The sequence below is a fragment of the Buchnera aphidicola (Meitanaphis elongallis) genome, from assembly GCA_039830015.1.
Classification (GTDB): domain Bacteria; phylum Pseudomonadota; class Gammaproteobacteria; order Enterobacterales; family Enterobacteriaceae; genus Buchnera_B; species Buchnera_B aphidicola_AU.
Genome location: CP140033.1, coordinates 230,686 through 346,028, shown reverse-complemented (window position 1 = coordinate 346,028; position 115,343 = coordinate 230,686). Strand labels below are relative to the sequence as shown.

Genomic DNA, 115,343 nt, shown 5'->3' with positions numbered 1-115,343 from the left:
AATAAATTTTGATTAGAATATTTTTTTATAAACTCGTTATATTTTTTTAACTGATTTTTGTTTAAAATAGCTCCTCCTGGTATACATAATGCAATAGTTAAATTATTTTTTTTTAAATTGGATGCACAAAAAAGTTTAGTATTTAAATTTTTTAAAAAGTTAGTAACATTTATAAATTGGATAGGATTTCTTAAATCAGGCTTATCTGTTCCATATTTTTGGATGACATAATCGAAGGTTAATACTGGAAATTCTCCTAAATCTACATTCAACACTTTTTTCCATAATTTTTTGATCATTCTTTCTACAATTTTACGTATTTTGCTGCTTGTTGTAAATGAAGATTCAATATCAATTTGTGTAAATTCTGGTTGTCTATCTGATCTTAAATCTTCATCTCGAAAGCATTTAGCAATTTGGTAATACTTATCAATACCAGCAATCATTAATAATTGTTTAAACAACTGAGGAGATTGAGGTAAAGCATAAAACTTATTTTTGTGAATTCGACTTGGTACAACATAATCACGTGCTCCTTCTGGTGTGGATCTAGTTAACAAAGGTGTTTCAATTTCTAAAAACTTGTTTTTTTCTAAAAATAATCTAACTAAAGTGGTAACTTTATTTCTTATTATCATATTACGAATCATGTGTAAACGTCTTAAATCTAAATAACGAAATTTTAAACGTAATTCATCAAAATTTTTATGATTTAAATCCAGAGGAAAAGACTCTGATTGATTTAAAATAATTAATGTAAAAGCTAGTACTTCTACTTCTCCAGTAAACAATTTGTAATTTTTGTTTTTTTCACTTCTTTCTTGTACAGTTCCTACAATTTGAATACAAAATTCATTTTTTAAATTAATAGCTTTTTTAAATAAATTTTCAGATGAATTATGAAAAATTATTTGAACTATTCCTGTTCTATCTCTCATATCTAAAAAAAACATCTTTCCTAAATTTCTATACTTATTCACCCATCCACATAGTTTTACCTTTTTATTTACATGATGTAAATTTAGCTCTCCACAATACTTTGTTCTCATTTTATTAATTCCTACATAAATAAATGTTCTAAACGTAAATTTTGTATAAAAACGTAAAAATAATTTATAATTTTAAAACATAGTTTATAATATAATTATGCATTGAAGTAAATGTTATATTAAAGCATTACTCATCATGTAATGATATTCAATGAAGCATTAATGCTATAAAATATATATATTACAACATAAATGTATTATTAATTTATGAAAAGTATTATCTACTTCTAAATATAATTCTTCCTTTACTCAAATCATAAGGTGTCAACTCTAAAGTTACCTTATCTCCTGTAAGAATGCGAATATAATTTTTTCTCATTTTTCCTGAAATATGTGCGATTACAACATGCTTATTATCTAATTCGACTCGAAACATAGTGTTAGGAAGAGTATCTATAACTATGCCTTGCATTTCTATGTTATCTTCTTTAGTCATTTAATTATCCTCTAAAAACAATATATATTAATAAAAAATAGAATTCACAAAAAATTTTAACATATTATCTAAAGATGAATAAACTATGATAATTTGTTAAGATATTTTTCTGCATCTAATGCAGCCATACACCCACTAGAAGAAGCAGTAATTGCTTGTTTATAAACATGATCTGTTACATCTCCTGCTGCAAAAATTCCTGGGATACTAGTTTGAGTGCAATTACCATGTATACCAGATTTAATAGAAATATAATCATTACTCATGGAAATTTGATTTTCAAAAATTTTTGTATTAGGGTAATGTCCAATAGCTATAAATACTCCGGACACATTAATTGTATGATATTGTGTTTTAACTTCATTTTCATTATTAGAAGCAATGTGTATCCCAACCACACCTTTTTTATTGCCTAAAATTTCATGAACTATACTATTTTTATGTAATATAATAGTTTTTTCTTCTACTTTTTTTAATAATTTCAAAATTAATGTTTTTTCAGCACTAAAATTATGTCTTCTATGAATTAGATAAACTATTTTTGCTATATTAGAAAGATACAACGCTTCTTCTATCGCGGAATTTCCTCCTCCAATTACAGCAACATGTTCGTTTTTGTAAAAATAACCATCACAAACAGCACAAGTAGATACCCCTTTTCCTTTAAATTTTTCTTCTGAAGATAAACCTAAACACTTTGCTGATGATCCTGTAGCAATAATTATTGCATCAGCAGTATATTTTTGACTAGAATCACTAACAATCAGAAACGGACGTATATTAAAATTTACTTTAACAATTTCTTCGAAAATAATTGTAGTACAAAACAATTTTGCATGATTATACATCCTATTCATTAATTCCATTCCTGTAATGACTTGAGGATTTCCAGGCCAGTTTTCAATTGAATTAGTATTTGTTAATTGACCACCTGGATTAATTCCAGTAAATAGTACAGGAGAAAGATTGGCTCTAGATGCATAAATAGCTGCTGTGTATCCAGCAGGACCAGATCCAATAATAATCAATTTTTTATGTTGAATCGTATTTATGTTCATTAATAGTTCATTAATAATTTTAAAAATTTAATCTACTTTATAAATCATTTTAGCATACAAAATAATAAATGAAATTAAGCAATATTAATTTTAATATAATTTTATAATATATAACATAAATGTTAAACTTTAAATATTACTATATAGAAGTATAATAAGATCTTTAATACAAAGGACTTTTTATAAATATCTTTTTTTATGTGTAAAATTATGTAATATGATAAATAAATTAAATTGTTAGGAAAAAGTAGAAATGTATAAAATAATAAATAATATTTCTAAACTTTTATTATTTTTTTTTTAAATTTCATGCAAGTTCCTTGTTTATTAGCAAAAGACATCAAATTTGAAGACAGAATTTTTAACATACATGATTTTTATTCGTTATTTAAACAAGAAGTTACTAACAAATCGGGAACAATTATAAAATCAGGAATTGGAGAAATAAGAATAAAAGAACTTGGATGGTTTAATTGGAATCTAATGTATCCAAATCCAATTAAAATCATTTCTAATTCAAAAACAATGTGGTTTTATGACTCTTTAGTTAATCAAGTAAATATTTTTTTTATGAAAAATGTAATTAAAAATACTCCTTTTGTCTTTTTTACTGAAAAAAATAATAAATTTTTAAAAAATTATAACATTTTTAAAAAACAAGATTGTTTTACATTGTTTCCAAAAATTGATGTAAGTACAATAAAATATTATACAATTTGTATAAATAGTAATAGTGTAATTAAGAAAATTCAATTTGTCGAAAAAAATAATTTTAAAAATGTTATTATATTTTATAAACAAAAATTACAAAAATTTGATAAAAATCAATTTGTTTTTACATCTATTCCAGGTGTAACTGTAGATGATCAAAGATAATATGCGATAATTCATGTCAACTTAAATTTACGAACTTTGATATTTAAAATTTCTTCAATAATTTATTATTCAAATTAAATATAATTTTTTAAAACACAAAATTAACTTAAAATATGTTAAACATAAAACTATTACGCAATGATATTAATCATATTGCACAAAAATTAAAAAGAAAAGGGTTTATTTTAGATACAAAAAAATTTGTTTCTTTAGATAAAAAAAGAAAATTATTACAAAAACAAACTGAAGATCTTCAATCACAACATAACATTATTTCAAATCTTATAAGAGATAGAAATAACGTCAATCAAGATTGTTCTGATCTTAAAAATGAAGTGCATAAAGTTATTGAAAAACTATTTTTTTTGAAAAAAAAGTTAAAGTTTCTATTAGAAGAAATCCAAGATTTTTTAGCACATATTCCAAATATTCCTGATGATTCGATTCCCAGTGGCATTAATAGCAAAGATAATAAAGAAGTGAGTCGTTGGGGATACATACATAATTTTTCTTTTAAAATAAAAGATCATGTTGAATTAGGTAATAAAATAAATGGTTTTGATTGGATATCATCAGCTAAAATTTCTGGATCTCGATTTGTTGTCATGCAAGGTAACATTGCTTTATTGCATCGTGCATTAGGGCAGTTTATGATGGATGTACATACCACGGAACATAAATATTTAGAAACTTATGTTCCTTATTTAGTATTTGAATCTAGTTTGTATGGAACAGGTCAATTACCGAAGTTTAGTATGGATCTATTTTATACTCAAGTTTTTCCTTCTAAGGCAAATGCGAATAATAATTATGTACTAATACCAACAGCAGAAGTACCATTAACTAATTTATTTCAAAATTGTAAACTAGAAGAAAAAAAATTACCAATAATGTTAGTAGCTAACACACCTTGTTTTCGTTCAGAATCTTCTTCATATGGACGCGATACTCGAGGTTTAATTAGAATGCATCAATTTGAAAAAGTTGAAATGGTTCAAATAGTACATCCAAACGATTCTATGCAAAGATTAGAAGAACTAACAACTCATGCAGAAAAAATTTTAATTTTATTAGAATTACCATATCGTAAAGTATTATTATGTGCAGGAGATATAAATTTTTCTTCTGCAAAAACTTATGATTTAGAAGTGTGGTTTCCATCACAAAGTTCTTACCGTGAGGTCTCTTCATGTTCTAATATGTTAGACTTCCAAGCACGTCGTATATATGCAAAGTTTCGTTCAAAAATTAAAAATAAAAATTGTTTCGTACATACTATTAATGGATCAGGATTAGCTATTGGAAGAACATTAGCTGCGATTTTAGAAAATTATCAGACGTCTGATGGTCGTATTGCAATACCTAAAGTACTGCAAACTAATTATATGAAAGGATTGAAGTATTTATAAAAAATAATTTTTTATATATTGAAAATCAATTAAACTTTACGTAATAATCTTTTTAAATATTTAATTATAACTTAAACGTTATACAGATTTACTTATTATTGGATAATATATGGATAAAAACAAAGATGTGATTTATAATTTCAGCGCAGGACCTGCTATGTTACCAAAAGAAATATTAAAAACAGCACAATTAGGACTATGTAATTGGCAGAATTCTGGAAAGTCTATATTAGAAATTAGTCATCGAAGCAAAGAATTCACATCAGTAATAGAAAGCTTAGAATATAACTTACGTGATCTGTTAAATGTTCCTAAATATTATAAAGTGTTGTTTTGTCACGGTGGAGCACGAGGACAATTTTCTGCTATACCTATGAACTTATTAAAAAACAATGGTAGAAATCCAGATTATATTAATAGTGGATATTGGTCATATAGCGCAGCTTTAGAAAGTAGAAAATATTGTGTTCCTAACATTATTAATGTTCGAAAAATATTAAATGGGAATCATTGTGTATGCTCTATTAAAAATTGGGAAATAAATACTAATAACACATATCTTCATTATTGTCCCAATGAAACTATTGAAGGAATAGCCATTTATGAAGAACCGTATTTTAAGGATGATATCATTGTAGTAGGTGATTTTTCATCAACTTTGTTTTCTCGTATCATTGATATTACACGATATGGTATTATTTATGCCAGTGCACAAAAAAATGTAGGACCACCTGGAGTTACTATAGTTATTGTACATGAAGATTTGTTAAAGGAACCAAAAATTGTATGCCCTTCTATTCTAAACTATAATATATTATCTAAAAGTAATTCGATGTTTAATACTCCTGCTACATTTTCTTTGTATATATCAGGGCTAGTTTTAGAGTGGATGAAAAAATTAGGAGGATTAAAAACCATTCAAAAATCTAATGAAAAAAAAGCAAATTTATTATATAACATGATAGACAGTACTGATTTTTACATTAATAATGTAATGAATCATAATCGTTCTTTTATGAATGTTACATTTACTATTGCAAATAGCAATCTTCATTCATTATTTTTAAAAGAATCTTATGATTTTGGACTACATTGTTTAAATGGACACAACGTCATTGGTGGATTACGTGCTTCTATTTATAACGCTATGCCAATAGAAGGTGTAATGAAATTAATAAAATTTATGAAAATTTTTGAAAAGAAATATGAATAAATATGACAATATTTTTAAAAATTTAAAGATTTTATAATATATTGTTTAGTTAAATAATTATGTTTAGAGAAATTTATAATGCAAGATTTTTTAATATTAAATCCAATTTCTTTTGTTGATGGAACAGTACGTCTACCAGGATCAAAAAGTATTTCTAACAGAGTATTATTGTTATCTGCTATGTCAGAAGGAATTACTCAATTACATAATTTGCTGTCTAGCGATGATACTAAATATATGCTAAATGCATTGAAATTATTTGGAATAAAATTTGCTTTTTCTAAAGATCACACTACATGTAAAATTATAGGAAAAGCTAAACCATTATATATACATAAAAAGATATCATTATTTTTAGGTAATGCAGGAACTGCTATAAGACCTTTAGCTGCAATATTATCGTTAAATGATAATAATGTATTACTCACAGGCGACGAAAGAATGAAAGAGAGGCCCATACAACATTTAGTTGAAGCTTTACGAGAAGGTGGGGCAAATATTCAATACTTTGAAAAACAAAATTATCCTCCAATTTATATAAAAGGAGGATTTTCTGGAGGAAATATCACTATAGATGGATCAATTTCTAGTCAATTTTTAACAGCTTTGCTCATTGCATCCCCTCTTGCTGTTTTAGATTCTAAAATTATAATAAAAGGAAAATTAGTATCAAAACCTTATATAGATATAACTCTTAAATTAATTAATCAATTTGGAGTTAATATAATTAATGATTCTTATAACTGTTTTTACATTAAAGGACGTCAAAAATATAGATCACCAGGTAATTATTGGATAGAAGGAGATGCATCTTCTGCATCTTATTTTTTGGCTTCAGCTGCAATTAAAGGTAAATCAGTGTGTGTTACAGGAATTGGTTCAAATAGTATTCAAGGTGACATTAAATTTTCGAATGTACTGAAAAAAATGGGTGCATTTATTACTATAGGAAAAAATTTTATTTGTTGTCGAAGAGGAACGTTACATGGTATTGATTTAGACATGAATGATATTCCTGATTCTGCTATGACTATTGCTATAGTGGCTTTGTTTGCTATTGGAGATACTATTATTCGAAATATTTATAATTGGAGAGTAAAAGAAACAGATAGATTATCAGCTATGTCTAAAGAATTAAGAAAAATAGGAGCTGTTATAAAAGAAGGTCACGACTATATTCGTATCTCTCCACCAAAAACGTTTATTCATGCTAATGTTGATACTTATAACGATCATCGAATGGCTATGTGTTTTTCTCTCATAGCATTGTCTAACAAAAAAGTAACTTTGTTGAATCCAAGTTGTGTAAATAAAACATTTCCTAATTATTTTAAAACATTACGTGACATTAGCTTTTAAAAACTTTTATTTATATTTTTAAATTACATATAACCTAACACATAAAGCGCATTGTATATTAATAAATAAATTTATTATTGTTTATTCTATGTTTGATATGAATCATAAACTATCACATAACAATGCAAACATTTACAATATTAACTCATATATTAAAGGTTTTTATGAATCAATGTGTCTCTGTTATTACTGTTGATGGACCTAGTGGAGCTGGAAAGAGCATATTATGTAAGGAAATTTCTAAAAATTTAAATTGGAATGTTTTAGAATCTGGTCTAATATACAGAATTTTAGCATTAAATATATTAAAAAATAAATATTATAAAATAAAAACAAATTTACTATTTTTATTACGATCTTTAAATTTTTTTAATATTATAAGAGACAACAGTATTAAAAAAAATTATTTTCATTTTAACTTTATTAAAGATATTGATTCAGAAACAATAGCAAATATTGCTTCTGAATTAGCTTGTATACCATATATTAGAGAACATCTTTTATTTAAACAACGATTTTTTCGACAACTTCCAGGCTTGATAGCTGATGGAAGAGATATGGGAACTGTAGTTTTTCCAGATGCTTGTATTAAATTTTTTTTAAAAGCTGATTTAAAAACTAGAGTGAAACGTCGTTTTTTAGATTTTCAAAAAAAAAAATAAAAATTAGTTTCAATCAATTATTATTGATTATGAAACAACGAGATTATCGAGATAGCAATAGGATTGTATCACCTTTAATTCCTCCCAAAAATGCTATTACAATAGATTCGTCTCATATGAGTGAAAAACAAGTAATTAATTTATGTATGGAACATATAAAAAATTCAAGAACGTTAGTAAAATAATATCAAATTGTTCGAAAAAACATATAATAAAGAATATTATAAAATCCATAAAATAAACACTATTTTACATGATGTAAATAATAGATGTTCCCAATCTTACTTTAAGGTCATCAGTATGACTGAATCGTTTGCTCAATTATTTGAAGAATCTTTAAAAACTATCGAAACTAAACCTGGATCAATTATTCGAGGTATTGTTATTGCTATTAATAAAGATACTGTGTTAGTCGACGCTGGGCTAAAATCTGAATCAACTATTCCTATAGAACAATTCAAAAATGTTAATGGAGATATAGAAATTAATATAGGAGATGAAATCGATGTTGCTTTAGATGCTATTGAAGATGGATTTGGTGAAACAGTATTATCTCGAGAAAAGGCTAAACGTTATGAAGCATGGCTAATGTTAGAAAAAGCATATAAAAATTCTAAAACTGTTCTTGGAATTATTAACGGAAAAGTAAAAGGTGGTTTTACTGTAGAATTAGACGATATTCGAGCGTTTTTGCCAGGTTCTTTAGTAGATGTTCGCCCTGTACGAGATACAAGTCATTTAGAAGGTAAAGAACTAGAATTTAAAGTAATTAAATTAGATCAAAAACGTAATAATGTCGTTGTATCTCGTCGAGCTGTTATCGAATCAGAACATAGTCTGGAACGTGGTCTATTACTAGAAAATTTACAAGAAGGTATGGAATCAAAAGGAATAGTAAAAAATCTCACTGATTATGGAGCTTTTGTAGATTTAGGAGGAGTAGATGGATTACTACATATTACTGACATGGCATGGAAAAGAGTAAAACATCCAAATGAAATTGTTAACATAGGTGATGAAATAAAAGTAAAAATATTAAAATTTGATCGAGAAAAAATACGAGTATCACTAGGATTGAAGCAATTAAGTGATGATCCATGGACAGAAATCGCAAAAAGATATCCAGAAGGAGTCAAACTAATAGGAAAGGTTACTAATCTAACAGACTACGGGTGCTTTGTAGAAATTGAAGAAGGTGTAGAAGGGTTAGTGCATGTATCAGAAATGGATTGGACAAATAAAAATATTCATCCATCTAAAGTGGTAAATGTTAATTCTAATGTAGAAGTAATGGTATTAGATATTGATGAAGCAAAACGGCGTATTTCATTAGGGTTAAAACAATGTAAAACTAATCCATGGAAAGAATTTTCCAAAAAAAATAGTAAAGGAAATTGTGTACATGGAAAAATAAAATCTATTACTGATTTTGGAATTTTTATTGGTTTGCATGGTGGAATTGATGGATTAGTACATTTATCTGATATATCTTGGACCATTTCAGGAGAAGAAGCTGTTAAAAAATATAAAAAAGGTGATGAAATTTCAGCAATAGTATTACAAGTTGATTCTGATAGAGAACGTATATCTTTAGGAATTAAACAATTAGAAGAAGATCCATTCAACCAATATATTTCTCATCATAAAAAAGATAGCATAGTTTCTGGAATTATTAAAAAGATAGATAATGAAATTATTGTGGTTCGATTATCTGAATTTGTTAAGGGACATATTATAATTTCAGAGATACCTGCTATAAACACTAATAATGCATCAATTTTTTCACATTTTATCATTGGAACAAAAGTAAATACAAAATTAAATAGCATAGATCGAAAAAATAGAATAATTTATTTATCTGCAATAATATCAGAACATGAAGAAAAAAAAGAAGATATCGAAAAAAAAAATAATAAGAAAGATGAAACTAATTTTTCAAACGCCATGACTGAAGCTTTTAAAGCTGCTAAAAACGTAGATTAACAAAATTTTTATAATTTCTAATTATTTGAAATAATGAATTTCTCTTATACTATAATGGAAATTTGTAAAATTTAGTGTTTTACATTAAAAATAAATATTCTTGATATGTATAATTTTATAATAATTTTTTAATTTATAACTATATATTGTAGCATTTATTTATGATTTAATATATTTTCTAATACAATCAGTGTTTTTACCTTTTTTAAATATGTTAACTTCAATTATTTAAAATTTTAAAAACATATAAAACTAAAAAATTATATACTAAGTTACTAATAGATAATTTTAAATTAGTAACTTAGTTAAAATTCATATAAGGTAAAAATTATGACAAATAAAATTGTTATAGCTAATTGGAAATTAAACGGAAGTACAACATTACTGCAGGATTTATTAAAACCTATCATTAATTTTGTAAATTCAAATAAAATACTTTCGACAATAATTATCGCTCCTCCTATAATTTATTTGTATCAAGTATATAGTATGATTATGAACACAAACATTATGATAGGAGCGCAGAACGTTGACATACATTTAAACGGTGCTTTTACAGGAGAGATCTCAGTTGATATGCTAAAAGACGTTAATGTAAGATATGTCCTTGTCGGACATTCCGAAAGAAGATTATACCATCATGAACATGATTTATTCATTGCAAAAAAATTTAAAATAGTAAAAGATGCTAAATTAATTCCCATATTGTGCATTGGAGAAACACAAGAAGATTACCATGCTGGTATGACAAAAGTGATATGTAAAAAGCAAATAGATTCTATTTTTAATTTATTAGGTGAACAAGCATTTTATAACACTATTATAGCTTATGAGCCTGTTTGGGCAATTGGATCAGGCATGATTCCAAAATTTGATTTTATAAAAGATATATTTTGTTTCATAAAAAATTATGTTTTAAAAAAACAAAATCTGAACAAAAAATTGTTTTCAATTCAATATGGAGGATCTGTAGATGAAAATAACATTAAAAAACTATGCAAAATTGTCGAAATAGACGGTTTTCTAGTAGGTTCAGCAGCATTATCTCTGAATCGCTTTTTAAAAATATTAACCATAACATCTAAATATTGTACAAATTTTTAATTCTTTAATTACAAAAAATATATTTTTTAATATATTTATAAAAATAAACGGACATAACAGAACCTAACATTGTACCTAATATAGGTATAAAAAAATGAGTTATATTTGATCCATTAGTAAACACTATTTTACCCCATCCTGATAAATAAATAAATGTACGAGATCCAATATCGTGTGCAGGATTTAATATAAAATTAGTAAATGGAGAAACAATAAAATTTATTAAAAAAACTAATATACCTACTAATATAGGAGAAAAGGTTATTTTAAAAACAAAAAAATTTTCATGATCGTTTAAAAAAATGATTATTAAAATAAATATAAAGGTAATAATAGTTTCTATTATAAATATTTGCAACATGCTTATATTTTTGTTTGGAAAACAAGAGAAAATAGAAGCTAAATTTAAACTATCTAGACTACCTCTCAAAATTTTATTTTGTGCTTCAAACTTTATTAGCAAATCATAATATAATTTGTACACAATAGCTGAAAAACAAAAAGAACCTAGTATCTGAGATAAAATATAAGGAATTATTTTTTTTTTATTAAAATTAAAAAATAAAAAAAAAGATAAAGTTATTATTGGATTTAAGTGCGCGCCGGATATAAATAAGCTCAAATATATTGCTATGCAAGTGCTTAATCCTAATATGACACTAATTTTCCATGAATTATTAAATCCATGTGTTAATCTTAATGATGCTATATAACTAGAATTGAAGAATATAATTAATCCTGTACCAAAAAATTCAGAAATACATTGTATCAGTAACATAAACTTTCTTTTTACATTACTCATTTTACAATTCCTTTGGTATAGGATTAAATTTGAAAACTAGTTTAGTTGTATTAAAAATTAAGAGATATATATTACAAGATAAAGCTAATATTATCAATATAACTTTTTTGCAGTTACTAACCAATTGAACTTAAACGGTCTCTTCATATTTTTGAGAGCATCAGTAATATCATGATTTACCATTTTTTCATTTCGAATTCCAATACATCGACCTTGATATCCTTGTAGCAATAATTCTACAGCATATTCACCCATTCTAGAAGCTAAAATTCGATCAAAAGCTCCAGGTGCTCCTCCTCTTTGTATATGTCCTAAAATAGTTGCTCGTGTTTCTCGTTTTGTTTCTTTTTGAATGTGTTTTGCTAATTTTTCAACATCGCAAATGCATTCAGTAATGGCTACTATTGCGTGTTTTTTACCCTTTTTTATTCCAGCTTTAATCTCTTTTATTAGATCTTCTTGTATATAATTAATTTCTGGTAATACTATAAATTCACATCCTCCTGCTATAGCAGCAGCTAATGTTAAATCTCCACAATTTCTTCCCATAACCTCTACTATAGAAATTCTTTGATGTGAAGAAGATGTATCTCGTAATCTATCAATTGCCTCTACTACTGTTTCTAATGCTGTAAAATATCCTATTGTATAATCAGTACCTACTACATCATTATCTATAGTTCCTGGTATACTTATACAAGGAAATCCCATTTCTGTTAATTTTTGAGCTCCTACATATGAACCATCCCCCCCAATTATAACTAAGGCATCAATGTTATGTTTCTTCATATTTTGAATAGCAATTGATCTTATATATTTTTTTAGAAAGTCAGGAAATCTAGCAGATCCAAGAAAAGTTCCTCCTTTATTGATCATATCAGAAACGCTGTATCGATCTAAATTGATCATTCTATCTTCGTATAATCCTAGATATCCGTCATAAATTCCAAGTATTTCTAAATTTTTACTTAATGCAGTTCTTACTACTCCTCGGATAGTAGCATTCATTCCTGGAGAATCACCTCCGCTAGTTAGTACACCAATTTTTTTAATCATATTAGTTCCTAAAGTAATTGCTTTCTAAATACATATAAAACAAATAATATTTAAATTAAAATTAAAAATTAGAAATCTTATGGTATATAAATATTGAAATGAACTTTATTATCTATTGTATGTGAACATAATTTAATATTTTTTCATGATTGTTTCAGGATGAATTGATAATATATAATTACAAATGATAATAATTTATAGGTTCAAAATAATTGTTAAATTCATACACTATAGGAATGCCTGTAATAATATTTAAATTCATGATGTCTTCTTCAGTCATATTGCTTAAATATTTTATTAATGCACGAAGAGAATTTCCGTGAGCTACTATAATAATTCTAATTTGTTTTTTTAAATTAGGGAAAATAGTTGTTTTCCAGAATGGAATTACTCTTTTAGAAGTAGATTTTAAACTTTCTGATAATGGGATATCTTCCAAACTCATAGTAGAATATTTAGGATCTGAAGCTAAGATTTTTTTTTCAGATAAATTTGTTTTTGGAGGAGATATATTAAATCCTCTTCTCCATTGTTGTACTTGTATTTCTCCATATTTTTTAATTACATCATCTTTATTTAATCCCTGCAAAGCACCATAATGACGTTCATTTAAACGCCAAGATTTTTCTACTGGTATCCATGATTGATTTAAATACTTAATTATAGTCCATAAAGTATGAATAGATCGTTTTAATACAGAGGTATATGCATAATCAAAACTAAATTTCTTTAATTCTAATAATTTAGCACATTTTATTGCTTCAGAAATACCCGTTTCAGATAAATCTATATCTTTCCATCCTGTAAATCTATTTAATTTATTCCATTCACTTTCACCATGTCTCATTAAAACTAATTTATATATCTTCATAAAATGTAACCTTGTGATCATATATTTTAAAATTTCTTGTTTTTGAAAATATTAAGAAGTTTGTTTTTATAAAATAAAAATATATTTAGCGTTACTATTATTTTAATATTTTTTTGTTAAAATACAGTTATATTTACAATAACATATTAACTTTTATAGATATATAATGTTTTTATAATATTTAAAATAAAAATTAACATTCTAACAATATTTTATTGAACTTTATATTATAAATATTTTATCATTAAAACATAGTTTTCAATGTTGTTTCAAATATTCATCTAATTATTTTTTATACTTTTAAATGTGTGCTTACTAAATTAGAATATTTACATATTTATTATATAAAACTTTTTTATTTTATGAGCATTTCTGTTCGCACATTTGACTTAAAAAATATATTGTTTGTATATTAAAGAACTAGATTTATAAAACAGTATTTTGTAGTGCTTTTGTTATTAAATAATAGTTCTTTGAAGAAAAAAAATATTATTGTTTTATGAATGTAATAGATATTTAAATTTCATTAAAATATTTGTATAAACATATAGATATAGATTAAAATAAAACGTATTACATATAAAAACTTATGATATATCAAATAATTTTAGAATAACGATGATTTAATAAATAAAATAATATAAATATTATTGTTTTTACAATTATTTTTTATATTGCTACAATAACTATTATTATTAATTTATACTAATATCAAATACAGCATCACAACTGTTTTACAACATTGATTTCTACTACATTAATTTTAAATTTTTAAAATATATAATATAAAATTAAAATAATAGACATTTCAAATAATAGGAAATATGAATGAAATTAAAAAAACTATACAAAATAATGGCTTTTATTTTACCGGTAATAACAATGTGTTCATGCGGGTTTCAAAAAGATAAACTTGATGAAATTGTTTCTGATCAAAATAATCAAATAATAGATACTCAAATAAATTCAAACACTGCTGAACCATTAGACACTACAGAACAAGAAAAAATTGTTTACTTTGACTTAAACAAATCTAATATTAATGCAAAATTTTCTAAAATATTAAATAATACTGCTACATTTTTACATAATCATCCAGATGCTAGTGTGATTATTGAAGGACATACAGATCCCAGAGGATCAGAAAAATATAATGTTGCATTAGGACAACGTCGCGCTGATGCAATAAAAATGTATTTAGAAAGTAAAGGAATACCTTCTACACAAATTTCTATAATATCTTATGGTTCAGATAAACCAGCTGAATCTGGAAATACAGAAAACGCTTATTCAAAAAACAGACGAGCAGTTATAGTGTATTAGTAGATACAAGTTCTATGTTGGTGCTAGAGGATTTATTATAGCACCAAGATATTTTACATTCATATATTTAACCATAAACCATGGATTATATATTTAATACAATTCTATTAAAATCTTCTAATAACTCTTTAATTCTTAACAAAAATCCTACTGATTCTTTACCATCTACTAAACGATGATCATATGTTAATGCTAAATACATCATGGGAAGGATTCTTATACTACCATTTATGACCATTGGTCGTTCTTTGATAGCATGCATTCCTAAAATAGCTGATTGAGGAGGATTAATTAATGGAGTAGAAAATAAAGATCCAAAAATACCTCCATTAGTAATAGTAAAATTTCCTCCATTCAAATTATCAATAGTTAATTTAGAATTTTTTCCTTTTATAGCAAGCATTTGAATTTCTTGTTCAATTTCTGACATACTCATTAAATTTGCATCTTTTAACACAGGAGCTACTAATCCTCGAGGTGTTGAAATAGCAATATTAATATCAAAATATTTATAGTAAATAATATCGTCTTGATCAATTGAAGCATTAATTTCAGGAAAACTCTTTAACGCTTCTATTACTGCTTTTACGTAAAATGACATTAAACCTAATTTAACATTATATTTTTTTTTAAATAATTCTCCATATTCTTTTCTTAAATTTAAAATAGGTTCCATATTAACTTCATTAAAAGTAGTTAATGAAGCTGAATTATTTTTTGTTTCTAATAATCTTTCAGAAATTTTTTTTCTTAAAGCAGACATTTTTATACGTTCAATATCTCGTATATTACTTTTTTGTTTTAGTACTTTTTGATGTTCATTATTTAATGTAAATTCTTTATTAACATTGTTACTATTTTGGTTTATATGTTTCATTATATCTTTACGTGTAATACGATCCTTGATTCCAGTACCTTTAATGTAAACATTTTTTAAATTATAAGCAGATATTAATCGCCTTACCATAGGACTATGATGTTTATCAACTAAAATCAATTTTTCATTATTTTTTATAACTTTATTTTTTTTGTTATGCTCAATGAACAAACTTTTTTCAACAGTCGATTTAATCATTGTTCCTATGATTTGACCTGAAACTACTTTTTTTCCTTGGATTATATTAATATTGTGTAATATTCCATTAAATAATGATGGTATTTCTAAGACTATTTTATCAGTTTCAATATCTACTAGTATGTCGCCTTCTTTTAAAACATCGCCAATTTTTTTGTACCATTTAACAATTGTAGCTTCAGTAATTGATTCAGGAAGATTAGGAACAAGAATATTAATTATGTTCATTATTATCTCTTATTTTAATTTATATTTAAAGCATCATAAATTAATTGTTGTTGCTGCTTTCTATGAATATTAATATATCCAGTAGCTGTAGATGAAGATTCAGGACGTCCTATATAATTCAATGAAGATGTTACAGATAATATTTTCTTTAAATAATATTGGCTATAAAACCATGCACCTTGATTAAAAGGTTCTTCTTGACACCATATAAAATCATTAATATGTGAATATGATTGCAATATTTTTGACAAAACATTGCTGGGAAATGGATATAATTGTTCTATTCTTAAAATAATTACATCATTTTTTTTATTAATACGTCTTTGATTTAATAAATCGTAATATATTTTCCCAGAACATAAAATAATTCTTTTTGCTAGTAAAAGGTTTATATTTTCAACTTCATCAATAATCTCTTTAAAAGTATTTTCTGAAAATTCTAATAACGACGAAAACGATAATGAATTGCGTAGAAGAGATTTTGGTGTCATAATAATTAAAGGCTTTTTTTTAGAGTCAAAAAATTGTTTACGTAACACATGATACATTTGAACAGCAGTTGTAGGCACACAAATTCGAATGTTATTTTCAGCAGACAATTGAAGATATCTTTCTAATCGAGAAGATGAATGTTCCGGTCCTTGTCCTTCATATCCATGAGGTAATAACAATACTAAATTACATGAAATTCCCCATTTTTTTTCACTAGAACAAATAAATTGGTCAATAACTATTTGTGCTCCATTAGCAAAATCTCCAAATTGGGCTTCCCAAATAGTTAACGTGTTATTTTGACTAATAGAATATCCATACTCAAAAGCTAATACAGCCTCTTCTGACAATACAGAGTCCCAAACATAAAAGTTTCCTTGATTAGAATGAATATTTTGCAAAGGAATATATAATGCACCATTTTTTTGATCATATACAGTGGCATGTCTATGAAAAAAAGTTCCCCTACCAACATCTTCCCCAGATAATCGGCAAGAAATTCCTTGATTAAGTAGTGAAGCATATGCTAAAGATTCTGCTGCTCCCCAATCTACAAGTTTGTTTCCATGTGCCATGGCTAGTCTATCTTTGTATATTTTTGAAACTCTATTGTGAACAACTATATTAGATGGAATAACGTTAATTTTTTTCACTAATTCTATGAGATTTTTTTTGGAAACATTTTCAATTGTTTTAGAATATAACATAGAAGTATTATTTTCATGTAATGAATTTTGACTTTCTGGTGTTGTTTCTTTTGTATACTCTAAGTATTGTTTATCAAGAATAGTTTTATACTGTTTTATATTAATATCTAAATAATCGCTATTAATGATATTTTCTGCTATTAATTGTGCATTGTAAATATTACAAATAGTTGGATGATTTTTTATATTTGAGTACATTATTGGTTGTGTTACGAAAGGATCATCTATTTCATTATGTCCATGACGTCTATAACATACTAAATTTATAAATACATCTTTTTTAAAGCGATGTTTAAAGTCTAAAGCTAAACGTATTATGAATAATGTTGCTTCTGGATTATCTGAATTAACGTGAAATATAGGTGATTCAATCATTTTTGCAATATCAGTGCAATATTTACTACTTCTTAGGCTTTTTTCGTCAGAAGTAGTAAATCCAATTTGATTATTCAATACTATATGAATAGTTCCATTTACTTTATATCCTCTGACTTGAGACATATTCAATGTTTCTTGCACTACGCCTTGCCCAACAATAGCTGCATCTCCATGTAACACTAAAGATAAAGCATCTTTCTTGTTATGTTTATTGGTTTCATTATCTTGATATGCACGAATAGCACCAACTACAACTGGATTAATAATCTCTAAATGTGAAGGATTAAATTTTAAATCTAAATTAATAGTTCCAAACTTAGTGATTTTATCCGTATTAAAACCCATATGATATTTTACATCTCCATTTTTAACATTTTCTGTTATGTTAGTTTCAGAAAATTCATGAAATACATCTTTAATCGGTTTGTCTAAAACATTAATTAACACATTTAATCTACCTCGATGGGACATGCCTAATATTATTTTATTAATATTAAATTTAACAACGTAATTAGTTATTTCTTTTAACATAGGTATTAACGATTCAGCGCCTTCTATAGAAAAACGTTTTGAACCTGGAAACTTAGATGCAAAATATTTTTCTAACGTTTCAGCTGAAATTAAATTTTTTAACAAATTTTTTTTTTCTTTTTGAGTTAATACAAATTTTTCTAAATCACGTTCAATATAATTTTGAATCCATTGTTTTTCATATTCGCAATTAATATGCATATATTCATATCCTACATTATTACAATATATTTTATATAAGACAGAATATAAATCTTTTAAAGTAATTGTACTAAAAGAAAATTTTGATAATTTTATTAAAAAATGTCTATTAGTTATTTCAGTATCTAATTTGTTTAAAAATGATTCTAATTGTGGAAAAGATGCATGTTTTTTAATATTTAACGGATCTAATATTGAGTATGCATATCCATTTTTACGGAAAGTATCAATAATAATATTTGCTATATTCTTTATTTGCTCTTGAAAATCAAAATTTTTATTATTATTTTTTTTTATTTCTTTATCTGCGTCTATCGTATTCAGTAATTCTTTAAAAAAAGAACACCAAGATCTTTCTAAAGAGTTAGGATTAGTTAAAAATTGTTTATACATGTTATGTATATAATGTGTATTAGAATTAATTAAAGATAAAACATTTAATTTTCTGTTAAATTCATCTTTTTTCATAGTTCTCCTTTGTAGGTAGTACATCGTAAAGATGATATTTAATGTTTAGTACTTTTTTATTACTTTATATTGTCACAATTAGTGCTTTTGCATACGTAAATATGTTTATAAAATAATCACTAAATACAAGTTGTATTTAATTAAAAAGTAAAATTAGATTGGGTTATGAACATTAATGAAAGTAGCATCTAAGTTTTTTATATTTTTTAACCAATTAGTTAATGCTATCATTCCCCCGCATTCACTAGCATGATGCCCTATCGAAAAAAAATGAAAATTTTTTTCTTTAGCTACATGAATGGTTTCTTCTGATACTTCACCTGTTAAGAATGCATCTACTCCAAATTGAGAGACAGAATTTATAAAATGCTGTCCTTTCCCACTACACCATGCTACTTTATAAATATTTTTAGATGCATTATACTTATAATGAAAAGGAGTTCTATTAAATTTTTGTGTTATTAATTCAACCATTTCTTTTTCAGTGATTTTTTGATTAAATAATCCCCATGGAACGTATGGTAATATATATCCTTTTAATGTAAGATTTAACATTTTTCCTATTTGAATATTATTTCCTAGTTCAGAATGACAGTCCAGAGGTAAATGCCAGCAGTATAAGTTAATGTTGTTTTCTAGTATAGTTTTTATTCTTTTTCTAAGTATTCCTGTAATAGTTCTTTCACTATTGTTCCAGAAATATCCATGATGTACTATTATGGCTTGAGCTTTTTTTTTACTGCAACGTCCAACAACGTTTGACATGCTGTTACACCAGTTATAATTTTGCTTACTTGTCTAGTTCCTTCTATTTGTAATCCATTTGGAATACAATCGTTAAATTTTAAAGAATTTAATTTTTTGTTAACCATTTCTTCTAGAGTAACGTTTTCTATAAATTTATTCATATTTTATATTTTGCCAGTTTAAAAATTCTTAATGTTTCTTTTTTAGAATTAACGAGATTTATTATTGGTTTGGGGTAATTAATTTGTTCTCTTATTGTTTTGTTCCATAAATTAGGATCGTGAATTTTAGATGCAGAAATTATTTTTAATTCAGGAACATACTTTTTTATGAATTTTCCTTGTTTGTCAAATTTCTTAGATTGTAATATAGGATTAAACATACGAAAGTATGGAACACTATCGCTTCCTATTGAAGCAATCCATTGCCACCCGCCATTATTTAATGCTAGATCTCCATCAATAAGTTGTAAAATAAAATATTTTTCTCCTTGTTTCCAATTGATTAATAAATTTTTTACTAAGAAGCTGGAAGTTATCATTCGTAAACGATTATGCATCCATCCAAGTTTGTTTAGCTGTCTCATTCCAGCATCCACGATAGGAAATCCTGTCTTTCCTTTTTTCCAAGCATTTAAGGTTTTCATATCATTTTTCCATCTTATGTTATGCTCCCAATGACATAGTACTTGTTGTTTACTAAAAAATGGAAAAAAAAACAATGAATGTTTAAAAAATTCGCGCCAAATTAATTCATTGATCCAAGAACATTTTTCAATTGAATACTTACATACATTGGGATAACTTTTAAATAAGAAATGTAAGCATTGAGAAGGTGATATAATACCTATAGATAAATGAGCAGAAAGCATACTAGTACTGTTTAGTGTAAGGTTGTTTCGATTAACATCATAATTACCAAATTTTTTTTTAAGAAAGTACTTCAATATTTTAAGTACTTTTCTTTCTCCTATTGGAAATAATTTCTCATCAAAACGTTTAAGGGAAAAACTACGCGATAAAATACGATAATGTAATTTATTTGTAGTTATTTTTCTTTTTTTAGGCGCTATAAAAACATGATTTAACAGTTCTTTAGGTAATAACATAATACATTTTTTTTTAAAACAACTATATTTCTTGTACATTTCCCCTTTTTGATTTGTAATACTTCCAGGTTTTATTAGTGTAGATCCATGAAATCCACTTGAAAAAATAGAACAGTTTTGTAGTTTTTTTATTACTATGTTATCTCTTTTCTGACTAATAAAATCATATTCGTAATTATAATATAAATGATTAACTTGATTTAATTTACAAAATTTTATGAGATAGTTAATTGATTTTAAAAAAGTAGTAGATGTATAACAGTGTAAAACAATATTTAATTTTATTAGCTCTTTTCTTAAAGAAATAACATTTTTATATATTAAACAAATTTTTTTAGAAGATATTTTTTTAAATTTCCATTGTTCTGGAGTAAAAATAAATAGCGCTAATATAATTGACGTTTCGTCTTTACAAGCAGAATATAGTGCGAAATTATCACGTATACGTAAATCATTTCGAAACCATATGAGATTAGTTTTTATCATATTATTTTAGTTTTATAGTAAATATTATACGTATATCTCATATTAAGAACATACAAATTTTTTCATTAACATATATTATAAAATATTGATTTTATGTTTTATATTAATTATTAAGATTGTATATTATTAACAGTATACCAAAATAGTATATGATTATATAATATTTAGCATATATTTATTAGTGTATCATATGTATGAAAATAATATTATTATGTATAATTCTCATACATAAGTTTAAAAAATTTTTTATTGTTTTTTTAAATAAATTTTTTAATAAATGATTTATGTTTATATATGATAACCTTGAAATTCTATTGATAATTATAATAGTTTTTTATTATATTTAAAATATATAATTAATTTAAATTGTTTATTTCTTTGGAGTATGTTAATTTTTTAAATTGGGTATATTTATTATTTTGTAAAAATCAACATTTATTTTAAACAACGTTAAATTTTTAATTATATTGAAAGAGAACTTATATGCTAACAAATATAGGTATATTTTTTGGAAGTGATACAGGAAATACAGAAAAAATAGCAAAACATATTCAAAAAAATATTGGAAAAAATAATTCTACTATTCATGATATTGCTAGTTCTGAAAAAAAAGACATAGAACAATACAATACAATTATATTAGGAGTTTCTACATGGTATTATGGAGAATTGCAATGTGATTGGGACAACTTTTTACCTACTTTTAAAAAAATAAATTTTTGTAATAAAACTATTGCTCTATTCGGATGTGGAGATCAAGAAGATTACTCCGAATATTTTTGCGACGGAATTGGAATATTATTTAATAATATAGCAAAATCACATGTTAATTTTATTGGAAAATGGCCTACTAATAGTTATGTTTTTGATGATTCTAAAGCTTTATATAATAAAGAATATTTCTTGGGATTGACCATAGATGAGGATCGACAACCAGAAAAAAGTCAAGACAGGGTAGACCTATGGACCAAACAAATAAAAAAAGAACTAAAAATGATATAAATATATTATGATATTTTGTGGAATTGATACTTAACTAAATTTTACTTTTATAAATTATTTTAGCATTTAAAACATATTGTAGATTTCATATGACATTAAATGGTATAATGTCAGTATGAAATTTATAAGTAGTTTAAATAAAAATTAATACACTAGTTCTACTAAATCTAAAACTTTACTAGAATACCCGGTTTCATTATCATACCAAGCTATTAACTTCATAAAATTTTGATTTAAACATAATCCAGCTGTAGCATCAAAAATAGAAGTTAATTCGTTTCCATTAAAATCTGTTGATACAACTTTCTCCTCAGTATAACCAATAATATTTTTCATGTCTTGTTCGGAAGCACTTTTTATTCTTTGACATACTTCCAAATAAGTAGCTGATTTTTTTTGACGAATAGTTAAATCTATTACAGATACATTAGCTGTAGGAACACGAAAGGCAATTCCTGTTAATTTATGATTTAGCTCAGGTAAAACTCTTCCAACAGCTTGAGCTGCTCCTGTCGTTGAAGGAATAATATTTTGCAAAGCACTTCTACCACCTCTCCAATCTCTATGCGATAATCCATCAACAGTTTTTTGAGTGGCTGTAGTTGCATGAACAGTTGTCATTAATCCTTCTATGATACCAAATTCATCATTTAAAACTTTTGCTATAGGTGCTAAACAATTAGTAGTACAAGATGCATTTGAAACTATTTTTTGCCCTAAATATTTATCAAAATTAGCACCACTTACAAACATTGGAGTATCATCTTTAGATGGACCAGTTATTACTACTTTTTTAGCTCCAGATTTTATATGTTTATAAGCATCATTAGCAGTTAAAAAAACTCCGGTAGATTCTACAATGACATCAATATTCAGATCGCCCCATGATAAATGTTCTGGATTTTTTTCATTAGTTACATAAATGTTTTTATTATTCACAATGAGAACATTATCTTTAACTTGTATAGTACCTTTAAAATATCCATGTGTAGAATCATGTTTCAACATATATGCCATATATTTTGTATCAATAAAATCATTTATAGCTATTATATCAATATTAGGGCGTGATTCAGCTAATCTAAACACCATTCTTCCTATCCGCCCAAATCCATTAATACCCACTTTAATAGTCATTTATATTACCAATTTTGTGTTTTAAAATTCAAAATCTAAAAAATAAAATCACTTTAAATATTTTAATTTTTTAGTTGTTGTTAATTAATAAGTTAAAATTATAAGTTTACTTAACAATTTTTGTTGTTAAAGCAAGTTAATATTTATTTAAAATAATTAAACATAATGTATTTTACATAAAAAAGTTTTCATTTTTTTAAAAGTATTGTGTACTAAAAATATTTTTTTAATTTCACGTTCAAAAATGTTATTTCTAAAACGTTGGTGAATTTTTCTTTTATGTTTTTTATAACGCGTGCTTTTAAGTCTTCTATTAGTCACCTGCATGGTTTGCCTTAATAATTTTTACTTAAAATGTTGGTATAATATTTTAAACAACGTTTTTATGTTTGAATACATTTTCATTTAATATGTAATATTTAATATTTTTTTAAAATTTTTGCAGGATCTATTTTACTAGCATAATGTGCAGGATAATAACTAGTTACTAGTCCTATTAAAAAAAGAATACAAAATATTAAAAAAACATCTAAAAAAGAAATAGAAATAGGAATAAAATCAATAAAATAAACAGTACTAGATAACACTTTTAAATCGAAACATGTTTCTATATAATGTATAAAACATTTGAAATTTAATAATAATATTATACTTAATAATAAAGATAATAGTCCAACATTTAATATAGATTTCATTCCATAAATCAATAATATAATTTTTATTAAATGATTGCTAATGCCTAAAGTTTTAAATATTGCAATACTATTAATTTGTTTTGATATACTTAACAAAGTAGTTGAAGCTATACTGAAACATGAGATTATGATAATAAATATCATAGTCAAATAAATTATAGTTTTGATTAATTTAATATCATGATAAATGTGACTATATTCGATTATCCAATTTTTAATAATAAAATTGTTTGATAAATTTGATTGAACATTTTCAAAAACTCTAATTCCATTAAATGGATGTTTTATAGATATTTCTAGTCCTGAAATATTAGATCCCATACCAAGATATTTTTGCAAATCTGCTATAGGGACTACAGCTAATGTATTGTCCATACTACTGTTTACTTTAAAATAATCTAATACTTTCATAGAAATGTATTTAGGATATAGTGCTGAAGAATAATTTTTATTAGGAACAACAATATTTATCCAATCTCCTTTTTTAATAGATAAAGATCTTGCTATATTGTTCCCCAATATTATTTGATTACTACCATTTTTTATTTTTTTCAACGTTTTTACGTTGATAAATCTATATAATTTATTTGATTCAGAATCATTATTAAAATTTAATCCTCTTAATTGAATCCCCTTTATTCCATTTATATGATCAATTAATGCTGTTGTACTCACATATGGCACTATAGATGTAATTTCAGAAAAAACTTTTAGCGAATTTTTAATTTTTATCCAATTATGGAAAGGTTGATTTATAGATAAAATTTCTCCATGTGGAAGTACTGACAAAATTCTGTTATTGAGTTCAAATTGAAATCCATTTAATGCACTAAAACTTACAATTAATACAAATATTCCTAAAAATATACCAATTTTGGAAATAATAGTCACCATAGGTGTGATACTATTTTTTTTAAATTGAATACTAAACTTTTTAGATATTAATAAAGATAAATAAATCATTGTATAATTTCCTTTTTAATGATCTATTTTATATAATTTTCCAGATTTTAATTTCATTTTTAATGGAATATTTTTGAAAAATGCAATATCGTGAGTTATTATTAAAAAGGTAATCCCATACATACAATTAAATTGTAGTAATAAATTTAAAATATGATTAGAATTTTTTTTATCTAAATGTCCAGTGGGTTCGTCAGCTATAACTAAACTCGGTTTAGTAATTAATGCTCTTGCAATAGCTACTCTTTGTCGTTCTCCTCCTGATAATTCAGATGGAAAATGTTTAAATTTTTTTGCTATTCTTACATCTTTTAAAATATTATATGCTTGTTCAAATGCTTCTGTTTTATTTTTTTTTTGAATTAACAAAGGTAAAGCAACGTTTTCAATAACATTGAAATTTAGTAATAAATGATGAAGTTGATATATAAAACCTAAATGATATCTTCTTAACATAGATTGCTTCTTATTTGAAATATCATGCATATTATTCCCAAAAAAAAAACTTCTCCTGAATCAGGTGAATCAAGACCTCCTATAATATGTAAAAGAGTACTTTTTCCTGATCCAGAAGCACCAATTATAGACATCATGTCACCTTTTTTTAAATTTAGAGAAACATTTTTTAAAATATAATGCTTTGTCATTTCATGAATATAAGATTTACATATGGAATTACATTGCAATAAATAAACATTATTCATAAGCTAACCTTTTTGATGGAGGTATCGTAGCTGATTTCCAAGAAGGGTAAATAATGAACGATATAATACATATTATAGATGCTAAATTAATTATCATAATTTGACTAGGAACAATAGAATAAGGTAATACAAAATCTACAAAAAATAGCTTTATAATAGATACAATTCCAATTGTTTCATTTACAATGAAAAAACTTAATAATGTACCTAATAATATTCCTATTATTCCACTAAATAATGCTTGAAAAATAAAAATTAGCATAATATTATATCTAGACAATCCTAACGTTTGTAATATAGCGATATCTCTCTCTTTATCCATAATAAATAAATTAATAGATACAACTAAACTAAAAATGGATACTATAACAATCAAACTAAATAATAATGTCATCATATATTTTTCTAGCTTTATTGCTTGTAATATTTCGCCCTCACTGTGCTTCCAGTCTTCGACTACTACATTAGAAAAATGAAAATCTTTTAAATAATTTTCAACATCTAGTGGATTTTTTAACCATAACCGTAACCCAGTAATATGATTTTTAGGATAATGTAAAAAATTAGATAGATCTTTTTGATTTACTAATATTTGATAATTATCAATTTCATTATCAGTTACGAAAGTATCAATTAATCTAAACATACGTTTATTAGGAATATTTCCAAATAATGAGAATTGATTAACATTTGGAGTTATTAATCTAAACGTATCACCAATATCAATATTTAATTTATTTGCTAATCCTTTTCCCATTATGGCATTATAGTAATTTTTTTTTAAACAATTTACGCTATTGCTGTTTGTTAAATACGGTGTAAACATAGTGTATTGTTTATCATGCATAGATAATACTGAACCCATAGAAATCTCAGAACTACTTTGAACAACTACATCGCTAGTAATAATTTCAGACACATGCGCTATATATTTTGAAACAATATTATCCTTTTTAATATTATACTTGTTCATGCTGTTTTTAATACCACTAATAACAATATGAGGAACAAAATTCAAAATATTATTCTTAAATTCATTTTCAAATCCATTCATAACAGAAATTATAGTAATTACAGAAGATATACCAAACGACATACTAATAATAGATAATACATTCGTTAGTTTATTAAAAAAATTGTTAGACTTACTAAAAAAATAACGAAATCCTAAAAAAAATGAAATAAATAAATTCATATAAATGCATCTTATAATAAAATTGTACAGCAACACTTAAAATTATATCATTAATGTTTTAGACTTAAAATGTAGTTAAAATTTTTACTGCATTCCCGTTATTAAAATGTAAAAATAATTGTTATCTTAATTAAGATATATATTAAGATATTTATACACTATTTTGTTTAAGTTATGTTGATCTTAATTGTTCATGAAAGTATTAAATGAGAGAAAAAACAAATTATATGTTTAAAATGTTAGAATATTAATAGTGAAATTTTTAAAGATATTATAAAAATAATAAACGGTCTTGAAAAATATTATATTATAAACAATATCAAAACGACTGTATTGAAAATAATATAAATTATATATGAAACAATGAGAATATATTTTAAAATATTTATTTTTAAAACAATTTAATGTTTATTACAAGTTATATAATTATTTTAATATGAAATTTAATTATAAAATAATGTTTTTGATCTATAAATTATCAAAATTAATTTATTTAAAATAAATTAATGCTTAAAGTTATGATAAATAAAATACAAAGATCTTGTTAAAGTTAATTTAATAATGGTAAAGTAATACAGATATATTGCATATGCTTTTAAGATACTAAACATGAAAGTATCATAGTATAAAACTGAAATTATAAAATGAATAAGTTCAACCTGATATTAATTATTTATTTTATTTTGTTCGTAAAGCATAGAAAACTATTCTAATTTAAAGTATGACATTATAATTAAAATGAAAATTAGTTTAATAATATTAACTATATAAAAATTTTTGTTCTCTAAATTTAGCATTATATTTTATTTTATATACTATAAATTAAAACATGCTATGAGCATTACCAAAATATGTAATATTACAGTCATGATTTAAAATTAATTTAAAATAAACGTATAACATTTCATGTTAAAATTAATTTTAAATACTAAAATGCAAGTTGTAAAAATCTAAAATGATCAAAAACAGCTTCAACCAATATTTATACTTTAATTATATTATGACAAATACTAATATAATATAAGTACATTAGATCCATAAAATTTATTTAATTTTAGTTTTTCTTAAGTATTTTGATCTAATAACTAGAAATCATTTCGCTGTATAAACAAACACATACTGTTAGTTCATGAGATCTTTTAAAACATTTTATATAAATTATTTTACTAAATTTGTAACAAATAAACAGAGTATTTATATTTAAAAGCGTTCAAAATGTCTTATTGATAGTATTATTCTATTTGGTACAATTGTTCTATGTTCAAATCTAAAATTGATTAAACGATTTTTTAAATTGTATGTCAAATTTAATTAATATTTTAAGTGCATAACGTATATACTTACCACACATATTTTTTAAATACTATTTAAATAAAACTTGTCAAAAATATCAACTTAATTAATATTTATTAAGATTAAAACGTCTCAAACAAATGCTTAAAATATTTTAATTATATTATATAACGTGTATTTTTTACATTAAAAAAACCATGAATTTAATATATTAAAATTTTTGTTAAAATTTTTTTACAATACATATTTAAATTTTTTAGTTTAACATGACTGCATATGTTAAAATACAATATTAATTGGTTAAAAAATGATTACAACTTAAAATAAGATAATATAATTATAGTTTAAAAAACTCACTTAAGAAAAATTTAATTATTTTAATTTTGAACTAGGAAAATAATGTAAATGAAACAAATAATATACGTTTCTAGCGCAGATAGTCAACAAATTGAAGTATGGGAGTTAAATTCTGATTCGTCTTTACAATTAATTCAAATATTAAAAGTTGATGGTGAACCACAACCTATAGCTATAGCAAAAAATAATAAATATTTGTACATAGGAATTCGTCCAAAATTTTGCATTTGTTCATATCGTATTGAAACAGATGGTACTTTGACCAAAATCGGATTTGCTAACATGAACTGTAGTGTTAATCATCTCGAAATAGATAAAACTGAAAAATATTTGTTTTCTAGTTCTTATCATTTTAACTGCGTAAATGTTTCTCCAATAAATTCTCTAGGTATTGTTCAATCTTCTATACAAACTATATACGGAATAAAAGGATGTCATGCGTCATTAATGCATTATAATAACAAAAATTTGTTTGTATCATCTCTTAAAGAAGATCGCATTTATTTATATAATTTTACAAATGAAGGAATTCTTTTAAAAAGTAATATCAAGTTCATACCAGTAAAAAATAACTCTGGACCTAGACACATGATTTTTCAAAAAAATACCAACCGTCTGTTTAGCATCAATGAATTAAATGGCTCTATAAATATATGGCATATTGATGAATTATGTAATAAAATCACGTTTTTAAAACATCTTAACATTATATCATGTAAACTGACACACATTGCATGGTCTTCAGATCTTCACATATCTCCTTGTGAACAATATTTATACGCTTCTAATAGAGGCAATAATAGTATTGCAATACTCAGAAATAATTCAAACATCGATAATATAAAAATAATTGGATATATTCAAACAGAAGTGCAACCAAGAGCATTTAATATTGACAAACAAGGAAAAAATTTAATTGTCGCTGGAGAAAAATCGAATAGCATAAGTATATATAGTTTAGAATGTACAACTGGACACTTAACATTTAAATATAGATATCCAACTGGAAATAGACCCGTATGGATATCCACATGTCAAATATCATAAGAATGTAATATACTAATACATGTTTTGAAACATAGTAAGAAATATATTTTATTTTAAAAAAAAATGTTTGTAATTCAATGCAATAGAAATAATGTGTATAAGTTTTTTTAAAGAATGTTCATCAATGACATAAGATGGAATTAGATAAATTATCTTACTAAATGGTCTAATCCACACACCATGTCTTACAAAAAATTTTTGTATATTTGCAATGTTTATAACATGAAAACATTCAATAACTCCAATAGCACCTAAAATTCTAACATCTTTTACTTCAGGATGATCTAATAAAGGCAATAAATTTGATCGAAAACATTTTTCAATATTATCCACTTGTATTTTCCATTCATTTTCTTGTAACATCGCTATGTTTTCGCTAGCTACCGCACATGCCAAGGGATTTGCCATAAATGTAGGTCCATGCATAAAACATCCAGACTTGTTATTATTACTTATAGTTTGAGCAATTTCTTTTGTAGTTAATGTTGCGGATAAAGTTATAGTACCTCCTGTCATAGCTTTTCCAATACAAAGAATATCCGGAACAACATCAGCATGTTCGAACGCAAAAAGTTTTCCAGTTCTCCCAAATCCTGTAGCAATCTCATCTAAAATCAATGGAACGTTAAATTTATTACATAATAATCTTACTTTTTTTAAAAACATTGGATGATAAAAATTCATTCCACCAACGCCTTGTACAATAGGTTCTAAAATTACAGCTGCAATATCGTCTTGATATTTCTCAATTAAATTATTAAATGAACATATATCTTGTTCATCCCATTTACTGTAAAATGAGCATTTAGGAGCATCAGAAAATAAATTGATCGGAAAAAAATTACGATATAAATTATGAAAAGAATTAGTGGGATCGCATACTGAAATGGCAGAAAATGTATCACCGTGATATCCATTTTTAACAGTTAAAAATACAACCTTATTTTTTCCTAATGATTTCCAATATTGTAATGCCATTTTAACTGCTACTTCAATAGAAACAGATCCTGAATCTGAAAGAAAAATATAATTTAAATTTTTTGGTGTGATTTCGATAAGTTTTCTACACAAGAAAATAGCTGGATAATGTGTTATTCCACCAAACATGACATGTGACATACAGTTAATTTGCTTCTTTAAAGCACGATTTAATCTAGGATTATTATATCCATGAATGACGGCCCACCATGAAGACATACCATCAATTAACTGTTGACCATTATCTAAGTTTAAAAAAATTCCTTTAGCTGATGCAACTAGATAACAAGGTAACGGATCAACTATTGAGCTATAAGGATGCCAAATGTGCTGTTGATCAAATTTTAAATCAAATTTATTCATAATGCATATTATTAAGACAATCGAGATATAATTATAAACTGTTATTCTTCTAAATAAACAATTTTTGGAATTAAAAATGAGAAAACAATGGAATTTTAAACAAGTAAAAACATTATTTGACTTACCTTTTTTTGATGTTTTATTTTCTGCTCAAACCATTCATAGAAAATACTTTAATCCAAACGAAATTCAAATTAGCACTTTATTATCAATAAAAACAGGTGCATGTCCAGAAAATTGTAAGTATTGTCCTCAAAGCTCCAGATATAAAACATATGTAAAAAAAGAAAAATTATTAGAAATAGAACAAGTACTAGAGTCCGCCAAACAAGCTAAAGAAGCAGGATCTGAACGATTTTGTATGGGGGCAGCGTGGAAAAATCCACAAGATAAAGACATGCCATACTTAGAAAAAATTATTAAAGAAATTAAAAAAATGGGAATGGAAACGTGTATGACATTAGGATCTTTAAATAAAAATCAAGCAGAAAAATTAGCACAAGCAGGATTAGACTTTTATAATCATAATTTAGATACTTCAGAAAATTTTTATAAAAATATTGTAACAACTCGAAATTATCAAGATCGACTAAATACTTTAGAAACAGTAAGACGTTCTGGAATAAAAGTATGTTCAGGAGGAATAATAGGATTAGGAGAACAAATCAGAGATAGAATAGAGTTTTTAATACAACTATCTAATTTATCTCAAGTTCCAGAAAGTATACCTATAAATATGCTAGTTAAGGTTAAAGGAACACCTATGGAACATAATGAGAATGTAGATATGTTTGACTTTATAAGAACTATTGCAGTCACACGAATAATGATGCCTACATCTTACATACGTTTGTCAGCTGGTAGAGAAAACATGAACGAACAAACTCAAGCAATGTGTTTCATGGCTGGTGCTAACTCTATTTTTTATGGATGCAAATTACTTACTACTCCTAACCCTAAAAAAAATAGCGATTTAAATTTATTTAAAAAATTAGGATTACATTCAAAAAATAATCATATAAATTTTGATAATTACAAGCATATGAAAAACGTTTTAGATAAAAAAGAAACCAAAATAAATAAACAATATTATAATGTAGGAACATAAATACATGACTTGGAAAAAAAGAGTTTCTTATGGTTTGAATACATGTTTAAGTAAACTACAATTTAGAACTCGAATAGCAATAAAGAGAAATAATAATCGAATAATTGAAATAAATAATATTAAATACAAAAATTTTTCTAGTAATGATTATTTAGGATTAAGCAATGATGCTAGAATAATAAAAGCTTGGAAAATTGGCGCTGATCGTTATGGAATTGGATCTGGAGGATCTAGTTTTACTACTGGATACAGTATAATACATCAATCTTTAGAAGAAGAACTCGCAGAATGGATGGGATACCATAGAGCTATATTATTTATTTCTGGATTTACTGCTAACGAATCAGTAATTATGACATTAATTAAAAAAGGAGATCGAATATTTGCTGATAAATTATCTCACGCTTCATTGTTAATGTCTTCACATAATAGTCCAGGAACACTTTATAGATTTGAACATAATAATATTTCCAGTTTAGAACGTCAATACTGTCATACAGTACAAGGAGAAACATTAATAATTACAGAAGGAATTTTTAGTATGGATGGAGATCATGCTCCTTTATCTTCTTTATTAAATTTTTCTAAAAAAGTAGGAAGTTTATTATTAGTAGATGATGCACATGGAGTTGGAATTTTAGGTTTAGAAGGAAAAGGAAGTTGTAATACACAAAAGATTAAACCAGACATTCTCACTATTACTTTTAGTAAAGCATTCGGAGTAAATGGTGCTGCTGTTTTTTGTAATCATGATATAGCAGAATATATTTTACAGTTTTCCAAACATACTATATTTAGTACAGCTATGCCTCCAGCACAAGTTTATACTATAAAAAAAGCACTAAAATGCATCCAGAAAGCAGATGATCTTCGAGATAAATTAAATAGCAATATTCAATATTTTCTGGATCAATCAAAATCTTTACCTTTTGAAGTAACAGGACTACATTCAGCAATTCAACCAATACTTGTAAGAAGTAATAAAAAATCTATAGACTTATCCTCTCGATTAAAGTCATCAGGATTATGGATAAACGCTATACGTCCACCTACTGTTCCAATTCATCAAGCAAGATTACGTATTACCCTTAGTTCTGTACACACACAAAACGATATTGCTTATCTTATTGAAAAATTATATGAACTTCATAATAAATAAAAACAAAATAGAACGTACATTTAATAGAGCTGCAAAAAGTTATGATTACAATTCAATTTTACAAAAAATTTCTGGAAATATATTACTTTCAAAAATTAAATCCCAATTTAACATTTCCATTTTAGATGCAGGTTGTGGAACTGGATGGTTTAGTAAAAAATGGAAAAACTTAGGTAATATAGTAACAGCATTAGATTTATCTAGAAATATGATCCTATATGCTATGCAATCAAAAACAGCCAATTATTATTTACAAGCTGATATAGAATCATTACCTATTAATAATAACGTATTTGATTTATGTTGGAGTAATTTATCATTACAATGGTGTGATAAACTATCTAAAGGTATTTCAGAATTATGTAGAGTAACTAAACCCGGGGGAATAGTTATGTTTTCTACTTTGGCAGATGGGTCATTATTTGAATTAAAACAAGCGTGGGCGTCTCTAGATTCTTATTGTCATGTAAACAATTTTTTATCTATGCAAGAAATTATATCTATATGTAAACAAAAAAATAGTAATATAGATAGTATTTGGATTACATTATCTTTTTCAAATGTATTAGAAGCAATCATGTCTATTAAGAGAGTAGGTGCTAATTGTGTTAATAAAACTAATCGTGTTATAACTACACAAAAAAAAATAAAACAATTAAAAACATTTTGGCCTCATGATAGAAATGGATATTTATTAAGTTATAAATTAGTATTTGGAGTAATATATTTATGAACAATTGTTGGTTTGTCACTGGAACTGATACTAATGTAGGAAAAACAATTTGTAGCGTATTATTATTAATATTAGCGAAAAATTATGGATATCGTACTGCTGGTTATAAACCAGTTGCCTCTGGATTTAATGATCTTCACAAAAAAAATAATGATGCAATTTTGTTACAACGTTTCAGTACTGTTAAATTAACTTATCAAGAAGTTAATCCATTTTTTTTTCCTGAGCCAATTAGTCCTCATATTGCAAGTAAAAAACATTCTATACCTATTTGTACTAACATGTTATCCTCAGGATTACACAATCTAAAAAAGAAATCCAATTACATATTAATAGAAGGCGCAGGAGGATGGTATACACCACTTTCAGATAGTGTTACTTTCGCAGATTGGGTAATAAAAGAAAAATTAAATACTATTTTAATAGTGAGCATAAAATTGGGGTGTATTAATCATGCTATTTTAACACAAAAAGCTATTTTAGATGCAGGTATATCATTTTCAGGTTGGATCGCAAACTATACATTTCCTAAAAATAAATATGATGACGAACATATTGCTATACTAAAGCAATATTTACGATCCAAATTTTTAGGTTATGTAAAATATTTTCATTGTTTAAAAAACTTTTATAATTCAGAAATAACTATTACTTTACCTTAATATATATAAAAATAAACTCATATGAATTACGTCATGATAAAATGAAATATAAACATCTAGTTATACTTTTACATATATTAAATTATACCATCCAATAAAGATGGCATAATATTGTTATATTATCTTATTAAGATTTATAAACAGGAAATAATTTACACAAATTTACTATTTCTCTTTTTATTTTTAAAATATTATGAATATTTTTAATATCATCTAATATGTCGCTGATCCAATTGGATAGTTTATATACATCTTCTTCTTTTAAACCTCTACGAGTGATAGCTGGTGTTCCTATTCTTATACCAGAAGTAACTAATGGGCTCATAGAGTCATTAGGTATACTATTTTTGTTTACAATAATGTTTGCTATGTTTAATGCAGATTCTGCTTCCTTTCCAGTTAAATTCTTATTTGATAAATCTAATAGTAGTAAATGATTAAATGTTTTCCCTGAAACAACTGTATATTTGCGTTTTAAGAAGATATTTACCATAAGCTTAGCATTTTTTATCACTTGCTCTTGATATTTTTTAAAAGAAGGATCCATTGCTTCTTTTAATGCAACCGCTTTAGCTGCAATGATATGCATTAGAGGTCCTCCTTGACAACAAGGAAACACTGAAGAATTTAATTTGTTATAAAAAAGCGTATTGTTAGTTCCTTTTGCTAATATTAATCCTCCCCTAGGACCAGCTAGAGTTTTATGTGTAGTTGCAGTTACAACATGTGCGTATTTCAGTGGACTTGGATATAAATTTGTAGCTACTAAACCTGCAATATGAGCCATGTCTACGAAAAAATACGCGTTAATTGTATCTGCAATTTTTCTTAATAACTTCCAATCACATATTCCGGAATATGCAGAAAATCCTCCAATAATCATTTTTGGCTTATGAATATTAGCTAATTTTTCAATTTGAGAATAATTGATATTACCACAGTTATCTAATCCGTAAGAAATAGATTTATATAACTTTCCTGAGAAATTTACCGAAGATCCATGTGTTAAATGCCCTCCATGAGAAAGATCCATACCTAGTATGGTATCACCTGGATTTAATAAAGCACTATACACGGCAAAATTAGCTTGCGACCCAGAATGGGGCTGTACATTAGCGTAATCTGCATCAAACAAAATTTTTGCACGTTTAATTGCTAATTTTTCTATCATATCTACATAATCACAACCTCCATAATATCTTTTTTCTGGATATCCTTCTGCATACTTGTTAGTTAATTTAGAACCCTGCGCTTCCATTACACATGTACTAGCATAATTTTCTGAAGCAATTAGTTCAATATGATTTTCTTGACGAATTTCTTCTTTTTTTATTATTTTCCATAAGTCTGAATCATATTCTTTAATACTTTTTAAAATGTTAAACATAAATCCTCCACCTTAGTTAATAGTTTTTAATATTTAAACTAATATCATACTTTTTAAAAAATATATTTAATGTATAGATAGAGTATAAGCTAACAAAAAAATAGTTTTAGTTCTTGAATTATATTCTTTATTGAAGATATTTTTTGTTGTTTTAATTTAAGATCTTTTATTAGTACTGTATTACTTTTTACTTCTGTAGAACCTAATAATAATACTATACGCGCACCTAATTTATTTGCTTTACTGAACTGTTGTTTTATATTTCCATTTAAATAATTTACTTGAATTTTTAAATATGGTATTTCTGTATGAATGTTTTCAGATAATTTTATTGCATTTAGTTCTATATCTTTTTTTAAAAAAATGATAAAAATATCAATAACGTTCTTGAAATCATGTAGTATATGTAATGATTCTAATAATAATATCAATCGTTCTATGCCGATTGCACAACCAATAGCTGGTATTCTAGAAAATCCTAAAGATTGTGATAAATAGTCGTATCTACCACCTGCACAAATAGTATTTTTTGACGTTAATTTATGTATTTTCCATTCAAATACGGTTTTATTGTAATAATCTAAACCTCTAACTAATTTATGGTTTATGGTATAAGAAATATCCATGTTGTTCATTAATTTACATAATTCCTCAAAATGTATTAAAGAATCATTACTAATGTAATCGATTAACATAGGAGCATGACGTACAATTTCTTCCATATCTTCGTTTTTACTATCTAAAATTCTAAATGGATTTGTATGCAATCTACGTTTGCAATCCACATCTAACAAATGTTCATACTTTTTGAAATATGAATATAACAATTTTTGATAGTTAATTCGATCATTTATAGAACCAATAGTATTTATTTCCAAATTAATATATTTAGATATATTTAAATTTTTCCAAATTCTTTGAATTAACAAAATAATTTCTAAATCAATATTAGGACCAAAAAAACCAAAAGATTCAATTCCTAATTGATGAAATTGTCGATATCTTCCAAATTGTGGTTTTTCATATCGAAACATTGGACCTAAATACCATAATTTTTGTTCTGACTGTCTTAACAATCCATGATTAATACAAGAACGCATACATCCTATTGTTCCTTCTGGACGAAGTGCAAGATCGTTATTTTTTTTATCTTTAAAACAATACATTTCTTTTTCAGTTATGTCAGTAATATTTCCAATTCCATGCTTAAAGAGTTCTGTTTTTTCTATAATAGGAAAGCGAATTTCTTGATAATTATAACTAGTTAATACTTGTTTTAAGATCTTTTCTGTATATTGCCAAATCTGAATATCTTTAGGAATACAATCATGCATTCCTTTTACAGATTGAATTATTTTATTCACTTATTCTCTTCTTAAAAACATTAAAATTTCTAGATAATTAACTTATTAATGTAACTCTAATCATATTCACATACTTAAATTTTTTAAAATAAATTTTATGTGTTCGTATTATGATTATGCTAAAAATAGTAATTTTTTAGATTTATCTCGAATTTTTCTTTCTAGTTCATCAACAATGTGATCGTTATCAATACGTTTTAATTGACGTATTCCATCTTCATACAATACGCTATTTTTTCTATAACCAGTAATACCTATAGTAGAGGTAAGTGCTTCGCCTAAACCATTAACTACACACCCAATAATAGAAATATTCATAGGTGTTTTTACGTCTTCTAATCTTTTTTCCAAAACTTGTACTGTTTTAATAACATCAAATTCCTGACGAGAACAAGTTGGACAAGCAATAAAATTAATACCTTTCAAACGAATACGTAACGTTCTAAGAATGTCAAATCCTACTTTTACCTCTTCTATTGGATTTTCTGCCAATGAAACTCTAATAGTATCACCGATTCCATCTAATAACAGTAATCCAATTCCAATAGAAGATTTTACTGTTCCGTTCCTAAATCCTCCAGATTCAGTTATACCTATATGTAACGGCTGATTAACTTTTGTTGCTAATAACTTATAAGCTTCAATAGCAACATATATATCAGAAGCTTTCACACTGACTTTAAATTGATCAAAATTAAAACTTTCTAAATAATTAACGTGCCTCATTGCTGATTCTAATAATGCTTCAGGTGTGGGAAATTTATATTTTTCTAGTATATCTTTTTCTAAAGATCCAGCATTAACACCAATTCTAATCGGTACATTGTTATACTTTGCACAATTTATTACCTGCTTAATTTTGTTTTTATTCCCAATGTTTCCAGGATTTATTCTTAAGCCGTCAGCTCCATCGTTCAATACTCGTATAGCTATTCTATAATTAAAATGTACATCTGCAATTAATGGAATATCTACTTGTTTTTTAATTTTTTGGAATGCATTGGCAGCCTCTATTGTAGGAACAGCAACACGAACAATATCTGCTCCAACATGTTTGAATTGCATAATTTGTTTGACAGTAGAAATAATGTCAGTAGTTTCAGTATTTGTCATCGTTTGAACAGAAACAGGCGCGTTGTCGCCAATTGGAACATTTCCAATATAGATTCGATCTGATTTACGACGTTTAATACATTGATTCATATTCATTTTTAAGTCCATAATTTTATAAAAATATTATTTTTAGAGAAATTATTTCAAACATATTTAAAATATTTTATGATAATACAAATTATTATTTTAGTGTTACAAAACTTATAAAAGATATAATAAAATAGTATTTAAAAAATTTATAATTTATTTATATGAGCAATATTAATAACATTTCCTGTTAATTGTCCACAAGCAGCATTAATATCATTACCTCTTGCTGTTCTAATAGTAGCAATATATCCTTTTTTAATTAAAATGTTAGCAAAATTTTTTATATTGACATTACTGCTAGGTATATAATTACTTTGTGGAAATACGTTCCATGGAATTAAATTAATTTTGCTAGGAATACATTTTAATAGAAACGCTAGTTCTTTTGCATGATACAATTTGTCATTTATGTTGTGTAGCATGACATATTCTATAGTTACCTTTCCTTTATTAGCACGAGATGTTTTAAGATATGACTTGACTGATTCTAACAAAGTTTGAATATTGTACTTTTTATTAATAGGCATCAATTCACTCCGAATTGTATCGTTTGATGCATGCAATGAAATTGCTAATGACACATCAATCATATTTTTAAGTTTTTTTAAAGCCGGTACAATTCCTACAGTGGATATAGTAACGCGATTTTTAGATAAACTAAATCCTAATCTATCCATCACAATGTTTAATGAATGTACAACATTATTTAAATTTAATAATGGTTCTCCCATTCCCATTAATACTATATTAGTAATTTTTTGTGAATGATTTAGTTTTTTATTATATATTAATTTTCCTACATACCAAATTTGACCTATAATTTCTGATGTAGTTAAATTTCTATTAAATCCTTGTATCCCAGTAGAGCAAAATTTGCAAGATAAAGCACAACCAGATTGAGATGAAACGCATAACGTTATACGATTTTTTTGAGGAATATAAACTGTTTCTACAAAGTAATTATCGATAGCAACATTCCATTTTATTGTACCATCAATTGAAATGATTTGATTCGAAAAACGAGGAGGAGAAATACAACATAATTTCGATAACTTTCTTTTTAAATTGTTACTAATATTGGACATCTTTTCAAAATCATCACAGTAATATTTATATATCCATTGCATAACTTGCATCGCACAAAATTCTTTTTCACCTATAGATTTAAAAAAATTACGCATGTTTTTTAGATCAAAATTTAATAAATTAGTTTTAATATTAAAATTATTAGACATACTTAAAAGATTTTTCATTTTATTAATCCTAATGAATATTGTTTAAATAAAATACATTAAAAATAATAACAACATTGAAACTATAAAAACTGAACATATGAATTACTGCAATATCTTTAAATATAAACGCATAATTTATATAAATTAAAAAATTTATTTTAAATCGACATGAAGATATAAAATATTAATATTTTAATATTAATTAATATTTTATGTATGTTTGTAATATAAACAGACAAAATTATAATTTCATTATATAATCAATTTTTATAAAAAATGCGAGATAATTATGCATCCTGTTCTTAATATTGCTATTCGTGCAGCTAGAAAAGGTGGAGACATACTTATTCAAAATTATGACAACCAAAAAATTAACCATGAAAAACAAATAGGAAAACGAGAATTTATTACTAAAATGATTAAAATGTCAGAACAATCAATGATTAATATTATTCATAAATCTTATCCAGAACATATTGTAATTACAAACAAGAATATAAATATAGAATTTAAAATATCAGAAACAATATGGTTAATTAACGCGTTAGATGGAATTAGCAATTTTGAAAGAAACTTACCACATTTTTGCGTTTCTATTTCTATTATTGTTAAAAAAATTTCTGAAATATCTGTGATATATGATCCTCTCAGAAATGAACTATTTACTTCTGTTAAAGGACAGGGAGCTCAATTAAATGGGTATAGAATGAGATGTAATAATATTAGTTTATTAAATAATAGTTTAATTGGAATAATTTTTTCAAACAATAAATGTTACCTACACAATAATGTTTTTCAAATCATTAATGCATTTCTATTAAATAATGTTAAGTTAAGGTTTACAGGATGTACAAATCTTGATTACAGTTATATTGCTATTGGAAGATTAGATTTTTTGTGTAACTTTAACGCACAACTTTTTACTATAATAGCTGGTTCATTGCAAGTAAAAGAAGCTGGAGGGCTAATTAGTGATCTTTATGGGGGGAATAATTATTCATCAGGATCCATATTAGTTGGAAATCCAAAATTAATGCGAGTAATTCTAACAAATATCAGAAAATATTTGAAATTTTAATAAAGTTGATATGATTACATAAAATTGAATTAATTATTTTAATAAAGAACGTTCATAAATTTAAAATATAAACTTATTGTAATATATGAAATGATTTAACTAATATTTTCACAAGTGTTTAATACAAAATAAAGTTCTGACTAAAATTATTCTAAATAATATTGTTCATCACATTTATAATTAATATTATAAAAAATAAAAACTAGTCTTTAAATCTTATAAATGTGTTTTACTAAAAATAATCAAACACTATTAAACTAATTTTTAATAAATCTATAATAATTTAAAATTTTTTATCATGTTTACCAAAAAATTTCTTTTTATATTTAAAAACAATAAACTTATCATAATCTCATTGCTAGCATATTTTAACACTTAGCACAGAAAAATTTTTGAATATTAGACATAAAAACATCATTTTCTTGTAAGTAATACTTATTTATCAATCCCTTTTAAAACTATAGATTTTGATTAATGTTTTCTAGTAAAAATTTTTTAACATTTAATAATTGTTGCATGTTATATACAAATTTTTGAATAAATTGTAATTAGAATTTTAATTCAAGATGGAATTTTTTGCATATTTCTAAAGTATTTTCTCTAAATACAGTTAACGCTTTTTTAAATTGTCTAGCTGTATGTAGTTCTCATCAATACTCCAACTTTTATGATCTAATACATATAATATTAGTGTTTTCTTACGAAAGAACGGTAGTTATCTTATTCTTTAGTTAATTTAATATTATATTTTAATCTATTTTTTTTACTTTTTATAGTTTTTCCCATATTTCTTTCATATGTTAAATTATATTGATGTAATCATTTAATTTTTGATCAATTTATAGTAATTTATTTAATGATACAACGTCTAATTTAAACTTTTTTTGTATTGCTCTTTCATAAAATGTTTAAAAACATGATAATGATGCATAAAATTAAAACAAAATAGTAAATACTTTAAATAAAATAGCATATAATTTGCAATACAATTTATAAACGATCTCCTTTTTTTAAAATATATAATATCATAACAGTATATCGAATTTAAGCGTTATAGTACATTAAATTTAAAATATATAAAATATTATATTTAGTCTATAATACATCCAAAAGACAAATAATTTTTGTATAAAGTGTATCAGTTATACAGATGTATTTTAATGAATATTAAAATTAATATTAATATATTTTAAAATAATAAAAAATATTCTAGCACATTGAATTTAAAAGTATTTATTAAAAATATGAATAAAAATAAAACTTTTAAAATCATTAATTTAGTAAAACACATTTATTATGTTTAAAATTATGTAGTTCTTCAAAATTGAATTTCACTTTTTGACAATATGATACAAAAATTCTTTTTTACTTTTATACATTGTTATCATTTTTTATAATTAAATGGAATTAATGTTAAGAATATACTACTCATTAAAATCAATACAAGTTGAAGTTGATCTGTTCCTAAAAAATGTCTATATATAAATTTTTCTAAAATTAAAGTTATAAATGGAAATATAAAAAATACAATAGAAGCGTGAAAAGAACTTACTTTTTTTTGCAAATAAAAATAAGATAAAATTCCAAATACTCCTGAAAAATAACTCAAATATAATATTGCTAAAATAGATGCATAAGAAAAATTACTCAATAAAGGATGTTCTAACATATTAGAAATACATAACAAAAGTACACCGGAAAACAAAGAAGGAAGAGCATTAAACGTTAAAATAGACACGTTAGAATGCCTTTCTTTAGAATATAAATATATTGTTGCATGACTAACCATAGCTAATATTAATGCTATTATTCCTTTTGCAGTTTTTATATCACCTAATTTAATTTCTTTAAACAAAATTATTGACAAAGTCAATATAGCTAATATGAATCCTATACATTGCATGAAATGTAATTGTTTATTAAAAAAAATAAAAGATAATAACAATACTATAATCGGCATATTAGAAAAAATGATAGATGCAATAATCGAGTTAACGTAAGTACCTCCGTATAACATTAATGAAAAAGGTATAACAAAATAAAATATGCATATAGTTAATTGGAATATTTTTTTTCCAGGAGGAAAAAATAAAGAAGTATTAGTATAATAACAAATACACATTAATAATAATGATGTCAAAAAAAATCTCATTCCAGTTATAAATAATGGAGGAATAGTATTTACAGCAATTTTCATTGCTATGAAAGTTGTTCCCCAAGTTATAGATACTATTATAAACAATAATATTATCATTATCTTTCGTATCATTATTATTCCTAATATATATTAATACAATTTTTAAAAAGATCTTCGATAACTATAATTTTCTAAATTTTAAAATAATTTAATGCAAGTACAAATATATAAAGATCTAATATTAAGTAATAAGATTAATTTAACTATAATCGTATTTAATATATAATCTATAAATGTATAAGTTGTTTTAATTGGTAATCAATTAATCTTGATACATATCAAAAATTATAAAAGTGTATATTTAACTATAAGATATAAAATGCGAACTATATTAAATAGGATCTATGAAGGAAACTACTTAACTGAACCAGAAACATATAACATATTTCAATCTATAATGTCTGGAGAAATTAATGATATACAATTGTCTGCTATATTGATAGCCTTAAAAATTAGAGGCGAATCGGAAAATGAAATCATGGGAGCTATACGAGCTTGTTTAAAGTATATGAAACCGTTTCCTAAACCAAATTATATGTTTTCTGATATTGTAGGAACTGGGGGAGATTCTAGTAACAGCATAAACATATCTACTGCTAGTGCATTAGTTGGAGCTACATGTGGACTAAAAATAGTTAAACATTGTAATACAAATATATCCAGTAAAACTGGATCATATGATTTATTAAAAGAATTTGATATTAATATAAATATATCAAATAATGAATCTCAAAAAATGCTAAATAAACTAAATATCTGCTTCTTATTTGCGCCTCAATATCATGTCAGTTTCAAACGCGTTGTACTAGTTAGAAAAATTTTACATACTAAAACGTTGTTTAATATATTAGGCCCTTTGTTAAATCCATCTCAACCACCATTATCTGTTATAGGTGTTTATAATGTCAAATTAATGCTCCCTATTGCTAATATATTGAAAAAATTGAATAACCATCGTGCAATAATAGTATGCAGCGATCACACAGACGAAATTACTTTACATGCTCCTACGCACATTACTGAGTTAAAAAATTCCAAAATTAGTTCATATATATTACATCCAAAAAATTTTGGAGTAAATTATCATGATAAAAATGCTATTTTGGGAGGTACGCCTAAAGAAAACTATGAAATTATTAAAAATGTGTTTCAAGGAAAAGGTCCTATTGCAATTTCAGAAACTATAGCAGCTAATGTAGCTGTATTACTCAAGTTATTTGGTAATGAAAATTTAAAAGAAAATACAAAGTATGCTTTACAAACAATTTACAGCGGAAAAGTATATGAAACAATTATTGCACTTTCTAAATGTTCAAGAGGATTGTAACTTTGGATAGTATATTAAAAACAATTATAGTAAATAAATTGAATTGGATTGCATATAGAAAAAAACTACAACCATTATCTACGTTTCAATATAAACTTACATTATCAGATCGCGATTTTTATAAATCATTAAAAAACATTAACCCTGCTTTTATACTAGAATTTAAAAAAGCATCACCTTCATTAGGCATACTTAATGATTTTGATCCAAGATTCGTAGCTAAAATATACAAAAAATACGCTTCAGCTATATCAATATTAACTGATGAAAAATATTTTAATGGAAAATTTGAATTTATCCCTATTATTAGAGAAATTGCTATTCATCAACCAATATTATGTAAAGATTTTTTTGTTGATCCATATCAAATCTATTTAGCAAGATATTATCAAGCTGATGCTATATTACTTATATTGTCTATCTTGAACGATCATCAATACATTTTTCTTAAAAAACTAGCAAAATCTTTTAACATGGATGTATTAACTGAAATAAACAATCAAGAAGAACTAAGTAGAGCTATACGTCTAAATGCAAAAATCATTGGAATTAATAATCGAAATTTACATAATTTTTCTATTTCAATAAAAAATACATTCAAGTTAGCTTCTAACATACCAAAACAAATAATTACTATTAGCGAATCCGGTATCAAAAATTATCATCAACTAAGACAATTAAAATCTATTGTACAAGGTTTTTTAATTGGATCTGCATTAATGACTAAAAAAAATTTGGAAAATTCTGTCCGAAAAATAATAATGGGACACAATAAAATATGCGGGTTAACCAGATTAAAAGATGTTAAAATATCAAAAAATGCTGGAGCAATTTATGCAGGTTTCATTTTCTGCAAATCTTCTCCGAGATATATTGATCATAAAAAAGCTATCGAAATAAGCAAAATGGTTTCTATAAAATATGTAGGAATTTTTTGTAATGAAGAAATTCACACTATTTCAAAAATAGCACAAAAAATTTTATTTTATGCTATTCAACTTCATGGAATTGAAAATCAAATTTATATTAATAAATTAAAAAAACAACTACCATCAAATGTGAAAATATGGAAATCAATTACATTAACAAAAAATAATATGAATCAAAAACTATCTTTTAAAAATGTAGATAAATATATATTTGACAATATATACGGAGGAAGTGGATCACCATTTGATTGGAATTTATTAAAATACTATAAATTGAATAACATTATTTTAGCTGGTGGATTAAATCTTAAAAATTGCATATTAGCATCTAATTTAGGTTGTTTTGGTCTCGATTTCAATTCTGGAGTAGAAGATTTTCCCGGTATAAAAAACAAAAATAAAATAATATCACTTTTTCGTTCTTTAAGAGAACATAAAATTATAATTCATTAAATGCATATAAATTAGGAACTTATTTTTTAAATGACTTTATTAAATTCATATTTTGGAAATTTTGGCGGTATGTATGTTCCGCAAATTTTAATGCCTGCATTATATCAATTAGAAGAAGAACTTGTTTCTTCTTTAAAAAACCCTAAATTTAATATAGAGCTATCTGATCTTTTAAATAATTATGCAGGTAGACCCACTCCATTGACGTTATGTCGAAATTTAACAAAAGGTACAAATACACGGATTTACCTCAAACGTGAAGATTTACTTCATGGGGGTGCACATAAAACTAATCAGGTATTAGGACAAGCCTTGTTAGCAAAAAAAATGAAAAAAAATGAAATTATTGCAGAAACAGGGGCAGGTCAACACGGAGTAGCAGCAGCTTTATCTTGTGCTTTGTTGAATCTTAAGTGTCGTATTTACATGGGAATTAAAGATATTAAAAGACAAAAACAAAATGTTTTTCGCATGCAGCTAATGGGTGCAAAAATAATACCAGTAGAAACTGGAAACGGAACATTAAAAGATGCATGTAATGAAGCATTACGTGATTGGTCTAAAAATTATGCTAACGCACATTACATGATTGGTACTGCTGCTGGCCCGCATCCATATCCTACTATGGTCAAAGAATTTCAAAGCATTATTGGAAAAGAAACAAAAAGTCAAATTCTTCAACAAGAAAACTGTTTACCTGACGCAATAATTGCATGCGTCGGGGGAGGATCAAATGCTATCGGAATATTCTCTTCATTCATGTCAGATATGTCTGTAGATCTCATTGGGGTAGAACCCGGAGGAATGGGAGTTCATACTGAAAAACATGGAGCACCCCTAACACATGGAGACATAGGTATTTTTTTTGGAATGAAAACAAAAGTCATGCAAACAGAAGAAGGTCAGATTAAAGAGTCATGGTCGATCTCTGCCGGATTAGACTTTCCAGCAGTTGGTCCCGAACATGCTTGGCTAAATAGTATCAAGCGTGCTACGTACGTATCTATTACTGATAACGAAGCAATATGTGCATTTCAAAATTTAAGCAAATTAGAAGGCATTATTCCAGCTTTAGAATGTTCTCATGCACTAGCTTATGCACTCAAATTAATGAATAATAATCCTGAAAAACATCAAACATTAATTGTAAATATTTCAGGAAGAGGTGATAAAGATATTGAAACTGTTAAAAATTTTTTAAAAATTTAGAGTGATATTTATATGAATCGTTATCAAACGCTATATAAAAAATTAGTTCCATTCAAAAAAGGTTGCTTTATTCCTTTTGTTATTCTTGGTGATCCTTCTATTGATATATCATTAAAAATCGTTGATGTTTTAATTGAAAATGGAGCAGATGGGCTAGAATTAGGTATTCCATTTTCAGATCCTCTAGCAGATGGAAAAATTATACAAAAAGCTAACTTAAGGGCTTTTAGTTCCGGTATAAACGTTGTTAAATGTTTAACAATGTTACATAAAATAAGAAAAAAATATAAAACTATTCCAATAGGAATATTGTCTTACGCAAATTTAATATTTCAATTTGGAATTAATAATTTTTATTTAAAATGTTCTAATATTAATATTGATTCAATATTAATAGCAGACCTTCCTATAGAAGAATCATACAAATTTAGACAATGTGCCGAAATTAACAATATATCGCAAGTATTCATATGTCCTCCTGACGCTCAACAAGATTTAATTGAAAAAATTTCTATGTATAGTACAGGATATATTTATTTACTATCTAGATCTGGGGTAACCGGAACAGATCAAGATATAATAATACCACCATTAAATTTAATTAATCAATTAAAACGGTTAACCAACATACCGATTATACAAGGTTTTGGAATTTCTCATCCAAAACAAATAAAAAAAATTATATTGTCAGGAGTATCTGGTGTTATTTGTGGTTCAGTTATTATTCAATTAATCGAACATTATTGGTTTGATAAAAAAAAATTAATGGAAAAAATAAAAAATTTATCTAAATCTTTACATCAGTCGACGCAAATTGTTAAGTGATATTAATTTATAGTATATAAATAACAACATCTTAGTATTAAATATAACAATTCTATATAATTATACTTTTATAACAACTTTAAAGTATTATTGAAAATTATTATATTTAGTACTAAGATGTTGTGCACTAAGGAGAATTCATGAATATTACAACAAACTTGTTATACCATGATACTATTAATTTTTTAAAAAAAAAATGGTTAACAACACTTATTATTGTACTTATTGCTTCTAGCATAACCGTTTTTTTAGACAATATTTTTCTTTCAAATTCCAGTATTTTAATGATCATTTATAAATCAACAATTAGTCCAAACTATTCATTTTTTGATCTTTTACAAACATTAACGCTAAATCAAAAAAAACAATTATTATTTTTTACAACAGAAAAATTGTTTTCATCATTAATTAGTAATACTTTTTTAATAGGAATTTTAACGATTTTTATAAAATCAAATTCTTTTAGTAAACATAATTTTTATTTAGAATTAAAAAATATTAATCTACTATTATTCGTAAACTTATTCTTATTAATACTCGTTAACACAATCATTGTTCAATTAGGATTCATGTTATTAATAGCTCCAGGAATATTATTTTTTTCATTTTTTTCTTTATCTCCAATCATATTGATAATAAATAATAAAAATATAATACAATCTATGGTATCTAGTGTAAAAATCACTTTACAAAATTTGCAAATTATTTTTCCTGCTATTATATTTTGGTTATTTTCAAAACTAATTGTCTTAATATTGTTTTTACATATAAAAATAATTCCTATATTCATAGTGTTCTTATTATTGAATATAACAATAAATTTAATTTCTTCTGTATTAATTATATATTTATTTCGATTTTATATGTTGTCATCTTTATTACAAAATTCTAATTAAATATAATTTTAGGTATAACTTATGAAATTTTTCCTTAATTTCGTTCCAATTTTTACTTTTTTTATTGTATATAAATTATATGATATGTTTATCGCATCAATTTTACTAATGATATCAACAATTTTAATATGTGTATTAATTAAGCTTTTATTTAAAAAAATTGAAAAAATAGATTATATTAACTGTATTTCTGTTGTATTTTTTGGGTCATTAACATTATTTTTTCACAATAGCATTTACATTAAATGGAAAGTAACAATAATATATTTATGTTTCTCTATCTCATTTATAATTAATTATCTTTTAGTAAAAAAACCATTAATTCGACAATTATTAGAAGAAAAGATAAAGTTAACTGATTGTATTTGGAAACAACTCGACATTGTTTGGTCAATTTTTTTTCTAATATGTGCAATCATGAACTTATATATTATGTTATATGCATCTGAAAATATGTGGATGTATTTTAAAGTTTTTGGATTAACTATTTTAACACTATGTTTCGCACTTACAAACATAATTTATATATATTTCTTATTGTCTAAAAATAAATAACCTTATTTAGAGAAAAATTATTTATGAACAAGAAGAACCAATTACCAAAAGGAAAAATAGTTTTACGCACTTTAGCAATGCCAGCAGATACTAATGCTAATGGAGATGTTTTCGGAGGATGGATTATGTCTCAAATGGATATAGGTGGGGCTATTTTAGCCAAAGAAATTGCAAGAGGTAGAGTAGTAACAGTTAGTGTTAATGGTATGACGTTCTTAAAATCAGTTACTGTCGGAGACGTTGTAAGTTGTTATGCACGTTGTATTAAAATAGGCAATAGTTCTATTACAATAAAAATTGAAGTATGGATAAAAAAAGTAGCTTCTGAACCATTAGGTTTACGCTATTGTACTACAGAAGCAATTTTTGTTTATGTTGCTGTAGATCAATCAGGAAAACCAAGAAATGTGCTACCAATAAGTATTATTTAATATATGATTAATATTATCTATCAAAAGAACTACAGTAAAGTTATATAATTATACATTATTAAATATGTCTTAACGTTCAAAACATCATTTCAAATATGAAGAACTTTAAAAAACATATTTTAAATAATATTAAAAATTTAAAATTTTATTTGTAATTAATAATAACAATTATTACGACCAATAAAAGTTATTTTCAACTTTTACTTAAGATACAATTTTAAAATGTTAACTGGATCATTATTTATATGACTGACTTTACTTCTATGGTTACTGAATCAACTATTTTCGGTTATTGGATATTAATTATTAGCATAACTATTCGCATACTTTCTAAGCGCCGTGTTATATCGTCAGCTATGGCATGGTTGTTAATTATCTATATATTTCCTAAGATTGGTATTATTACTTGGCTATTTTTCGAAGAATGTGGTTTTGGACAAAGAAGATTAAAATTAGCTAGTACTATGTGGTCAAAAAAAAATAAATGGTTAAAAAATTTAAAATATCGCAACTTTATCTTTCAAAACAACAATAGTGAAGTAGCAACTTCAGTATTTCAATTATGTAAACATAGACAAGGTATATCAGGTATCAAATATGATCGGTTGACATTATTAAAAAATACAAAAGAAATTATTAAAACTTTAATACGAGATATTTATTTAGCTAGAACAAATATTGAAATGGTTTTTTACATTTGGAAACCTGGTGGATTAGCAGATGATGTAGCAATAGCATTAATAAAATCAGCTAAAAGAGGAATAAAATGTAGAATTATGTTAGATTCTGCAGGCAGTTTAGAGTTCTTTCGTAGTAAGTGGGTCACCATTATGCGTAATTCTGGAATACAAGTAGTTGAAGCACTAAAAATAAATTTGCATCAACTATTTTACAGAAGAATCGATTTAAGACAACATAGAAAATTTGTTCTCATCGATAATTATATTACATATGCAGGAAGTATGAATTTAGTAGATCCACAACTATTCAAACAATCATATAACATCGGTAGATGGATCGATATTATGATTCGTATTGAAGGACCAGTTGCTACCACTATGGGTATAGTGTATTCTTGCGATTGGGAAATAGAAACAGGAATAAAAATTTTCCCCAAACAACCCGCATGCAAAGTTGTTACTTTAGCTAAACATAATACTTCTGCTATACAAATCATTGCTTCTGGACCAGGATTTACTGAAAACATTATTCATCAAGTATTACTAACTTCTATTTATTCAGCACGTAAAAAAATAATAATTACTACCCCTTATTTAGTACCGAGTGATGATTTATTGCACGCAATATGTGCAGCAGCTCACAGAGGTGTAGAAGTAAGTTTAATAATTCCTAAAAGCAATGATTCTATATTAGTTAAATGGGCAAGCCGAGCCTTTTTTAGTGAACTTTTAGAATCTGGAGTAAAAATTTATCAGTTTGAAAAAGGATTGTTGCATAGTAAAAGCATCTTAATAGATATGCAATTAAGTTTAATTGGTACTGTAAATTTAGATATGAGAAGTTTATGGCTTAATCTCGAAATCACATTAGTAGTAGATGATAGTACTTTTGGAAAAGATTTATTTATGCTACATAACGAATATATTTCAAATTCTAAACTAATAGATCCAAAATTATGGGCTGTCAGATCTTATTGGAAACAAATAATAGAAAAGATCTTTTATTTGTTAAGTCCTTTATTATAAAATTATACACACATTATATAATTATAATTTTAAAAATAAAACTTACATGCTTTATTGAACTTCAAATAATATAAATGTATAAATTTTCTAAAACATATTCAATGTTTTTATTACCCACCAATAAATTATTATCATTTTTGCAAAAATATAAATGTGAATGAAAATATAAAAAGATAAAAAATTATTAAAGTAACATATCAATAATATATTTAAAATATAAACAGTAAAATATTTAATGTGTAATATTAAATTCAAGTGTATAAAAAAATTTATAAACAATAATAAATAACACCTAAACCTATCTTCATTAAAATGAATATTACAACTATCTTTTAAGTTCATTATATATAACTTTCTAATAAAGCACATCTTAAAATTATAATAATACATAAAACATTAAAAGTTTTAAATATAGTTTGCACTCTTCATTTTCGAATACGTAATTAGTTCTTAAAAATCCTAGAAATAACATATAATAACTTAAAATAGTAATTAACAAGAAATTAAAAAAGAAAATACAAAGATATAAAATATTAATTGTAAAAAAATGAACAATCTTAGAGCATTATTAAAATCTGTAAATTGTAATGAATCTCCAAAAACAATATAAAAAATTATTCAACCTACTAAATATAAACGTATCAATAAAAATAGTAACTAATATGTAAGCTAAAAAAATTATAACGTTTTTAGAATAATATAGAAATACTATTTCTCTTTATTAAAAACATAGTAATGTAACGTTATATACTGTGCGTTTCTTATTAATTTATTTTAATCAACTTCATATGTTATTTTAAAAAATTAAAGCATAAATTTATTAAAAAACTATCATATTTAACATTATCAAATTATGCTTGATAAAAATGTACTTATAAAATTTAAGACATGCTTAAAAAGTTATTAATTCAATATATTTAAATACAAAATAAACGTTTTATATCTAAAATAAAATACATATTTTATTAAATTGATATTATAGTGCATTAAAATTTCTAAGAGTAAATAATTTTTAGAACTATTATAACAATTATCAATATAATCGTATTTCAAAAAATATATTTTCTACAATGTTAAATAAAATTTTTACTTAAAGATTATTTAAATTATGATGTAGGCATTTGATAAATCAAAACAAATATAAGATGCCTACATACAGTAAATAACTATTTACTATTAGTAATACTTTTTTAAGTTTATTAATAATTTGTTTTAAAATTTAAAAATTATTTGTGTAATCATTTTAAAAACTACTTTTAGAACATATTTAACATTCCAATTGCCACTAAACTTTATAATAATACAAATATTTCAAAAAAATATAATATTTTAGTTGTATAATCTTCAAATTGATATATTATTCATTTTAAATTGATAAGATATGACCCATTTTTTCTTCCTTAGTACGTAAATACTTCAGATTATTAATATTTTTACCTACAATTAATGATATTCTTTCTATAATTTTAATACCGTTCTCATTTAATGCCTTTACTTTTAATGGATTATTAGTTAATAATCGTACTTTTTTTATATTTAATAGTTTAAATATATCAGCACAAAAAGTAAAATCTCTTTCGTCTTTGGAAAAACCTAAATAATGATTAGCTTCTACAGTGTCTAAACCAATATCTTGTAATGCATAAGCTCGAATTTTATTTGAAAGACCAATATTTCTTCCTTCTTGACGATGATATATCAGAATTCCACTACCGGCTTTCACGATTTCCATTAATGCTGATTGCAATTGAAAACCACAATCACAACGTAAGCTAAAAAATGCATCACCAGATAAACATTCAGAATGAATTCTAGATAAAACTGGATGATGATTATTAACATCCCCATAAACTAAAGCAATATGGTTTTTTCCTCCATATTTTTCTTCAAAAACAATCATCAAAAATTCACCAAACAAAGTAGGTAATTTTGATTCTGCTATCCTTTTAAGCTGCATATACTTCTCCATGGTTGTTTTGTTAAAATTTTATTTTTAATTACATTTGTAAAAATATAGCTTGTTAAATTTTTTAATCGTGACATGTAATATGTATTTAATAGTGTTTTAATCATTATATTAATAATCATAAAATTTTGTAAAATATGATTTACAACTGTTAATATTGTTTTAAACTAACTCGTTAACACAATGTGTTATAAAATGTTAATTTTTTATATAGAACGCGGTATTGTTCATGATGTCATATTTCTATTTTAAAATCATTAAATGTTTTTAAAATTAATTATAATACACAAATTCATAAAAAAAAGTTAAAATATGTAAATGATTTGCATTCAAATGTTAAATGCTATAAGCATGTAAAATATTTTTATGAAAACGTACACATTTTAAAGTTAGAGGTTATAAATATGTTTGTAAAACATAATGTTAAAAGACCCAGTATTATTATTGCTTTAGATTTTTTTAACAAAAATCAGGCTATAAAACTAATAAATAATCTTGATCCTAAAATTTATGCACTAAAAATAGGAAAAATAATGTTTACTTTGTTTGGAAAAACATTTATAAAAACACTCCAAAAATTAGGATTTAACGTTTTTTTAGATTTAAAATTATATGATATTCCCAATACAATATTTGGAACTATACAAGCTATGGCTGATTTAGATATATGGATGATTAGCATACACATTTGTGGAGGTACAAAAATGTTACAGTCAGCTAAATTAGCATTAAAACCTTTTTATAAAAAAAGACCACTACTAATGGGTGTAACAATTTTGACTAGTTTTGATGAATCAGATATTCACGACATAGGAATTAACATGCCAATGAAAAATTACATACTAACCCTATCGAGGTTAGCACAAAAATGTAAATTAGATGGCATTATTTGCCCTGGAAAAGAAGTTTTGTCTATTAAAAAAGAATTAGGAAACAATTTGAAAATACTGACCCCTGGAATACGATGTAAGAAAAATTTATTACATGATCAAAAAAATACAACTACCCCATACTTAGCAAAAAAATATAACATTGATTATATTGTTATTGGAAGAGCTATCACGTCTTTAACAAATCCATTAATTGCATTAAACGACATTCAAATAGAACTAGATATCTATGATACATTAAAATATCATCATTTAAAACAAATCTAAAAATTTTTATATTGAAACTCTGCATGATACGAAGAACGAACAAACGGTCCACAAAAAGCTTTTTTAAACCCCATCGATAATGCTTCTTTTTTAAATTGGACAAATTCTGATGGATCAATGTATCTTTGTACCGGAATATGTGAAGCACTGGGTTGCAAATATTGACCTAAAGTTAATATACTAACTCCACTATTGAGTAAATCTTGCATAACCTGTATAACTTCTTTTCTAGTTTCACCTAATCCTAACATTAAACCAGATTTAGTAGGAATATTTAAATTATCTAACTTAAATAACTCTAATAATTTTAATGACTGTTTATAATTTGCTCCAGGTCTAACTAGTTTATATAGTCTTGGTACATTTTCTAAATTATGATTAAATATATCTGGTGGAGATAAACTAATAGTTTTAATAGATTTTTCAACTGCACCTCTAAAATCTGGAACTAAAATTTCAATTATAACATTTTTTTTCTTGCGAATAGCTTGAATACAATTCAAAAAATGTTTTGCACCTCTATCTTTTAAATCATCTCGTACTACAGAAGTAATAACGATATAATTTATATTTAAATCAATTACAGCTTGAGCTAATTGATTTGGTTCCTCAAAATTAATATTAGATGGCTTTCCATGATCTACTGCGCAAAAAGGACACCTTCTAGTACAAATTGTACCAAGAATCATAAATGTTGCAGTTCCTCTATTAAAGCATTCAAATAAATTAGGACATAATGCTTGCTCACATACAGTATTTAGTTTTCTCTTTCTCAGAGAATATTTCATATTGTTAATTTTATTCGTATTGGACGGAAATTTTATTTTCATCCAATGTGGTTTTTTTAAAATACGATTACTAAAATTTGGTAAAATTTTTACTGATATTTTTTTATTACATAATCTACTACTATGCACATTATATATATACTTTAATTGTTCTTTATACATCTACTTTATTTTCCCACCAATATTTATTTATAAATATATATTTTCGTTTCTTACACATTTATAATATTTCTATAGTATAAATTTTGGAAATATATTACAAATTAATCATTAATAAATTTTAGATGAACATTAAAAAGAACACAAACATTATAAAAAATATTTTTTAATACTATTAATTAATACTAATTGTACAATTTTAAAATTTAGATTAGGCTTAATATCTATTACTTGAGTCATTTTTATATCATTTCCACAAGGATTGATATAATTAAACGGAGATAAATTCATATCAACATTTAATGCCATACCATAAAACGAACAACCTTTTTTAATACGTAATCCAAACGAGCATATCTTTTTTTTATTTACATATATTCCAGGAAATGTATTCAATACATATGCATCAATAGATAAGCACTTTAAAGTATACAACACAACATTTTGCATTAATACAATAAGTTGCCCTACATTCATTCCACGACGTACAAGATCTAATAAAAAATATATTAATAATTGCCCTGGACCATGATATGTAGTTTTTCCTCCTCTATTACTAAATACAATTGGAATACTTTTTGGAATACACCAATTACATATTTTTTCACTAACTCCAAAGGTAAAAATTGGATAGTGTTGTACTAACCATATTTCATCTAACGTAAACTTGTTGCGTGTAATAGTAAAACGTTGCATGGAATTTGATGTCATTTCAACATGACGCAGCCCTAAATTACGAATTTTAATGTTAAATTTCACAACTATTCAATGACCTATTAAAATTATAAGACTATAACATGCAATATTAAAAAACCGTATAATTTAAAACAAAAAATTGTTTTGAATAAAAATTATGAAACTAATGAATATAAATTATAAATATTTAAATATAACTAAAAAAAATAGATTTCAGACCTATAATAATAAATTCTACACCTATAGCCATTAATAACAAACCCATAATTCGAGTCATTATATTAATTCCACTTTCTCCTATAACGTCTACAATTAAAGGGGCGATTTTAAAAAGACACCAACATAAACATGAAAAAAGAACGATTGTAATAGTACACCCTAACATATTTACCCAACTAGAATAATGAGTACTCCAAATTATAGTAGCACTAATTGCACCTGGACCAGCTATCAAAGGCATAGCTAATGGAACAACAGCAATACTATTAGTCAAATTATTTTTTATATCTTTATTTTTATTATTTTTTATATTTGCTATTAACTTTCCATTTACCATAGAAAATGCAATAGAAACAATCAATATTCCTCCAGAAATTCGAAAAGAACTTAAAGAAATATTAAATACATCTAAAATAATATTTCCAAAAAGTAATGAAAAAAATAAAATAAAAATTACTGCTAAATTTGCAGTAAAATTTGTTTGATTTCTCTCCTCTGTAGATTGAGAGTTAGTCATACTAGTAAAAATTGGAATCATACCAATAGGATTAACTAAAGCAAATAAACTGAAGAAAAAACTTATATACGCAGATAAATCACAAACAGGAACACTCATATATATTTTACTCCTAAACTATTATAGATTTAAAAAATTAAAAATAAAGAAAATAGATAAAATATCAATATTTGATATAAGAAATTATAATAACATATCAACATGTTTAAATATATTGTAACTGTTTCAAATTACATACTGCAATGAAAAATCAAATGCACTTAAAATTATATAATGTATTTGCATATGAAATCATTTTTCATGATGCATATCATATTATTACCTTGATATGATACATTTTAGAAAATATATGATAAAATTTATAAAACAGATATTTTTTATATTAAATTGGTTTACCTATAATACTTCTTGTTTCTACTTTTACATCTATTAATACAATTTTAATGATGTTAGAAACAGTATAATATTCCCTTCCCATGATATATACAATTCCTTTCTCTTTGTTACAAACTAATTCATGCTTAACATTATGCAAAAAAGCAGCTGGTACGAAAATATTAGCACCGTTTTCTAATAACTGAACTTTCATTCCAGAACGAAATATATCAGTTATTTTAGCATCAAAAATTTTATTTTTATAATCTATTTCTTTTATAAAAGAAACATATAACCAATCTTTTATATCTCTTTCTGCCAATCTTATACGACGACGTCGATCGTTGATTTTTAATAAAATTTCATTACTAGGTAATGTAGCTTTTCCTATTCCTGTAATAATTATTTTTAAAAGACGATGATTAATTATATCGCTATATTTTCTAATAGGTGATGTCCATGTAGCATAAGATTCTAATCCTAAAGCAAAGTGAGGACCAGGAACATTATTAATTTCTCCAAAAGACAAAAACTTGTGAATTCGATTATTAAGATATTCGTTTGATATATTATCTAATATACGTCTTAATTTCCGAAATCCTTCTAATGTTTGAATTTCTGTCATATCACATGATATATCATATTCAGACAGCAATGAAATAGCATGCTCGGCATTAATAGGTTCAAACCCAGAATGTGTATTATATATTCCAAAACCTAATTTTTCCGATAATAATTTTGCTGCACACATATTAGCTGCTATCATTGCTTCTTCAACAATTTTATTAGCTATTCGTCTCGGTTCAACATAGATCTCCAAAACTTTAAAAGTGTTTGACAGCTTAAAACTATACTCTAAACGATCATTAAATAATAACGCAAAATTTTTTCTCCACTGAATCCTTAAATGACACAATTTTCTTAATAAAAACAATTGATTAGCAATTGAATCAGATTCTGGACACCATGTTCCTCTATATTCTAACCAATCTGATACAGATTCATATGATAGTTGAGATTTAGACACAATCCATGTTAAAAAAAAACTCGTTTTTTCACATAATATTTTCCCATCACAATTAAATAAGATTTTACAAGCAATAGCAGGACGACGTTGGTTCATTTTTAATGAACACTTATCTTCTGATAAAATTCTAGGAAGCATAGGAATATTTAAACCAGGTAAATAATTAGTAAATCCTCGATTTAGAGCAATATTATCTAATGCACTTCCTAAAGAAATATAAGCAGTAGGATCAGCAATAGCTACAATTAGACTAAACATTCCTGAAGATGTCTGTTCTATAAATAGAGCATCATCAATGTCTTTCGTAGAACAATGATCGATTGTAACAAAGTCTAAATTAGTAAGATCTTTTCTTGAAGAGCTATCATTGAAAATAATATTTTCAGCATCTATTTTTGGTTCAGATGTTTCCAATTTATGTCTTGAAAGAGTTACTAACCATGGTGCTAATGGATTGTTGTTTTCAGCAATAAATTCTGTTAACTCAGCAGAAAATCTATAATCTCCTCTTAATTTATGTTGAGATAACACAGCTATAACCCAATCTCCAGATTTAATATTTTTTGGCGTAGAACAAGAAATAATACAAAGAATTGGTTCTTTTAAAAACGGATAATTGGGTTTTATATAAAAATCATCTTTAATTTTTTGAATTTGACCGATAAATCTAGATAAAAATGGTTCTATTAATTTTTCTGGATAAATAATTTCCCTAGCATTTTCAATTTTTAATTGCCCTATAATACGATCTCCATGCATTACTTTTTTCATTTTTTGAGGCGGTATAAAATAGCTAATTTGAGAATCTATTTCAAGAAATCCAAATCCTTTTTCTGTACTTTTTACTGTTCCTTCAACTCTAGGTACTTTAGAATTTAGCTTTTTTTTTAATTGTGAAAGCAATGGGTGATTATGAAACATAATTACAAAACCTACATTTAAAATGAAATAAAAATATTAGTTTTAGCATTTTTAAAAAATGGATGATGTAAAATTTTAAATAGAACATTAAAAATAAAATAACAACTTAATTAAAAATGTTAATAGCCTTTATTATACTTTTATATAAACAAAATGTTTAATCGATTATAAAACATACGAAATAATATTCATTTTATTAATTTAATTAATCGTCTAATTTATTCATAGCAGTAATATTAAATCCCCCATCTACGTAAATTATTTGCCCCGTAATACCCCTAGACAAATTAGAACATAAAAATGCTGCGGTGTTCCCTATATCCTGAATAGTTACTGGATGGTTATAAGGAGCAATAACATTACTAAAGTTTAACATTTTTTTAAAGTTTTTAATTCCATATGCAGACAAAGTTTTTATAGGAGCAGAGGATATTGCATTTACTCTAATACTATCTATTCCCATACTGTTAGCCATATACCTTACGTTAGATTCTAAAGAAGCTTTTGCAACGCCCATAACATTATAATTGGAAACTGCTTGCTTAGCACCTATATAACTTAAAGTTAAAATAGAAGAATTTTTTTTTAACATAGATCTACATTCTTTGGCCATACCTACAAAACTGTAAGAACTAATATCATGAACACGAGAAAAATCACTTCTAGTAATATTATTCACATAATCTCCAGACATTTGATTTTGAGGAGAAAATGCGATAGCATGAACAAATCCATCAAATTTTTTCCATCTTCTCGATATATTTAAAAATAATTTTTTGATACTATCATCACTGGATACATCACATGGAAAAACAATGTCAATTCCTAGCTCTTTTGCTAAAGAACAAACTTTCTCTTTTACTTTATCAAGATGATATGTTAACGCTAACGTAGCACTTTGTGCATGCATCGCTTTTGCTATACCAAATGCAAGAGAATATCGGTTTGCTATTCCAGTAATTAAAATTTTTTTACCCTTCATAAAACCCATAGAATATCCTATAAAAAAAGTTTATATTTCTAAATAATATAAAATATTTAAATGACTTTGACCATTTCAAATCATAAAACTATATTAAATGATAAATCATTATTACTTTTTTAAGATATTTCCAAGCTTGTAATGCTCGATGTTTTTTTTTATGTGACTAAAAAATTCCTGTTTTTTCATCTTGTTTAACTTCTTTATTGCTTCTTCTCTACTACTCGAAAAAGTTCTAAATAATGCTTGTGAACCATTTACATATGATATAATTGTAGCATATCTTAACATTTCCATGTTATGAATACCAACTAGTTCTCGATGTTGCAAAATATGAACATATGCTGTACCTATATCAATGTTAATTTTAGGATTATATAAATCACGAAGAGATGGTTGACCTATCTTTCCTTGAAAGCGATATACTTCTCTGCCGGCACTAAAAGGTTTTATTTGCATTAGTCCAATAGCATTCGAACGACTAATAGCTTTTGTATTTCCAGAAGATTCAATACAAATTATTGATTTAATTAACCTTTCATCAACTTTGTATTTCTTAGAAGATTGTTTAATAATCTTTGACCAAGAATGTATAAATTTAGTTGAACAAAAATGGTTATAAATACGTGCTTTATAATTATTTCTATTTTTTGTTCCTGAATTATTAAATCCAGAAAATAACATTATAAAAAAAACAATGTATGTCACAAACATTATTTTTTTTTAATAATTTAAGTTTATACATAAATAATTTTATTTAAAATGAAATTTAATTGTATTTACTATATTACTATTATTTCATATTTTACCATAATGTCTAAAGCAACAACAATATAAAACTATTTATAATACAAATTAATATTATTCATAATATTGTTGATTTTTGAAATTTTTTGCTAATTTTGTTGCTAAACCTAAGTAATTCATCGGAGTTAATTGAATTAACCGTATTTTCTCTTCTTCTGGAATAGTTAAACTGTTAATATAACTATGAATTATAGCCGAGCTAATTTTGTTGCCTCTAGTTAATAACTTTAGTTTATCATAAGCATTTCTTATACCATATTTACACATTACAGTGTGAATAGGTTCTGCTAATATTTCCCAATGTTTGTTCAAATCTTCGAGTAATTGTACTTCATTGACTTTTAACTTCTGCATGCCAAATATAAGAGAATCGTATGCTATAATCGAATAAGCTATAATTGATCCTATATTCCGTAACACTGTAGAATCACTCAAATCTCTCTGCCAACGAGAAATAGGTAATTTATTAACAAAATAGTTTATCATAGCATTTGAAAGACCAAGATTTCCCTCAGAATTTTCAAAATTTATAGGATTTATCTTATGAGGCATAATAGAAGATCCAACTTCATTAGGATTATTTTTTTGAATAAAATAATTTAATGAAATATATCCCCACATGTCTTGATTAAAATTAATTAGAATTGTATTAACTCTAGCTATGCAACTAAAAAATTCAGAAATATAATCATGAGGCTCAATTTGGGTGGTATAAGGATTCCAGATCAATCCAAGAGATAGAACAAAATCTTGACTAATTTGATGCCAATTTATATCAGGATAAGCAGAAATATGAGCGTTATAGTTTCCCGTAGATCCATTAATTTTACCCAATAAATTAATATTTTTTAATTGTTTTAATTGACGTTCTATTCTATAAGAAAAATTAACCATCTCTTTTCCTATTGTTGATGGAGTAGCTGGTTGACCATGAGTACGAGACAAAATAGGAAAGTTGTAATAATGAGATATGATCTTTTTTATTTCTTTAATAATATTTTCCCACATCGGGATAATGATCTTTTTTCTAGCAGTTTTTAACATTAAAGAATAAGCTAAATTATTTATATCTTCTGAAGTACAAGAAAAATGTACAAAATTTATAATTCGATGTGTACCTAGCATTTTAAATAATTTATCTTTTAAAAAATACTCTATTGATTTTACATCGTGAAGAAGAACTCTTTCTAATTTTTTTATATTTTGAGCATCATTTTCGTTAAAATTATTTATAATTTCATCTAAACAATGATTAATAGTTTTGTCTTCTTTAAAAGAAACTTTTATTTCATTTAATGTCAATAATTTTTTTAACCATAATAACTCTATTTTTACGCGAAATTTTAAAAATGCATATTCACTAAAAATATCTCGTAGTTTAGTAGTATGATTACTATAACGTCCATCAATAGGTGAAACGGCAGTAAGAGATGATAATATCATTATATACTTACCTCTTTAAGAAAACACACAAACTTTATATTAAAAATTTAAGATAAAAATTTCTTAAATATATTATTAGCTTGATTGTATATTTGATTTTTAAAAAAAATAAATTGAAAAAAATTTCCACCTAACTGTCTCCATAAAGCAGCCGAACGAATACCTGAAAACAGCGCACAACGAATTTTATTTTGTATTAATATATTTTTCAATATTTCTTGTGATCCAAATATTTGAATACGAGATCCTAACTTACTAATAACTTGTAAATATATTTCTGATAACTGATCAGTTAATATATCATATGAATTATAATGATTTGTATTTTTTTTTATTAGCATATAAATTTTTTCAGACAATATCGTTTTACAGACAACATTACTTCTTAGTTTTTTTTCCAAAACAATGATTTTAAGTATATAACGTAACATTCGTCCTGAAGTATCGTAACTATTAGAATTATTAAGCAAAGATAATAGAGTCTTTGCTCCTAATTTCAAATTTTTTTCCAAATTCCCATATACAGACAATGTAGTATTCGGATTAATGTTTAAAATACTATCAATACTAACTTTAAATGCATCATCATTACAAATTCCAGTTTGAGACAACTGATGTACTATAGCTACAGATTGACATATTCCAGAAAGAGATAACATAATCGAATAAAAATTTTTTTTCACGATTATAACTTTCCTATAGTATAAAATAGCAAAATTTTTATAGTGTTAACATAGGTAGCTTTTCTTTAATAATTCCTCCTCCAAGACATAATTTCGATAAATAAAATACTGCAGATTGCCCGGGAGTTATTGATGAAATCGGATGTTTAAATAATACTTTAACATATTTTATTTTATGTAAAAATATTTTACATGAAACATCTTTTTGACAATACCTTATCTTTACTGAACATAAAAAAGGATCATTTCCTAACTTAATATCATTTATCCAATGTAACTGATGTACTATAAATCCTATCGACATTAAATAGAAATTGTTAATACCTTGAGCAACAGTTAAAGAATTAAAAACAATACTTTTATCTATTACATACCATGGAATGCTTTTAAATCCTTTTATCCCCCCTATTCCCAACCCTTTCCTTTGTCCTAAAGTATAATATGCTAATCCATTATGTTTTCCTATCACTTTACCAGAAATAGTAATTATGTTTCCTTTTTTTTGAGGAATATAAGTTTGTAGAAAAGTGTTAATACTTTTTGGATTAATAAAACAAATTCCAGTAGAGTTCTTTTTATGAGATACAATAAGATTTAAATTTCTAGCAATTTTTCGAACAGATTGCTTGGTCAATGTTCCTAATGGAAATAAGCACTTATTGAGAACGTTTCTATCAATAGTATATAAAAAATAACTTTGATCTTTTTTAATATCTGCACCACGTAATAATAACGATGATTTTCTGAATTCTCTTTTTTGAACATAATGACCAGTAGCAATAAAATCTGCTTCTAAGTTGTTCATAGCAAATTCATAAAATACCTTAAACTTTATTTCTTTATTACATAATACATCAGGATTTGGCGTATGACCTAACTTATACTCTTTTAAAAATATTTTAAATACATTTTCCCAATACTCAAAAGAAAAATTAACTTTATGCAAACGAATGCCTATTTGATGACACACATGTTCGACATCCAGTAGATCTTGTTTTGCAGAACAATAAGTGCTGCTATCATTTTCCTCCCAATTTTTCATAAATAGACCTTCTACATAATAATTTTTTTGTTTTAAAATCCATGCAGACACAGATGAATCTACACCTCCAGACATAGCTAGAACTACTTTTTTTTTCAATTTCAGCATATAATTTACTTTATAAAGATAAAATTTCTCAAATTTTATATAACATTCTTGTTTAAAACAAAAATAAAACTATTAGTAATACGTTAAATCTCTGTAATATATTTTGATTTAATATTAATTATCACAATATAAGTATATAAATAAAAGAAATATATTTTGACGACATAGAAGTTTTATTTATACTATTAAAATTTTAAGAATATAGTATATATATTAATATTATCAAAAATTTATGTTAACCTTAAATAAATATATATTTTAATTAATTAATTTAATTTTAAAAACTATAAAGTATATAAAAATAAAAAATATCACATATAAACAAATACAAATTAATAGTATATTTTAAAAAATTAGTTTTGTCTGAGATAACGAAAAATTGTTTAATTATATCAGGAGTAACTATAATTTCAATGAAAAATATAAGAAATTTTTGTATTATTGCTCATGTTGATCATGGAAAATCGACTATTTCTGATAGACTTATTCAAACTTGCGGAGGATTGTCAGAAAGAGAGATGTGTTCTCAAGTATTAGATTCAATGGAACTAGAAAAAGAAAGAGGAATTACAATTAAAGCTCAAAGTGTTTCAATACAATACACATCACTAAAACAAAAAAGATATCAATTAAACTTTATTGATACTCCAGGACACGTAGATTTTTCATACGAAGTATCGCGTTCTTTATACGCTTGTGAAGGTGTTTTATTAATTGTAGATTCAGTACAAGGAGTAGAAGCACAGACTGTATCTCATTGTCGTAAAGCTATTGATATGAATTTAAAGATCATACCTGTCTTAAATAAAATTGATTTACCAAATTCCGATCCAGTAAAAGTAGAAAAAGATATAGAAAAAATTATAGGAATTTCTACAAAAAATTCAATATATTGTTCAGCTAAAACAGGAAAAGGTATCGTTGATTTATTAGAACGAGTTGTTTACGATATCTTGCCTCCAAAAGGGAAAGTCAATCATGAATTACAAGCACTAATTATTGATTCATGGTTTGACAATTATTTAGGAGTAGTTTCTCTAATTTGTATAAAAAATGGAACTCTTAAAAAAAAATCTAAAATTAAAGTTATAAGTACAGGAAAAACACACTCTATAGAAAAAATGGGAATATTTACTCCTAAACGAATATATAAAGATCGTTTAGAATGTGGAGAAATAGGTTGGATTATTTGTGGAATTAGAAACATTTCTGGAGCTCCTGTTGGCGACACTTTAACTTCAGTTCATAGTTCGTCAAAATACGCTTTACCTGGTTTCAAAAAAATTAAACCTCAAATTTATGCAGGTTTATTCACTATTCAAAGCAGTCAATTCAATCTCTTTAAAAATGCACTAGATAAGCTAAGTTTAAATGATTCATCTTTATTTTATGAACCTGAAACTTCCACAGCACTAGGATTTGGATTTAGATGCGGATTCTTAGGGCTATTACATATGGAAGTAATACAAGCTAGGTTAGAAAGAGAATATTTTCTTGAAATAGTAACTACTGCACCTACGGTAGTGTACAAAATACAAACATGCAATAATAAAACTATTTTTCTTGATTCTCCATCTAAGTTTCCAGAACTAAACAAAATAAAACATATCCAAGAACCTATTGCTATATGTAAAATTTTATTTCCGATTAAATACTTAGGTAATATATTATTTTTATGCTCACAAAAAAGAGGAATACAAAACGATCTAATATATTATGATAATCAAATATTATTGTGTTACAGTATACCAATGTCAGAAATTGTACAAAACTTTTTTGATCAATTGAAGTCCGAATCTAGTGGTTATGCATCATTAGAATACGATTTCGAATCGTATAAAACTTCTGATATGAAAAAATTAGATATATTAATTAATTATAAAAAAATTGATGCTTTGTCATTAATCATCCATAAAAAAAAATCCATTATTCAAGCACAAAAAATAATAGAGAAAATAAAAACATTAATTCCAAGACATCAATTCGATATTGTTATTCAGGCTATAATAGGAACAAAAATTGTTGCACGTTCTACTATTAAACAATTAAGAAAAAATGTGTTATCCAGATGTTATGGAGGAGATGTTACTAGAAAGAAAAAACTGTTAGAAAAACAAAAATTTGGAAAAAAGAAAATGAAAAAAATAGGAAATATAAATATTCCTCAAGAAGTATTTTTATCTATATTAGATAATAAAAAAAACTAACAGATTAAAAATAAAGGCACATAATTTTATGAATAATGATCATTTAGCTATTATTTTATTAATTTCTGTGTTAATTACTGGAACATTTTGGTGTTATGAAAAAATAAAAAATACTTTAAAAAGAAATTCGAAAAATTACGTCAATAATATTAAGAAAACAATATTAATTCAAAATTGGATTCGAAATATATCATCTTTTTTTCCTATTTTTTTTATAGTATTTTTAGTTCGTTCTTTCGTATATGAACCATTTCACATTTCATCTGGATCTATGATGCCTACATTATTAGTAGGAGATTTAATATTAGTTCAAAAGTTTTCTTATGGAATTAAAGATCCTATTACTCATACTACATTAATTGATATAAATTATCCTAAACGAGGCGATATTATAGTTTTTAAATACCCGAAAGATATACGTTTAAATTACATTAAACGAGTAATTGGATTACCTGGAGACAAAATTACGTATGATTCATTTACTAAAAATTTATTTATACAATTTGAAGATATTCAAAAAAAATGTTATACGCAAAAAAAAGTACTTGTTCATACTCATTTAAAATTAAGTAATTTTATACAAATATTTGAAAATGATATAGAAACTTACTCCTTTAATGATCACTTGAATGATCAAAAAAAGACACAAAATAATATTTTTCGTTTAAATATCTGTCAAGAGAAATTAGAAAATTTAACTTATAAAATATTATTTTCCAAAGAAATAACAGATAAAACAACTATGTATTTTCAACAATTTAATCAACAAAAAGGAACTTGGATCGTTCCAAAAAATATGTATTTTGTTATGGGCGATAATAGAGATAATAGTCTAGACAGTCGTTATTGGGGATTTGTTCCGCAAAAAAATTTAGTAGGAAAAGCTACTATTATATGGATGAGTATTGAGAAAAAAGAACACAGTTGGCCAACAGGTATAAGAATAAATCGTCTTGGAAGTATATATTAAAATAATTTGAAAATACTAATATCTCTTATGGTAAAATGCACATACAACTATTAAATGATATACACTATTAAATTAGTATAATCGGCAATAACATGAATTACAGTGTAGTACGAAAATTACAAAAAATTTTAGGATATAATTTTATTAAAAAGAATTTATTAATTCAAGCATTAACACACAGAAGTGCAAATAGTAAACATAATGAAAGACTTGAATTTTTAGGAGATTCTATTCTAAGTTTTGTTATAGCCAATGCTCTTTATCATTATTTTCCCAATGTGAATGAAGGAGACATGAGTAGAATGAGAGCAACTTTAGTTCGAGGAAATACCTTAGCAAAAATAGCATACGAATTTAATCTAGGAAATTACTTACAATTAGGTCAAGGAGAACTAAAAAGTGGAGGTTTTAGAAGAGAATCAATATTAGCTAATACTATAGAAGCACTTATTGGAAGTATTTTTTTGGATAGCAATTTGAAAACAGTAGAAAAATTAATCTTAAAATGGTATAAAAAAAGATTAGAAAAAATTAGCCCTGGAGATACTCAAAAAGATCCAAAAACTAGATTGCAAGAATATTTGCAATCAAAACATTTACCACTTCCTGCGTATTTAGTAGAACAAGTATATGGAGAAGCACATAATCAATTATTTACTATTTACTGTGAAATTACTGGAATGGATGAAAAATCGATCGGGATTGGTTCTAGTAGAAGAAAAGCTGAACAAGAAGCTGCACAAAGCGTATTAGCTAAATTAGGGCTAGAATGAAGAAAATAAATTATTGTGGTACAATTGTTATTACTGGAAAACCAAATGTAGGAAAATCAACAATAATTAATAAATTAATACACTCTAAAATATCTATAGTTTCCAAAAAACCAAATACTACTCAAAATAATATTATTGGAATTCAAAATTATAAAGAATTTCAAGCAATTTATACAGATACGCCTGGAATATCGTATAAATGTACAAATTTTGTAAACAAAGTCCAACATCGTCATATAAGCAAATTGTGTAATAATGCAGAATTAATATTACTTGTCTTAGATAGAACTAATTGGACGCCAGAAGATGACTTAGCTTTAAACATTATAAAAAATGATGCTACTATTCCTATAATAGCTATTATTAATAAAAACGATAAAATTTTAAAAAAAACAATTTTACTACCTTATATAGAATACTTAAGAAAAAAGTATCCATTTCAAGATATTTTACCTATTTCAGGAAAAACAGGAGAAAATATAAATATATTATCAAAAATAGTTCAAAAATTGTTGCCTATATCTCCACCCAAATTTCCCCCGAATCAAATAATAAGTCATAGTTTATACTTTCATATTGAAGAAATTATTCGAGAAAAATTTATATTTTATTTAGGAGATGAACTTCCTCATTCAATAAAAATAATAGTTGAAAATATTAATTTCAGTAAGAAAAAATTCTACATTATAAAGGCAGTCATATTTGTAAAGAATAATCAACATAAAAAAATTATTATTGGACATCAAGGTAAAAAAATAAAGTTATGTGGCACTATAGCTAGAAAAGAACTAGAAAGATATTTTAAACGTTCAGTATATCTTTCGTTATTCGTCACAGAAAAAAACATGTCATATTTTTTATAAATATAATTTATATTTAATAATAAGTAAATATCATAGATCATTATTATAAAAAACTTATAAAAATATAATTAAGGAACAAAAATGAGTATTATTGGAATAGGTATAGATATTTTATCTATAACAAGAATTAAAAATGTCGTTTATAAATTAGGAAAAAAATTTTCGCGTCATATATTGTCTAATAACGAACTAGATGAGTATAAAAATAATAAAAATCCTATTTTATTTTTAGCAAAAAGATTTTCTATTAAAGAAGCAGCTTCAAAAGCATTAGGAACAGGAATAAAAAATGGAATAAAATTTAACAATTTTGAATTGTATCATGATAATTTAGGAAAACCATATGTAAGATTTTTAAACCAAGCAAAAAAAATTGCTGAACATTTGAATGTAAATTTGATTCACGTTAGTTTAAGTGATGAAAAATCATATATAACTACTATTGTTATTATTGAAAAATAATTTTAGTACATAAGTTCATATTTATAAAAATTACTTTCTTCTTTTTTGCTTAAAAAACATTTTTAATATACTTTTACATTCTTCTTTTAAAATATTTTTGGTAATAATTATTTTATTACTTTTTATTTTTTTTAATAAATTGTTATTAAAACAAGTACAACTATTTTCGTTATTATAACTTGTTCCAAATACTAACCTAGAAATTCTGCTATGAATAATAGCTCCATAGCACATAAAACACGGTTCTAACGTTACATATAATGTTGTATTTAATAAACGATAATTTTTTAAAAAAGTTCCTCCTGTACGCAACGCTATTATTTCAGCGTGAGCAGTTGGATCATGACTTGAAATAGAATTGTTTGAGCCTTCACCAATAATGATATTATTTAGTACTAACACTGCTCCTACAGGAACTTCTGCATCTATTTCAGCTATTTTAGCAAAATTAAGAGCACGTTTCATAAAATATTTGTCATTTTCATTCATATTTCTATTCCAAACAAATTTACTAAGTTAATACGTCAATTAACTATAATTGTTAATTCTCTTTTTAACAATTCGATTTTTCTCACGTTTCCACTGAGATTGCTTTTTAATTTCACGTTTATCATATTGTGTTTTTCCTTTAACAATAGCAATTTTCATTTTACACCAGTTATTTCTTAAAAAAAAAGATAACGCTATAGCAGTATAACCATGTTTATATATTTTGTTGTATAAAGAAAGGATTTCATTTTTATGTAGCAATACTTTTCGATGTCTATTAGAATTACGTAAAGTATGTACATCAGTAGTATAAAGAGAATTAAATTGTGATCCTATCAAATATACCTCTCCCGAATGAAAAGAAACATAACTATCACTAATATTTACATTACCTGACTTAAACGCTTTTACTTCCCAACCAAACAAAATTAAACCAGCTTCTAACGTTTCTTGTATAAAATATCTATGTTTTGCTTTTCTGTTAATAACAATATTTACAATCAAATCCTTTGTTCTATTTTGTATTACCATAGTCTTGATCTCAAATTTAATAAAATAACTATACATCATGAAAATGAGTATTATTAATATAAACATATATAATTTTAGTTAGTTTCTATTGTAATAACAAATTATACCTTATAAATAATAAACATTAATGTTATATAAAATGAAGTTTATTAATGTCATTATAATATAAAGCTTTAAAAAATAAACAATATATTAAAAATGAAATTAAAACATAGAATTTCTATAGAAAAGGTTATATTAGAATCTAATATTATTAATGATATAAAATAGATATAAGAAAAATAAAGTAGGAATTTATAGAAAAATAATAGATTTAAATGATTTAATAAACGATGGAAATCGAATTAAAATTTATAGACAGCTGTTAAAATAGATCCACAAACACTAAGACTCAAAAAAAGAACATCCATTTGAAAAAAAATAAAAATTATTTTAACTAGCGTTCTTGCAGAATAAAATATAAAATATTTCTACATGTTCTGCAAGAAAATAACGTTTTGACATATTATAAACTTCTATTTATGGTTTAGAAACTATTACCATTGCTGGACGTAACAATCTACCATTAAGTAAATAACCCTTTTGTATAATTGAAATAACACAATTTTCTTGTTTATCTGAAGATGACTTTATAATCATGGCCTGATGTATGTCAGGATTAAACGGTACGTTTGATTCATCTATCACTATTAAACCAAATTTCTTAAATAACTTCATAAAAGATCTTAAAATAACTTTTAATTCATAAAATATAGATTTAACATGTTCATCTTTTTCATCAAATACTCCTAACGCGCGTTCAATATTGTCTATAGTAGGAAGTAATGAGTTAATAAAATTATTTAAAGAAAATTTAAGAGCATTGTTAACGTCTTTTTGTATTCTATTACGATATAACTTTAGTCTTTCTTGTGATAATGCTTTTTGGTTCAAAAAATCTGCTTCAAGATCTGAAATAATTTTTTTAAGTACATTTACTTGTTTTATATCAGTATCATTTTCTAATTTTGATGCATCATTTTTTGAATCAATATTAGTAGCGATATTATCTTGATTTAACAATTTTTCATTTATATCCATCATCATATACTCTTCTAAAAATATAATATTTTAACAACATTTCCTAAAATATTAGATGCTATTCATAATCTAAAAAACTAGTTTACATATTCATAAAAATAATTTGAATAAATTAAAAATGTCAAAAATCTCTTACTAATGGTGATTGATATGAAATTCCCATATCCCAAGGTTGCTCAATCCAAACTTTTTGAGGTATATCAATAATATATTTATCTACCAACACTTTTCCTAGGGGTTTTGCAAAAATCGCAACAAATGTTGCTTTAGAGTACATTTTACGAATCACACGACCTGTTCCTCCAGTATCTACTAAATCGTCTACTATAATAATCTTAGATTCATTAACATTTTTTATAGAAGCATGTTTTAAAATTTTTAAATCTCGTAAATGATTGTGATCATAACTAGATACACAAATAGTATCTACACATCTAACATTTAATTCCCTGGCTAACAAAGCTGACGGTATTAAGCCTCCTCTACTAACTGCAATAATACCTTCCCATTGTGCTAATGGAAGTAATTTGTAAGCTAATTTTCTAGCGTAAACTTGCAACATATCCCAAGTAACAATGTATTTCCTACTCATAAAAACCTAAAAAATGTAATTGTATAGTTTTCTAAAATTAATTAGAAAAATATAAGATCTATATTAAAGTTACGAGTAACTTTTTATATTTATTGTTATAAATATAAAGTTAAAACACATAATAAATTTCATTATTCTAATACTATTTAATAAAATAAAAACTATGCTTAGTTCACGATTAAATGTTAGCAATAAAATCTAATTATATCTTTTTACTTAAAACATTTTATATTACATATAAATTCTAATATATTTTATAAATTTTAAAATATTTTGTTATCGTATATAAAATTTAAAACAAAATATTTAAAGATAACAAAACTATAACATAACTTTAAAATTTAATAAAAACGGTGCGGACGGGACTCGAACCCGTGACCCCCGGCGTGACAGGCCAGTATTCTAACCAACTGAACTACCGCACCATGCTATTACACTTGTTAATAACTTTATATTCAAATTGTACAATCTAATATTGTATCTGTCAATATCGTTTTATGTACATTTCATTTTGTTATCCACATACACTTTCCTGATTTTTCAATCATATCTCTCAAAAATTTTTTGTGAATAGTATTTTCATAATTTGTTGCTAACATAGTTTTTGATTGTACATGTCTAAAAGAACTAAAACTATTTTTGCAAGGATCACGAGCAGTATTGTTATCTAAAAATGGTAAAGGTTCTTGGAAATTAGTCATAAATATATATACTTTAGCTAATAACTGAGCATCATAAATAGCACTATGAACATGTCGATGGCTCGTACTAATTTTGTATCGAGAACATAAAGCATCTAAAGTATTTTTTTTACCCGGAAATATCTTGCGAGCCATAGTTAATGTATCAATAATATTGCAATATTCTGAAATATTTTTTATGCTTAAATTGCTAAGCATACTTAATTCGTAATTAATAAAACCGACATCAAATTTAGCATTATGAATAACTAAATCAGAATTATTAAGATATTTTAGGAATTTTTCAGCTATTTCAAAAAATTTAGGTTGACCTAATAGAAAATCATCAGAAATACCATGAATTTTAAAAGCACTATCATCTACTAATCTATCAGGATAAATATACGAATGAAAATTATCCCCTGTAATGTAATTACCAATAACTTCTACTGCTCCAATTTCAATAATTCTATGAGTATCATAAAAACGTCCAGTAAAATTCATACCTGTAGTTTCTGTATCTAAAATGACTTTTCTTCTATTTTTTTGTATTTTTTTATATGTCATATGTATCAAGGAAACATAATTATGTTAAAATTTATTAAAATATTTTCAGATGGATCTTGTCTTGGTAATCCTGGTCCAGGAGGATATAGTTCAATTATTCAATATAAAACTTATGAAACAATCATTAGTTCAGGTTTTTACTTTACTACAAATAATCGCATGGAATTAATGGGAATTATAATAGCATTAGAAAAACTAAAAGAACCATGCAAAATTGATATTACAAGTGATAGTAAATATGTGCATAAAGGAATGCTATTATGGATAAAACGTTGGAAACTTAATAATTGGAAAACTACAAAAAATAAAACAATAAAAAACATTGATTTATGGTCTCGTTTAAACACAATGTCATGCCTACATAATTTACATTGGAATTGGGTAAAAGGTCATTCAGGACACATTGAAAACGAAAAATGTAATAATTTAGCACAATACTCAGCTAAAAATCCTACTTTAGAAGATAAGGGATACATGTCTTAACCTAACTTATACTAGTTTAAATATTTTAAAAAATCAATATTCTATTATTATTTTATATTTTACAAAATAAAAAAACTTAATCGGAAAAGTACATTAAATGCGTCGTACAATAATTAAATGTGTTCCTATACTACATGACAACTATGTTTGGATTATTATAAATCATAATAAGTCATGTATCATCATTGATCCAGGCTGTCATATAACAATTATTCGCATAATTGAAAAACTTAATATATTTCCTGTAGCTATTCTAGTTACACATCGTCATAAAGATCATGTAGGTGGAATAAAAAGATTATCAGAAACATATCCTAACTTGTCAATTTATGGACCAAAAGAGACTAAAAAATTTGGTACAAATAGGATATGTACAAATAATGATGAAATCCATATTTTAAATTTTAAATTTAAAGTTTTGTCTACTCCAGGTCACACTTCTGGACATATTTCTTATTATAAAAAGCCACATTTATTCTGTGGAGATATGCTATTTTATGGAGGATGTGGAAAGATAGAAAACGGAATGGCATTAAAAATGTATAATTCTCTTAAAAAAATTAAATGTCTTCCTGATAATACTCTAATTTACTGCTCACATGAATACACACTAAATAATTTAAGATTTTCTAGTTCTGTATTTCCAAATAATAAAAAAATATTTAAATTATACAAAGAAATTCAAACAATTCGCCAAAAAAATCAATGCTCTTTACCGAGTAAGCTAAAAATAGAAAAAATGATAAATCCATTTTTAAATTTAGACAAAATAGAAGTAAAAAAATTTACAAAAATTCATAAAGATCTAATGTTTCAATTAAATATTTTGCTTCAATTAAGAAAAATTAAAGAAAAAAATAACTGGAGCTAAGCGGGATCGAACCGCTGACCTCCTGCGTGCAAGGCAGGCGCTCTCCCATCTGAGCTACAGCCCCTTTACTATAAAAAATATATTAATTATTTTTAAAATTTGTTAGGCCTGAGTGGAATTGAACCACCGACCTCACCCTTATCAGGGGTGTGCTCTAACCAAGCTGAGCTACAAGCCTGCTTTATAGAAAACTAATTAAAAAATTCGTGTGGGCACAATCTAAAAATTAAGCATTATTTATAAGGAGGTGATCCAACCGCAGGTTCCCCTACGGTTACCTTGTTACGACTTCACCCCAGTCATGAATCACAAAGTGGTAAGTGCCATCCAGAAAAACTGGTTAAGCTACCTGCTTCTTTTGCAACCCACTCCCATGGTGTGACGGGCGGTGTGTACAAGGCCCGGGAACGTATTCACCGTGGCATTCTGATCCACGATTACTAGCGATTCCGACTTCGTGGAGTCGAGTTGCAGACTCCAGTCCGGACTACGACATACTTTATGAGGTTTGCTTATCTTTACAGAGTTGCTTCTCTTTGTATATGCCATTGTAGCACGTGTGTAGCCCTGGTCGTAAGGGCCATGATGACTTGACGTCATCCCCACCTTCCTCCGGTTTATAACCGGCAGTCTCCTCTGAGTTCCCGGCCGAACCGATGGCAACAAAGGATAGGGGTTGCGCTCGTTGCGGGACTTAACCCAACATTTCACAACACGAGCTGACGACAGCCATGCAGCACCTGTCTCATAGTTCCCGAAGGCACTTTTCTATCTCTAAAAAATTCTATGGATGTCAAGACCAGGTAAGGTTCTTCGCGTTGCATCGAATTAAACCACATGCTCCACCGCTTGTGCGGGCCCCCGTCAATTCATTTGAGTTTTAGCCTTGCGGCCGTACTCCCCAGGCGGTCGACTTAATGCGTTAGCTTCGGAAGCTACTTCTCTAGGAAACAACCTCCAAGTCGACATCGTTTACGGCATGGACTACCAGGGTATCTAATCCTGTTTGCTCCCCACGCTTTCGCACCTCAGCGTCAGTATTCGTCTAGGAGGTCGCTTTCGCCACAGGTATTCCTCTAGATATCTACGCATTTCACCGCTACACCTAGAATTCTACCTCCCTCTGCGATACTCTAGTCCATCAGTTTCAAATGCAGTTCCTAGGTTAAGCCCAGGGATTTCACATCTGACTTAACAAACCACCTACGTGCTCTTTACGCCCAGTAATTCTGATTAACGCTCGCACCCTCCGTATTACCGCGGCTGCTGGCACGGAGTTAGCCGGTGCTTCTTATTCGGGTAACGTCAGAAAAACATATTTATTAAATATATTCTTTTTCTTCCCCGCTGAAAGTACTTTACAACCCTAAGGCCTTCTTCATACACGCGGCATAGCTGCATCAGGCTTTCGCCCATTGTGCAATATTCCCCACTGCTGCCTCCCGTAGGAGTCTGGACCGTATCTCAGTTCCAGTGTGGCTGTCTGTCCTCTCAGACCAGCTAGAGATCGTCGCATTGGTAAGCCATTACCTCACCATCAAGCTAATCTCGTCTGGGTTCATCTAAAAGCATAAGGCCAAAAATTTTGGTCCCCTACTTTGGTTTTTCAACATTATGCGGTATTAGCCACCGTTTCCAATGGTTGTCCCCCTCTTTTAGGCAGATCCCCAGATATTACTCACCCGTTCGCCGCTCGCCGACCAGAAAAAATTCCTTCGCTGCCGCTCGACTTGCATGTGTTAGGCTTGCCGCCAGCGTTCAATCTGAGCCATGATCAAACTCTTCAATTGAAAATTCTTTTATAAAAAATAAAAAACTATTTTTTAATAAATAAAAACGTTAAAATGGCTTTATTTTTAAATTTTGGTGTGCCCACACGAATTTTCTAATATTTTTTTAAAGAACATTACTTTTTAAACTTTTTACATAATTACATTTTTTATATCTTTTGTCAACAATTTTAAGTACAAATTTTCATATTTTATGTATATTGTTTATATAATCACGATTTGTATCGTAAAGTAGTATACTTATACGTCTCAAATATAAGCATAATTTAACTATGAACGATAGAGTTTTACATCTACTAACATTGAAATATACTCAATCAATTATTATAGTAATTACTATTTATAATAATTCTATCTATACATAAAATAATCAAAAGAGATAAATATGAATATAAAATTAATATTAGAAAAACATGTAATTCAAGCTTTAATGAATAATGGAATTGAAAATACAAACAATCTCTTGATTAATAACACCAATCAAAAAAAACCATGGCACTATCAAATTGATGGAATAATAAAAATAGCAAAAATATTAAAAACAAATGCTCATGATTTAGCTAATAGTATTGCTTCTGACATTCATACCCATAAAATATATCAAAAAATTCAAGTATCTAAATCTGGATTTATCAACATTTTTTTAAATGAAAAATGGATGATAAAAAAATTAGAAAAAAAAATAAAATCGATACGATTAGATGTTAAATATGCCACATCTAAAAACATAATTATAGATTACTCATCTCCAAATATAGCAAAAGAAATGCATGTAGGTCATTTACGTTCAACAATTATAGGAGATGCCACAGCTAGAATGATGGAATTTCTAGGACACAATGTTATTAGAACCAATCATATCGGAGATTGGGGTATACAATTTGGAATGATAATTGCTTATTTAAAAAATTATAAAGAACTAATGAAAAATATAAACGATATAGATTTTAACAAAATTTACCAACATGCTAAAAAAAAGTATGAAAACGATGAATGTTTTTCAAAAATAGTTAAAAAATACACCTTAAAACTACAATCTGAAAATAAACAATGTATACACATTTGGAAAAAAATCGTAGATATTACTATTAAGAAAAATGAAAAAATATATAAAAAATTAAATGTAACTTTAACCAACAAACATATTAAAGGAGAAAGTTTTTATAGAAAAATGTTGCCTGAAATTGTAAAAGATCTTAAATCTAGAAAAATAGCAGTAAAACACCATGGTGCAGCAATAGTGTTCTTAAAAAATTTTAGAAATAGAAATGGGCAACCACTAGGAATTATTATACAAAAAAAAGATGGAGCATTTCTTTACGCTACTTCTGATTTAGCATGTTTAAAATATCGTTATGAACATTTTAATGCTGATAAAATATTATATTATACTGATATTCGTCAACATCAATATTTAATGCAAATAATAGAAATAGGAAAACGAGCTAGTTATATTCCTAGTAATTTAAAAGTAGAACATCACACGTTTGGTATGATATTGTCCGAACATCACCGTCCTTTTAAAACTCGATCTGGAGAAAATATAAGATTATCTGATTTACTTAATGAAGCAATAAAGCGTGCTAAAATTATCGCACAACAAAAAAATCCTAAAATTAATACAAAAAAATTAAATTTTTTAGCTAAGAAAATAGGTATTGGAGCTGTAAAATATTTTGATTTATCTAAAAATAGATTGACTAATTATATTTTTAACTGGAACAACATACTATCGTTCAATGGAAATACAGCTCCCTATATACAGTATGCATATACTCGAATATTATCTATTTTTAAAAAACTAAAAATTTCCATGTTTAACTTAAAAGGCAACATTATATTCAAAGAACAATGTGAAAAAAATCTTGGTTTGAAATTGTTGCAGTTCGAAGAAATCATTTTAGAAGCTGCTGAAAAAGGCATGCCTCATATACTATGTAACTATCTGTATGCACTTGCAACAATTTTTTCATACTTTTACGAACAATGCTCTATCTTACTTTCAAAAAATATTAAAATACGCTACAGTAGATTAATTTTATCATTTTTGACTGCAAGAACATTAAAACTAGGCTTAAACATTCTTGGTATTTCAACAATTAGTTATATGTAAACAAACAAATATATTTAATTTCTTAAACATGTAGATAATAATTATTTTGATATACTTAAAATATATAAAATTTATATCATTAATAACATACAATGCAACAATATATCAGCTTTATCATACTTATAAAACATATTAGATTAAAATCAATGTGCTATATAATTTTAGTATACAATAAATAAAAATTTTATTTTAAATTAAGTTCCTATAACAGTAACAATATGTATTCTTTCACTATTTTCTTCTAATTCTAAATTAGATAAAATAACTAAATTAGGAAATACTTTTAATAATATCTTGGACAAATGTGCACGCAACTTGTGATGTACTAATAATACCACAGGGTTATTGAGTAAAATTTGATTATCAATAGATTTTTTCAATTCTTCTAAAAAATAACTATACAATCCTGGTTCCAAAATACTACCATTATTGCTTTCATTTTGAAAAGTTTGTAATAGTATATTTTCTAATTTAGTTCCCAGTCCCATTACTTTCAACTCACCATTTTTAAAAATACTTTGAATAATTAATTTCTGTAAAGCAATACGTACTAAACTAGTTAACATTAATGAATCATTTTGATGAGAAGTAGAACATGTTATTAAAGTTTCTAAAATAGTTTGCATATCACGAATTGGAACATGTTCGAATAATAAATTTTGAATAATTTTATGAAACGTTGTCAAATTAATTACATTTGGAACTAAATCTTCAATCAATTTTGGAAAATATTTTCCAACATAATTGAGTAATTGTTGAGCTTCTTGTATACCAAACAATTTACTAGCGTTATCTAAAATAATCTTATTTAAATGAGTAGGAATTATAGTATAACTTTTAACAACATTATAACCTTTATTTTTTGCCTGATTTACTAAAGATTCATCAATCCAAAATGATCGAAAATGGAAAGTAGGATCAATAGTCTCCTGTGCTGGAAGTGTATCTAAAGTATTGCTAGAATCAATAGCTAAAAATTGACTATATTTTACGATACCTCTACCTACTTCAATGCCTTTAATTAATATACGATAAGTGTCATCAGGTAAATAAACATTATTTCTAACATGGATCAATGGAGGTAAAAACCCTATTTTTTTAGCACAAACTTTTCGTACGTTCCGAATACTATTTAGTAAATTATCCCCCGCATCGTTTCGCACCATAGATATAAGTTGACTACCTAATTCAACTCCTATAGAATCTTCCAGTTGTACGTCGTTCCAAGTAGCGTCCTGAGAATCATTAGAAACGCCAGTCAAATATTTTTTTGATGACACTTGTTGCAATTCTAATGAATTCTTATATAATGACCAAGATAAAAAAAATAACAAACTAGTGAATAATAAAAAAATCATGTTTGGCATACCAGGAACTAATCCAAGAATTCCTATAACAATACCACTTAAAAACACTACTTTAGGATTACAAAATAACTGACTAATCATTTGTTCACTAACATTTTGATCTGTACTAACACGAGTAACTATAACCCCAGAAGCTGTAGAAATTACTAATGCAGGAATTTGAGCTACTAATCCATCTCCTATAGTCAATATAGTATAAACTTCTACTGCTTGTGTAAACAACATACCATGTTGTAATATACCAACAATTAGTCCACCTATAATATTAATAACCATAATCAATATTCCTGCTATAGCATCACCTCTAACAAATTTACTTGCCCCATCCATAGAACCATAAAAATCAGCTTCTTGTGTAATGCTCAATCTACGCTTTTTAGCTTGCTCTTCTCCAATTAAACCTGCATTTAAATCAGCATCAATTGCCATTTGTTTTCCCGGCATACCATCTAATATGAATCTAGCTCCAACTTCTGCAATTCGTCCAGCTCCCTTAGTAATTACCATAAAATTTATAATAACTAAAATAACAAATACAATAATGCCTATTGCAAAATTTCCACCAACTAAAAAATGACCGAATGCTTGTATTACATTTCCAGCAGAACAAGATCCTATATGTCCATTCAATAAAATAACTCTAGTAGATGCAATATTTAAAGCTAAACGTAATAATGTAGAAAATAACAAAATTATAGGAAATGCAGTAAATTCCAATGTATGTGTTGTAAACATAGATACTAACAATATTAAAATCGATAAAGCTATATTAAAAGTAAAACATAAATCTAAAATAAATGGAGCCAAAGGCAAAATCATCATTGATAAGATAATCAAAATCAATATAGGACCGGACAACGTTTGCCACTTAATTGATTTTATTTGTTTTAAAAAATTTGACAATGATACAACATTAAACATCAATTTTTATCCTCTTCTAAAGTATGCAATTTTAAAGGAATAAAAAAATTATTAGGTTGCTTTGGAAAAATTCCTCCTTTTTCCTTCCAATTCTGAACTTTACATACCCATGCTAATACTTCTGCAATAGCTATATATAATGTATTAGGTATATATTGTCCAATTTCCGAACAACGATATAAAACACAAGCTAATGAAGATGAAAAAAAAATGGGAACAGAATATGTTTCTCCTATTTTTCTAATTTTTAATGCCAATTTACCAGATCCCTTTGCTAATATTTTTGGTGCATTCATATTTTTTTCATCATACTGAAGTGCAATGGCATAATGTACAGGATTCATAATAATCACATCAGATTTTGATACATGACAAAGCATACGACGACGCGTTATTGTTTTCATAGTATTACGAATGCGAGACTTAATATAAGGATTTCCTTCTGTTTTTTTTAATTCATCTTTTACTTCTTGACGTGTCATACGAAGTCGTTTATAATAATTATATCTTTCCAAAAAAATATCAAAACTAACAATAGGAATAATTGTAATTAAAATAATTAGAATACATAAGAAAATTGAAAAAAAACTATACTGTAATGCAGAAAAAATATTCTTATCTATAAAACTCAAAGATCTTAAAAAAAAGTAAGATACATAAAAATATAAAATACAACTAACAAATAATACTTTTAATATCGTTTTAAATAATTCTATAATAATTTGACCTGAAAACAATTTTTTTAATCCTTTAACAGGATTTAATGTATCAAAACGAAACGTCAAAAATTTAATATGAAAATCCAAATTACTAAAAATTATTGATAATAATGCAACTAAAAACATAGGAAAAAAAATTATTTTAAACAAACAGAAAATATTAGATTTTTCTAATAAAAAAAAATTAGAATTAAATATATACTCATTTCTAATAATATAGTTATCAAAAACTAAACCAGATCTTATAATTGTTTCCAATAAAATTATTATATCTTTCTTGTTAAACCAAAAAACCATCAAAGTACTTATTAAAATCAATAATGAATGCAATTCACGAGAATACCTCTTACTACCTTTTTTTTTAGCTTTTTTTAACTTATGACTAGTCGGTTTCTCAGTTTTCTCTTCGTTGTTATCACCACTCATAATGAATCACCTTATACTATTAAAATAATTTACTTTACATATAATATATATTTAATATAAATAAAATGAACTACTTTAAAAATAGTTTCAATTAATAAAATAATAAATATATATGATTAAACAATTTAACTATATACTAATGACACTAAAAATTAAAATTAGATATTTGAAAAACTACAAATCTTAAATCTTAAAATATTTTCTAACTCACTATAAAATATCATTATTTGAGAGTCAAAATGCATGCGTGCAAAAAAATATATGTTTTCAACATTAAAAGAAAATCCTAAGGATACGAATAGTATTAGCTACCAACTTATGCTGAGATCTGGTATTATTAGACGCAGTTCTTCAGGAATATATACTTGGCTACCTACAGGATTACGTATACTCAAAAATATAAATAAAATTATAAGAACAGAAATAAACAAATTGAATGCATTAGAAATTAAAATGCCAATATTACAACCTGAAACTTTATGGAATCTGAGTAATCGAAAAAATGCATATGGAAAAGAACTATTTAAAGTATCAGATCGTAAAAACAATACATTTATATTAGGACCTACACATGAAGAAATTATAACACATTTAATCAGCAATGAACTAAAATCATATAAGCAACTTCCACTATTATTGTATCAAATTCAAACTAAATTTCGAGATGAAATTCGACCTCGCTGTGGAACAATAAGATCTAGAGAATTTGTTATGAAAGATGCATATTCTTTTCACACAAATTCATCTTCATTAGAAGATACTTACAATCTAATGTACAACACTTATAAAAATATATTTTTAAAAATGAAATTAAAATTTCATATTGTAGAAGCTGATTCTAATTCCATGGGGGGTACAAAATCACATGAATTTCAAGCATTGAGTAAAAATGGGGAAGATAGTATTGTACTATCCAACAAATCTAATTATTCAGCTAACATTCAAGTAGCTACTTATAAAAAAAATATTGAGCAATATAAACCATTCAATGTTTCAAGAACAATACATTCTTCAAATACTTTTCTAAATATGTCGAATAAATGTTTTTCTTCAAAAGAAAATACAATCAAAACAATTCTAGTCAAACTCCAAGAAAACAAAAAATACAAATTTATAGCAATATTACTTCGAGCAGATCACTCTATCAACGAAAACAAAGCCTCAAAAATAGATATTTTACCATATCCTTTAACATTCGCTTCCCAAAAAGAAACATTAAAAATAACTGGTACTACATTAGATTTTGTAGGACCAATTGGACTAAATCTACCTATTATAGCTGATCTCTCAGTAATTACTCTTAAAAATTTTACTATTGGATCGAATATTACAGGAAAATATTTCAATAATGTTAACTGGAATAAAGATCTTTTAACACCTAAAAGCTTTGATATCAGGAACGTTGTAGAAGGAGATATAAGTCCTGATGGGATAGGTACATTAACCATTAAGAAAAGCATTGAAATAGGTCATATCTTTCAATTAGGAAAACAATACTCTAAAACAATAGGGGCTAAAATACAAGATCATACTGGTCATAAAAAATTTTTAACAATGGGATGCTATGGTATTGGTATTACGCGAGTCATAGCTGCTATAATTGAACAGAACCATGATGCAAAAGGAATTATTTGGCCTGTTTCTATTGCTCCATTTCAAGTAGCCATCATACCTATTAATTTTCATAAATCTAAAATAGTACAATATGAATCACAAATAATTTATCATCTTTTTAAAAATAATAATATTAAAGTAATATTAGACGATAGAAATGAAAATCCCGGAACAATGTTTTCTGAAATTGAACTAATTGGTATACCTTATAGTATTATAATTAGCGAATATCTTGCAAAAAAAAATGAAGTAGAATGTCATGACAGGCATTATAATACAAAAAAGATCGTTTCTAAACATAAAATAATTCGATTAATTAAAAATAAAGTACAACAATCATAACTTAATATGGTTAAATTATTTTTTATATTATTCTATAATAAAAAAAGATTTAACCATAAAATAGTAATTTTTTTATCTTAATAAGCTTTCAAAATTACTAAAATAATACTCTATTCTATAATTTTACAATATATAATTAAAAACGCATAAAAATCAAAATTAAATTAAAATATTTATGCATTACAACATCTTATTTAAATTGTTTTAATTTTTTTATAACATTCTAAATATTAGAACATAAATAAAACATAACAAATTTGTTAAAAGCTATTAATAAAAACTAAATAAAATGTACATTTTTAAATTTAAACATTACTGCTTAAAAATATATTATACAATAAATGAATTAAAAAATTTGTGCTTTTTATATTTTTTGTACATGTAATATCTTATTAGCTAATAAAATTTGTTTTCGACTTATTCTATTTATTTTTATGTAACCAAAAACAACAACAACCAAATCATTTTCTAAATTAACCTGACATCTATCTAAAATAGTATTAAATACCATAACATCTAACTGATATAAATGGTCCTCTAAAGAAAATACAGTAATTTTTTTATTTTTTCGTGTAGTTTTAAGTTTCAACGAAATGATCATACCAAGAACCGCAACTTCTTTATTATAGTTTGATACATTGATATCCTTTATACGCATACATTGCGAATATTTCTTCAATATATTTAAATATTGATCAACTGGATGTCCTGTAAGATATAAACCCAAACAATCTTTTTCCCAATTAAGTTCTAACATTTTAGTATCATTGACATTAATTGAAGATTCATCGTTTCTTATCTTTTTAAGATCTAAAGACAAAGATCCAAACAATTCTACTTTTTTTAATTGTTTTGATTTTAAATATTGATGAGCAGATCTAATTATATTTTCATAATTATTTATCAACATTGATCGTTGTAGTCCCAAACAATCACAACTTCCTGATTTAATTAATTTTTCAATTACTCTCTTTGTTAATTTTTTAAAACTAATGCGAATACATAAATCAAATAATTCAAAAAAAAATCCGTAAAGATTTCTAACATTTACAATATCACTAACAATGTTTTTTCCAATGCCTTTTATAGCACCTAACCCATACACAATATTTCCATCATCATCAACTCGAAAATAATAATTACTTACATTAATACTAGGTCCAATAATATTAAGATTAATTCGTTTACATTCATTTATTAATATAACCAGTTTTTTAGTATTATCTATGTCAGCATTCATAGCAGCTGACATAAACTCAGCGGGATAATAAAATTTTAACCACAAAGTTTGATATGAAACTAAGGCATAAGCAACAGAATGCGATTTATTAAATGCATATCCAACAAAATTTTTTAACAAATCAAAAATGTTCATTGCTAATTTAGAATCGATCCCGTTTTTTTTAGCTCCTAATTTAAACATAACTCTTTGATTTTTCATTGCTACAGGATCTTTTTTTTCCATAGCGCGACGCAAAATGTCTGCACTACCTAAAGTATAATTGGCTAATACCTGCGCAATTTGCATAACTTGCTCTTGATATAAAACTATTCCATAAGTGGATTTTAAAATAGGTTTTAATAACGCATGCTGCCATTTTTGATCAGGATAAAATATTACTTCTTTTCCATGTTTTCTATTAATGAAATTATCTACCATACCTGATTGTAAAGGCCCAGGTCGAAATAAAGCTACTAAAGCGATTAAATCTTCAAAACAATCTGGTTTTAATCGAGTAATTAAATCTTTCATTCCATACGATTCTAGTTGAAAAATACCAATAGTATTAGATGTTTGCAAAAAATTAAAACAATGTTGATCTTTTAAAGAAATGAGATTTATATTTATCTTATTTTTTTTATTTTTTAATAAACCATGATTAATAATTTTTACAGCATTATGTATCACAGTTAGTGTTTTTAATCCAAGAAAATCAAATTTAACCAATCCCATTAATTCAATATCTTCTTTATCAAATTGAGTAATTGGATTAGAACCATTTTCATCACAATGCAATGGTGAAAAATCAGTAATTTTTCCTGGTGCAATAACTAATCCTCCAGCATGTTTACCAATATTTCTAGTAACACCTTCCAATTTTTTAGAAATATCAATCAACTTTTTCACTTCTTCGTCAGAATTGTAAAGTTTTAATAACTCTGGTCGGATAAATAATGCTTTTTTTAAAGTCATTCCAGGATCTAACGGAACTAATTTAGAAATACGATTTAAAAAACCATAAGGAAAACCTAGAACTCGACCTACATCTCTTATAACAGCTTTGGCTGTCAGAGTTCCAAAAGTAACAATTTGAGATACAGATTCTCGTCCATATGTTTGTGCAACGTGTTCAATAACCTTATCTCGATTATCCATACAAAAATCAATGTCCAAATCCGGCATAGAAATACGTTCTGAATTAAGAAACCTTTCGAATATTAAATCAAAATATAAAGGGTCTAATTCAGTAATATTTAAAGAATACGACACTAAAGATCCTGCACCTGATCCTCTTCCCGGACCAACAGGAATGGCATTTTTTTTTGACCAATTAATAAATTCCATAACTATCAAAAAATATCCTGGAAAACCCATCTTATTAATTATACTCAATTCAGATAATAAACGAGAAACATACTTTTCACGATGTTGGTTTCTAATTTTTTTTTCAGGATAAAGATGAACTAAACGTTTAAATAATCCTCTTTTCGCTTTAGCGACTAAATAATTATTAATGTGATGCTTCCCAGTTGGAAACTTCGGTAAAAAATATTTTCCAAATTTTAAAACAACATTACAACGTTTTGCAATTTCTACACTATTTATAAGAGACTCAGGAACATCTGAAAACAATTCAGACATTTGTGTTTCATTTTTTAAAAATTGCTGAGATGTATAATTATGACTAACTTTTTTGTTGTTTATGGTGTATCCTTGATTAATAAAAACACGAATTTTATGAATTGAAAAATCACTTTCTTTTAAAAAACAAACTAAATTAGTAGCAACTAAGGGGATGCTTTCACGTATAGACAAATATTTTATTTCTTCAATGTATTCTTCTTCATTAAGATATCCAATTCTCGTAATCTCAAAATAGTAAAAATTTTTGAAATATTTATTATAAAAAGATAAATGTTTATATAACGCTAATTTATTTTCTCTTAATATACTAATTCCAACATCACCAAAACAACCACCTGATAACAAAATTATGTCTTTACGATATTCAATCAACCATGTTTTTTTTATTACTACTCCTATCTTACTATCGTAACCACTTTGATAAGCACGAGAAAGTAACAAAATTAAATTTTTATATCCTAAGTTAGTAGACGCTAATAAAGTAATTTTTGTTAATACATTTAATGAATTTTCGTCAGAACTCATATTAAAGTCAACACCGATAATAGGTTTAATGCCTTGATGAAATGCTTCTTTATAAAATTTCAGTACACCATGCAAATTACTAAAATCTGTAATAGCTATAGCTGGCATTCCTAATTCTACTGTAGCATTCACCAATACATCAGGTCTTACTAATCCATCAATCATAGAAAAATCACTATGAACACGAAGATGAATAAATTTCGGATTTAACATTAAAATATTCCAAGTTAAAATACTTTTGAAAATAAAAAATAAAATATTTATAATTTTGTATCGTGCATAAAAGACATTTGTGCCTTGCATACAACTGCATCATTTACTAACACATGTCCTCTAAAACGTACAATATTTGTACGAATAGTTATAATATTAATATTAATAACCATAGTATCACCAGGAAATACCTTTTTTTTAAATCTCGCATGATCAATGTTAGAAAAATAGAACAGTTTCTTTTTGCACAATACACTCATACTTTTATATACTAAAACACATGCTGTTTGAAGCATAGACTCTAAAATCAATACTCCAGGAACTATTGGATAATTTGGAAAATGCCCTTGAAAAAAAAATTCATCATACTGTACACTTTTTGTCGCAATAATATATTGCTTTTCTTTATATTTTATAACTTTATCAATAAATATAAAAGGATATCGATGAGGTAATAATTCTAAAATATCTTTTAATTTTAATTCACACATTTAATAAATCACAAAACGTTAATATAAGAATATTATAAACAAAAAATTATTATTTGAAAAATCTCAAATAATCATAATACAAACATAACTTAGTAATTTTATGCTAAATATGTAAAATAAAATGTTTTTAGAAATATTCACGTCTATAACCATTTCATGACTCTGATAACTGAATAATTATATTTTAAGTATTACAATTAAAAAACTATACATATATTGTATATAATAAATTAACTTATAGAACCAAAACGACGTTTTCTACTTATAAATGAAAAAATTGCTTTTTCAAAAATATTTCTGTTAAAATCAGGCCAAAAAACATTAGTAAAATACAATTCTGAATATGCAATTTGCCAAATAAAAAAATTACTCAAACGATGTTCACCACCAGTTCGAATTACTAAATCTATAGGAGTACAATTACTTATAGATAAATGTTTAGCAATGGTAGACTCGGTAATGTTATTAACAGATAAACAACAATTTTTAACTTTATTGACAATTTTCTTTACCGCCTCAACAATATCCCACTTTCCTCCATAATTAGCTGCAACATTTAATATAAGACCATCATTATTTATCGTTAACTGTTCAACAATGCTAATTTGCTTTCTTAACACAGAATTAAATTTCGTAACATCTCCAATAACTTTCAAACGAATATTTTGTTTATTTAAATTATTCATTTCATTATATAAACCATAAAAAAACAACTCCATTAACACCATTATTTCTAAAAACGGTCTCTTCCAATTTTCACTACTAAATGCATATAACGTAAGAGTTTTTAATTTATAGAATAAAGAAAAAGAAACAGCACGTCGAACTGCCCTAAATCCTTCTTGATGACCAAAAATACGTGATCTTCCTCTTCTATTTGCCCATCTTCCATTTCCATCCATAATTATAGCTACATGCTTAGGTAAAATTTTTTTAAAATCTTTATTAAGACGTAATAAATTTTTCAATAGCATAAACTTTACCATAATTTTATTTTTATGAATAAAATAATTAATTCTTAAATTCTACTCAATGAATTTCGAAATGATTTCTTTTGTTTTAATTCGAGCAGCACTATCAATTTCTAATATTTCATCAAAAACAATAGGATTAGGATAAGACAACGAATTTAATGCAAATTCAATAACTCTATGAATATCAGTAAATTTAATTTGTGAACGCAAAAATGCAGTAACAGCTACTTCATTTGCAGCGTTTAGTATTATTATAGTAGAATGTCCGCTAGAAAATGCGTTTAATGCTAATTTTAAACATGGATATTTTTCAAAATTTGGTTTAAAAAAAGACAATTCTTTAACTTTAAAAAGATCAAGATGTGGAAGATAAGAAATAGCACGATTAGGCCAAAACATTGCATATGAAATAGATAATTTAATATCATTAATGGATAAATTTGCAATTACACTACCATCAAAATATCTAATCATAGAATGAACAATAGATTGAGGATGAATCACTAACTCTATATTAACATCAGAAGCACGAAACAGTAGTTTCGCTTCAATGTACTCTAATCCTTTGTTCATCATAGTGGCAGAATCAACTGAAATTTTTTCTCCCATCATCCAATTTGGATGAGAACAAGCTTGAGCAGGAGTAATGTCATTAAATTTGCATAATGGAAAATTTAAAAATGGACCTCCAGAACCTGTTAAAATAATAGATTTAATTCCATTTTCACTAAGTCTCATAGATCCTAATTTATTTTGAATACCCATCGGCAAACTCTGAAATATAGCACTATGTTCGCTATCGATAGGTAATAAAATAGCATCATTATCTTTTATCTCTTTCATCAACATATTATTACCAATAACAAGAGATTCTTTATTTGCCAATAATATTCTTTTACTAGACCGAACTGCATATAAAGTAGGAATAAGACCTGCAGCACCAGAAATAGCAGAAATAACATAATCTATCGATTCCAAACTAGCAAGTTTGCAAGCTGCTTGATCTCCTGAAAGCACTTTAGTTTTAATATTTCTAATTTTAAGTTGAATACTTAACTCTTTAGCTGCTTTTATATTTTTCAATGACACCCATTCAGGAACAAATAATTCACATTGCTGTATCATAACTTTTATATTTCTATTCGCAGATAAAGCAATTACTTTAAACAATTTAGGATATCTGCGAACAATTAACAAAGTATTCACACCAATTATTCCTGTAGAACCTAAAATAGCTAACTTTTTCACAAAAATTTTCCAAACTATAGATATAAAAGTAAATTCAAAAAGATACTATAATAATATTACTTAAAATAATAATTTATATAACACGATCTAAAATAAGAACATCTTTCCAAAAGATGTTTTCTATATATTAAGTAAATCATTTTCTTTTTTTTTCAACATCTCATTGATTTTTTTTATATAATTATCAGTCTTATTTTGAATCTCGTTTTGTAAGCTTTTTTCTAAATCATTACCAATCAGTTTATCTTTTAAAATACGTTTTATTTTTTCATTAGCATTACGACGAACGTTTCTAATACAAACCCTACTCTGTTCTGCAATATTTTTTGCTAACTTTACATAATGTTTTCTTCGCTCTTCTGTTAAAATAGGTAACACTATTTTTATAGTATTTCCTGTAGAAATCGGATTTAAACCTAATTCAGAATTCATAATAACTTTTTCAACATCACGTTTAATAGAAATGTCAAATAAATCAATCTTTAAAGTATTAAAATCATCTGCAATTATACTAGCTAACTTACATAATTGTACTTTTTTACCGAAATAATTTATATAAATGGAACTTAAAATTGAAGGAGACACTCGAACTGTACGTAACGTACTAAGATGATTTGTATACGTTTCTATACAATCATCCATTTTCAATTGTATAAATTTTTTAATATTTTCAATCATAATAATGATCCTTTCCGCATTCATGAAAGAACAATTGATACATAAAATACATCAATATATTTGTACAAACGGTATAAATAATATTTTACTAACTTAATGTTATACTTTTTAAACTAAAAACAAATTAATGTTCCTTCTTGTTGTCCTGTTACAATACGATATAAAATTCCAGAATTATATATATTAAAAATAAGAATAGGAAGTTTATAATCACGTGCCAATATAAAAGCAGACAAATCCATTACTTGTAATTCTTTACTTAACACTTCATTATAAGTTATCGTTTTATACAATATTGGATTAGAGTGTTTTTTAGGATCATTTGAATATACTCCATTTACTTTAGTTCCCTTTAATATAATGTCAGCTTGTATTTCTATTGCACGTAAACAAGCTGCCGAATCTGTAGTAAAACATGGACTACCTAGACCACCAGAAAATATTACTACATACTTATTATTTAACCATTTTATAGCTTTTTCAAAATGATAGGTATCACATATTGTATTAATTTCGAATGAAGACATTAAACGAGTATTGAGATTAACTCGATTCATAGCATCACATAATATTAATCCATTAATAATAGTAGACAACATACCTACACTGTCAGATACAATTTTATTAATACCAAAGTTTATTAATTTCTTTCCTCGAAATATATTACCTCCACCAATAACAATACCTACCTGTATTCCTAAATCTACAATATCTTTTATTTCTTTCACAATACGATTTAATTCATTTATATCCACTCCAAACTTATTGTTACCTTGCAAAGATTCACCACTTAATTTTATTAATACACGTTTAAATTTAAATGTTTCATTATATTTTTTTTGCATTTAACGCTCATTATCAAATTAAACTTAATTAATAAAGTATAAATATAATATTTATATATAAAACTTATACATTTAATTGAAACACATAATAACCGCCACCGGGCGGTTTATTAAAACGTTTGTCACTTGTATAGATTACTTAATAATAAATTCAAATATTTAATTTGAAATCAATTCTCCAACTTCGAATCGTATAAATGAAAGTATATCAACATTATTTCTTGCAATAATTTCACCAACAGTCTGACTTGGATCTAAAATGAACATCTGACTAAGTAACGATTTTTCACCAAAAAATTTAATCATTCTTCCTTGTACTATTTTTTGTACAATAGATTCAGGTTTATTAGATCGCATAGCTAATTCTAATTGTATCGCATATTCTCGTTCTATAACAGAAGCAGGAATAAGATCTGATCGTAAATACTCAGGTTTACTAGCAGCTATATGCATAGCAATATTATTAATGAACATCTGATGCTCACTACATGATGTCATTTGAACCAATACACCAATTCGGTTATGATGTAAATAGCTGCCAATGGTGTTTTCATTTAATACTACAATTCGACGAATTACAACATTTTCATTTAATTTCGCAACTAAGTTAATTCTTTTTTCTTCAAATAATTCTTGTAAAGATCTACTATTATCTATTCCTAAAGTAATAGCATAATCTACTATTTCTTTTCCAAAAGAAAGAAAACTATGTTCTCTTACAACAAAGTCAGTCTCACAATTTAATTCTAACATAGCAGTACATTTACCATTAGTATTAATAAATATACTTCCATTAGAAGTTAAAAATGATTGTTTTTGTTCTGCCTTTATCCTTCCTAACTTTCTTAACAAATCAATAGATTTTTCTATATTTCCTTCTGTTTCTATTAACGCCTTTTTACAATCAATTACTCCAGCTCCAGTTTTGATGCGTAACTTTTTTACTAAAAATGTAGGAATCTTTCTCATCAAAATGTCCTTATACAAATTATATTATTTTAATTATTAGACACTATTTTCATTTAATGAATTATAAACATGACATTCCAAAATAGTCTGAGAAACAGCACCCAAATATAAATTTATCGCTCTAATAGCATCATCGTTACCAGGAATAATAAAATCTACTCCATCAGGATTAGAATTAGTATCTACTATCGAAAATACTGGAATTTCTAAATTATTTGCTTCTCTTATAGCTATTTTTTCATGTTCTGCATCTACAACAAATAATGCATCAGGCAAACCTCCCATATTTTTTATCCCACCCAAACTATTTTCTAATTTAGACAATTCTCTCATGCATAATAGTGCTTCTTTTTTAGTCAACTTGTTAAAAGTTCCATCCTTAGACTGTAACTCTAAATCTTTTAATCGCTTTATAGATTGACGCACCGTTTTCCAATTAGTTAACATACCTCCTAACCAACGATAATTAACGTAAAATTGTTCACACGATATAGCAGAATTTTTAATAATTATGCTTGCTGCTTTTTTTGTACCAACAAACAATATTTTTCCTTTTTTTAACACGATTTTCTTTAATTCAGATAAAGCTACATGAAACATAGAAAGAGTAGCTTCTAAATTTATAATATGAATTTTATTTTTTGATCCAAAAATGAAGGGTTTCATTTTTGGATTCCAGTAACGAGTTTGATGACCAAAATGTACACCCGCTTTTAACATATCTTTCATTGAAACAACAGACATAAATACTCCGCTAAAATAAATATAAATAAACCATAAAAAATCAATTTTAATGCTCTAAAAAACTTATTTGAAATCAATAGTACCATTTGAAATTTTTAAAATACCTTTCTATATGTTCTTTTGAACTTTATTAAAAACATTTCAATGTAAGTCAAAATTGTAAAATAACATACATGAATAAATATATTTAAAATAATTTAAGTACACAAAATAATTAACATTTTTTTAAAAAATGCATTTATGTTAAAAATATCATTATCTAATGATATATGTTTTATTAAAAAACACTTATAATTATATTTATAAAATACTAATATATAAAAATCATGACTACCATTTCTATTAAAAAAAAACATGAAATACAAAAAATGCGTATAGTAGGACAACTTGTTGCAGAAGTTTTAGAAATGATTGAACAATATGTCGTACCTGACGTTTCTACAGGAGATCTAGATACTATCTGTTACAATTATATAACAAACAAGCAAAAAGCTAAACCAGCTTGTTTAGGTTATAATGGATTTCCAAAATCTGTATGTATCTCTGTTAATGACGTAGTTTGTCACGGTATTCCTAATTATCAACACACATTAAAGAACGGAGATATTGTAAACATCGATGTTGCAATTACTAAATATGGATATTATGGAGATGCTTCTAAAATGTTCTTTGTTGGAAAACCTACACCATTAGGAAAATTATTATGTGAAACAACACAAAAAAGCTTATATTTATCATTATACATAATCAAACCAGGAATATATCTAAATGAAATAGGTAAAACTATACAAAAATATATAGAAAAACACAACTTTTCTATAGTACAAGAATACTGTGGACATGGCATTGGAACTAAATTCCATGAAGATCCTCAAATATTACACCATAACTACTATGATTATGAAAAAATAATACTGACATCAGGAATGACATTTACAATAGAACCAATAGTAAATGCAGGAAGTTGTAAGGTACAATGTATGAGTGACGGATGGACAATAAAAACAAAAGACAACAACTTATCTGCACAATATGAACACACCATCTTAGTAAATGAAGAAGGATGTGAAATACTTACATTACAACAAGGAGAAGAAATACCAAAAATATTAAAAAATTACTATTAGTAATAACATATAAAACATATAAGTCTTATATATACACGTATTTATATTACATCCTTATATTATAAATTTTTTAAAATAGATAGCATTACAATTTAATATGAAAAACTTAAAAAAAATTGTTGAAAACACATTTGAAAATAAAAATAATATTGATTTTAACAACATTGATATTATTATCTCTAACGCTATTCATCAAACAATATCCATGCTAGATCAAGGAATGTTAAGAACATCAGAAAAAATACAAGGAAACTGGTATACTCACCAATGGATAAAAAAAGCTATTCTACTTTATTTTCTTATACAAAAAAATAGTCTTATTAAGAACAACACAATGCGATATTATGATAAAATAGAACTGAAATATTCAAAATATCAAGAAGAACATTTTTTGCGAGATAAAATAAGAATAGTACCTCCAGCATCCATTCGATATGGTTCTTTTATTGGAAAAAATACAATTTTGATGCCTTCTTTCATAAATATAGGAGCATATATTGATACAGGAACCATGATAGACACGTGGGCAACTGTAGGATCTTGTGCTCAAATAGGAAAAAACGTTCATTTATCTGGAGGAGTAGGAATAGGAGGAGTATTAGAACCTTTACAATGCAATCCAACAATAATTGAAGACAATTGCTTTATTGGAGCAAGATCTGAAATTGTTGAAGGAGTAATAGTTGAATCTGGATCAGTCATTTCAATGGGTGTGTACATCGGGCAAAGTACTAAAATTTATGACAGAAACAAAAAAACTGTTTCCTACGGAAAAATTCCAAAAGGATCCGTGGTAGTACCAGGTAGTCTACCATCTAAAAATAAAGATCATAATTTATACTGTGCTGTTATTGTCAAAAATGTAGATGAAAAAACACTAAAAAAAGTTCAAATTAATCAAATTTTAAGAGACATCGAATAAACATAATCCTATAAGATTCTACTTTTATATTATTTTAAACCAATGCTTTCAAATTCTATGCATTTAAAATCCTACCTAAAAATAAAAAGCCTTCATTATTTTTTTAGGTAGGTTTAAACTAATTAGTCCCGTACTACTAAATATATAATCTCGTTTCCACGTTTAATATGAAAAACTAATACAGTTGGTTTTTTTCGAAGCAATTTACGAAAATCGTCTAGAGACGATATAGAACACTTATTTATGTCAATAATAATGTCATCTTTTCGTAATCCAATGCGAAAGGCAGCTGTATTTTTTTTAACACCATCAACATAAATACCTTTCTTTTGTCCATTCAAATAAAAATCACTTAATTCAGCTCCTTCAATTGCTGAATACAAACTAACAGAATCAATTTTATTTGTTATACGTGGTTTCAATTCTACTGTTACAGATTTAAAATTTCTGTTTCTTAATAGGCCTAATTCAATTTTAGTATTAATTGGTGAAGAAGCTATTTCAGCACGTAATGCTAAAAAACTAAAAATAGGTTTTTTATTTAAAGAAATAATTACATCTCCAGGTTGTATTCCTGCAATATCAGCTGAAGACTTTGATAGAACTCGACTAACAAAAGCTCCTCTATGTATGTCAAGGTTCATAGCCTGTGCTAAATCAGAACTCAATTCTGTACCTATAATTCCTAATTCATTACGATGCACTTGACCATACATTATCATTTGATTAGCCAAACTTTGAACTATATTAACTGGGATCGCGAATCCTATACCTATATTTCCACCTTCTGGAGCTAAAATTGCAGTATTAATTCCAATTAATTCTCCTTTCAAATTAATTAATGCTCCTCCTGAATTTCCTCGATTGATAGCCGCGTCAGTTTGAATAAAATTTTCATAATTTTCAATATTTAATCCAGTGCGATTCAAAGCAGAAACAATTCCAGAAGTAACAGTTTCACCTAAACCATAAGGATTTCCAATAGCAACAACATAATCTCCTACTCTTAATGAGTTCAAATCAGCAATTTTAATTGCTTTTAAATTTTTAACTCTATCTAATTTAATTAAAGCAATATCAAAACGCGCATCTCTACCAATTATTTTAGCATTGTACTGACTACCATTACTTAACTGCACTTGAATTTTATTAGCATGATCAACAACATGATTATTAGTAACTATGTATCCTTTTTCAGAATCTATAATTACCCCTGATCCTAATGCATGAAATTTTCCTCGATTAGGGTAATTATTTAGCTTCTCTTGACACAATGGTAATTCTTTTAATAAAAACTCTTCTTGACATAATGGAACCATGTCTTCAAAAAATGATTGAAATTGATGAGGAACATAAGAACGTTGAATTATAGTACTACCTTCAATATTTATACTAACTACAGAAGGCATTACTTTTTCTAACATTGGTGCCAAACTAATATTTGTAGATTCTAAACGTGTAGTAATATGCGAAGACGGCGGTGATCCGTTCCATGACAAACCTAAATTTAACAATAAAATCATAAATATAAAAACCGTTCGTAACATCAATTCTGTAATGTTCATTTTTTTCTCATGGTTAAATTAAATAAATTATGTTAATAAAATAATAAAAATTTAAAAAATGTACTCTCAAATCAAATGTTTACTGCGTTATGTAACATGCTTCAATGCATGCAAAATATTAATAAAAATATAATACCAAAATCAAATTGTATAAAATTCAAATAAATATTATATTTCATATTAAATACAATATAATCAAACAATGTACATTGCTAAAAACCAATACATAAAATATAATGAAAAACTATTCACACATAACAAATATACTAAAAATTTTACACCAAAATTTATGTCTCTAGTTTACTTTAATTTACCATTTAAAATTATGAAGTACATAATATGTACAAATGCAAATTTTTTCACAAAATGTATCGAGAGATGATAAAAACGTTGTCACAAAGTATTTTTTTATTTGTAATATCACATATAAATTTATATATAAAAACCAAATAAAACAATTTATTTGCCTGGAAAAACATGAGTACAATATGGAAGATAAATTTTATTAGTAAACACAAAAAATGAAAACATATTAATAAAAATATTAAATAACAAATGTATAATAATAACCAAGAATTATCTTTTTGGAAAAGACATTCTAGTATTTCACAATTCAACGATTATAAAAGTACTATATCCAAACATATTAGCAAAAATTTAGAAAAAATTATATTATCAACTCTATCAATAGGAAAAAACATATAACTCTTTAGACATTGTTATAGAAACATTAGTAAATATATGGGGGGAATTTGGACCTAAGAAACCACCAAATAATATTCTCATATTCAAAACAATTCAACATACTCTCTCAATAAAAGGACCAAAATATGTAAAACTCATTAAAAATGAAAAACATTACCTAAAAACATTAAAAATATAGTGTTAGACCTATCTACGCTAAGAGAAGGTTTTATCGCAGATCATTTAGGAAAACTACTAGATAGAAAAGAAGTAACAGATTATAGTATTTCAGTTGGAGGTGTAGTTATTGCCCATGTTAATAGCAGTTACTCTAATCCTAAAATGATAGCTCTATCTATGAACTAACAAATATACAAAAAAATTCATATAGCTATAAAATTTTACAACAACGCTATTAGAATACATCAGAAACTTATAAAAATTATTATTATTTAAAAAATTTTATATTTAATTGATCCTACTGCAGGAAATCCTGCTACAACTGACCTAATTTAGTAAGTATAATCACAAAATTAGCATTAGAATAGATGCACGGGATACAGGATTAATGATATTAGATTTTTATTGAGCTAAAAGATTGCTATTAAAGAAAAGTTAACAATCTTTTTAATAAAAAAGTATAAATCTACCTTATCAACATGGATTTCACCGCAATTTCGTATGTTTTAAAAAATATTTAAAATACATACTTTTCGAACATTAATGTTATATCTTAAAATACTAAAAAAATTAAAACTAACACGATATCAATTTACATTTTTTAATAAACATTTTATTATAAATTTTATATACTTGATTAACAATCATAATTCATGTATTTACCTATATAAATTTAATAAATGTCAAATTCATCTTATATAAATGATTCAATATATATATCAAATCTTTATTCATAAAATATATTTGAGTTAAATATAATACAACGCAATTAGGAAAAATAATGGTAATGTTATCAGGATCTGAGATGGTTGTTCAATCACTGATTGACCAAGGTGTTCAACATATTTTTGGATATCCTGGAGGAGCAGTACTAGATATATATGATTCTTTAAAATCAACCAATAAAATTAAACATATTTTAGTACGCCATGAACAAGGAGCTACTCATATGGCTGATGGATATGCACGAGCTACTGGAAAAGTAGGAGTAGTGTTAGTAACTTCTGGGCCAGGAGCAACTAATGCTATTACAGGTATTGCCACAGCCTACATGGACTCTATACCTATAGTAGTAATATCAGGACAAGTAGCATCATCTTTAATAGGTTATGACGCATTTCAAGAATGTGATATGATTGGTATTTCGCGTCCAATAGTTAAACATAGTTTTTTAGTAAAAAGAACAGAAGATATTCCCATTACTTTTAAAAAAGCATTTTGGTTAGCATCAAGTGGTCGACCAGGTCCAATAGTTATTGACTTACCAAAAGACATTCTTAATTCAGATAACAAGAAACCATATATATGGCCAACTGAAGTAAATATAAGATCTTATAATCCAATAATTAAAGGACATCTTGGGCAAATAAAGAAAGCTATTGATATTCTAAAGTTAGCAAAACAGCCTATAATTTATGTAGGAGGGGGGGTTATTAGCTCAAACAGTCACAAAGAATTAAAAATATTTGCAGAAAAAATTAATATTCCGGTTGCTACTTCGTTAATGGCACTTGGGGCATTTCCTGGAAATCATCCTCAGAATCTTCAAATGCTAGGCATGCATGGCACTTATGAAGCTAACATGGCTATGCACAACTCAGATGCAATTTTAGCAATTGGGGTACGATTTGATGACAGAACAACTAATAACGTTGAAAAATATTGTCCTAATGCTACAATTATACATATTGACATCGATCCAACATCTATATCTAAAACAATTACTGCACATATTCCAATTGTAGGAAATGCAAAACATATACTAACACAAATGTTACAATACATAGATCACGACACATCTATAAAAGAATTTTGTTGTCTTAAAAAATGGTGGATAAAAATTAATAATTGGAAAAACATAAATAGCTTAAATTTTCAAAACAACAGTAAAAAAATTAAACCACAAAACGTTATAAAAACTATTTGGAAACTAACTCAAGGAAAAGCTTATGTTACGTCAGACGTAGGACAACATCAAATGTTTGCAGCACTATATTATCCTTTTAACAAACCTAGAAGATGGATCAATTCAGGTGGATTAGGTACTATGGGCTTTGGTTTACCAGCTGCATTAGGTGTTAAACTAGCACTACCAAAAAAAAACGTGATTTGTATTACTGGAGATGGAAGTATCCAAATGAACATTCAAGAACTGTCTACAGCAATGCAATATAAATTACCAATATTAATATTAAATTTAAACAATAAATCTTTAGGTATGGTTAAACAATGGCAAGATATAATTTATTCAGGACGACATTCTCATTCTTACATGAAGTCACTACCAAATTTTGTAAAACTAGCAGAATCATACGGCCATATAGGAATATCAGTAGAAAATCCTAAAAACCTAGAAGAACAATTAAAATTATCTTTAGAAAAATTACATAAAGGAAATTTAGTTTTTGTTGATATAACTATTGATCCCAACGAACACGTATATCCTATGCAAATTCGTAATGGTGGAATGAATAGCATGTTATTGAGAAAAAATAAAAAATAAATCCATGAAAAGAATCATATCTGTTTTATTAGAAAACGAATCTGGAGCATTATCAAGAGTAGTAGGCTTATTTTCACAAAGAGGATATAATATAGAAAGTATAACAGTAGCACCTACAGAAGATTCATCTTTATCAAAAATAACAATACAAACAATAGGAGACGAAAAAATAATTGAACAAATTGAAAAACAACTACATAAATTAATAGATGTATTGAGAGTAACTGAAATAGAACATGACAATTATTTAGAACGAGAAATCATATTAGTCAAAATTAAAAGTACTACAAGTAGTACTCGTAAAGAACTTAAACACATTACAGATATTTTTCAAGGAATAATTGTAAATGTAACATCGTTGCATTATACGATACAACTATCAGGAACCAGTAACAAATTAGATTCATATTTAGCAGTTATAAGAGACATATCTGAAATCATCGAAATTTCTCGTTCAGGAATAATAAGTGTATCTAGAACCTAATCATCTTAATCATTATTCTTAAATATAATAAAATTATTAATACGTTATATTAAAAGTTTTAAATAATATTTATCATTATAACATAGTTTTGTTTTATATAATTAAATTGCATTAAAAAATTTATTATTAATAGTTTAATCATTTTTATAAGTTATACCATGAAAATATCTCTATATGCTACAACCAAATCATGAAAAAACTAAATTTAGCTCACATTCCTGTTTTAAAAAAGGAAACAATAAAATCACTAAATATCAAAAAAAATGGAACTTATATTGATTGTACATTTGGATGCGGGGGTCACACAACAGAAATTTTGAAATATTTAAATGAGAAAGGGAAATTGTATGCTATTGACAAAGATCCATCATCCATTAATATAGCACATGCAATTAAAGACAACAAATTTCATATGATCTCAGGAAATTTTTCTAATGTATTGAAAAATTTGAGAGAAACACATGTCATGAAAAAAATAGATGGAATATTGCTGGATTTAGGAATATCATCTATGCAAATTCACAACTCTTATCGAGGATTCTCTTTTTTGTCAGATGAACCACTTGATATGCGAATGAACCCAAAAATAGGAATTACAGCATCTAAATGGTTATTTAAATCTAACGCAAAATCTATTTCACAAGTATTATACAAATTTGGAGAAGAATATTTTGCAAAAAAAATAGCTAATAAAATCGTACAACAAAACAAAATTAAACCTATTACTAAAACTACTGAACTCGTTGATCTCATAAAAAAAATTGTTCCAAAAAGAAAAAAACATCCTGCTACAAAAACGTTTCAAGCAATAAGAATACATATTAATCAAGAACTGGATGAACTTAAAAAAGCTCTAAAATATGCATTAGAACTATTAGCTCCTGGAGGTCGATTAGCAATAATTAGCTTTCATTCACTTGAAAATCGCATTGTTAAAAAATTTTTTATTGAAAATAGTAAAATGCCATTTATTCCTTCTGGAATAGCCATTAGTGAAACACAACTAAACTATTTAAAAAAAACTACATTAAAAATTATTAGTAAGATCGTGCCAACACAAATTGAAATTAATAATAATCCAAGATCACGTAGTGCAATATTAAGAGTTTCTGAAAAGAGAGGTAAAAATGAGTAACACTATCTATAATTTATCTACAATTATCTTGAATGATCTAATAAAACTAAATAAGAAACTATTAGTTTTGCTCGTCATGATTACTATTTCTTCTATATTAACAATTACTATAATTCACAAAACACGATTACTAATTTCACAAGAAGAAACATTAAATATACTTGCAAAAAAAGAAAGAACAGAATGGAAAAATCTAATTTTAGAAAGAAATTTGTTAACCTCTCATAAAAAAATCGAAAAAAATGCTATAAAACAACTAAAAATGACATATTCTAATCCATCAAAAGAGAACATTTTTTTGCAATAATTATTAAAATAATAGGAAATATTTATCTTCATGAAATATATTATTAATGACATTCAACTTGATAACCCTAAAAACAAAAACTATTGCCTAAACAATCGATTTATAATTTTATGTAGCATTATAATTATTTCAATTACCATAATTTTATTCAAAATAACTGTACTACAATTATTTAAAACCAAACAGTTAATAAAAGAAAGCGATTTACGCACATCCAGAATACAAATAGAACTAAATTCAAGAGGAACCATTAAAGATAGATCAGGTAATATATTAGCTATAAGTATACCTGTAAATGATATTTGTATTGATCCTAAGCTATTCTTTTTAAAAAAAAAGTAATCGTTAATAAAAAATGGAAAGCACTATCACAAGCTTTATCGATTCCTTTAAAAAAAATCATATATAAAATCAATCATTTCAAAAATAGTAGATTTACATATTTAGCGCGAAAAGTTAGTCCAGAAATTGGAAAATATATAAAAAGCCTAAACTTTCCAGGTATATATGTTGTAGACAACTTTCAACGATACTATCCCTCTGGAAAAATAATCTCGCAATTAGTTGGATTAACTAATACAGATGGAATTGGAATCGAAGGAATAGAAAAAAGTTTTGATAAACTACTAAAAGGTATTCCAGGTAAACGAAAAATTAGAACAGATAAATTTGGAAATGTTATTGAAAACGTTTCATTAGTAAAAAAAAATGTACCTCACAATATAAACTTAAGTATAGATATAAGATTACAAACAATTATATATCGCGAATTAAGCCATGCTGTAAATTTCAATAAAGCTCAATCTGGAACGGCAATTTTAATAAATATTAAAACTGGAGAAATTTTAGCTATGGTTAATAGTCCTACCTACAATCCAAATAATCTAAAAACAATATCCATGGAATTAATTCGTAATAAAGCTATTACTGATATGTTTGAACCAGGATCTACAGTTAAACCCATGGTAATTATGAAAGCTTTACAAAAAAAAATAATTACTCCAAAATCTATAATTGATACAACTCCATTTATAGTACATCATCATATCATACAAGATGTATCATATAACAAAAAACTATCAATAACCGAAATTTTAAAAAAATCAAGCAATACCGGTGTATCTAAATTAGCATTGCTCATGCCAGCATTTGAATTAACAGACATCTATTCTAGATTTGGTTTAGGAAAATCGACTAATTTAGGACTAATAGGAGAAACAAACGGAATTTATCCCAAAAAAAAATATTGGTCTACTTTAGACAAAGTAACGTTTTCTTTTGGATATGGATTAATGGTTACACCATTGCAATTAGCTAATGTTTACACCATAATTGGAAGATATGGATTAAACAAACCTCTATCTATTATTAAAACCAACAAAAAAACTAAAGAAATACAAATATTTTCTAAATCTTTAGTAAAAGTTGTATTAAATATGCTCGAATCAGTCACCAAACCAGGAGGTGTAGGAACAAAAGCAGCAATTAAAGGATACAAAGTAGCAGCAAAAACAGGGACTGCAAAAAAAGTAGATTCTAATGGAAAATACATTAATAAGTATGTTTCATATATAGTAGGAGTTGCTCCAATCAGCAATCCACAATTTTCTTTAATTGTCATGATTAATAATCCAAAAGCAGGAGGATATTATGGAGGTACAATTTCTGCTCCAGTATTTAGTTCAATTATGAATTTTGTATTAAAAATAACAAATGTTAGACCTGATGATTTATTAACACATTAAATACACAAACTTCAAATAAAAAATGAAACATGATTTAAAAAATTTATTAAAACCATGGATAAACATAATACGCACATATAAAATAACAGGGATAACATCAGATAGTCGAAAGGTAACTTCGGGATATTTATTTTGTGCATTACAAGGTACCAAATGTCATGGAAAAATCTTTATTAAAAAATCTATAAAGAACGGAGCAATAGCTATTCTCTGTGAAACCAAACAAATCAAGTACCACGGATATATAACATACACAGAAAAAAAAATTCCTATAATTTATTTTTTTGAATTATCTCAATATTTATTTAAGATATCAAGTAGATATTATAAAATAAACGAAATGCTAACACTCATCGGAATTACTGGAACTAACGGAAAAAGTACTGTAGCTCATATGATTGCTCAATGGAGCAATTTATTAAATCATAAAATAGGAATTATGGGAACTTTAGGAAATGGAACTTACAATAATCTAAAACCATCTAAAAATACAACTGAATCTCCCATAAATATACAAAAATTTTTAAAAAAAATGTCAATAGACAATATTAGAACGATTGTTATGGAAGTTTCTTCACACGGAATTATACAAAATAGAGTATCACACCTATATTTCTCGATTGCGATACTTACAAATATTACATCAGATCACTTAGACTATCACAAGACTATAGAAAACTACATACAAGCAAAATGGACTTTTTTTTCTCAAAATAACATCAAAACATTTATAATTAATATAAATGACACAATTGGAAAAATTTGGACCGAGAAATTACCTAAACACAACACTATCGTTATAAGTATCAAACAACAATTTAACTATTCATCTTTTAAACAATGGATATACGCAAACTATATCATACATGAAAAAGATTATACTTACATTTATTTTAAATCTAGTTGGGGAAATGGATTGCTCAAAAACAAACTAATTGGATATTTTAACATTAGTAATTTACTATTAGCTTTTGCTACACTATTAGAATTAGGACATTCACTATCTCACTTAATTAATACATGTAAAAACATAACAACTGTTTTTGGACGCATGCAGCTTTTTAAAGCTCCGAGAACACCATATATTATTATTGATTATGCACATAACGAAAATGCCCTAAAAAACGTATTAAAAACCGTTCGCAAAATGTGTCATCACAATAAAATATGGTGTGTCTTTGGATGTGGAGGAAATAGAGATAAATTAAAACGATTTTTTATGGGACAAACTGCCAAAAAAATAGCAAATAAAATCATTTTAACTAATGATAATCCAAGATACGAAAAACCAATAGAAATCGTCAAAGACATTATAAAAGGATGTAAAAACAAAAAAAATATATATGTCATATTAGATAGAGAAAAAGCAATTAACTTTGCTGTAATCAATGCTAAAATATGCGATTACATTGTAATATTAGGGAAAGGTCATGAACAGTATCAAATTGTAAAAAATAAATCTTATTATTTTTCTGACCATAACATAGTTAAAAAACTACTGGAAAATAAGTATGATTCCGATATCTATTAATCAATTATGTACGATTACAAGTGGAACTTTATTTAACAAAAATTTTTTAAAAAAAAATAATTTAATCTTTCATGCTATTAGCACCGATTCACGAAAAATTACTCCACAATGTTTGTTCATTGCTTTAATCGGAAAAAACTTTGACGCACACAACTACGCATATGAAGCAATGATAAAAGGAGCGACTACAATATTATTAGAACGCAAACTTGAAATACAGATACCACAAATAATCGTAAAAAGTACTATTATAGCTTTAGGAAAAATAGCATCATGGATTAGAACAAAAAGTACTGCTAAAATTATTGCATTAACTGGGTCTTCTGGAAAAACATCTGTAAAAGAAATAACTGCTTCTATATTACAATACTGTGGTAATACTTTATCAACTTTTAAAAACTTAAATAACAATATTGGCGTTCCATTAACTTTATTAAATCTTGATCCATTACACAAATATGCTGTTATTGAAATTGGTGCTAATCATCCAAAAGAAATTTTATACACAACACAACTAACAAATCCTAATATTGCATTAATAAATAACATTCATCATGCACATTTAAGTGGATTTAAATCATTATTTGGCGTATCAAAAGAAAAACAAGCAATTTGTTCTGGACTATCACAAACTGGTACAGCTATATTTAATGCAGATAGCCACCATTGGTCAAAATGGAAAAAAAATGTAAAAAATAGAAATATAGTTTGGTTTTCAATAAAAAAAAAGTCAATTGTTTTGCAAGCAATATCATTCTTAATAATCGAGGTTCTACCTTTATACTACATTCTCCATATGGGAAAACAAATATTACTTTACCTTTACTAGGATTTCATAACATTTCCAATGCTTTAGCTGCAGCCGCTATAGCAATAACATTGAAAATTCCGCTTAAATTTATTCAACTTGGATTATCTAATGTTCCTATATTTCATGGAAGATTAGAAATAATTAAACTCAACAAGCATAAAACTATCATCAATGATACTTACAACGCTAACGTCGCATCAATGGTGGCAGCAATAAAAGTATTAGAAAATATGCCAGGTTACAAAATTTTTGTTGCTGGTGATATGTCTGAATTAGGAAAAACAAGTATTGCATATCATAAGATAATTGGAAACATCATCTACATTTCTAAAATAAACGAAACAATGAGTATTGGAAATTTAAGCAAAGAGATCAGTGTCAATAGTAAAAAAGGAAATCATTACACTTCTTTTAATACATTAATCAGTAGTTTAAACAAAAGAATTGTTATGCATCACAAAATAACAATTTTGATTAAAGGCTCTAGAAGCGAAAATTTAGAAAAAATAGTAGAAAAACTAATTCAGGAATGTGATTATGATCGTACTCATTATTAAATATTATTCTCTTATACATTTCAATAAACTATCATATTTAATATATCGTTCTATTATTAGCTTATTAACATCATTTATTTTTTTTTTTGATATTAGGACCATGTTTAATTAAATTTTTTAAAAAACACCAAATTTATCAAATTACTAGAAATTATAACTCAAACATACGCTACCAAAAAAAAAATGTACCCACTATGGGAGGAATACTTATACTACTTTCTATCATTATATCTGTTTTATTATGGTCAGATTTATCAAACATATATATTTGGTATACAATAATAATCTTAGTAGGATTTGGAACAATAGGATTTATAGATGATTATAAAAAAATTTATTTTAAAACGTTTGTAGGCTTAAAACCTCAATCAAAAATTCTTTTTCTATCTATAATTTCTATCTTTCTTATTATCCTAATTCATCGAAACAACTACAGCAATTGTATTATTCAATTAATATTTCCAATTAAAGAAAATGTTACAATAAACGCAGGAATAATATATATACTTTTATCATATTTTATATTAGTAGGTTCCAGTAATGCTGTAAACTTAACGGATGGATTGGATGGATTAGCAATTGTTCCCATTCTTTTTGTAACTATGGGGTTGTATCTATTGTCATTTATCTCCGGAAACATACATTGTTCCAAATATTTCAATATCATGTATATACGTCATATCAATGAACTAACTATTTTTTGTTCTTCCATTATAGGATCAGGATTAGGATTTTTATGGTTTAATACTTATCCAGCAAAAATATTTATGGGAGATGTTGGATCTCTTCCTCTAGGAGGAATATTAGGAATAATAGCAATATTATTGCACCAAGAAATCATATTTTTTATTATGAGTGGAATTTTTGTAATTGAAACCCTTTCAGTTATCATTCAAGTAACATATTTTAAAATAAGAAAAAGAAGAATATTTAAAATGACACCTATCCATCATCACTACGAACTAATAGGCTGCCCAGAACCAAGATTAATAACAAGATTTTGGATAATTTCTTTAATATTCATGTTATTAGGACTTACATCTATATTTAAGGTTAATTAAAATGTATAACTATCATAAAAAAAAATATTAATACTTGGGATGGGGATAACGGGAATTACGTGCCTTCAATTCTTCATGTCAAGAAAAATCTATCCAAAAATAATGGATTTTAATACATGTCCAAAATATATCCATTATATAAAAAAACTCAAAAACATAAGTTACCATATAGATTCAGTAAATTACAAATGGATTGAAGAATCTAATTTAATTATTATAAGCCCTGGAATAGCATTATCTCATCCAGCACTAACATATGCTCATAAAAGAGGTATTGAAATTATTGGAGATATAGAACTGTTTGTTAGAGAAACTAACGTTCCAATTATTGCTATTACTGGCTCTAATGGAAAAAGTACAGTAACAATGATGGTCAATAACATACTAAAATTAGCTGGATTTAAAGTATATATAGGCGGAAACATTGGAATCCCTGCATTAAACATACTTAATTGTCATGCAGAAATATATATATTAGAATTATCTAGTTTTCAATTAGAAACAACTTTTAGCTTAAAAGCTGAAATTGCTATTGTACTCAACATAAGTGCTGATCATATGGACAGATATCCATTAGGTATTACCGAATATGCAAAAAAAAAATTAACAATATATAATAATGCTAAATTGTCTATTCTGAATTTAGAAGATAATTTATCATTTAATACAAATATTAAAAAACAACCTCATATTACATTTGGAATTAATAAAGGACAATACAACTTAAAAAAAATACAGAATAGAACGTGGTTATGTCATAAATCAAAAAAACTACTAAATACCGCAACAATGTTAATATCAGGTCAACACAATTATATAAATGCACTATCTGCATTATCAATAGTTCACAATTTTAAAATTAGTATTAAAATTAGAATGCAAGCACTACAACAATTTTTAGGATTACCTCATCGATTTCAATTAGTATATAAAAAAAATAACGTAGCATGGATCAATGATTCTAAATCTACAAATATTGGAAGTACAAAATCAGCTATTAACAATACACTGTCAAATACAAAAGGAAAGATAAGATTAATATTAGGTGGAGATGGAAAACTAGCCGATTTTTCTTTATTAACACCTTGTCTAAAACATAAAAAAATAATTATTTATTGCTACGGAAAAAGTCAAAAAATGCTTTTTCAATTGTGTCCTGAAAAATCTATATGCTTAAATACATTAAAAAATGTAGTACATTTTATAAAAAAAATAGTACAACCGGAAGATGTAGTATTATTTTCTCCTGCTTGTAGTAGTTTGGACCAATTTTCTAATTTTGAAGAACGTGGTAACGTTTTCATCAAATTAATAAAAGAGCTATATTAATGAAATTTAAAAATTTACTACTAAAAGAAACAAATAATACTCTAAAAAAAAACAAAATACAACGTTTGTTTTAAGAGAACTATATGATCCTAAACTAGTATGGTGCACTATAATCCTACTATTAATTGGATTAGTTATGATAACTTCTTCATCTATGCCAACAGCCAGTCATATATATGGAGATTTATTTTTCTTTACAAAAAAACAAATTTTGTATTTAATAATAGCATTATTTCTAATGAACATATTTCTTCAAATACCTATATTTTTTTGGAAAAAACATAATATTAAAATTTTTTTAATTTCTATTATTATGTTATTACTAGTTTTAGTAATAGGTGTTCCGATCAATGGTTCTTTTAGATGGATCAAAATAAGCTTTATACATATACAACCAGCTGAATTTTCTAAACTTGCTGTATTTTGCTATTTATCTAGTTATTTGTCGCGAAAACGTTTTGAAATTATCAATAGTTTTTTAGGCTTCATGAAGCTTATAAGAATAATATGTATTATATCAATACTTTTATTAATAGAACCAGACTTAGGAACAGTTACCATATATATTATAACAACATTATCCCTATTATTTATTATTGGAATACAAATTTGGAAGTTTATACCTATTATACTTATAAGCATGTCTATAATTATTACGTTAATAATAATTACACCTTATCGTAACGAACGCATACTTTCTTTTTGGAATCCTTGGAAAGACCCATTTGGAACAGGTTATCAAATAACACAATCCTTAATGGCTTTAGGAAGAGGAAATTTATTCGGAACTGGATTAGGGCATTCTATTCAAAAATTAGAATATTTACCTGAAGCCCATACTGATTTTATTTTTTCAATCATTGGTGAAGAACTAGGATATGTTGGATCTTGTATCACATTATTTATAATATTATTTATTTCTTTACGAGCACTACGTATTGGAAAACAAGCAATACAAAATAACGATACTTTCTCTGGTTATTTCGCATTTTCAATCGGGATTTGGCTGACTTCTCAAACATTAATTAATATTGGTACTACTGTTGGAATATTACCAACTAAAGGTTTAACTTTACCATTAATTAGTTACGGAGGATCTAGTTTAATAATTATTTCTATTTCTATCGCTATATTATTACGCATAGATTTTGAGACAAAAATAAAAGACAAATTCTATAAAGGCTACAAATGAACAAAAAAACAATAATAATTATGGCAGGGGGTACTTGTGGGCATATTTTTCCTGGATTAATCATTGCTCATACATTGATAAAAAAAGGGTGGAACGTATCCTGGTTAGGAACATCAAACCGTATCGAATCTAAAATCATTCCCAAAAATAAAATTCCTATTCAATTTATCAATATAAACGTAACAAAAAAAAATTTTTTTAGCTTGATTAAACTTCCGTTTCAAATGATACGTGCTTGCTACCAAGCTAAATTAATTATAAAACAAATAAATCCCGATGTAATACTAGGAATGGGAGGATATATCTCTCTTCCAGGAGGATTAATATCTTTTTTTTGCAAAATACCATTGTTAATTCATGAACAAAACAGAGTCATGGGGTTATCTAATACAATATTATCTAAATTATCCACTACAGTAATGCAAGCATTTCCAGAAACGATATTACATGCAAAAACCGTGGGGAATCCATTAAGACAAGAAATCATTAATTTGCCAAATCCTATTTCCCGTTTTAAAGGAAGAACAGGACCAATTAGAATTCTGGTTGTTGGAGGTACTCAGGGATGCAGAACTTTTAATTCTATACTGCCTAAAGTAGCTTACGTTCTAAAAAATAAAATTGTTGTTTGGCATCAAATAGGAAAACAAAACACATATGAAACATTAAAATATTATAAAAAATTTAAGCTGAATCCATACAAAATAACCTCTTTCATAGAAAATATTGCCGAAGCATATAACTGGGCTGATATGATTATTTGTCGTTCCGGAGCTATTACAGTAAGTGAAATTCAATATATTGGTTTACCAGCCATATTTGTTCCATTTCCTCATAAAGATAAACATCAATATTGGAATGCATATCCACTAACACTTTTAGGAGGAGCGATAATAGTAGAACAAAATTTTTTTAATGCTAAAAAAATAATTAAAATCTTAGAAAAAATAAATAGGAAAAAAATTATTGTTATGTCTAGAAAACTATATTCACGTTCTAATACTAATTCTGTAAGAGATATTACTAATATAATTGAAAATACAACTCATATATACTAAAGCACTAATTTTACTAAAAATGATTTTACATAATAATTTTATGAAAAAAAATAAAAAAAAATATAATACAATTATTACTAAAACACATCACATAAATCATATACACTTCGTAGGGATTGGCGGTATAGGCATGAGTGGAATAGCTGAAGTATTGTTAAAACAAGGCTATAAAATCAGTGGTTCTGATTTAATATCTACTAATATTACAAAAAGATTAATTGCCTTAGGAGCAAAAATATACTTTAATCACTCCAAAAAAAATATTAAAAATGCAAACATTATAGTAATGTCTAACGCAATTTCATCACACAATCCTGAAATTACACATGCTAACATTCTAAAAATTCCTGTAATAAAAAGAGGTGAAATGCTTGCAGAAATAACACGATATAAATATGGAATAGCAGTATCTGGAACGCACGGAAAAACTACCACTACTGCACTAATTTTTAGTATACTCTTGGAAAGTAACTTAGATCCAACACTCATAAATGGAGGACTCGTAAAATCAATAAATAATAGTGCTAAATTAGGCAATAGTCCTTACTATATTATAGAAGCAGACGAAAGTGATGCTTCTTTTTTATATTTAACACCAGTTGTAAGCATATTAACCAATATTGATAATGATCATTTAGAAAATTATCATGAAAACTTTGACAATATTAAATCGGCTTTCATAAAATTTGTTCAAAATATTCCTTCTTACGGTACAGCTATCATCTGCATAGATGACAAAAACATAAGAAAAATCATTTCATCAATAAATTGCAACATTATCACTTACGGATTTAGTACAGATTCTGATGTACGTATCGAAAAATATACACAAAACAAGTTTTCTAGTCATTTTGTAATAACTAGACCATATAAACCACAATTAGATATAATTTTAAACATGCCAGGTATACATAATGCTCTTAATGCAACAGCAGCGATAGCTACTGCAACTCAAGAAAACATCAATGATGTTAATATTCTCAAATCATTAAAAAATTTTAAAGGTATTGAACGAAGATTTGAATTATGTGGAAATTTCTTAATAAAAAAATCGCCGAATATATATAATGTGATTACTATTATAAAAGATTATGGACATCATCCTAAAGAAATTTCTTCTAGCATCAATACTGCTAGATCCGGATGGCCAAAAACCAAATTATTAATGATCTTTCAGCCTCATAAGTATACAAGAACTTATTATCTATTCGAACAATTTAAAAATGTGCTACTAAAAGTAGACGAATTATTTATTTTAAAAGTTTATCCAGCTAATGAACATGCAATTCCTGGAACAGATAGTCTCACTTTATACAACGAACTCTGCAAATATAAAAAAAAATCAATCACTTTAATATCTAATTACAATGATATGTTTACGATACTCATAAAAAAATTATCAAGAAATAATATACTTTTGATACAAGGTGCTGGAAACGTAGATATTATAGTAGATAATCATGTTATTAAAAATTTTAAAAAATTAAATAAGAAACAATTTTTATGTTCGAAAAAATAGCGATACTATTCGGTGGTACGTCAAAAGAAAGACATATATCCTTACTATCCGGAAATAACATATTAGAAAATTTGTTAAAATCTAAGATAAATGCATATCCTATAGATACAAAATATTTTCCTATCTCTCAATTATCTAATCAAGGATTTAAAAAAGCGTTTATTGCCCTTCATGGAAAAGAAGGAGAAAATGGGACCGTACAAGGATTATTAACATATTTAAACATTACATATACAGGAAGTAAAATTTTGCCATCAGCCATTGCAATCGATAAGCTGAGAACAAAATTATTATGGCACAGCGTTAATTTACCAATTATTCCTTATTATTTTATTAATATCAAAAAGTTTAAAACAATTTCTAAAGAAAAACTTAAAAATAATGTCCTTCCATTAGGACTGCCTTTAATTGTTAAACCAAATACTGAAGGATCTAGTATCGGAATATCTTTAATTTATTCATACAACTACTTATATAATGCATGCATGAAAGCATTTCGATATGATAATGATATACTCATCGAAAAATTTATTTCTGGATCAGAATATTCAGTAGGAATTCTCAAAAATGTAATTCTTCCATCTATTCGTATACATTATAAAAACACTTTTTATGATTACGAATCTAAATATATATCTAAAGAAACACAATATTTTTGCCCAAGTGGATTAAAAAAAAACCAAGAAATAGAACTAAATAAAATGATAAAAATAGCCTGGAACATTCTCGGATGTACAGGATGGGGAAGAATTGACGTAATAATGGATAATTATGATAAGTTTTGGTTATTAGAAATAAATACATGTCCAGGTATGACTAAACATAGTTTGATGCCAATAGCTGCCAAACAAGCCGGAATATCTTTGAAATCATTAATTTTAAAAATTTTACAGTCAGCTAACTAAAAAAATATTTTTAAAAATAAAATATAAAAAATGAAACATATACTACATCACAAAAAAACATTAATGTTAATAAAATGCATAATAATACTGGTTTTAATCATCTTTATTATAATTAATAGTTTTATACTTATACAATCATCACAAAGTTTGTCTAATAAAAAAATATCTAGCTTAACAATTACAGGAAAATTTTACTATTTAAACAGAAAAAATATTAAAGATCTCATTTTATCTTTACAAAAACCATGTAATTTTTTCTCTCAGTATGATACGTTCATACAACATCAACTAATAAAATTTCCTTTTATAAAAACAGTTATAATAAAAAAAAAATGGCCTAACAAATTGTTTATTCATATCACAGGTACAATTCCTATTGCATATTGGAATGACAAGTATATATTAAGCGACCAAGGAACAATACATAATATTACAAAAAAAAAAATAAATATCAGTAACATTCCTCATTTTTATGGATCATACAATAGTAAAATTGAAATTTTAAATCATTATAATATAATAAACAACATATTAAAAAATAACCATATTGTATTAACATCTATTACAGTAACACATCAACATTTATGGAAATTATTTGTAGAAAATCATATT

Annotated in this window: 93 protein-coding genes, 3 tRNA genes, 1 rRNA gene and 6 pseudogenes (2 of these 103 only partly in view); 53 read left to right on the top strand and 50 right to left on the bottom strand. The window is 25.8% G+C overall.

Features of this window, described 5'->3' with window-relative positions:
* The 3 genes from aspS to trxB all read right to left on the bottom strand — a co-directional run.
* On the bottom strand, positions 1-1,049 hold the 5' portion of the coding sequence (aspS, locus tag U0T58_01480; GenBank protein ID XBC42080.1) for an aspartate--tRNA ligase. 691 nt of this gene lie to the left of the window's left edge; the window shows 1,049 of its 1,740 coding nt (coding positions 1-1,049); its start codon is at positions 1,047-1,049; its stop codon lies off the left edge, out of view.
* Between the two features lie 217 nt (positions 1,050-1,266).
* Complete coding sequence (infA, locus tag U0T58_01475) at positions 1,267-1,485, bottom strand: translation initiation factor IF-1 (GenBank protein ID XBC42079.1); 219 nt, start codon at positions 1,483-1,485, stop codon at positions 1,267-1,269.
* An 83-nt stretch (positions 1,486-1,568) separates the two neighbouring features.
* Positions 1,569-2,537: a thioredoxin-disulfide reductase gene (gene trxB / locus U0T58_01470; GenBank protein ID XBC42547.1), complete on the bottom strand. Its 969-nt coding sequence runs from the start codon at positions 2,535-2,537 to the stop codon at positions 1,569-1,571.
* 315 nt (positions 2,538-2,852) lie between these two features.
* Here trxB and lolA point away from each other — a divergent pair, with 315 nt between their 5' ends.
* From lolA to tpiA, 8 genes are all read left to right on the top strand, one after another.
* Positions 2,853-3,419 carry an outer membrane lipoprotein chaperone LolA gene (lolA, locus tag U0T58_01465; GenBank protein ID XBC42078.1) on the top strand — a complete coding sequence of 189 codons (567 nt, stop codon included), beginning with the start codon at positions 2,853-2,855 and terminating at the stop codon, positions 3,417-3,419.
* 113 nt (positions 3,420-3,532) lie between these two features.
* Positions 3,533-4,828 carry a serine--tRNA ligase gene (serS, locus tag U0T58_01460; GenBank protein ID XBC42077.1) on the top strand — a complete coding sequence of 432 codons (1,296 nt, stop codon included), beginning with the start codon at positions 3,533-3,535 and terminating at the stop codon, positions 4,826-4,828.
* A 109-nt stretch (positions 4,829-4,937) separates the two neighbouring features.
* A complete protein-coding gene (gene serC / locus U0T58_01455; GenBank protein XBC42076.1) occupies positions 4,938-6,041 on the top strand; it encodes a 3-phosphoserine/phosphohydroxythreonine transaminase in 1,104 nt (367 codons plus the stop codon).
* 78 nt (positions 6,042-6,119) lie between these two features.
* The gene (aroA, locus tag U0T58_01450; GenBank protein ID XBC42075.1) at positions 6,120-7,400 is read left to right on the top strand and encodes a 3-phosphoshikimate 1-carboxyvinyltransferase; all 1,281 of its coding nucleotides are present in this window, start codon (positions 6,120-6,122) and stop codon (positions 7,398-7,400) included.
* 164 nt (positions 7,401-7,564) lie between these two features.
* On the top strand, positions 7,565-8,062 hold the full coding sequence (cmk, locus tag U0T58_01445) for a (d)CMP kinase (GenBank protein XBC42074.1): 498 nt from the start codon (positions 7,565-7,567) through the stop codon (positions 8,060-8,062).
* 29 nt (positions 8,063-8,091) lie between these two features.
* Positions 8,092-8,247 carry a (d)CMP kinase gene (locus U0T58_01440; protein XBC42073.1) on the top strand — a complete coding sequence of 52 codons (156 nt, stop codon included), beginning with the start codon at positions 8,092-8,094 and terminating at the stop codon, positions 8,245-8,247.
* A 115-nt stretch (positions 8,248-8,362) separates the two neighbouring features.
* Complete coding sequence (gene rpsA, locus U0T58_01435) at positions 8,363-10,045, top strand: 30S ribosomal protein S1 (GenBank protein XBC42072.1); 1,683 nt, start codon at positions 8,363-8,365, stop codon at positions 10,043-10,045.
* A 330-nt stretch (positions 10,046-10,375) separates the two neighbouring features.
* A complete protein-coding gene (tpiA, locus tag U0T58_01430) occupies positions 10,376-11,149 on the top strand; it encodes a triose-phosphate isomerase (GenBank protein XBC42071.1) in 774 nt (257 codons plus the stop codon).
* 4 nt (positions 11,150-11,153) lie between these two features.
* Here the strand turns inward: tpiA and U0T58_01425 are convergent, their stop codons facing one another.
* The 3 genes from U0T58_01425 to gpmA all read right to left on the bottom strand — a co-directional run bounded on the left by U0T58_01425 (position 11,154) and on the right by gpmA (position 13,878).
* Complete coding sequence (locus tag U0T58_01425; protein XBC42070.1) at positions 11,154-11,927, bottom strand: MIP/aquaporin family protein; 774 nt, start codon at positions 11,925-11,927, stop codon at positions 11,154-11,156.
* 117 nt (positions 11,928-12,044) lie between these two features.
* The gene (pfkA, locus tag U0T58_01420; GenBank protein ID XBC42069.1) at positions 12,045-13,007 is read right to left on the bottom strand and encodes a 6-phosphofructokinase; all 963 of its coding nucleotides are present in this window, start codon (positions 13,005-13,007) and stop codon (positions 12,045-12,047) included.
* Positions 13,008-13,185: 178 nt separating this feature from the next.
* Positions 13,186-13,878 (bottom strand): 2,3-diphosphoglycerate-dependent phosphoglycerate mutase, encoded by a 693-nt coding sequence (gene gpmA, locus U0T58_01415; GenBank protein XBC42068.1) that lies wholly within the window; start codon positions 13,876-13,878, stop codon positions 13,186-13,188.
* Positions 13,879-14,706: 828 nt separating this feature from the next.
* Here gpmA and pal point away from each other — a divergent pair.
* Positions 14,707-15,201, top strand: a complete 495-nt coding sequence (gene pal / locus U0T58_01410) for a peptidoglycan-associated lipoprotein Pal (GenBank protein ID XBC42067.1) — start codon at positions 14,707-14,709, stop codon at positions 15,199-15,201.
* An 85-nt stretch (positions 15,202-15,286) separates the two neighbouring features.
* Here the strand turns inward: pal and sucB are convergent, their stop codons facing one another.
* The 4 genes and pseudogenes from sucB to phrB form a co-directional block, all read right to left on the bottom strand.
* Positions 15,287-16,504, bottom strand: coding sequence for a dihydrolipoyllysine-residue succinyltransferase (gene sucB / locus U0T58_01405; protein ID XBC42066.1), 1,218 nt, complete (start codon positions 16,502-16,504; stop codon positions 15,287-15,289).
* Positions 16,505-16,518: 14 nt separating this feature from the next.
* A complete protein-coding gene (locus U0T58_01400; protein ID XBC42065.1) occupies positions 16,519-19,281 on the bottom strand; it encodes a 2-oxoglutarate dehydrogenase E1 component in 2,763 nt (920 codons plus the stop codon).
* A 153-nt stretch (positions 19,282-19,434) separates the two neighbouring features.
* A pseudogene (locus tag U0T58_01395) lies at positions 19,435-20,177 on the bottom strand (Nif3-like dinuclear metal center hexameric protein).
* Between the two features lie 8 nt (positions 20,178-20,185).
* The gene (gene phrB, locus U0T58_01390; protein ID XBC42546.1) at positions 20,186-21,619 is read right to left on the bottom strand and encodes a deoxyribodipyrimidine photo-lyase; all 1,434 of its coding nucleotides are present in this window, start codon (positions 21,617-21,619) and stop codon (positions 20,186-20,188) included.
* Positions 21,620-22,105: 486 nt separating this feature from the next.
* Here phrB and fldA point away from each other — a divergent pair, with 486 nt between their 5' ends.
* A complete protein-coding gene (gene fldA, locus U0T58_01385) occupies positions 22,106-22,624 on the top strand; it encodes a flavodoxin FldA (protein ID XBC42064.1) in 519 nt (172 codons plus the stop codon).
* Positions 22,625-22,768: 144 nt separating this feature from the next.
* On the opposite strand, the gene gap is transcribed toward fldA, so the two are convergent.
* The 4 genes and pseudogenes from gap to U0T58_01365 all read right to left on the bottom strand — a co-directional run bounded on the left by gap (position 22,769) and on the right by U0T58_01365 (position 27,318).
* Complete coding sequence (gap, locus tag U0T58_01380) at positions 22,769-23,761, bottom strand: type I glyceraldehyde-3-phosphate dehydrogenase (GenBank protein ID XBC42063.1); 993 nt, start codon at positions 23,759-23,761, stop codon at positions 22,769-22,771.
* 419 nt (positions 23,762-24,180) lie between these two features.
* Entirely contained in the window at positions 24,181-25,419 is a 1,239-nt protein-coding gene (locus U0T58_01375) for an FtsX-like permease family protein (protein ID XBC42062.1), read from the bottom strand.
* Positions 25,420-25,434: 15 nt separating this feature from the next.
* Positions 25,435-26,123, bottom strand: a pseudogene (locus tag U0T58_01370) (ATP-binding cassette domain-containing protein).
* The gene (locus U0T58_01365) at positions 26,116-27,318 is read right to left on the bottom strand and encodes an FtsX-like permease family protein (protein ID XBC42061.1); all 1,203 of its coding nucleotides are present in this window, start codon (positions 27,316-27,318) and stop codon (positions 26,116-26,118) included. Before U0T58_01365 ends, U0T58_01370 begins: the two are co-directional and overlap by 8 nt.
* A gap of 1,698 nt (positions 27,319-29,016) precedes the next feature.
* Between U0T58_01365 and pgl the strand changes: the two genes are divergently transcribed.
* Positions 29,017-30,015 carry a 6-phosphogluconolactonase gene (pgl, locus tag U0T58_01360; GenBank protein XBC42060.1) on the top strand — a complete coding sequence of 333 codons (999 nt, stop codon included), beginning with the start codon at positions 29,017-29,019 and terminating at the stop codon, positions 30,013-30,015.
* A 48-nt stretch (positions 30,016-30,063) separates the two neighbouring features.
* On the opposite strand, the gene bioA is transcribed toward pgl, so the two are convergent.
* Positions 30,064-31,356 carry an adenosylmethionine--8-amino-7-oxononanoate transaminase gene (gene bioA, locus U0T58_01355; GenBank protein XBC42059.1) on the bottom strand — a complete coding sequence of 431 codons (1,293 nt, stop codon included), beginning with the start codon at positions 31,354-31,356 and terminating at the stop codon, positions 30,064-30,066.
* A 76-nt stretch (positions 31,357-31,432) separates the two neighbouring features.
* On the opposite strand from bioA, the pseudogene bioB reads away from it, so the two are divergent.
* The 4 genes and pseudogenes from bioB (at position 31,433) to bioD (ending at position 35,018) form a co-directional block, all read left to right on the top strand.
* Positions 31,433-32,359: pseudogene (bioB, locus tag U0T58_01350) on the top strand (biotin synthase BioB).
* A 109-nt stretch (positions 32,360-32,468) separates the two neighbouring features.
* The gene (locus U0T58_01345) at positions 32,469-33,623 is read left to right on the top strand and encodes an 8-amino-7-oxononanoate synthase (GenBank protein XBC42536.1); all 1,155 of its coding nucleotides are present in this window, start codon (positions 32,469-32,471) and stop codon (positions 33,621-33,623) included.
* Positions 33,604-34,356 carry a malonyl-ACP O-methyltransferase BioC gene (bioC, locus tag U0T58_01340; GenBank protein ID XBC42535.1) on the top strand — a complete coding sequence of 251 codons (753 nt, stop codon included), beginning with the start codon at positions 33,604-33,606 and terminating at the stop codon, positions 34,354-34,356. The genes U0T58_01345 and bioC overlap by 20 nt, the downstream gene beginning before the upstream one ends.
* Positions 34,353-35,018, top strand: coding sequence for a dethiobiotin synthase (bioD, locus tag U0T58_01335; protein XBC42534.1), 666 nt, complete (start codon positions 34,353-34,355; stop codon positions 35,016-35,018). The genes bioC and bioD overlap by 4 nt, the downstream gene beginning before the upstream one ends.
* A gap of 127 nt (positions 35,019-35,145) precedes the next feature.
* Here bioD and glyA read toward each other — a convergent pair whose 3' ends face one another.
* The 4 genes from glyA to rlmN form a co-directional block, all read right to left on the bottom strand.
* Positions 35,146-36,405, bottom strand: coding sequence for a serine hydroxymethyltransferase (gene glyA / locus U0T58_01330; GenBank protein ID XBC42533.1), 1,260 nt, complete (start codon positions 36,403-36,405; stop codon positions 35,146-35,148).
* Between the two features lie 89 nt (positions 36,406-36,494).
* A complete protein-coding gene (gene hisS / locus U0T58_01325; protein XBC42532.1) occupies positions 36,495-37,769 on the bottom strand; it encodes a histidine--tRNA ligase in 1,275 nt (424 codons plus the stop codon).
* Between the two features lie 114 nt (positions 37,770-37,883).
* The gene (ispG, locus tag U0T58_01320) at positions 37,884-38,978 is read right to left on the bottom strand and encodes a flavodoxin-dependent (E)-4-hydroxy-3-methylbut-2-enyl-diphosphate synthase (GenBank protein ID XBC42531.1); all 1,095 of its coding nucleotides are present in this window, start codon (positions 38,976-38,978) and stop codon (positions 37,884-37,886) included.
* 140 nt (positions 38,979-39,118) lie between these two features.
* Positions 39,119-40,225, bottom strand: coding sequence for a 23S rRNA (adenine(2503)-C(2))-methyltransferase RlmN (rlmN, locus tag U0T58_01315; protein XBC42530.1), 1,107 nt, complete (start codon positions 40,223-40,225; stop codon positions 39,119-39,121).
* A gap of 271 nt (positions 40,226-40,496) precedes the next feature.
* Between rlmN and U0T58_01310 the strand changes: the two genes are divergently transcribed.
* Complete coding sequence (locus U0T58_01310) at positions 40,497-41,285, top strand: inositol monophosphatase family protein (protein ID XBC42529.1); 789 nt, start codon at positions 40,497-40,499, stop codon at positions 41,283-41,285.
* A gap of 1,384 nt (positions 41,286-42,669) precedes the next feature.
* Here U0T58_01310 and U0T58_01305 read toward each other — a convergent pair.
* Complete coding sequence (locus tag U0T58_01305) at positions 42,670-43,551, bottom strand: DMT family transporter (protein XBC42545.1); 882 nt, start codon at positions 43,549-43,551, stop codon at positions 42,670-42,672.
* A gap of 250 nt (positions 43,552-43,801) precedes the next feature.
* On the opposite strand from U0T58_01305, the gene trpD reads away from it, so the two are divergent.
* The 8 genes from trpD (at position 43,802) to cls (ending at position 51,813) form a co-directional block, all read left to right on the top strand.
* The gene (gene trpD, locus U0T58_01300) at positions 43,802-44,809 is read left to right on the top strand and encodes an anthranilate phosphoribosyltransferase (protein XBC42528.1); all 1,008 of its coding nucleotides are present in this window, start codon (positions 43,802-43,804) and stop codon (positions 44,807-44,809) included.
* Entirely contained in the window at positions 44,791-46,191 is a 1,401-nt protein-coding gene (gene trpCF / locus U0T58_01295) for a bifunctional indole-3-glycerol-phosphate synthase TrpC/phosphoribosylanthranilate isomerase TrpF (protein XBC42527.1), read from the top strand. Before trpD ends, trpCF begins: the two co-directional genes overlap by 19 nt.
* A gap of 30 nt (positions 46,192-46,221) precedes the next feature.
* Positions 46,222-47,400: a tryptophan synthase subunit beta gene (trpB, locus tag U0T58_01290; protein ID XBC42526.1), complete on the top strand. Its 1,179-nt coding sequence runs from the start codon at positions 46,222-46,224 to the stop codon at positions 47,398-47,400.
* A gap of 12 nt (positions 47,401-47,412) precedes the next feature.
* Positions 47,413-48,225 carry a tryptophan synthase subunit alpha gene (gene trpA, locus U0T58_01285; GenBank protein XBC42525.1) on the top strand — a complete coding sequence of 271 codons (813 nt, stop codon included), beginning with the start codon at positions 47,413-47,415 and terminating at the stop codon, positions 48,223-48,225.
* A gap of 140 nt (positions 48,226-48,365) precedes the next feature.
* A complete protein-coding gene (locus U0T58_01280; protein XBC42524.1) occupies positions 48,366-49,121 on the top strand; it encodes a YciC family protein in 756 nt (251 codons plus the stop codon).
* Between the two features lie 21 nt (positions 49,122-49,142).
* Positions 49,143-49,676, top strand: coding sequence for a septation protein IspZ (gene ispZ, locus U0T58_01275; GenBank protein XBC42523.1), 534 nt, complete (start codon positions 49,143-49,145; stop codon positions 49,674-49,676).
* A gap of 23 nt (positions 49,677-49,699) precedes the next feature.
* Positions 49,700-50,107, top strand: a complete 408-nt coding sequence (gene yciA / locus U0T58_01270) for an acyl-CoA thioester hydrolase YciA (GenBank protein ID XBC42522.1) — start codon at positions 49,700-49,702, stop codon at positions 50,105-50,107.
* A gap of 245 nt (positions 50,108-50,352) precedes the next feature.
* Positions 50,353-51,813 (top strand): cardiolipin synthase, encoded by a 1,461-nt coding sequence (cls, locus tag U0T58_01265; protein XBC42521.1) that lies wholly within the window; start codon positions 50,353-50,355, stop codon positions 51,811-51,813.
* Between the two features lie 1,366 nt (positions 51,814-53,179).
* On the opposite strand, the gene ribA is transcribed toward cls, so the two are convergent.
* Positions 53,180-53,770, bottom strand: a complete 591-nt coding sequence (ribA, locus tag U0T58_01260; protein ID XBC42520.1) for a GTP cyclohydrolase II — start codon at positions 53,768-53,770, stop codon at positions 53,180-53,182.
* A gap of 413 nt (positions 53,771-54,183) precedes the next feature.
* Between ribA and pyrF the strand changes: the two genes are divergently transcribed.
* Positions 54,184-54,936, top strand: a complete 753-nt coding sequence (pyrF, locus tag U0T58_01255; protein XBC42519.1) for an orotidine-5'-phosphate decarboxylase — start codon at positions 54,184-54,186, stop codon at positions 54,934-54,936.
* On the opposite strand, the pseudogene lipA reads toward pyrF, so the two are convergent.
* From lipA to mnmA, 9 genes and pseudogenes are all read right to left on the bottom strand, one after another.
* Positions 54,933-55,787: pseudogene (gene lipA, locus U0T58_01250) on the bottom strand (lipoyl synthase). The gene pyrF and the pseudogene lipA sit on opposite strands and share 4 nt — an antisense overlap.
* A 246-nt stretch (positions 55,788-56,033) precedes the next feature.
* Positions 56,034-56,642, bottom strand: a complete 609-nt coding sequence (gene lipB, locus U0T58_01245; protein ID XBC42518.1) for a lipoyl(octanoyl) transferase LipB — start codon at positions 56,640-56,642, stop codon at positions 56,034-56,036.
* A 124-nt stretch (positions 56,643-56,766) separates the two neighbouring features.
* Entirely contained in the window at positions 56,767-57,414 is a 648-nt protein-coding gene (locus tag U0T58_01240; GenBank protein XBC42517.1) for a YchE family NAAT transporter, read from the bottom strand.
* A 283-nt stretch (positions 57,415-57,697) separates the two neighbouring features.
* Positions 57,698-59,638: an exoribonuclease II gene (locus tag U0T58_01235; protein ID XBC42516.1), complete on the bottom strand. Its 1,941-nt coding sequence runs from the start codon at positions 59,636-59,638 to the stop codon at positions 57,698-57,700.
* A 205-nt stretch (positions 59,639-59,843) separates the two neighbouring features.
* On the bottom strand, positions 59,844-60,629 hold the full coding sequence (locus tag U0T58_01230; protein ID XBC42515.1) for an SDR family oxidoreductase: 786 nt from the start codon (positions 60,627-60,629) through the stop codon (positions 59,844-59,846).
* 102 nt (positions 60,630-60,731) lie between these two features.
* The gene (locus U0T58_01225; GenBank protein XBC42514.1) at positions 60,732-61,328 is read right to left on the bottom strand and encodes a transglycosylase SLT domain-containing protein; all 597 of its coding nucleotides are present in this window, start codon (positions 61,326-61,328) and stop codon (positions 60,732-60,734) included.
* 153 nt (positions 61,329-61,481) lie between these two features.
* Entirely contained in the window at positions 61,482-62,870 is a 1,389-nt protein-coding gene (gene purB, locus U0T58_01220; protein XBC42513.1) for an adenylosuccinate lyase, read from the bottom strand.
* Positions 62,871-62,917: 47 nt separating this feature from the next.
* Positions 62,918-63,553, bottom strand: coding sequence for a high frequency lysogenization protein HflD (gene hflD / locus U0T58_01215; GenBank protein XBC42512.1), 636 nt, complete (start codon positions 63,551-63,553; stop codon positions 62,918-62,920).
* 37 nt (positions 63,554-63,590) lie between these two features.
* The gene (gene mnmA, locus U0T58_01210) at positions 63,591-64,703 is read right to left on the bottom strand and encodes a tRNA 2-thiouridine(34) synthase MnmA (protein ID XBC42511.1); all 1,113 of its coding nucleotides are present in this window, start codon (positions 64,701-64,703) and stop codon (positions 63,591-63,593) included.
* A gap of 413 nt (positions 64,704-65,116) precedes the next feature.
* Between mnmA and lepA the strand changes: the two genes are divergently transcribed.
* The 5 genes from lepA (at position 65,117) to acpS (ending at position 69,978) form a co-directional block, all read left to right on the top strand.
* The gene (gene lepA / locus U0T58_01205; protein ID XBC42544.1) at positions 65,117-66,910 is read left to right on the top strand and encodes a translation elongation factor 4; all 1,794 of its coding nucleotides are present in this window, start codon (positions 65,117-65,119) and stop codon (positions 66,908-66,910) included.
* 28 nt (positions 66,911-66,938) lie between these two features.
* Complete coding sequence (lepB, locus tag U0T58_01200; protein XBC42510.1) at positions 66,939-67,880, top strand: signal peptidase I; 942 nt, start codon at positions 66,939-66,941, stop codon at positions 67,878-67,880.
* A gap of 92 nt (positions 67,881-67,972) precedes the next feature.
* Positions 67,973-68,653, top strand: coding sequence for a ribonuclease III (rnc, locus tag U0T58_01195; protein XBC42509.1), 681 nt, complete (start codon positions 67,973-67,975; stop codon positions 68,651-68,653).
* Positions 68,650-69,516 carry a GTPase Era gene (era, locus tag U0T58_01190; GenBank protein XBC42508.1) on the top strand — a complete coding sequence of 289 codons (867 nt, stop codon included), beginning with the start codon at positions 68,650-68,652 and terminating at the stop codon, positions 69,514-69,516. The genes rnc and era overlap by 4 nt, the downstream gene beginning before the upstream one ends.
* Before the next feature lie 81 nt (positions 69,517-69,597).
* Entirely contained in the window at positions 69,598-69,978 is a 381-nt protein-coding gene (gene acpS / locus U0T58_01185) for a holo-ACP synthase (protein ID XBC42507.1), read from the top strand.
* 30 nt (positions 69,979-70,008) lie between these two features.
* On the opposite strand, the gene tadA is transcribed toward acpS, so the two are convergent.
* The 6 genes from tadA to dnaQ all read right to left on the bottom strand — a co-directional run bounded on the left by tadA (position 70,009) and on the right by dnaQ (position 73,917).
* Complete coding sequence (gene tadA, locus U0T58_01180) at positions 70,009-70,467, bottom strand: tRNA adenosine(34) deaminase TadA (protein XBC42506.1); 459 nt, start codon at positions 70,465-70,467, stop codon at positions 70,009-70,011.
* A gap of 39 nt (positions 70,468-70,506) precedes the next feature.
* Positions 70,507-70,998: an SsrA-binding protein SmpB gene (gene smpB / locus U0T58_01175; protein XBC42505.1), complete on the bottom strand. Its 492-nt coding sequence runs from the start codon at positions 70,996-70,998 to the stop codon at positions 70,507-70,509.
* A 519-nt stretch (positions 70,999-71,517) separates the two neighbouring features.
* Complete coding sequence (gene grpE / locus U0T58_01170; protein ID XBC42504.1) at positions 71,518-72,084, bottom strand: nucleotide exchange factor GrpE; 567 nt, start codon at positions 72,082-72,084, stop codon at positions 71,518-71,520.
* 115 nt (positions 72,085-72,199) lie between these two features.
* Positions 72,200-72,670 carry a xanthine phosphoribosyltransferase gene (gene gpt, locus U0T58_01165; protein XBC42503.1) on the bottom strand — a complete coding sequence of 157 codons (471 nt, stop codon included), beginning with the start codon at positions 72,668-72,670 and terminating at the stop codon, positions 72,200-72,202.
* 351 nt (positions 72,671-73,021) lie between these two features.
* Positions 73,022-73,095: transfer RNA gene (locus tag U0T58_01160), tRNA-Asp, on the bottom strand.
* 81 nt (positions 73,096-73,176) lie between these two features.
* The gene (gene dnaQ, locus U0T58_01155) at positions 73,177-73,917 is read right to left on the bottom strand and encodes a DNA polymerase III subunit epsilon (GenBank protein ID XBC42502.1); all 741 of its coding nucleotides are present in this window, start codon (positions 73,915-73,917) and stop codon (positions 73,177-73,179) included.
* Between the two features lie 21 nt (positions 73,918-73,938).
* Between dnaQ and rnhA the strand changes: the two genes are divergently transcribed.
* Complete coding sequence (gene rnhA / locus U0T58_01150; protein XBC42501.1) at positions 73,939-74,400, top strand: ribonuclease HI; 462 nt, start codon at positions 73,939-73,941, stop codon at positions 74,398-74,400.
* 97 nt (positions 74,401-74,497) lie between these two features.
* Positions 74,498-75,271 carry a hydroxyacylglutathione hydrolase gene (gloB, locus tag U0T58_01145; GenBank protein ID XBC42500.1) on the top strand — a complete coding sequence of 258 codons (774 nt, stop codon included), beginning with the start codon at positions 74,498-74,500 and terminating at the stop codon, positions 75,269-75,271.
* Here the strand turns inward: gloB and U0T58_01140 are convergent.
* The 3 genes from U0T58_01140 to U0T58_01130 form a co-directional block, all read right to left on the bottom strand.
* Positions 75,263-75,335 (bottom strand) — tRNA-Ala (locus U0T58_01140). The two genes, gloB and U0T58_01140, sit on opposite strands and share 9 nt — an antisense overlap.
* A gap of 39 nt (positions 75,336-75,374) precedes the next feature.
* Positions 75,375-75,449 (bottom strand) — tRNA-Ile (locus tag U0T58_01135).
* Between the two features lie 62 nt (positions 75,450-75,511).
* Positions 75,512-77,061 (bottom strand): 16S ribosomal RNA (locus U0T58_01130).
* A gap of 385 nt (positions 77,062-77,446) precedes the next feature.
* Here U0T58_01130 and argS point away from each other — a divergent pair.
* Positions 77,447-79,174, top strand: a complete 1,728-nt coding sequence (gene argS / locus U0T58_01125) for an arginine--tRNA ligase (protein ID XBC42499.1) — start codon at positions 77,447-77,449, stop codon at positions 79,172-79,174.
* 194 nt (positions 79,175-79,368) lie between these two features.
* Here argS and flhA read toward each other — a convergent pair whose 3' ends face one another.
* Together flhA and U0T58_01115 are read right to left on the bottom strand one after the other, a co-directional pair.
* On the bottom strand, positions 79,369-81,462 hold the full coding sequence (gene flhA, locus U0T58_01120) for a flagellar biosynthesis protein FlhA (GenBank protein XBC42498.1): 2,094 nt from the start codon (positions 81,460-81,462) through the stop codon (positions 79,369-79,371).
* Positions 81,462-82,607, bottom strand: coding sequence for an EscU/YscU/HrcU family type III secretion system export apparatus switch protein (locus tag U0T58_01115; GenBank protein ID XBC42497.1), 1,146 nt, complete (start codon positions 82,605-82,607; stop codon positions 81,462-81,464). Before U0T58_01115 ends, flhA begins: the two co-directional genes overlap by 1 nt.
* A gap of 243 nt (positions 82,608-82,850) precedes the next feature.
* Here U0T58_01115 and U0T58_01110 point away from each other — a divergent pair, with 243 nt between their 5' ends.
* Positions 82,851-84,563: a proline--tRNA ligase gene (locus U0T58_01110; GenBank protein XBC42496.1), complete on the top strand. Its 1,713-nt coding sequence runs from the start codon at positions 82,851-82,853 to the stop codon at positions 84,561-84,563.
* A 364-nt stretch (positions 84,564-84,927) separates the two neighbouring features.
* Here the strand turns inward: U0T58_01110 and dnaE are convergent, their stop codons facing one another.
* The 8 genes from dnaE to rpsB form a co-directional block, all read right to left on the bottom strand.
* Positions 84,928-88,167 carry a DNA polymerase III subunit alpha gene (dnaE, locus tag U0T58_01105; GenBank protein ID XBC42495.1) on the bottom strand — a complete coding sequence of 1,080 codons (3,240 nt, stop codon included), beginning with the start codon at positions 88,165-88,167 and terminating at the stop codon, positions 84,928-84,930.
* A 47-nt stretch (positions 88,168-88,214) separates the two neighbouring features.
* The gene (gene fabZ / locus U0T58_01100; protein ID XBC42494.1) at positions 88,215-88,658 is read right to left on the bottom strand and encodes a 3-hydroxyacyl-ACP dehydratase FabZ; all 444 of its coding nucleotides are present in this window, start codon (positions 88,656-88,658) and stop codon (positions 88,215-88,217) included.
* A gap of 230 nt (positions 88,659-88,888) precedes the next feature.
* Complete coding sequence (gene uppS / locus U0T58_01095; GenBank protein XBC42493.1) at positions 88,889-89,632, bottom strand: polyprenyl diphosphate synthase; 744 nt, start codon at positions 89,630-89,632, stop codon at positions 88,889-88,891.
* A gap of 51 nt (positions 89,633-89,683) precedes the next feature.
* Entirely contained in the window at positions 89,684-90,880 is a 1,197-nt protein-coding gene (ispC, locus tag U0T58_01090; GenBank protein ID XBC42492.1) for a 1-deoxy-D-xylulose-5-phosphate reductoisomerase, read from the bottom strand.
* A 120-nt stretch (positions 90,881-91,000) separates the two neighbouring features.
* Positions 91,001-91,558, bottom strand: a complete 558-nt coding sequence (frr, locus tag U0T58_01085) for a ribosome recycling factor (GenBank protein XBC42491.1) — start codon at positions 91,556-91,558, stop codon at positions 91,001-91,003.
* Positions 91,559-91,671: 113 nt separating this feature from the next.
* Positions 91,672-92,403 (bottom strand): UMP kinase, encoded by a 732-nt coding sequence (pyrH, locus tag U0T58_01080; GenBank protein ID XBC42490.1) that lies wholly within the window; start codon positions 92,401-92,403, stop codon positions 91,672-91,674.
* 159 nt (positions 92,404-92,562) lie between these two features.
* Positions 92,563-93,372: a translation elongation factor Ts gene (gene tsf, locus U0T58_01075; protein XBC42489.1), complete on the bottom strand. Its 810-nt coding sequence runs from the start codon at positions 93,370-93,372 to the stop codon at positions 92,563-92,565.
* Between the two features lie 36 nt (positions 93,373-93,408).
* On the bottom strand, positions 93,409-94,116 hold the full coding sequence (gene rpsB, locus U0T58_01070) for a 30S ribosomal protein S2 (GenBank protein XBC42488.1): 708 nt from the start codon (positions 94,114-94,116) through the stop codon (positions 93,409-93,411).
* A gap of 326 nt (positions 94,117-94,442) precedes the next feature.
* On the opposite strand from rpsB, the gene map reads away from it, so the two are divergent.
* Together map and dapD are read left to right on the top strand one after the other, a co-directional pair.
* Positions 94,443-95,243 carry a type I methionyl aminopeptidase gene (map, locus tag U0T58_01065; protein ID XBC42487.1) on the top strand — a complete coding sequence of 267 codons (801 nt, stop codon included), beginning with the start codon at positions 94,443-94,445 and terminating at the stop codon, positions 95,241-95,243.
* Between the two features lie 97 nt (positions 95,244-95,340).
* Positions 95,341-96,165 (top strand): 2,3,4,5-tetrahydropyridine-2,6-dicarboxylate N-succinyltransferase, encoded by an 825-nt coding sequence (gene dapD, locus U0T58_01060; protein ID XBC42486.1) that lies wholly within the window; start codon positions 95,341-95,343, stop codon positions 96,163-96,165.
* A 122-nt stretch (positions 96,166-96,287) separates the two neighbouring features.
* Here the strand turns inward: dapD and U0T58_01055 are convergent, their stop codons facing one another.
* Complete coding sequence (locus U0T58_01055; GenBank protein XBC42485.1) at positions 96,288-97,730, bottom strand: Do family serine endopeptidase; 1,443 nt, start codon at positions 97,728-97,730, stop codon at positions 96,288-96,290.
* A 555-nt stretch (positions 97,731-98,285) separates the two neighbouring features.
* Between U0T58_01055 and U0T58_01050 the strand changes: the two genes are divergently transcribed.
* From U0T58_01050 to U0T58_00970, 17 genes and pseudogenes are all read left to right on the top strand, one after another.
* Positions 98,286-98,435: a hypothetical protein gene (locus U0T58_01050; protein ID XBC42484.1), complete on the top strand. Its 150-nt coding sequence runs from the start codon at positions 98,286-98,288 to the stop codon at positions 98,433-98,435.
* A 177-nt stretch (positions 98,436-98,612) separates the two neighbouring features.
* Complete coding sequence (locus tag U0T58_01045; protein ID XBC42483.1) at positions 98,613-98,780, top strand: hypothetical protein; 168 nt, start codon at positions 98,613-98,615, stop codon at positions 98,778-98,780.
* 595 nt (positions 98,781-99,375) lie between these two features.
* The gene (gene ilvB / locus U0T58_01040; GenBank protein ID XBC42482.1) at positions 99,376-101,097 is read left to right on the top strand and encodes a biosynthetic-type acetolactate synthase large subunit; all 1,722 of its coding nucleotides are present in this window, start codon (positions 99,376-99,378) and stop codon (positions 101,095-101,097) included.
* Between the two features lie 4 nt (positions 101,098-101,101).
* Positions 101,102-101,581: an acetolactate synthase small subunit gene (gene ilvN / locus U0T58_01035; protein XBC42481.1), complete on the top strand. Its 480-nt coding sequence runs from the start codon at positions 101,102-101,104 to the stop codon at positions 101,579-101,581.
* Between the two features lie 190 nt (positions 101,582-101,771).
* Positions 101,772-102,716: a 16S rRNA (cytosine(1402)-N(4))-methyltransferase RsmH gene (rsmH, locus tag U0T58_01030; GenBank protein XBC42480.1), complete on the top strand. Its 945-nt coding sequence runs from the start codon at positions 101,772-101,774 to the stop codon at positions 102,714-102,716.
* A complete protein-coding gene (gene ftsL / locus U0T58_01025) occupies positions 102,709-103,023 on the top strand; it encodes a cell division protein FtsL (GenBank protein XBC42479.1) in 315 nt (104 codons plus the stop codon). The genes rsmH and ftsL overlap by 8 nt, the downstream gene beginning before the upstream one ends.
* Positions 103,024-103,053: 30 nt before the next feature.
* A pseudogene (ftsI, locus tag U0T58_01020) lies at positions 103,054-104,768 on the top strand (peptidoglycan glycosyltransferase FtsI).
* 22 nt (positions 104,769-104,790) lie between these two features.
* Complete coding sequence (locus tag U0T58_01015) at positions 104,791-106,299, top strand: UDP-N-acetylmuramoyl-L-alanyl-D-glutamate--2,6-diaminopimelate ligase (protein XBC42478.1); 1,509 nt, start codon at positions 104,791-104,793, stop codon at positions 106,297-106,299.
* Positions 106,280-107,128, top strand: a complete 849-nt coding sequence (locus U0T58_01010; GenBank protein ID XBC42477.1) for a Mur ligase family protein — start codon at positions 106,280-106,282, stop codon at positions 107,126-107,128. Before U0T58_01015 ends, U0T58_01010 begins: the two co-directional genes overlap by 20 nt.
* Complete coding sequence (locus U0T58_01005; protein ID XBC42543.1) at positions 107,050-107,667, top strand: cyanophycin synthetase; 618 nt, start codon at positions 107,050-107,052, stop codon at positions 107,665-107,667. The genes U0T58_01010 and U0T58_01005 overlap by 79 nt, the downstream gene beginning before the upstream one ends.
* Positions 107,648-108,728: pseudogene (mraY, locus tag U0T58_01000) on the top strand (phospho-N-acetylmuramoyl-pentapeptide-transferase). Before U0T58_01005 ends, mraY begins: the two are co-directional and overlap by 20 nt.
* Positions 108,729-108,803: 75 nt before the next feature.
* A complete protein-coding gene (gene murD, locus U0T58_00995) occupies positions 108,804-110,057 on the top strand; it encodes a UDP-N-acetylmuramoyl-L-alanine--D-glutamate ligase (GenBank protein XBC42476.1) in 1,254 nt (417 codons plus the stop codon).
* A gap of 109 nt (positions 110,058-110,166) precedes the next feature.
* On the top strand, positions 110,167-111,249 hold the full coding sequence (gene ftsW / locus U0T58_00990; protein ID XBC42542.1) for a putative lipid II flippase FtsW: 1,083 nt from the start codon (positions 110,167-110,169) through the stop codon (positions 111,247-111,249).
* Positions 111,246-112,307: an undecaprenyldiphospho-muramoylpentapeptide beta-N-acetylglucosaminyltransferase gene (gene murG / locus U0T58_00985; protein ID XBC42475.1), complete on the top strand. Its 1,062-nt coding sequence runs from the start codon at positions 111,246-111,248 to the stop codon at positions 112,305-112,307. The genes ftsW and murG overlap by 4 nt, the downstream gene beginning before the upstream one ends.
* Positions 112,308-112,437: 130 nt before the next feature.
* Positions 112,438-113,826 carry a UDP-N-acetylmuramate--L-alanine ligase gene (gene murC / locus U0T58_00980; protein XBC42474.1) on the top strand — a complete coding sequence of 463 codons (1,389 nt, stop codon included), beginning with the start codon at positions 112,438-112,440 and terminating at the stop codon, positions 113,824-113,826.
* On the top strand, positions 113,811-114,731 hold the full coding sequence (locus tag U0T58_00975; GenBank protein XBC42473.1) for a D-alanine--D-alanine ligase: 921 nt from the start codon (positions 113,811-113,813) through the stop codon (positions 114,729-114,731). Before murC ends, U0T58_00975 begins: the two co-directional genes overlap by 16 nt.
* Before the next feature lie 147 nt (positions 114,732-114,878).
* A protein-coding gene (locus tag U0T58_00970) for a cell division protein FtsQ/DivIB (GenBank protein XBC42472.1) crosses the window boundary here: on the top strand, positions 114,879-115,343 show its 5' portion. 153 nt of this gene lie beyond the right edge of the window; the window shows 465 of its 618 coding nt (coding positions 1-465); the start codon lies at positions 114,879-114,881; the stop codon falls past the right edge of the window.

Bases quoted from the DNA above. Each gene is read 5' to 3' on its own strand.
- infA (XBC42079.1), bottom strand. From the start codon at position 1,485: ATGACTAAAGAAGATAACATAGAAATGCAAGGCATAGTTATAGATACT.
- lolA (XBC42078.1), top strand. From the start codon at position 2,853: ATGCAAGTTCCTTGTTTATTAGCAAAAGACATCAAATTTGAAGACAGA.
- serS (XBC42077.1), top strand. From the start codon at position 3,533: ATGTTAAACATAAAACTATTACGCAATGATATTAATCATATTGCACAA.
- serC (XBC42076.1), top strand. From the start codon at position 4,938: ATGGATAAAAACAAAGATGTGATTTATAATTTCAGCGCAGGACCTGCT.
- aroA (XBC42075.1), top strand. From the start codon at position 6,120: ATGCAAGATTTTTTAATATTAAATCCAATTTCTTTTGTTGATGGAACA.
- cmk (XBC42074.1), top strand. From the start codon at position 7,565: ATGAATCAATGTGTCTCTGTTATTACTGTTGATGGACCTAGTGGAGCT.
- U0T58_01440 (XBC42073.1), top strand. From the start codon at position 8,092: ATGAAACAACGAGATTATCGAGATAGCAATAGGATTGTATCACCTTTA.
- rpsA (XBC42072.1), top strand. From the start codon at position 8,363: ATGACTGAATCGTTTGCTCAATTATTTGAAGAATCTTTAAAAACTATC.
- tpiA (XBC42071.1), top strand. From the start codon at position 10,376: ATGACAAATAAAATTGTTATAGCTAATTGGAAATTAAACGGAAGTACA.
- U0T58_01425 (XBC42070.1), bottom strand. From the start codon at position 11,927: ATGTTACTGATACAATGTATTTCTGAATTTTTTGGTACAGGATTAATT.
- pfkA (XBC42069.1), bottom strand. From the start codon at position 13,007: ATGATTAAAAAAATTGGTGTACTAACTAGCGGAGGTGATTCTCCAGGA.
- gpmA (XBC42068.1), bottom strand. From the start codon at position 13,878: ATGAAGATATATAAATTAGTTTTAATGAGACATGGTGAAAGTGAATGG.
- pal (XBC42067.1), top strand. From the start codon at position 14,707: ATGAAATTAAAAAAACTATACAAAATAATGGCTTTTATTTTACCGGTA.
- sucB (XBC42066.1), bottom strand. From the start codon at position 16,504: ATGAACATAATTAATATTCTTGTTCCTAATCTTCCTGAATCAATTACT.
- U0T58_01400 (XBC42065.1), bottom strand. From the start codon at position 19,281: ATGAAAAAAGATGAATTTAACAGAAAATTAAATGTTTTATCTTTAATT.
- fldA (XBC42064.1), top strand. From the start codon at position 22,106: ATGCTAACAAATATAGGTATATTTTTTGGAAGTGATACAGGAAATACA.
- gap (XBC42063.1), bottom strand. From the start codon at position 23,761: ATGACTATTAAAGTGGGTATTAATGGATTTGGGCGGATAGGAAGAATG.
- U0T58_01375 (XBC42062.1), bottom strand. From the start codon at position 25,419: ATGATTTATTTATCTTTATTAATATCTAAAAAGTTTAGTATTCAATTT.
- U0T58_01365 (XBC42061.1), bottom strand. From the start codon at position 27,318: ATGAATTTATTTATTTCATTTTTTTTAGGATTTCGTTATTTTTTTAGT.
- pgl (XBC42060.1), top strand. From the start codon at position 29,017: ATGAAACAAATAATATACGTTTCTAGCGCAGATAGTCAACAAATTGAA.
- bioA (XBC42059.1), bottom strand. From the start codon at position 31,356: ATGAATAAATTTGATTTAAAATTTGATCAACAGCACATTTGGCATCCT.
- U0T58_01345 (XBC42536.1), top strand. From the start codon at position 32,469: ATGACTTGGAAAAAAAGAGTTTCTTATGGTTTGAATACATGTTTAAGT.
- bioC (XBC42535.1), top strand. From the start codon at position 33,604: ATGAACTTCATAATAAATAAAAACAAAATAGAACGTACATTTAATAGA.
- bioD (XBC42534.1), top strand. From the start codon at position 34,353: ATGAACAATTGTTGGTTTGTCACTGGAACTGATACTAATGTAGGAAAA.
- glyA (XBC42533.1), bottom strand. From the start codon at position 36,405: ATGTTTAACATTTTAAAAAGTATTAAAGAATATGATTCAGACTTATGG.
- ispG (XBC42531.1), bottom strand. From the start codon at position 38,978: ATGAATATGAATCAATGTATTAAACGTCGTAAATCAGATCGAATCTAT.
- rlmN (XBC42530.1), bottom strand. From the start codon at position 40,225: ATGAAAAATCTTTTAAGTATGTCTAATAATTTTAATATTAAAACTAAT.
- U0T58_01310 (XBC42529.1), top strand. From the start codon at position 40,497: ATGCATCCTGTTCTTAATATTGCTATTCGTGCAGCTAGAAAAGGTGGA.
- trpD (XBC42528.1), top strand. From the start codon at position 43,802: ATGCGAACTATATTAAATAGGATCTATGAAGGAAACTACTTAACTGAA.
- trpCF (XBC42527.1), top strand. From the start codon at position 44,791: ATGTTCAAGAGGATTGTAACTTTGGATAGTATATTAAAAACAATTATA.
- trpB (XBC42526.1), top strand. From the start codon at position 46,222: ATGACTTTATTAAATTCATATTTTGGAAATTTTGGCGGTATGTATGTT.
- trpA (XBC42525.1), top strand. From the start codon at position 47,413: ATGAATCGTTATCAAACGCTATATAAAAAATTAGTTCCATTCAAAAAA.
- U0T58_01280 (XBC42524.1), top strand. From the start codon at position 48,366: ATGAATATTACAACAAACTTGTTATACCATGATACTATTAATTTTTTA.
- ispZ (XBC42523.1), top strand. From the start codon at position 49,143: ATGAAATTTTTCCTTAATTTCGTTCCAATTTTTACTTTTTTTATTGTA.
- yciA (XBC42522.1), top strand. From the start codon at position 49,700: ATGAACAAGAAGAACCAATTACCAAAAGGAAAAATAGTTTTACGCACT.
- cls (XBC42521.1), top strand. From the start codon at position 50,353: ATGACTGACTTTACTTCTATGGTTACTGAATCAACTATTTTCGGTTAT.
- ribA (XBC42520.1), bottom strand. From the start codon at position 53,770: ATGCAGCTTAAAAGGATAGCAGAATCAAAATTACCTACTTTGTTTGGT.
- pyrF (XBC42519.1), top strand. From the start codon at position 54,184: ATGTTTGTAAAACATAATGTTAAAAGACCCAGTATTATTATTGCTTTA.
- U0T58_01240 (XBC42517.1), bottom strand. From the start codon at position 57,414: ATGAGTGTTCCTGTTTGTGATTTATCTGCGTATATAAGTTTTTTCTTC.
- U0T58_01235 (XBC42516.1), bottom strand. From the start codon at position 59,638: ATGTTTCATAATCACCCATTGCTTTCACAATTAAAAAAAAAGCTAAAT.
- U0T58_01230 (XBC42515.1), bottom strand. From the start codon at position 60,629: ATGGGTTTTATGAAGGGTAAAAAAATTTTAATTACTGGAATAGCAAAC.
- purB (XBC42513.1), bottom strand. From the start codon at position 62,870: ATGATATTATCATCTCTTACTGCCGTTTCACCTATTGATGGACGTTAT.
- mnmA (XBC42511.1), bottom strand. From the start codon at position 64,703: ATGCTGAAATTGAAAAAAAAAGTAGTTCTAGCTATGTCTGGAGGTGTA.
- lepA (XBC42544.1), top strand. From the start codon at position 65,117: ATGAAAAATATAAGAAATTTTTGTATTATTGCTCATGTTGATCATGGA.
- lepB (XBC42510.1), top strand. From the start codon at position 66,939: ATGAATAATGATCATTTAGCTATTATTTTATTAATTTCTGTGTTAATT.
- rnc (XBC42509.1), top strand. From the start codon at position 67,973: ATGAATTACAGTGTAGTACGAAAATTACAAAAAATTTTAGGATATAAT.
- era (XBC42508.1), top strand. From the start codon at position 68,650: ATGAAGAAAATAAATTATTGTGGTACAATTGTTATTACTGGAAAACCA.
- acpS (XBC42507.1), top strand. From the start codon at position 69,598: ATGAGTATTATTGGAATAGGTATAGATATTTTATCTATAACAAGAATT.
- tadA (XBC42506.1), bottom strand. From the start codon at position 70,467: ATGAATGAAAATGACAAATATTTTATGAAACGTGCTCTTAATTTTGCT.
- smpB (XBC42505.1), bottom strand. From the start codon at position 70,998: ATGGTAATACAAAATAGAACAAAGGATTTGATTGTAAATATTGTTATT.
- grpE (XBC42504.1), bottom strand. From the start codon at position 72,084: ATGATGATGGATATAAATGAAAAATTGTTAAATCAAGATAATATCGCT.
- gpt (XBC42503.1), bottom strand. From the start codon at position 72,670: ATGAGTAGGAAATACATTGTTACTTGGGATATGTTGCAAGTTTACGCT.
- dnaQ (XBC42502.1), bottom strand. From the start codon at position 73,917: ATGACATATAAAAAAATACAAAAAAATAGAAGAAAAGTCATTTTAGAT.
- rnhA (XBC42501.1), top strand. From the start codon at position 73,939: ATGTTAAAATTTATTAAAATATTTTCAGATGGATCTTGTCTTGGTAAT.
- gloB (XBC42500.1), top strand. From the start codon at position 74,498: ATGCGTCGTACAATAATTAAATGTGTTCCTATACTACATGACAACTAT.
- argS (XBC42499.1), top strand. From the start codon at position 77,447: ATGAATATAAAATTAATATTAGAAAAACATGTAATTCAAGCTTTAATG.
- flhA (XBC42498.1), bottom strand. From the start codon at position 81,462: ATGTTTAATGTTGTATCATTGTCAAATTTTTTAAAACAAATAAAATCA.
- U0T58_01115 (XBC42497.1), bottom strand. From the start codon at position 82,607: ATGAGTGGTGATAACAACGAAGAGAAAACTGAGAAACCGACTAGTCAT.
- U0T58_01110 (XBC42496.1), top strand. From the start codon at position 82,851: ATGCGTGCAAAAAAATATATGTTTTCAACATTAAAAGAAAATCCTAAG.
- dnaE (XBC42495.1), bottom strand. From the start codon at position 88,167: ATGTTAAATCCGAAATTTATTCATCTTCGTGTTCATAGTGATTTTTCT.
- fabZ (XBC42494.1), bottom strand. From the start codon at position 88,658: ATGTGTGAATTAAAATTAAAAGATATTTTAGAATTATTACCTCATCGA.
- uppS (XBC42493.1), bottom strand. From the start codon at position 89,632: ATGCTATTGAAAAATTTATTACGTCTTAATAAAGATTTTAAAAAAATT.
- frr (XBC42491.1), bottom strand. From the start codon at position 91,558: ATGATTGAAAATATTAAAAAATTTATACAATTGAAAATGGATGATTGT.
- pyrH (XBC42490.1), bottom strand. From the start codon at position 92,403: ATGCAAAAAAAATATAATGAAACATTTAAATTTAAACGTGTATTAATA.
- tsf (XBC42489.1), bottom strand. From the start codon at position 93,372: ATGAGAAAGATTCCTACATTTTTAGTAAAAAAGTTACGCATCAAAACT.
- rpsB (XBC42488.1), bottom strand. From the start codon at position 94,116: ATGTCTGTTGTTTCAATGAAAGATATGTTAAAAGCGGGTGTACATTTT.
- map (XBC42487.1), top strand. From the start codon at position 94,443: ATGACTACCATTTCTATTAAAAAAAAACATGAAATACAAAAAATGCGT.
- dapD (XBC42486.1), top strand. From the start codon at position 95,341: ATGAAAAACTTAAAAAAAATTGTTGAAAACACATTTGAAAATAAAAAT.
- U0T58_01055 (XBC42485.1), bottom strand. From the start codon at position 97,730: ATGAACATTACAGAATTGATGTTACGAACGGTTTTTATATTTATGATT.
- U0T58_01050 (XBC42484.1), top strand. From the start codon at position 98,286: ATGTATAATAATAACCAAGAATTATCTTTTTGGAAAAGACATTCTAGT.
- ilvB (XBC42482.1), top strand. From the start codon at position 99,376: ATGGTAATGTTATCAGGATCTGAGATGGTTGTTCAATCACTGATTGAC.
- ilvN (XBC42481.1), top strand. From the start codon at position 101,102: ATGAAAAGAATCATATCTGTTTTATTAGAAAACGAATCTGGAGCATTA.
- rsmH (XBC42480.1), top strand. From the start codon at position 101,772: ATGAAAAAACTAAATTTAGCTCACATTCCTGTTTTAAAAAAGGAAACA.
- ftsL (XBC42479.1), top strand. From the start codon at position 102,709: ATGAGTAACACTATCTATAATTTATCTACAATTATCTTGAATGATCTA.
- U0T58_01015 (XBC42478.1), top strand. From the start codon at position 104,791: ATGAAACATGATTTAAAAAATTTATTAAAACCATGGATAAACATAATA.
- U0T58_01010 (XBC42477.1), top strand. From the start codon at position 106,280: ATGATTCCGATATCTATTAATCAATTATGTACGATTACAAGTGGAACT.
- murD (XBC42476.1), top strand. From the start codon at position 108,804: ATGTCAAGAAAAATCTATCCAAAAATAATGGATTTTAATACATGTCCA.
- murG (XBC42475.1), top strand. From the start codon at position 111,246: ATGAACAAAAAAACAATAATAATTATGGCAGGGGGTACTTGTGGGCAT.
- murC (XBC42474.1), top strand. From the start codon at position 112,438: ATGAGTGGAATAGCTGAAGTATTGTTAAAACAAGGCTATAAAATCAGT.
- U0T58_00975 (XBC42473.1), top strand. From the start codon at position 113,811: ATGTTCGAAAAAATAGCGATACTATTCGGTGGTACGTCAAAAGAAAGA.